Source organism: Mycolicibacterium nivoides (assembly GCF_003855255.1).
GTDB lineage: Bacteria > Actinomycetota > Actinomycetes > Mycobacteriales > Mycobacteriaceae > Mycobacterium > Mycobacterium nivoides.
Window position 1 is genome coordinate 5,463,725 of the sequence record NZ_CP034072.1, and the last position, 112,250, is coordinate 5,575,974.

Here is a 112,250-nt window from a genome sequence, read left to right on the forward strand (position 1 = left end):
GGATCGGCGCTGAACTACTTCCGAGCCCGCCGCACCGCCAGCCCCGCACAACGCATCATGCTGATCGCTCGCGACGGTGGCTGCACCAAACCAGGCTGCACCGTCGGCGCCTACGGCTGCCAGGCACATCACGCAGACGCCGACTGGCGCCACGGTGGCTACACCAACGTCGACAAATTGACCCTGGCCTGCGGACCCGACAACCGCCAGGTCGATACCGACGGCGGCTACACCACCACCATCAACGAACACGGCGACGTCGAATGGCGCCCACCACCAGCACTGGATCACGGCCAGAACCGCATCAACTACCACCACCGTCCCGAACTGCTGCTCACCCCACCCGACGAAGCCCCACGAGGATTCGAACCCGACCCGGACCTCACGCCCGAACCGGAGCCCTACCCCGAGTGGAACCTGGAATGGGACCCCGAGTGGGACCCGCAGTGGGATGCCAAGTGGAACCCGCAGTGGGACAACGACCTCGACCAAACCACATCCCACGCGGATCCCCTCTGGTGGGACACAGACCCGTCCACCACAAACCCGCTACACCCAGAACTGGCCGATCCCCGACTCCCACCCGCCTGGGCCCTACTCGACCACCCCGACCCATGGGAACGCATCGGCAACGACCGCGCCGGCGGAGGCAAGGGAGTACGCGGGCCCTAGCTGGGCATTACATCCGGGGCCGTCGAGTTGGTCCCTAGATCGGGGTGAACGACGAGATCAGCCAATTCCCATCGACTTTCGTGAGCCCGACCTTCACGGCACTGGCCGCCTGTGCCGGTTCGGGGTTGTCGCGGCTGGTTGTCGCCTGGTTCAGGTAGACCAACACCTCCGCGGTGTCGGACTGCACGGTGATCGGTGCAGCGCGAACCACCGAGGCGGTGGCCCGGATGTCTTTCTGTTTGGCCGCCGGCGCCACGAACTTGTCGGCGAACTCGCTGTAGTACGCCAGGAAATCACCGGTCAAACGGGATCGCGCGTCTGCAAAGTCCTTGTCCAAACTGTCTGGAGCGTAGGACAACAACGCCACCGAACCGTCGGACGCCGCGTCGATGACCGTCGTGGACGCCCTGGCATTCCCGTGATCCACGCGGTACACGCCGAAATAGAGTGCTGCTGCCGAACTGGCCGTGGCCAGCAATACACAGACGACCGCGATCGGGCGCCATCGCCGGGAAATGCCGTGGATCCACCGCTCCTGGGGATCGGAACCCTCGTCAGTGACGGCCTGCTCGGCCTCAACCTCGGTGACGTCGTCGGTGTCTGACTCCTCGGTGATCGATTCACCGTCGGCTGTGCTCTCGGTATCTGCTTCAGCTGTGCCTGTGTTCACGGGACGAACTCCACCTTCGACATCTTGATCTGTTCCCCGTCTTTGACCATGGTGAGGCTCAAGCGCCAGTTGCGCGGCTGCTGATTCGCCCCGGCCGAGTTGCTGACGGTGGTGGCCGTACCGACGAGGACGACTGCGGAGTCCGCATCCATCGACTGCACCGCGGAGGCCTTCACGGTCGCCTTCGTCGTCGCCTTCGAGTCCTGCGCCGCTTTCACCAGATCCTCTGCGGAGGACTGGATGTCGTCCTTGAACTGGCCGATCGAGTTGTCGAGGATCTGCCGTACGTTGTCCTGCGCCGTGGCACTGTCGATCGACATAAGGGTGACGGCGGCTTGCGATGCTGCCGCCGAGAACTCCGCGCGGCGCTGCTGCTCACGGTCAGCCTGCTGGTGGTACCAGATCATGTATCCACTTGCCGCCAGCAACGCCCCGCTGACCAGGATCGCCACGCCGGCGAGCAACGTCGCCAGTCTCGGACGCCACCTGCGCTTTGTGCCCCTGGCCGACGGCTGGTCCACGTCAGCGTCGCCTTCATGCTGATCCAACAACTCCAGATCGCCGTCGCTCAACTGCGTGTCTACGTCGTCGGCCGGTTCGAGCACGGCCGTCTCAGTTTCCTGGTCGGAGCGGCTGAGTAACCGCATAGTGCACCTCCGGTTGGTCTCGGCCAATCGCGGATGGCATCAGTTACCGCTGTCGCCCTCATGGCCGATGTGACTGCTGCCACACGCTAATGCGGCCGAAGTTCGCATCGCCGCGGCTGTCCCACCCAGCGGACAAATCCGTGGCTGCCGAACTCGTGCCTCACCAGTTCCGCAGCGAACACAACGCCCCTTTGGGGCCGGCCGCACGGTCGACGACGACTCCGTCGATCGCCATTTCGCAACTCAGGGTCCGCGGCGTTTGCGGAGCCAACCCGCCGGTGCTGACGGTGACCATCGCCCATTTCATCGGATCGGCGAGCATGACCTCGCGGATCCAGGGCTTGCCCGGTTCCAGCGTGAGATCGTCCTTGGGGCTGAACTCGTACGGATTGTGGCTGTAGTCCGCCCATGTCGGCGGGTCGACCTCGCGGAAGTAGATGCCGACGGTCGTCGGCTCATCGGCGGTGACCGTGTAGGTCACGCGGTGCATCATCGGGTCCTCGTCCGCGTGCGCCGGTATCGCCAGGGGAAGGCACGCACCGAGGGCGCCGGCGAACATCGCGCTCAGCGCGACCGCACGCTCAGAGGTCGCCACGAAGCCACCTGCTCGATCCGTCACTGGACACACAACTCAGGAAGAGTCCGTCGGGCGCCTGCGCGACGGAGTTCTCGAAACCTGTGCATGGGGAGTTCTCCTCGCGAATGCCTTTCAGCGGCGGCGACCGGAAGTACCGCGGCTCGTAACGGCGCGGCGACCCGCAGAAGACAAGCCGGCCCCACGAGGTGGTGCCGAAGACGTAGTACGCCGTATCCGAACACGGCGCGCCTAGCACGACGCCGCCGGCCATCCCGGGTACGCACGAGGGTTCACTGCATCCGGCAGGTTCTGCCCTGGCTGGGGCTGGGGCGGTCAGCGCCGCCGCGACAAGCAGCCCTGCCATGGCTGCCACCGGTATCCGCACGTACGACACTGTGGCACGGCTGAATCCGCTTGCCACCGAATGGCCCACTAGGTGGGACATTCTCCGTCAAATCAGCAGCGGAAGTTGCACAGTGAACACTGCCGCGGCGACCGCCGGTGGCCGGTGGACAGAGGAGTTTGGGTCATGCGGGTGTCGACGGCATTCATTGGGGCAGGGGTGGTTACCGCCGCTGCGGTAGCCGGCTTGTGCAGCCCAATCGCCGACGCGTCCCCGAGCTGGGGTCTCAACGGTACCTACGTCGCCACGTCGAATGGCGAGTGGGCCAAGACAAACGACATATTCCACGACGAGGCCAGCATTCGCGGCACCTGGACCATCTCCACGACATGCAGTTACCCGAGCGAGTGCACCGGCACGGTCGACACTGATTGGGGATGGAGCGCACCCATCTACAAGAAGAGCGGCGTCTGGTACGTCAAGAAGACCGTGGACAACTGGCAGCCGTGCGGTGACGGCACCGCGGGCCCGGGTCTGCAGGTGTACCGCTTCTTCCCTTCGAACGCGGACGCCACCGCAACCGATCCGGCATCGACGACGCTTCTGGGCGAGGATTCGACCACCGGCGTCAGCGGATCGTGCGGCAGTAGCCGGGTCGTATTCATCACGATGCCGTTCAAACTGGTGAAAACGGCCTGACCGGACAGCTTTTCAGCTGCCCGGTCAAATCCGGCACCAAGACCCCGCGATGGAATCCATCGCGGGGTTTTCTCGGCTCAGGTGGTGAAGAGGTCTTCCCACGTCCTGTCACCGGAACGCGGCACAAGGTCCGACTGCCGATACACCTTGCCGTCTGGTGTGACGTACCGTCCCGTACGCGGGTCGTAGGTGGCAATCGCGACCGACGGGCCATCAGATCCATTGGGGGAAAATGCACTCGGCGCCATGGCCGGTGCATCAGGGGTCGGCGGAACATCAGCCACTGGCGAATCCACTTGCGGCGCCTCGGCCGGCGGTGCGCCAGGTGGCGGCGCCTCGCCTGGTGGCACCGCCACCGGCGGAAGTGGCGTGCCCTCGATCGGGCCGTGGATGAACTTGTCATGATCGACACGCGAATCCGGCGCGATTCCCTGAGCAAGCAGATTGGGATCGATCGGGTAGGGACCGAGGGAGTGCTGGCGCATCGCCAACGGCTCGTAAGGTCGGTCGCTGTCGCAGATTTCGACGGTGGGAGCGCGTTTTCCGGGTTTCCCCATGCATGGGTAGTTGCGCGCTCCGCGGACACCGATCGGCGAGTCCTGCGGCAGTTTGCAGTACAGCCCGTCAGGGGTGTCGATGTCGCTGGTGTCCTCGGGAGAACGCCACGCCGACGGCGGCAGGAATCCCACGGTGCAGGCCGGCGGATCGCCGATATTGAGGGTGAAGTCACCCAATGACATTCCAACTGGGTTGTTCTTCGGCGCACCGTAGGACTGTGTGGAGGCAACGACTGGGGGAAGCAGCACCAGTAACTGCTCCAGGGAGGGGTGGTAGGTCACCCCGACCTGGCCCAGGCTGGTGAGGTTGGCCAGCAACAGCGGCAACGTGGGTTTGACTTGATTGAACAAACGGGATGCTTCGTCGGCGGTCCCCGGTCCGTCCTTCAGCAGAGTGCGCACATGGTGGTCGTCGTCGGCGACCTGCTTGGTGATTCCGGCCATGCTGCGAGCCCAGGTGCGGATCGCATCGACTGATTCGGCCTGCCCGTCGAGTAGCGGCGCACCGTCATCGATGAGCGCACGAGACTGATCGGAGGCAGCGTTCGCCTCGGAGATAAGTCTCGACGAGGAGTCCAGCAATGCCCCCATGTCGTTTCCAGTGCCGTTGAAGGCCTTGAAGGTTTCATCGAGCAGCGGGCTGATCTTGTCCTTCGGGATGCTGCCCATGAGTGAACTGACCTGATCGAGCATCGGCCCCACGGCTTGAGGGATCGATGCATTCGATGCCGGGATCACAGAGCCGTCATGCAGATACGGTCCGGAGTCGTTGCGGGGCTGCAGATCGACGTACTGCTCGCCTACTGCCGACACGCTCAGAACCGCGGCATGCAGGTCCGCGGGGATCTTGGGTGACGTGTTCAGCGACAGTGTAGCCACAGCTCCCTCACGGGTGGGCCGCACTTCAGTGACCTTCCCCATCTGTACGCCGCGGTAGGTGACGTTCGAGAACTGGTACAGCCCACCGGTTCCCGGCAGTTGCAGAGTCACCGTCATTCGCCCGATTCCCAAAAGGGTCGGAGCCTGCAGATAAACGATGCACATCAGGGCCATGCCGATCACCGACGCCACCGCGAAGATGGCGAGTTGGATTCGGACAAAACGGGTGAGCATCAGTTGCCACCTCCGTTCGGCTCTGCGGGGTCAGAAGGTGCCAGTACGGCAGTCGATTCGGGCTGCGGTTCCGGTGCGGGCACCGAGGCCGGGTCGGCCGGTGCCGGGTCGACAAGCGGCGGCATCGTGGCCACCGCCGGCGGTGTCGGAGTCAGCGGCATGTTCAGGGGATCCTTGGTGTAGTTCGAGAACCAGGGATCGCCGGGCGCCGGCGTCAACGGCAAGCCCTCCTGGCCCCACCGGGTGCCCAGGAACAATCCCCTCTTCAGCCGCGGAACGGTGAAATCGAAGGTGATGAACTGGTTGAGGTAGTCCCCGCGAATCGCCCGGTCGATGAAGTTCTGCGGATAGGGGAACGCCGGCGCATAGGCCAACACGGTGCCCAGATTCGGGCCGACATCCGCCAGCGCTTTGACCGTCGGCTCGAGGTTGCGCAGGTTGGTGAGTAGATCGTCCCGCGTGGCATGGACAAGGTTGGTTGCGGTATCGCTGAACCGGCCGAACTTCTCCAACGCCGTGGTGATGCGGGGGCGTTCCTTGACCAGGATGTCCAGTGCCGGCGGGATCCGTTGCAGCGCGGTGGTGATCACCTCCTGCTGTCCGGACAGCGTGCCGGCCAGCCGGTTCAGTGCGGTGATCGAGGCGTTGATGTCGTCGCGCTGGTTGGCGAACATCCCGACGATGTTGTCGAGCTGGGTGAGGAGATCGCGGATCTTGTCTTCCCGACCGCCCAGCGCTGCGTTGAATTCGGTGACCAGGTCGCCGATCTTGCCCAGTCCGCCGCCGTTGACGAGCACGGACAGCGACGACAGGGTCTGTTCGGTCGACGGATATGTCGAAGTCTGATTGAGCTCGAGCGTGGCTCCCGGTGCCAGCCGCCCGGACGGCGGTTGCCCCAGCGGAGGATCGAGTGCGATGTGCATAGAGCCCAGCAGGCTGGTCTGCCCGACGGTGGCCACCGCGTTGGCCGGAACGACGACGTCCGGCTTGACCGAGACCTCTACGTCCGCATGCCAGCCTTTGACCACCATCCGCGAGACACTGCCCACGATGACGTCACTGATCATTACCGGCGAATTCGCTTCCAAAGTACCGATATTGGCGAGTTCGACGTGATAGGTCGTAGCGTCAGCCCCACGCCCGACGGTGCCCGGCAGAGGCAGCGAATTCAACCCGTGGAACGCGCAGCCGGTCAGCGTGGCCACCGAACAGGCGACTACCGCAGTCAGCCGCGTCAGCGACAGCCGAGTGATCAAGGGGTGCCTCCTGAGGCCGGCGGTTCGGGAGCCGGTGCAGCTTCAGCTGGAAGCAGCATGTCCCGCAATGTCTTTGGAGCTTGCACTGGCGGATCCGAGACGATCGGCGATCCCGGGTACGCCGCTGGAGAGGTGTTCGCAGGCAATCCGTTGGGTGCGTACGACCCAGGCGGACCCGGGGGTGCGCCCCATCCGGCCGGCGGTGCCACGTCATTGGCGCCGGTGTACGCCGAAACGGCCGGCGGTAGATCTTCGTATGGCTGCGGACGTCCGCCTGCCCCGCCGGGTGCGAGGTTGGGGTCGGTATACACCAGGTTCTCCGGGCTGGGCGCCTTGCGGAGGTAGGCGTTGAACGGCATCGGTAGGTAGTTGAAGTTGATCAGTGAGAGGGCCGGCCCGAGATACTGGGCGCAGAGCTTGGAGGATTCAGCAGCGGTGGCATTCTTCACCGCCGAGATCGCCGAGCACACCACCGAAACCGGATCGGCGAAGTTCGACAACGCGAACGCGCCGACGGCGGTGCCGCTGTCCGGGTTGTAGATGTTGTAGCCGTTGGCGATCGCGTTGGGCGCCACGTGCAGAACATTCTCGAGTTTGGCCTTGTTGTCCACCAGATTCTGGGTGACGTTGTTCAAGCGCTGAAGCTGCTCGGCGGTCTGGTCGCGAGTACCGGCGATGAAGCGCCGAACGTTGCCGACAGCGTCCGCCAAGTTGGTCAGGGCGCCGTCCAGATCGGAGCGGCTTTCGTCGACCACGCTGGTGACATTGGCGAGATGCCCCTGGAATTCCACGATCTGGGCGTTGCTGTCTCGCAGCGCCGTCACGAAGACCTGCAGGTTCTTGATGATGCCGACGACATCGCCACTCCCCTGACCCAGAATCTTCGCGACACCGGACAACTGGCTGATCGCCTCGTGCAGCTTCTCGCCATTGCCGTTCATGGCTGCGGCGGCACTGTCGACGAAGCGGCTCAGCGAGGTGGCCGACGCGCCGTTGATCGGCCCCAGATCGGACGCCAATCGCATCAGCTGGTCCTTGACCTGGTCCCACTCCACGGGCACCGCGGTGCGCTCAACCCCGATCTGCGCACCGTCGGCCATCGTCGGGCCGGTGTCCTCGTAGGCCGGCGCCAGCTGGACGTACCGGGCCGCGACCAGGTTCTGCGCCATGAGGATTGCCTTGGCATCAGCCGGGATCTTCACGCCGTGATCGACGGCGAGGGTGATCCGCGCCTGCCCACCTACCGGTTCGATGCTCTCGATGGAGCCGACTTTGACGCCTGCCACCCGAACCTCGTCGCCCGGGTAGATCGCGGTGGCAGAGGTGAAGTACGCAGTGATGGTGGTGGGCTTGAAGGCAGTCTGCCGCACTATCATCACCGTGCCGGCCAGGGCCAGCACGGCCAGCAGCACCAGCACGGCGCGGCTGATCCGCTTGCGGTTACGGGCGATCATCGACTTCCTCCAGGAATGCCGTTGTGGGGCCAGGGGAATTCGGCGCGCGGTCCGGCATTGTCCGGCGGTTGGCCGGCGTTGGTGCCGCGCCGGAATCCGAATGCGTAGTCGAGGAAGGGCTGAAGAGTCTGTGCCGGTAGGAGGTTCCCGACGAAGGCGTTGTAATACCAGCCGTTGTTCACCGATTCACCCTGGGTAACCTGGTATTTGGCGAGGCCCGCCAGTGCGCCCGCGATGTTGTCGCGGTTCTTCTCCAGCATCGCCGACACCGAGTTGAGCTGCTTGAGCGTGGGCGCGAGCTCTTCTTCGTTGTCGCGGACGAGTCCGGAAAGCTGCTGGGACAGTGCCGAGGTATTGGCCAGCAGGTTGACGATCGCGTACCGGCGCTGGTCGAGAACCCCGGTCAGCGCGTTCGCATCCAGCAGCAGGGTGTTGACCTGCTCGCTGCGCTTCGACAGGATGCCGGTCACGTCGGCGGCACTCTTGAGCAGGTTGGACAGGGACTCGTTGCGGCTGTTCAGCGTCTCCGACAGCCGGGACAGCCCCTCGAACGTCGGCCCCAGCTGAGGCGCCATCCGATCGATGGTGTCCGACAACGTATCCAGGGACTGCGTGAGCGCGGCCGTATCGGTGCCTGCGGTGTTGTTCGTGAAGTCGCCGACGGCGTTGGTCAACGAATACGGCGAGGCCGTCCTGGTGATGGGGATGGTTTCCGAGGCGCGCATTGTTCCCGCGCCGGCCGGCTCCAGGGTCAGCATCCTGGCCCCGAGCATCGTCCCGGTGCGGATGTGCGCGGTGGTGGCAGAGCCCAGACGCACCTTGCTGTCAAGAGTGAAGGTCACCAAGGCCTTGCCGTGGCTCAGGCTGACATCGGTCACCAGGCCCTTGGTGACACCGGAGATCTTGACGTCGTTACCGGTCGTCAGCCCGCCCGCCTCGGTGAACTGCGCGTGATATTTCACCGAGGTGGCCCATGACCACAGCGCCTGCGGCTGAAGTCCGACGGCGATGACCATCGCGATCAGCACAATGCCGATGAGTCCGCTCCGGATGAGGTGCGATCCACGGTATTTCAGCATCAGGGCTCCCCACAGCGTCCGGTGTTCTGCATGATCCACGGGAAGTACGCGGTGCGCCCCTGCAGGTCGGTGACCCGGACATTCATGCCGCACAGGTACTGATTGATGAAGCTGCCGTAGGCTCCCAACCTCACCAGCTTGCGGTAGTTCTTGGGTGCGTTCTGCAATGACAGGTCCATCCGCGCCATGTCGTCCTCGTTGGAGAGCAGCGGCGCCAGCCGGGTGAGCTGATCGACGGTGCCCGACAGGGGCGGCCGGGCCTGTGTCATCAGGTCTGTCAGAGACGCGGTTCCGTTGTCGAGAGCGGTGATCGCCTCCCCGATGGGATCGCGTTCCTGTGACAGACCGGTGATGAGTTGTTGCAGTTGCTCGACGGCGCCGGAGAACTTGTCCCCGTCCTTGGCGACCGTTGCCACGGTGGTTTTCAGGTTGTCGATCAGCTGTTGCACCGTCTGCCCGTTGTCGGCGAGTGCCTGGGTGAACGAAGTCGTGTGGGACAGCAGCGATTCCACTGTCCCGCTCTGGCCCTGCAGGATCTGAATGAGTGAGTTGGTCAACGCGTTGACGTTCTGGGCGTTGAGACCCTGGATGACGGGCTTGAGCCCGCCCAGGAGAAGGTCGAGATCGAGCGCCGGCTCCGTGCGCTCCACAGGGATCTGTGAACCCGGCGGCTGGAGCTTGGTTGATCCCGGACTGTCGAGCAGCTCCAGATACCGGTTGCCAACCAGGTCCAGATAACGCACCGCGATCTTGGTGGCAGTCGTCATGACGACCTCTCGGTCCGAGTCGAAATGCACCAGCACGGTGTTGTCCGGCTGCAGCGCAACGTCATTGACGGTGCCGACGCGGATTCCCGCTACACGCACGGAATCTCCGACCTTGAGGCTGGACGCATCGGTGAACACGGCCGAATAGCCGTTGACCGCCCCTGTCCGGTACTGACCCATGATCGCGAACAACGCTCCGGTCAGGAGCAACATCGTCACTCCGAACACTCCGAACTTGATCGCGGTGCCGCGGCTACGCGTCATCCCGGTTGTCCTATCTGAGGGGTATTGCGGGGCGGACCGTCGAGCGGGCCGTACAGCGCCTGCTTGAGACCTTCGGAGTTCAACAAGATTCCCTGATTTCCGTACTGCGCCGGGTTGGCATCGATGTCGGTGACCACAAACGGCGGCCGTTGTTCGAAACCGACCTCGGGTAGGCCCTGGCATTGCGGTCCGCCGGTGGCGGCCACCTTCGGCAGGTTGCCCGGGTAGCGGTAGCGCTCGGTGCCCAGCAGGAACGAGTCCAACAACATGACGCCGGGTAGCGGCTGCGGCGGCCCCATAGCCAGCGGCACCATGCCCTTGAGAACACAGTTGAGTGCCGGGTTGTACTGGTTGAGCAGGTTCGTGGTCGGCACCAGCAGGCGCATGGCATCGGTCACCCCGGCGCTGTTGGTCGAGACCACTTCGTTCCCGACATCGGCCAGCCCGATCGCACTGATCAACAGCGCGTCCAGGTCGTTACGCCGATCGACGACCGTGTCGCTCAGTCTGGTTGCGCTGCGGATGGTCTCCACAAGGTCCGAACTGGCATCGGCGTACGCGTTGAACACACCCGGTGCGACGGCGATCTCATGGCTCATCGCCGGAAGGCTGGGGGCGATCTTGGCCAGCAGGGCGTCCAGGTCAACCAAGGTCTGGCCCATCTTGTCGCCGCGGCCATCGATCGCCTGGGCCATCGCACCCAGCGTCTCGTTCAGCTTTTCCGGCTGGATCTGGACCAGCACCGACACCAACTGCTCGAACACCGTGTTGATCTCGACGGTGGTGTGGGTCGCGTCGAGGACCTGGCCGGCGTACATCGATTTCTGCGACGGTTCCGCCGGCGGGACGAGTTGGACAAACTTGGCGCCGAACACGGTGCTCGAGGCGATCTCCACCCCCGTGTTGACCGGAATCAGCTGCAGATCATCGGGATTCATCGCGAGCTTCAGGGCCGCCTGCCCGTCGGGCAGCGTCTCGATCGAGACCACTTTACCGACCTGTGCACCGTGCAGCTTGACCTTGGCATCGGGGTTCATCACCAGGCCGGCGCGCGGCGAGATCACGGTCACCGACGCGGTGGGCGCGACCCCACCGCGGAACATCACGATCGCCCCGACGACGATCGCGGCGATCACCAGGACCGTGATCAGTCCTGTCAGAAGACGTTTAGCGTCACGCGACATCGGATGCCTTCTCTAGCCGGAGAGGTTGAAGTTGCCGTTGGAGCCATAGACGGCCAGGGAGATCAGCAGCGTGATCGAGACGACGACGATCAGTGACGTCCGCACCGCGTTCCCGACCGCCACGCCCACGCCGGCCGGTCCGCCGGTTGCGAAGAAGCCGTAGTAGGTGTGCACCAACAGGATCGCCAACGCCATCAGCAGTGCCTGCAGGAACGACCAGAGCAGGTCGATCGGGTTGAGGAACGTGCTGAAGTAGTGGCCGTACAGGCCGCCCGACTGCCCGAGCAGCACCACGGTGGTGAACTGGCTGGCCAGGAACGACAGGATCACCGCGATCGAGTACAGCGGCGTGATGGCGATCATCCCGGCCACGATCCGCGTCGATACCAGGTATTCGACCGGGCGGATGGCCATGGCCTCCAGGGCGTCGACCTCTTCGTTGATCCGCATCGCGCCGAGCTGTGCGGTCACCCCGGCACCGAAGGTGGCGGCCAGGCCGATACCGGCGACGATGGGCGCCGAAATCCGGACATTGATGAAGGCCGCCAGGAATCCGGTGAGTGCCTCGATGCCGATGTTGCCCAGCGAGCTGTAACCCTGGATGGCCAGGACCCCGCCGGTGGCCAGCGTCAGAAACCCGACGATCACGACGGTTCCACCGATCATCGCCAATGTTCCTGCGCCCATGCTGATTTCGGCGATCAGCCGGACGACTTCCTTGCGGTAGTGCGCGGCCGCAAAGGGCATGCCCGCCAGGGCCCGGCCGTAGAACAGGACATGGTCACCGATGCCGCTCAGCACGGTCCCGGGCCGCCGCACGGCCCGGGACAGGCGCGGGTAAGCCGACTGGAGTACCGCCGTCATCGCGTCGTCATCTGGATGCCGATGGCGGTGACCACCACGTTGACCACGAACAATGCCATGAAGGCGTAGACGACTGTCTCGTTGACAGCGTTGCCCACCGCTTTGGCACCTCCACCCGAGACGGTCAACCCGCGGTAGCAGGCGACCAGCCCGGCGATCAGGCCGAACAACGCCGCCTTGACACAGGAGATGACGACCTCCGGGATGCCGGTGAGCAGGGTGATGCCTGCGGCGAACGCGCCGGGATTGACGTCTTGCACGAACACCGAGAACAGGTATCCGCCAAGGATTCCGATGATCACGACGACGCTGTTGAGCAGTAGCGCCACCAGACCCGAGGCCAGCATCCGCGGGGTGACCAGACGCTGGATCGGATTGATGCCGAGGACCTCCATGGCGTCGATCTCTTCACGGACGGTGCGCGACCCCAGGTCGGCACACATCGCGGTCGCCCCGGCGCCGGCGACGATCAGCACCGTCACCATGGGCCCGACCTGGGTGACGGCGCCGAATGCCGCGCCCGCCCCGGAGAGATCTGCCGCGCCCAGTTCGCGAAGGAGGATGTTCAAGGTGAACGACACCAGGACGGTGAACGGGATCGCCACCAGAAGGGTCGGCGCCATGGAAACCCGTGCCACGAACCAGGATTGGTCAAGGAACTCACGCCATTGGAATGGCCTGCGCACCACGAATCTGGCGGCATCCACCGACATGGCGAACAACCCACCCACCCCCTCGAGTGGGCCGGCGAGTTGTCGCTGCAGCATCCGGTTCTCCGTTCTTTGCCTGAATCACACCCGGGGGTTGTTATGACCCGGACCACACGCCTCGACCGGGAACGATCACAGTTCGCCATCGGTCACGCCACCACGTGTCCCACCCACCGGGAATTTGGCTCCCTGCGCGTCAAATTCCGGTGGTCACCCGGTCAGCGGAACACTCCGTTGCCGCTGCGGAGCGAGCGTGTGAGGGTGGGCGCAATGGGTCAGCACGACGAAAGAAACTCTGTGTCGAATTCTGTTTCGGTCAGCAGTCATACCGGTACGGCGGATGCGCTTCGTGAGATCAGCACCAGTGCAGGGACTTTGCGTTACTACGACGTCGGCAACGGTCCAACCGTGCTGTTCTTGCACGGTTCGGGCCCCGGGGTTACGGGCTGGCGCAACTTCCGCGGAGTACTGCCGACGTTCGCCGAACGCTTCCGGTGCCTGGTCCTGGAGTTTCCCGGCTTCGGGGTTTCGGACGATTGGGGCGGGCACCCGATGGTCACCGCTCAGGGCGCCGTGACTCCGTTCCTCGACGCCCTGGGCATCGAACGAGTGGACATCGTCGGCAACTCGATGGGCGGCGGTGTCGGGATAAACACAGCGATCAACACGCCCGAACGGGTCGGACGCCTGGTGACGATCGGCGGGATCGGCACCAGCATCTTCTCCCCCGGCCCCAGCGAGGGGATCCGCCTGCTCCAGGAATTCACCGACAACCCGACCCGGCAGCGCCTCGTCGACTGGCTGCATTCCATGGTCTATGACCGGTCGCTGGTCACCGAGGAGCTCATCGAGGAGCGCTGGACGCTGGCGACCGACCCGGAGACGTTGGCCGCCGCACGCCGGATGTACGGGAAGGCCGCGTTCGCAGCGATGATGGCATCGATGGCAGCTTCAGACCTGCCGATGCCCTGGGCACGGATGCACAAGGTGTCGGCGCCGACGCTTCTGACGTGGGGACGCGACGATCGCGTGAGTCCGCTTGACATGGCATTGATTCCGATGCGCACCATTCCCAACGCCGAGCTTCACGTGTTCCCCAACTGCGGGCACTGGGCCATGATCGAAGCGAAGACCGCCTTCGAGTCCGTGGTCACGACGTTCCTCAACACGGACTAGCGGCCTGCGCTCAACCGCTCCAGACCAGCCAGCACCATGCCGATTCCGGACCGGTGCGCGGCTATCAACTCGTCGAGCTCGTGCGGCTCCTTGGCGTCGGTCCACCAGATGTAGGCATTGCTGCTCACGTGGACGATAAGCCTGCTCGGCAGTGAGCGCGTGAACACGTCAGCGCCCAAGTCGTAGTACCCAGCGAGGAACTCGGTGATGGCGTCGGCGAGGTTCTCGCTCCATTCCATCCATCGCAAGCGGTACTGCGGCGTTTCAGCAACGAGCGACATGAGTTTGCGTGCGGTCTCGACCGACTGGCGGTGCTGGGCGCCGGCTGACTGCCGGTGCCTGACTTCGACTGTGAACATGTCGACGAGGACATCGACGGGGTTCGAATCTGCTGCGGCGCAGGCCAACAGAGCGCGCATGTGGTTTTCACTTCGCAGGAACAACGGCCCTAGGACGTCTTCTTTGACAGGGAAGTGGCGGTAGAACGTCCGCGTGGCGATGCCGACTTCGGCGCAGATGCGCTCCACGGTCGCCGTGGTGTCGCCGTCGGCGATGAAGATATCGCACGCGGTCCTGGCGATATCGATCCGCAATTCTTCAGCGCGACGCTCGGTGAGCGTCGGCCCCTTACCTCTGGGCATTCGATGATTGTCGTAGCAACAAGCTGTGAGGCACGCGACCTCCTTTACTTCGCGGACGCGATGTGCCTAGACTCACACCTGTCACGTTGTGACACATATGCAGAGTATGACAGGTATGGAGGTGTTGTGGCAACGTCGCATGACGACGGAACTCCCATAGCGATGCTCGATCGGGTGGCTTCCATTCTGGACGTCTTCGTTGCACGACAAGCGCTCTCGCTGGCGGAGATCAGCCGGTATTCGAACGTGCCCCGCTCTTCAGCTCATCGCATCCTGCAGGGCCTGGTGCAGTTGGGCTGGGTCGAACGCCAGGGAGCCAAATATGCGCTTGGACTGAGGATGTTCGAACTCGGCAGCCAGGCAGTACGGCAGCGCCGGGTCCCCGAGGCGGCGCTGCCGGTGATGGCGGACCTGCACCGGCGAACCGGTCTGACGGCACATCTGAGCGTCCTGGCGGATACGCATGTGCTGCACATCGAACGCTTCGGCAAGTGGCCCAACTCGGGCGATTGTTGGCAGGTGGGTTCCAGGCAGCCCGCGGAACAGAGTGCCGCCGGCCGCGCATTGCTGGCACAGATGGACGAGTCAGCCTGGCCGGACTTTCGGTTCGCGGTGACGTCGCCGTACGGAATTCGCAACCGAGCGGAGTTGGATCGAAACCTGGCCACGGTGCGCGCCCGCGGAGGGGTCGCCCTCGATGCGGACGGCTGTGAGCAAGGAGTCACCGTCGTAGCCGCCCCCATCGGCGTATACGAGGGCGGCAGCCGGTTCGCCCTGTCACTGTGCGGGCCCACCAGGTCGACACGCGTCGAGCCTGTCGCCGCCGCGGTGCACAGCGCGTCGTGGGCCATCTGTCATGCCCTGGCGGAAGTTTCGCGCAGCGGCGGCAGTCTGACACGCGCGGCACACCGCATGGTGACGCCGGCCATGATCCATCGGACCGGTGAGACCACGGTGGCCGCCGCCGGAGGTAGGTGACGAAGTCCTAGCGGCGCAAATACCTCAGGGCATAGTGGGGAAGCCGGGATGTGGGTACCCGCCTGGGCCAGTCGGCCGCCCGGAAATAGGCGTCTGAACCACCATCGACGAAGATCACGCTGCCGCACAGGAACTCAGCCGCATCGGAGAGCATGAAGACCATCCACTCCGCGAGATGTTCAGGATTTCCGAAGCCGCCGACGGGGACCGGAAAGGACTGCACCGCCTTGGCTTCTCGTGGGGAGGCCAGTTGCTTCTCCAGTAGCGGTGTTCTGATCGCCCCGGGAGCAATCGCATTGAGGCGGATCCCCGCGCCCGCCCAGTCCGCGAGCACCGCATTGCGTCGCACCCATCGTGATACCGCAATCTTGGATGCCCCGTAGGTGAGCGAGGGCGCAACCGAGCGGTACCGATGCAAGGTCTTGACCGCGCGGCCGAGATCGTCGCGCAACAGCGCCCGCACCGCACGTACCGGCACCATCGGCATGGTGCTGCTCGAATTGCTGCCCACGACCACTACTTTTGCGTTGCCGCACGCTGCGAACGCAGGCTGCCACGCGTGCAGCAGATCGACCACACCGAAGTAATTGACCGACAGGATCAGCCGCACGGCGTCTCGGTCCGGAAGTGGACCGACGCCGGCGGCCATGACCGCGCCGTCAAGCCGCCCGTCGGCCAGCTCAAGCACCGCCGCAGCCGCCTGCGCACGACCCTGTGCAGTAGAAAGGTCCGCGACCACGTCGGCATCGCGCAGATCGACACCGATCACGCGATGTCCATCGGACCGCAACCGCTCAGCCGCCGCGCGACCCATCCCAGACGCGGACCCGGTCACCGCATAGGTACCCATGTTCACCAGTCCTGCCAGGGGATGATCGTGTTCAGCGGGGTGTCGATGACGCATTCTCCCGCCGAAGTCCCTGAAGGGTTCTGCCTCAGGCACTCGGAAATGGCCCCGGTGACGCGGACCGGATCGTCATCGAGGTACAGCAGACGGATGCGAAGACCACCTGGAGGATCTGAGGCCTCCGCCGAGCGCAGACCCAGCCCATCGGCCTGGTGGCGGTCCAGCGCGAACGTCCACGCCCCGGCCACTCCGTCCAGTTCGAGCAGAGCTGGAATCGCCACCCGGTCCTCCCATTGGTGATGCTTGTGAGCATCAGCGCCATAGGGTTCGGCGAACCGTGTCATTGTCAGGTACAGCCCACGGTTGGGCCGGTAGGGGATCACGCCGGGCGACACCAGCGCCGATGCCGACGCGTAGCCCTTGACGGGTCGGAAGAACGCGAGCACCGTGCGCCGGACGCCGGGGATCATCGGCCCCCGGCCCCACTGGAACGAATCGGCACCAAGCTGCTCCCACTCGCGCACCGATTGTTCGACCGGGGAGCGGAACCAGTACATCGCGACGTAGTCGGTATCAGCCTGTGCGGGTTCGGCGGTGGACACGTCGCGGCACGCCTCCGGGCGGCTCCAGCGGTCTCCCCATGCGATCCCGGGTAGCGCAAGATTCTCCGGGCGATGATCCAGTTGATGCCATTCGTTGTAGCGGCGGTGTTCCTCATCTCCTCCGCCGTCGAGCACGACGAACGAAAAGAACACCAAAGGGCATTCGACAGCGGACATGACATCCTCTCAGATCTGTTCGGGGACGGCCGATCCCGCCAACCCGAGGTTGAGCAGAGTGTGCGCGTACGGATTCCCGTTGAGCAACCGGCTGGTGCGCGCCGTGATCTGCCATTGCCCATCAAGACGTTCCAGCGCGAAATGGTTGGCGGTCGCTCGCCACACCCGGTAGCCAGATGCGCCATCACGCAACAGCACGAGTGATTCACACACCGCGACGGCGGAGTCGCCGTCCACCGTCACCACCGCCGGGCCCAGGAAATGGCAACAGCCCGCTGCCACCAGATCCTGATGACCGGACGAGCTGACCATCTGGTGTACCCCGTTTCGGCCGGTCATCAGCCAGTCCTCGACATCGTAGGTGCCGTCCAGCGCCCACAGTGCAGCGGCATTGTCGGCGTTGCCCGCATCCACCGAAGGACCGTATGAAGCAATTAGTTTCGTGATGGCGAGCTCGTCCTCTAGGCTCTGGAGGCGGGCCAGTATCTGGTGTTCGATGGTCATGGGTACCGCTCCTCTATATCGCTTAGCCGCCGTCAGTGCGCCCCCGCGATGAGCGCCGCGATTGCCCGATGTGTTTCCAGCACCACGCGGCTTCGGTCCGGAGCGCTGTTGGCCTCGGCGCGGTCCGCGTTGCCGCCGGCCACCCATACCGGTCCGTCGGCCAGGTGGGCCAGCCCCTCGGCAGCCATTTCCGCCGGCTCGTTGACCAGGATCCCGGGAGCATCGAAGTTCAATCCGACCCGCTCCATCGCCGGAGTGCGTGTCACACCCAGCACCAGTTCGAGGACGTCGACATTGCGTTCACGCAGTTCCAACCAGAGGCTTTCGGCGAACATCCGGGAGAATGCCTTGGCACCGGCATAGATGGAGTGCCGCCACGCACCCATGTAACCCGAAAGTGAGCCGACGATCATGATGCCGCCACGGCCACGCTCGGCCATCGGGCGTCCATAGTGCTGCACCATCTCGAGCATCCGGGTCACATTGAGGTCGGTGACCTTCTGGAACTCGGCCAGGTCGGTATCGAGGAACAGTTCGTTGCACGTGCTCGCGCCGGCGTTGTAGATCAGCAGCCCCACCTCGAGATCGGCGGTGTCCTCGGCGATCCGCGAAACCGACTGCGGATCCAGTAGATCCAGCGAGATCGCCCGCACCTCGACACCCAGCTCACGGCACTGGTCAGCGGTGTCGGTCAACGGACCGGGCTTGCGGGCGATGAGCACCAGATTGAATCCGGCTACGGCCAGTTGGCGGGCGAACTCGGCGCCCACGCCCTCGGACCCCCCGGCGATCACAGCCCAGGGTCCGTACTTGGCCAAATCAGTCATGGTGCTTCCTATCGTTGGGTACTTCCGGCGTCAACCGGCAGGCTTGCTGCCGTGACGTAGCGAGCTTCATCTGAAGCCAGGAACAAGCTCGCGTTCGCTATGTCGACGGGCTGCACCCACGGCACGTCAAGCAAGTTCATCCGAGTTGCGGCCGCGGCGAATTCGTCACGGGTCGGCGGACGGTCCAGGTCCGGCCGAAACCCGCTGCGGACGACGTCGTTCTGGATCAGGGGCGTGTCGACGTTGGTCGGAAGGACACAGTTGACCCGAATCCCATGGGGCGCCATGTCATGCGCCAGGCTCCGCATCAGCCCCACGACGCCGTGTTTGGCGGCGGTGTAGTGGGCGACCCCGACCAGGCCCCGCAGACCCGCAATCGAGCTGACCAGAATCACCGACCCCGCACCACGCCCGATCAGATGGGGCGCGGCGGCTGTGCAGGTATTCCACACCCCGGTGAGGTTGATGTCGAGCATGGTGCGCCACGCCGCCTCGGAGAGGTCGACGGCGGCACCCCGCGAGGTGATTCCCGCAGTGGCACAGACGATATCGAGGCCGTCGAAACGGGCCACTCCACGATCGACGGCCGCACGCAGTTCGTCGGTGTCCCGGACATCGACGATGTCGGTGACGATCCGCCCACCCGCCTGCTCGACAAGGCGAGCAGTGTCAGCGAGATCGTCCGGCGTGCTGTGCGGCACCGTCACCGACTCGATCGGCCCGCACACATCAATTGCGATGATGTCCGACCCTTCTTCCGCAAATCGGACTGCCTGGGCGCGACCGATGCCCCGGGCCGCACCGGTGATCAGGGCGGTCTTGCCCCTCAGCCTGCCGGTCATGTCGTCTTCTGCGTCAGGCCGGCGTCGACCACGAGTTGGCAGCCGGTGATGTAGCGAGCTTGGTCGGAGGCCAGGAAGATCACGGCGTTGGCCACGTCGGTGGGCTCAACCCATGGCACCGGTAACAGGTTTCGGGCGGTAAGGACTTGTATGGCGTCCGCTTCGGTCGGCTCGGTCAGGTCGGGCCGCAACCGCTTATACGTGTTGGGGTTGCGCACCATCGGGGTGGCGACCGCCCCCGGATGAATGGTATTGACCCGAATACGTTGTGGACCAAGCTCATTGGCCAGAGTGCGAGCCAGCCCTACCACGGCATGCTTACTGGCGGTGTAATGTGCTGTCCCCCCTGTGCCGCGTATTCCGTTCGTCGAACTGATGATCACCACAGCCCCTCCGTCAGGGCCGATGTGGGGAACACCCGCTTTGACGGTGCACCAAACACCTGTCAGGTTGACGTCCAGATTGCGTTGCCACTCTTCGGCACTGATCATCCAAGCCGGCCTGTTTGGCGTATGGATACCCGCATTGGCGACGATGACGTCGAGGCGGCCCAACCTCATCACACCCGAGTCAACCGCCGACATGACTTCGGCGAGATCACTGATGTCGGCCGTTCCGACGACACAACGCCTGCCACGTTGCCCCACCCGTTCGGCCGTCTCAAGTAGATCGTCGGTGGCCTCAGACCGGTCGAGCGCTATGACATCGGCACCTGTGTCGGCGAAACGTTCGCAATGCACGCGCCCGGTGCCACCACCGGCGCCTGTGACCAGTACGACCTTGCCGGCCAGGTCGGTCACTACGGCGCCTTCAACAGATCGAATCCCTTGTATCCCGCTGCCGCTGCCTCGTTGCAGATATCTAGGTATACGCCGAAGCCTCCGATGAACAGCATGAACATCCGAGGCTTACCTGGCACGTTGGCGCCCATGTACCAGGAGTTGGCCTTGGTGAACAACGTCGCTTCGGCGCGCTGGGCACAGTCAGCGATCCAGTTGTCCACCGCGTCGGCCGTCGGTTCGATTGCCGCGTAGCTGTTCTGCTCGAGATAAGTGATGGCGTCGGCGATCCAGTTCACATGCGCTTCGGCGTGCAGCACCATATTGGCCAGTACCGCAGGCGCTCCGGGGCCCGATACCAGGAACAGGTTGGGGAAGCCGTCGGTACCCAATCCGAGGTAGGTGCGTGGACCGTCGGCCCAGTCGTCCACCAGCTTCTCTCCGCCGCGGCCCACGATGTCGATCTTGGCCAGCGTCCCGGTCATCGCGTCGAATCCGGTGGCCAAGACCAACGCGTCGATAGCGTAGTGCGCGTCAGACGTGTTGATCCCCGACTCGTCGATCGAATCGATCGGCGTGTTTCGGACACTGACCAGCGTGACATTCGGCCGGTTGAACGTCTGGAAATAGTTGGTGTCGGTACAGATCCGTTTCGTGCCGATCGGGTGGTCGCTCGGGATGAGAGCCTCGGCGACATCTGGGTCGTCGATGATGGCACGGATCTTGTTCTCGTAGAACTTGCGAGCTTCTTCGTTCGCCTCCAGTGAGACCATCTGGTCACTGAAGGTCTTGGAGAACAGAACACCGCCCAATTCCCAACGCTCTTCGAACGCAACACGGCGCTCTTCGGGCGTCGCTTCCATGGTCAGCTTCGGGTGCGCGACGTGCGGTGAGCCACCGCCGCTGCGCCACGACATCCGGCGTCGCTCGGCGTAGTTGGCCTTGATCTCCGCGATCTCTTCACCGGTCAGCGGCCGGTTACCCGCCGGCACACTGTAATTCGGGGTGCGCTGGAACACATAGAGCCGTTCGGCCTGTTCGGCGATGATCGGGATGGACTGGATACCCGACGATCCGGTGCCGATGACGGCGACGCGCTTGCCCGTGAAATCCACACTCTCATGGGGCCAATGGGCTGTGTGGTAGACGTCTCCGGCGAAGGTGTCCAAGCCCGGGAAGTCGGGGGTCATCGCGGCGGACAGCGGGCCGGTGGCCATCACCACGAACCGCGCGTCAACGGTTTCGCCGGTATCGGTGGTGACGGTCCAACGCAGCGTCTGCTCATCGAGCACCGCCGAACTCACCCTGGTCCCGAACGTGATGTCGCGGCGCAGATCGAGCTTGTCGGCGACCCAGTTGATGTACTCCAGGATCTCGGACTGGGTGGCGTACTTCTCGGTCCACGTCCATTCCTGTTCGAGTTCGTCAGAGAACGAGTAGCAGTAGTCGACACTCTCGACATCACAACGCGCACCGGGGTAGCGGTTGAAGTACCAGGTGCCACCCACCTCCGGGGCAGCCTCGAAGGCTCGCACCGACAACCCTTGCGACCGGAACTTGTGCAACGCGTACAGGCCACCGAAACCGGCGCCCACCACCACAACATCTACGACGCTCATCGATCCACTGCTCACAGGGCGAACGGTAGGCGCCGATCACGCACGTGACCGCCACAGTTCCCGGTCACCGGACCGCGAGACCTGACGTCCCGACCACCGGAATCGGCGGATTGCCTCATCGGCCGTGTCGGCGAGAATCTCCGCCCATGACCGACCCGAGCCTCCAGACCAGACGGAGCGTCGTTGTCACGGTGGCCGATGTCATCGATGAAAGCCCCGACGCTCGATCTCTGGTCTTCACCGTGCCGCAGGACCAGCAGGAGCAATTCTCTTATCGGCCCGGACAATTCCTGACGTTGCGGGTACCAAGCGAGCTGACCGGATCGGTGGCCCGGTGCTACTCACTCGCCAGCTCACCGCACACCGATCCCGCCCCCAAGGTGACGGTCAAGCGCACCGCCGACGGCTACGGTTCGAATTGGTTGTGCGACAACGTCGATGTCGGCGACACCCTCGAGGTACTGCCGCCTTCGGGGTTGTTCACCCCGGCAAGCCTCGACACCGACTTTCTGTTGTGGGCAGCGGGCAGCGGTATCACTCCGGTGATGTCGATCTTGAAGTCGGTGTTGTCGGCCGGCACCGGGCGGGTGGTCCTGTGTTACGCCAACCGCGACGAACGCTCGGTGATCTTCGCCGGCGAACTACGCGAACTCGCCGCCCGCTACGCAGGCCGACTGACGGTGCTGCACTGGCTGGAATCGATTCAGGGCCTGCCGACCCGCGCGCAGCTGAGCGGATTCGCCCACACCGTTTTCGCCGGGTCCACGGGCTTCGAGGCCTTCGTCTGCGGGCCGGCTCCGTTCATGGCGGTCATCAAGGAGACTCTTCTCGAGGCCGGTGTCGAGCGGGACCGGATTCACCTCGAGGTGTTCCAGTCGCTGTCCGGTGACCCGTTCGCCGATGACACCACCGCACCGGCAACAGATTCCGACGAAGATGACGCCGCCGACCTTCAGGTCGATCTGGACGGCACCAGTCACCGGCTGAGGTGGCCGCGCCAGGCGACGTTGGTCGACGTGTTGATCCGCTCGGGTGTCGACGTTCCGTATTCCTGCAAGGAGGGACAGTGCGGATCGTGCGCGGCCACGGTGGTTCGCGGCGAGGTGGACATGGCTGCCTGCGACATTCTCGAACCCGAGGATATCGCCGACGGGGTGATCCTCGGCTGCCAGGCACGTCCGGTCTCCGACGACGTCCACGTCGAGTTCTGAGCCGTCCGTCCCCACGTTTCCACTGACCGGGATTGGCCCCCGCCGCCCGGATCAAAGCGGTACACCATCAGTACAGCCCTCGACGATAGGACCGAACCATGACTGAGCGCGTAATCGACCGGGTGCGCGACCTCGCCGACCAGTTGCGCCACCAGGGCGCCGAAGCCGAGAAGATCGGCAAGCTCACCGACGAGACCGTCAAGATGATGAAGGCGGCGGGAAACATCCGCCTGTTGCAGCCCAAGGCTCACGGCGGCTTGGAGGTCCATCCGCGCGAGTTCGCCGAGACCGTGATGGCCACCGCGGCACTGGACCCTTCGGCCGGATGGATCAACGGCGTGGTGGGCGTGCACCCGTACCAGCTCGCCTACGCCGACCCGAAGGTCGCCGCCGAGATCTGGGCCGAGGACGTCGACACCTGGGTCGCGTCTCCCTATGCGCCGCAGGGTGTGGCCACGCCCGTCGACGGGGGCTACATCTTCAACGGCCGCTGGCAGTTCAGCTCGGGCACCGATCACTGCGACTGGATCTTCCTGGGCGCGATGCTCGGTGACGGCGAGGGCAAACCACTGATGCCGCCGCAGATGCTGCACATGATCCTGCCGCGCCAGGACTACGAGATCGTGGAGGACTCGTGGAATGTCGTGGGGCTGCGCGGAACCGGCTCCAAGGACGTCATTGTCAAGGATGCGTTCGTACCGACGTACCGGACGATGGACGCGATGAAGGTCATGGACGGCACCGCCCAGCGCGAGGCCGGGATGACCGAAACGCTGTACCTGATGCCGTGGTCGACGATGTTCCCTCTCGGCATCAGCTCGGCGACCATCGGCATCGCCGAGGGCGCCCTGGCCGCTGCGCTCGATTATCAGCGTGAGCGGGTCAACTCCAGCGGCGTGGCGATCAAGGACGACCCCTACGTCATGTATGCGATCGGTGAAGCCGCCGCGGACATCAACGCGGCCCGCCAGGAGCTGCTGGCCAACGCCGACCGCATCTACGACATCGTCGATTCGGGCAAGGAAGTGTCGTTCGAGGACCGGGCCGCGGGCCGGCGCACTCAGGTGCGGGCGGTGTGGCGCGCGGTGTCGGCGGTCGACGAGATCTTCGCCCGCTGCGGCGGCAATGCCGCGCGGATGGACAAACCGCTGCAACGGTATTGGCGTGATGTGCATGTCGGCCAGGCCCACGCGATTCACGTTCCGAGCACGGTCTATCACGCGTCGGCCCTCAGTTCGCTGGGCGTGGACCCGCAGGGCCCGCTTCGGGCGATGATCTGAGAGGACAGCTCATATGGGACTGATCAAGAGCCTCGGCTACGTCACCGTCGCCGCCTCTGATATCGAACGCTGGCGGCACTTCGCCTTCAACGTGCTCGGCTTCGCCACCGGTACCGGGCCCGACGAGTCCGCGTTGTACCTGCGGATGGATGAGCGCGCCGCCCGCATCATCGTCGTGCCCAGAGACGTCGACAAGATCCTGACCGTCGGGTGGGAGGTGCGCGACCACGCCGATCTGGAGCGGGTGAAGGCAGCGCTCGATGCCGCGGGCGTGCCCTTCAAGCAGCTCTCGCTCGAAGAGACGGACGCCCGACGGGTCGAAGAGGCCATCGCGTTCGAGGATCCTGCCGGCACGGCGCTGGAGGTGTTCCACGGCCCGGTGCTCGACCACTCCCCGGTGATCACGCCCTTCGGCGCGAAGTTCGTCACCGGCGATCAGGGGCTCGGGCATGTGGTGTTGCCTGCACTCGACGTCAACGGATTGTTCGAGTTCTACACCGAGGTACTGGGTTTCAAGTCCCGTGGAGCCTTCCGCGTTCCGGTGCCGCCGGAGTTCGGACCGGTGCGGGTCCGATTCATGGGCGTCAACGAGCGCCATCACAGCCTGGCGATCTGTCCCGCCCAGACGCTGCGCGATCCGGGCCTCATCCATCTCATGGTCGAGGCCGACACCCTCGATGCCGTGGGCCAGGCCCTCGACCGGGTCAACGCCGAGGGCTTCCAACTGTCGTCGACACTGGGTCGGCACACCAACGACAAGATGGTGTCGTTCTACGTGCGCGCTCCGGGCGACTGGGATATCGAGTTCGGCACCGAGGGCATGCGGGTCGACGAAACCTATTACACGGCAGAGGAAATCACCGCTGACAGCTACTGGGGACACCAGTGGGTCACCGATCTTCCGAAGGCCATGCAACCGTGACGCCCACCGACGACATCCTGCCGATCCCGGTCAGCGCGGTCACCGAGTGGGCCGACGAGGCCGACGTGGTGATCGCCGGTTATGGCGTTGCCGGCGCCGCCGCCGCAGTGGAGGCGGCCCGCGCAGGCGCCGACGTGCTGGTACTCGAACGCACCGGCTCATGGGGCGGAGCCGCCTCGATGGCAGGCGGCTTCATCTACCTCGGCGGTGGGACCGAGATCCAAAAGGCCTGCGGGTTCGAAGATTCCGTCGACAACATGGCAGCGTTTCTCAACGCGGCGATGGGGCCCGGCGCTGATGCCGCGCGCATCGCGGATTACTGCCGAGGCAGCGTCGCGCATTTCGACTGGCTCGTGGGCTGCGGGGTGCCGTTCAAAGCCGAGTTCTTCGGCGAGCCCGGTTGGGAGCCCATGGGCGACCAGGGGCTCATGTACAGCGGTGGGGAGAACTCGTACCCGTTCAACACCATCGCAACGCCGGCTCCGCGTGGGCACGTCCCGCAGATGCAGAACAAGAAGCAGGGCGAGTCCAGCGCGGGTTTCATGCTGATGAAAGGCCTCGTCGACACTGCGACCGCGGTCGGGGCGCGCTCGCTCTATGACGTGCGGGTGCAGTCGCTGATCGTCGAGTCAGACGGCCGCGTCGCCGGCATTCGGACCCGGCGCTACGGCACCGTGCTGGATATCCGGGCCCGACGTGGAGTTGTGCTGGCCACTGGCAGTTTCGCCTACAACGACGCCATGGTCGCCAGGTACGCCCCGCGCATCGCCGGGCGCCCGGCCGCCTCGATCGAACAGCACGACGGGCAGGCCATCCGGATGGCGCAGGCGCTCGGTGCCGATCTGGCGCACATGGACGCTACCGAGGTCGCCCTGTTCATCGATCCCCAGCAGTTGGTGCGCGGGATTCTGGTCAACGAACGTGGTCAGCGCTACGTCGCCGAGGACACCTATCCCGGCCGAGCCGGCCAGTTGACGCTGTATCACCAGAACAACACGGCCTATCTGATCATCGACGGCGATGCCCAGGATGAGGCGATGGCCTCGCTCTCTCCCCAGCTGATGATGCGGCCGCCGACTTGGGTCGCCGACACCGTCGCCGACCTCGAGGCTGAGATCGGCCTGCCACCGAACTCGCTGCAAGCCACCGTCGATGCCTACAACGAGGCAGCGGCTCGCGGCGAGGACCCGCTGCTGCACAAGAAGCCGCAGTGGCTCAAGCCGATCAAGTCCCCGGTCGGCGCCATCGATCTTCGCGAGAGCACCGGCGGTTTCACCCTCGGCGGGCTGCACACCACCCTCGACGCCGAGGTGCTGCACAGCAGTGGCGACCCCATTCCCGGGCTGTTCGCCGCTGGGCGCTGCACCGCCGGTCTGGCCGCCTGGGGATATGCCAGCGGCGTGTCACTGGGTGACGGGAGTTTCTACGGCCGGCGCGCCGGCCGGGCCGCGGCAGAGGCATAGCCGCTGGTCATTGCCGCGCCTGCAACTTGATATCGCCTCACCCCCGCCGCATTGCGGCGGGGGTTTCGGCATGACCCCGCTCGCATTCGTTCGTTCATGTGACAGTACCCACATCGATATGCTACAAACAGTCATATGACTAATAGTCATATGCCGCCCAGGCATGAAGCTCTATGTGGGAGGTCCTCATGACAATGGCTGCCGAGAAGACAATGGCTGCCGAGAAGCCGGGTGAGACGCCCAGCGCTGTCATCGACCGGGTTTCCCTGGTTCTCGATGTCTTCGAGGGATCTGCCCGACTGACGTTGGCCGAGATCGTGCGCCGGACCGGTCTGCCACGATCGTCGGCCCACCGCCTCCTCGAGCGCCTGGTGCATCTTCGTTGGCTCCGGCGAGACGGCCGCGACTACGAGTTGGGCATGCGACTCGTCGAACTGGGATCACTGGCGCTGCACCAGGACCGCATCCACCGTGCCGCGATCCCCTTGCTTCGCGATCTGCACAGGGCCACCGGACTGGTCGTCCACCTGGCGGTACTCGACGGATCCGACGTCGTATACCTGGAGAAGATCGGCGGTCAGATGGTGGCAGCCATTCCGACACGTATCGGGGGTCGGCAGCCCGCACACTGTACGGCGGTGGGCAAGGCGATCCTGGCCGACAATTCATCGGTCGAGGTCAATCTGGCCTCGCGGTTGACGCGGTTTTCGATCAGCACGGAACGGCAGCTGGAAGCCGAGTTGGCAAAGGTCCGTGCCCACGGCGTCGCATTCGAGCGGGAGGAATCGCTCACCGGATTCGGTTGTGTGGCAGCACCGATCGGTCCGGCAGGCGCAGCCGTCGCGGCGGTGTCGGTGTGTGGTCCGATGAGCCGGATGGCATTCGACCAGCGACTGGCTGCCCCGGTGCGGATGACGGCCATGGGCATCTGGCGCAATGCCGAAGATGGGCCTCATCGCGTGGTCCCCACCTTGCAGCCCGTCCGGCCACTCCGCGTCGGCAGCACCGTCGGGCCGCGGACCTCGGCCACCTTGGTCCCGGCATGACGCTCGATCCACAGATCGCCGGATTGATCGAGGCACTGGATTCAGGCTTCCCACCGGTGCACACGATGACCGGCGCGCAGGCCCGCGCCGCGATCCACAGCCGGTTCGTCGCCAACCCCCAGCCCGAGCCGGTGGCCTCGGTTGCCGACCACCAGGTACCTGTCGACAACGGTCGTATCGATGTGAGGGTCTACCGTCCCGATGCATCCGAACCGCTGCCGCTGCTGGTGTACGCCCATGGCGGCGGATTCGTGTTCTGCGATCTCGACAGCCACGACGGGCTTTGCCGCAACCTTGCCAATCTCGTTCCGGCTGTGGTGGTTTCGGTGGACTACCGGCTTGCCCCCGAGCACCGCTGGCCGACCGCCGCCGAGGACCTCTATGCCGCCACCCGCTGGGCGGTCGATCATGCAGCCGATTTCGGCGCCGACCCGTCACGCGTCGTGGTGGGCGGCGACAGCGCAGGAGGCAACCTCGCTGCAGTGACCACCTTGATGGCCCGCGACCGCGGTGGGCCGAACCTGGCGGCACAACTCCTGCTGTACCCGGTGATCTCCGCGGTTTTCGATACCGACTCCTACCGGCTGTTCGGCCGGGGCTTCTACAATCCGCGCCCGGCACTGCAGTGGTACTGGGACCAGTACGTCCCCCAGGTCGGAGACCGGCAAAACCCTTACGCCTCACCGTTACACGGCGACCTCCATGGCTTGCCGCCGGCCGTCGTGATTCTCGCCGGCCACGATCCCCTGCGTGACGAAGGCATCGCCTATGCCGACGCGTTGGAGGCGGCCGGGGTGCCCGTAAGCCGGCGCCCCTTCGAGGGGGGCATCCACGGTTTCATGACGATGCCGATGCTCGACATCGCCCACCAGGCCCGGCGAGAGGCCAGCCGGGCGCTAGGTGACCTGCTCGGCGCTTAGCACGGCGCCGTAGCGCTGGTCAGGGTCGAGGACGCAGTGGGTGCGGCTGAACACCGTCACCATGCACTTGTTGTTGTGGTTGCAACGGCTGCGTGAGCCGGGCTCGGCGATCATCGTGTTGACCCGGTCCGGTTCACGCAGCAACGCCCGGCCCATGGCGAAGAAATCGAATCCTTCCCGCATGCCCGTCTCAAGGTGTTCGCGATCGTTGATGCCGCCCAGCAGAATCAGTTTGGTGTTGCGCATGAGCGGCACGAACTGCCGCGCGGCCTCCAGCATGTAGAGGTCCCGATACGGATAGACACCCATCGTCTGCTTGCCCACCAGCCGGACTGCCGGCCGCAATGCCGGCGGCATCACCTTCGCGAACTCCTTGACCGGGACGTCGCCGCGGAACAGGTACATGGGCTTGTACACCGACGAGCCCTGAGTCAGTTCGATGGCGTCGAGGGTGGCATCGGCGTCGAGAAGTTGGGCAGTCCGCAACGCCTCGTCGATCCAGATGCTGCCCGGAAGCCCGTCGTCCATGTCCAGTTTGGCGATCACCGCGACCCGATCGCCGACCACCTCACGCACCCGCGCCGCGATCTCCCGTACGAACCGCGATCGGTTGTCGATATCGCCGCCGTACTCATCCTTGCGACGATTGATCAGCGGACTCAGAAACGAGCTGGGCAGGTAGAGATGCCCGAAATGCAGTTCGACGGCATCGAATCCGGCATCGACCGCTACCTGCGCGGCGTCGCCGAACTGGTCGATCACGTGGGCGATTTCGGCGCGGGTGATCTCACGGCAATAGGCGAAGGAGGTCGGGTTGATGAATCTACTCGGTGCCACGGCGGTGACACCGGTCAGCTTTTTCTGCGCCACCACCCCGGCATGGCCCAGCTGCGCCGAAATAGCCGCCCCCGCACCGTGTACCGCGTCGGCGAGCCGGCGCAGTCCCGGCAGAGCCTTGCTGTCCATGACGATCTGGCCGGGTGCGCTCGCACCCTGGGGAGACACACAGCAGTAAGCCACGGTGGTCATTCCGACGCCGCCCTCTGCGAAGCCGCGATGGAAATCGATGAGGTCGTCGGTGACCAGCCCATCGGGTGAGCGGCCTTCCGACGTGGCGGCCTTGATCACTCGGTTGCGCAGCGTCACGGGCCCGAGCTGGGCCGGGCTGAACGGATCGGTCATCGCCACACCATCGCGCCGACACACCCTGTCGTCAACGGTGGTTTCCCGATGGCCGGGAATGCTGCGCCTACGTCGAGACGGGCGACCGTAATCTTGCGTCATGGCCGAGGTTTTCGTGATCGATCGGGTAGTCACCAGGCCGGGCTGCGCCCAGAAGTTCATCGATGCCTACTTGGCCGGGTATGCCCCGGGTGCCCGTGATCGCGGCATGACACTGCGCGACGTCGTGGTCAGCCCACCCATCTGGTTCGACGACCGATCCAACGTGGTCACCGTTACCTGGACGCTGCCCAGCCCCCAGGCCTGGTGGCAGATGACCTGGCAGGGCCGGCCCGACCCCGCCGTTGCGCGGTGGTGGGACAGCATCACCGATCTGGTGGTGGAACGGACTCGCGATGTCGCGTCTGCGGCCGAGGCAGTCGATGCCCCTGCCGCACACGTCCCGACCGACACATCGACCGGTTCAGCCACACTCGGGGTCACCCGCCTGGTCGACGTCGACGAGTCCGAACGCGGCCGCGTCGTGGGCGCCCTACGCGACGCCGCCGAACGCAGCGGCGCGTCGAGAGCGTTGGTAGAGCCGACACTGCCGGGTTCACGCAATGGCGGCGACATCCTGGTCCATCTGCGGTTTCCAAACGAACATGCCTGGGAGAAAAGCAATTTCGACGATGCGCTGACGGATCCGGCGATCTCGCGCGTGAATGGGGTGATCTACCGGGGGACTCCGATCCGCCGCAGCAGTGGCACCGTGTACCGCGCGCTGCTGCTGCGTGTACCCGCCGAGGTGGGGGCCGAGACCGTCGCAGCATTCGAGAGTGAACTGTCGATGATGCCCCGATACGTCCCCACCATCACCGCGTGGCAGCTCAGCCGGGTCGAGCAGGCCATCGGCACCACCGAATGGACCCACGTCTTCGAACAGGAATTCACCGACGTCGACGGACTGATGGGCCCCTATCTCATGCATCCGATCCACTGGGCGGTGGTCGACCGTTGGTTCGATCCCGAGACCACCGACATCATTGTCCGCGACCGGGTATGCCACAGCTTCTGCGAACTGCCTGGCCCCGTACTCGAATAGGCGAGCACCTAGACCCCCGCCGGCAGGATGTTCGGATTCACAGCGGCAGGCGGCTGCAGCGGCGGCAATACTGTGTTGCCGTCCAGCGAGTGCACCGGAAGTTGTTGCGACCACGGGTAGTGCAGGCTGAACGCCACCAGACCGGTCCGCTCGGTCGCAGGCAGGTGACACATCGCCAACACCGTTTCGGCCAGGTACTCGACCGGTTCGGTCGGAAAGCTGTCCGGAATCAGCGACGCCGCGCCCGGCGTGCGCACCGCCGTCGACGGCCCGACGCAGTTCACCGCAATGTCGGCATCCAGCAGCTCGGCGGCCACCCCCTGGGTGAACCGGTGCAACGCAGCCTTGCACGACGCATAGATCACGTCGCCCGCCGTCTTGTTGTAGTCGCGGTACGGCCGCACCGGGGCCACCCCGGTCACCGAGCCGATGTTGACGATCCACCCTGCGCCCTGTTTACGCATGTGCGGCACAACCGCTTTCGTCAACGCGAACGGTGCCTTCAGATAATGCTCCACGGTGCGGTCGAAGGTCTCGACCGGCATGTCCTCGATGACCGAATAGTCGGCGTAGCCGGCGTTGTTGACCAGGATGTCGAGCCGGCCGGTGCGCTCGACGACAGCCTGGATCAGGCCGTCACGGGCGGCGCTGTCTTCGAGATCGGCAGCCACTCCGAAGGCCGAGCCCCCGGCGTCTTCAATGAGAGCGATGGTCTCCTCGATCGTCCCCGGGATTGCCTCGGTGACTCCGGCCCGCGTGGACGGTGTCGGGGTATAGGAGCGTGCGGTGACCGCCACCGTGGCGCCTTCCGCCGCCAACCTCTGTGCGATGGCACGCCCGATGCCGCGACTACTGCCGGTCACCAACGCTGTTCTGCCGGAAAGCATCTGACTCATCGGAGGACGAAATCCTCTTCGATCGGGGCTCGGTGTTGCTGCCAGATATCCACCAGTCGGAACGGTGTGGCCACCACAACCCGGCCCGACCCTGAGCGGTAGTAGGTGTGAGCGTTGGGCGTATGGCACCAGACCGTGCGCTGCATCGCCTCGTCTATCCCTGCGACGTACTCGTCGTATGCACGTTGGGTGACCTCCATCGTCGACGCCCCGCGCAAAGCCATCAGTTGCAGGCACTCCACGATGTAGTGCGCCAGCACTTCCATCGAGAAATTGGCGCCTGCACCATGGCCCGGGCTGTAGTTCGGCGCCGAGGTGATGAACAGATTCGGGAACCCTGCGACCGCGCCCCCTCGATATGCCCGCGGGCTGTCGCCCCATTCCTGGACCAGAGTCTTGCCGTCGCGGCCGCGAATATCGATGGTGGACAGGAAATCCAGGTGGTAACCGGTGGCGTAGATGATGAGATCGAGGTCAATCTGGCGGCCGTCGGCGGTGACGATGCCCCTCTCGTTGACTTGAGCGGGTTCACTGGCCTCCACTTCGACGTGGTCACGGGTCAGCGCGGCATAGTAACCGCCGGGGTCGCGGATGATCCGCTTGCCGTACGGAGCAAAATCCGGCGTCACCTTCTGCGCCAATTCGGTTCCGGCACCAAAAGTCCGGTCGATGTACTCCTGACACATCTTGAGCAGCACATCGTTGGCCGGCGAAATCGACAGGTGAGTCTCGGACCACTCGGAGTCCCGCAGAATGACCGGGTAGTTGTTGTCCGCCGTTCCCCAGTACGACTTGAGTCGGTGCCACATCGCGTAGTAGGGCAACGCTTTGCCCAGATAGCGCCGATGTTCGGGGACTTCATCCGACAGGCGCCGGCGAGGGGCGACCCAGTGCGGCTGCCGCTGGAAGACTGTCAGGTGTTCGACCTCCTCGACGCAGGCGTCGACGATCTGCACGGCTGTGCAACCGGCGCCGATGATGGCCACCTTCTTGCCTGCCAGCTCCAGTGAAGGGTCCCACTGCGCGGAGTGAATGCTGGTGCCGGCGAAGGTGTCTCGTCCCTCGATGTCGGGGAATCGCGGTCGGTTGAGATAGCCGGCCGCGGTGACGACGACAGTCGCGTAGTCGATGCTCCGGGTTCCGTCAGCGCGACGGGAGTGGATCTCCCACTGCTGACGCTGCTCGTCCCACCACAGTGCCTCCACCTCGGTGCCGAAGCGGATGTGGCGACGCAGATCGTGCTTGTCGGCCAACGAGACCAGGTAGGCCTGATATTCCGCGCCCTGCGGATAGTAATTCGACCAGTCCGGGTTCACCTCGCGTGACAGCGAGTAGTACGCCGAAGGCGTATCCACCCCGATGCCGGGATACCTTGTGGTCAGCCAGGTGCCACCCACCTCATCGTTGCGGTCGAAGATCTCGAAATGCACGCCCTCTTCGGCAGCGGCCAGCGCGACCGCGATACCGGCGATGCCGGCGCCGATGATCGCCACCGTGGTGGAAGAGGGAATCGGCGTGGTGCGCGGCAACGTCGGCTGAGACGGGCGGAATCCGCCTTGCTCCAGCAGCAGGTCGACGTGTTCGTCGTCGACGGGACCACCCAGCGCAATCGGGAGCAGACGGGCGAAGAACTCGCGATCGTCCACCGGCAGCGCGCCAACCCGACGCGGCCGGCCGAGGGCGGCGGCGATTTCGTCGGCCAGCGTCTCGGCGGTCTGAGTATCGGTCGTTCCAGCGCGCTCGGGCGGATCGGGAACGTGATCGATCTTGGATGCGTACCGATCGATGACCGCCGGATCACCCGTCATCTGGGCCAACACCGCGACCAGGACACCAGGGTCCGCCTCCAGGAGATGGGCGCGCAGGTCGTCAGGGTCTGGGGCGCGATCCGCGAGTGACGAGGATTCAGTGGTAGCGGTCATAGGTTCGAGTATCGAAGGGTCGAGGGCCTCGCCGCGCCCACTCTGTCTACTGAGCGGGAGACGAACCACCGCGGCCGCCGGCGGCATGCCTACTCTGCCGACCATGCATTCCGACGACCTTGCCGCCGTCATCGCCCGGGCCCGTAGCCACAGCCTCGCAGATATCCCCCGCCGGTCGGCGCGCAAGCAACCTGAGAAGACCGCCATCATCGACGGCGACGTCGCCCTGAGTTTTGCCGAGTTCGATCACCTGGTGGATCGCGCCGCCGCCGCATTGCACGAGAACGGGTTACTCCCCGGTGACCGACTCGCATTGTTGTCGCGCAACTGCTGGCAGTACACGGTGCTGGCCTTCGCCACCGCCCGCGCCGGCGTGGTGCTGGTTCCGATCAATTTCATGCTGATGCCGGAGGAGATCTCGTACATCCTCGGCCACAGCCAGGCCGCTGGATTCATCGTCGAGGCCGACCTGATCCCGGTGGCCGAACAGGCCATGGCCGTGGGAACAGCGGTTCGCACGAAGGCAGCACTCGTGCCCTCCGGCCAGTCATGTCCTGGCTGGCCCGATTTCGCCGAATGGCTGACCACCATCGCGGACGTTCCGGACATCCGGATCGATGACGATCAGCTGCTGCGGGTGATGTACACCAGCGGCACCGAATCGCGGCCCAAAGGCGTCATGCACAGCAGTCGCAGCTTGATGTGGCAGTACATCAGCACCATCGTGGCCGGTTCCATGTCCGGCGACGATGTCGAGATCCACTCCCTGCCCCTGTATCACTGCGCGCAGCTGGACAACTTCCTGGCGACCGACATCTACCTGGGAGCAACCAGCATCATCCTGCCCAGGCCGGACCCGGAGCTGGTACTTCGGACGATCGAACGACATGGCGTCACGAATTACTTTGCGCCACCTACGGTGTGGATCAGCCTGCTGCGCAGTTCCGTGTTCGACGAGGTAGACCTGTCCAGCCTGCGCAAGGGGTACTACGGGGCCTCACCGATGCCTACCGAGATCCTGCACGAGATGCGTAGACGGCTGCCGAATCTGCGGCTGTGGAACTTCTACGGCCAGACGGAGATGGCTCCCCTGGCCTCAGCTCTGGGCCCTGCCGAGCAGGATGCCCACGCAGGGGCTGCGGGGCGTCCCGTGGTCAACGTCGAAACGGTGATCCTCGATGACAACGACGTGCCGGTCGAGTCCGGCACCGTCGGTGAAATCGCCCACCGCAGTCCACATCTGATGCTGGGCTACCTCGACGACGAGGACAAGACGGCCCAGGCCTTCGCCGGCGGTTGGTTCCATTCCGGCGATCTGGGCTTCTATGACGAGCACGGCCTGCTGCACGTCGTCGATCGAAAGAAGGACATGATCAAAACCGGCGGCGAAAACGTCGCCAGCCGCGAGGTCGAAGAAGTTCTCTACCGGCACAACGGCGTCGAGGAAGTAGCCGTATTCGGCGTGGCGCACCCCGTCTGGGTTGAGGCTGTGGTCGCCGCGGTGGTAACCCGGGCCGGCTCCAGCCTGACCGAAGAAGACGTTCTGCGTCACTGCCGCGACCACCTCGCCGGCTTCAAGACCCCCAAGCAGATCTTCTTTGTCGATTCGCTGCCAAAGAACCCCAGCGGCAAATTGCTCAAACGCGACCTGCGACAGCGGTTCAGCCTCGAATTCCAAAGCAACTGAAGGGACGCACGATGTACCAGGGACGGATCGCGCGATTCGACGAACCAGGCAAACCATTCCAGATCGAAACGGTCACCCTGCCCGAAGTCGGGCCGGGGGAAATCCTGATCCGGGTCCTCCGGGCGAACATCTGTGGATCAGACGTGCATGCCTGGCACGGCACCTTCGCCACCCGCGGTTTGGGTGGACAGCTACCGACCGTGCTGGGTCACGAGATGGTGGGCGCCATCGAGGTGCTGGGCGACGGAGTATCCGCCGACTCCAACGGCAAACCCTTGGCCGAAGGCACGCGAGTGGTGTTCCCGTACTTCTACTGCTGCCACACGTGCCGTAACTGTCTGGCGGGGCGCCGTAACGCCTGCCTGAACCTGAAAATGGCGATGTTGGGCCGCGCCGACGAACCGCCCTATTTCGTCGGCGGATACGGCGACTACTACCTGTTGCCTGCCGGCGCAGTGATTTACACGGTTCCCGATACCCTGAGCGACGACATCGCCGCGGGCGCCAACTGCGCACTGTCACAGGTCATGTACGGACTTGAACGCGTCGACCTGCAGCTCGGCGAGCACGTCGTGGTTCAGGGAGCCGGAGCCCTGGGTCTCTACGCGGTGGCCGTCGCCAAGGCGCGCGGCGCAGCCAACGTCATCGCGATCGACGGCGTGTCCGAAAGACTCGAGTTGGCAACCGCATTCGGTGCCGACTCGGTGATCGACCTCAGCGAAGTCGCCACGCCCAAGGACCGGGCCAAAGCAGTACGTAAGTTGACCGACGGCCAGGGTGCCGACGTGGTGGTCGAGGTCGTCGGACACCCGTCGGCCATCGACGAGGGCCTGCAGATGCTCGCCCAGTTCGGCCGTTACGTCGAGATCGGCAACATCAACATCGGCAAGACCTTCGAGTTCGACCCGTCACGGTTCGTCTTCACCAACAAGACCATGGTCGGGGTCTCCCTCTATGACCCGGCAGTCCTGTCCCGCGCGTTGACCTTCCTCGACCTTCATCAACACCATCTGCCGTTCGAGCGTCTCGCCGCGGCGTCGTACTCGCTCGACGACATCAACGAAGCGTTCAGCGCAGCCGACGGCAAGCGCGATATCCGCGCCAGCCTGATTCCCTGACCCCCACGAATGTAAGGACAACCGTGCCCACTTTTGAACACGACAGACTGTTCATCGACGGCAGCTGGACCACCGCCTCGGGGAACGGCGTCATCGAAGTAGTCGACCCGGCTACCGAAGCAGTGATCGGCCATGTGCCCAATGGCGACTCCACCGATGTCGACGCCGCCGTGGCGGCAGCGAGGCGGGCATTCGACCCGCTCATCACCGTTGGCGAACGCCGGGATCGAGTGCAGCGGGTGATCGCCGCGATGGAGAAGCGCTTACCCGACATCGCCGATCTCATCACCGCCGAGATGGGTGCCCCCGTACGCATCGCGCAGACGGTGCAGACGCAGGTGCCACTGGCGGTGGCCAAGGGCTTCGCCGATGTGCTGGAGACCTTCGAATTCGAAGAGCGCATCGGCAATTCGCTTGTTCTGAGAGAGCCCTACGGCGTCGTCGGGGCCATCACGCCGTGGAATTACCCGCTCTACCAGGTGGTCGCCAAGGTGCTACCGGCCATCGCCGCGGGCTGCCCCGTCGTGCTCAAACCCAGTAACGAAGCCCCGCTTTCGGTGTTCGCCTTCGTCGAAGCCTGCGAAGAGTCGGGACTCCCGCCCGGGACGATCAACCTCGTCTCGGGCCCCGGTCGGGTGATCGGCGAACGTCTCGCGTCGCATCCCGACGTCGACTTCGTCTCGTTCACCGGATCCACAGGCGTGGGCGCGCGCGTCGGAGAACTTGCCGGCCAGTCGATCAAGAAGGTTGCTCTCGAACTCGGCGGCAAGTCGGCCAACGTAATCCTCGATGGTGCGGATCTGGCGACCGCGGTCAAGGTCGGGGTGGGCAATGCCTTCCTCAATGGAGGCCAGACCTGTATGGCGTGGACCAGGATGCTGGTGCCGCAAAGCCGCTACGACGAGGCCCTGAGCCTGATCGAATCCGCCGTGGCCCGCTACATCGTGGGTGATCCGCGCGACCCGGCGACCCGTATCGGACCGTCGGCGTCGCGGTCGCAGTTCGACACGGTTCGTGGCTTCATCGACCGCGCCCAGCGCGACGGCGCCCGCCTGCTGATCGGTGGCGCGGAGCCGATCAGCGACGTCGGGTATTTCGTGGCACCAACGGTTTTCGCCGACGTGGATCCTGACTCCGAGCTCGGTCAGGAAGAGGTGTTCGGTCCCGTGCTCGCAGTGATCCCCTTCACCGACTCCGATGATGCACTGCGCATCGCCAATGGCACGCCCTACGGGCTGTCGGGCGCCGTATGGGCCGCAGGCGATGACGACGCCATCGCTTTCGCCCGCCAGGTGCAGACCGGCCAACTCGACATCAACGGCGGCGCCTACAACCCCACCGCCCCGTTCGGCGGGTACAAGAAGTCCGGCATCGGCCGTGAACTGGGCCGGTTCGGCTTCGAAGAGTACCTCCAGACCAAATCCCTTCAGCTCAAGGAGCGCGCGTGACCTCACCGCTGGACGTCCACACCGACGGACCGGTGCAAATCTGGACAATCACCCTGCCGGACGTCGGCAATGCCATCACCGGCAAGGACGTCATCGCAGCGTTCGAGAGCGGCGTGGATGCGGTCAACGGGGACAACACCGTGGGTGCGGTCATCCTCACCGGTGCAGGCAAGATCTTCTCGGCCGGCGGCAACGTCAAGGAGATGGCCGACCGTCAGGGCATGTTCGGTCTGGATGCCATCGACCAGCGACGGGCCTACATCGATGGGATCCAACGGATCCCACGTGCTCTGGGTCGCCTCGAAGTCCCTCTCATCGCTGCGGTCAACGGCGCCGCCATCGGCGCCGGGTGCGATCTGGCGATGATGTGCGACATCAGGATTGCCTCCGAGCGCGCATCCTTCGCCGAGAGCTTCGTGCAGCTCGGCCTCATCCCGGGCGATGGCGGCACCTGGTTCCTCCCTCGCGCCATCGGCTACGCCCGCGCCGCCGAACTGACCTTCACCGGCGAACGGATCGACGCCGCAACGGCGTTGGAGTGGGGACTCGTCAGCCGAGTGGTAGCGCACGACGAGTTGCTGTCCGAGGCTCGCACACTCGCCGACAAGATCGCGGTCAACCCGCCGCGCGCGCTTCGGATGGCCAAGCGCCTGCTGCAGGAATCGATCACGGGCTCCCTGGAATCGACGCTCTCCATGGCGGCGGCAATGCAGCCGCTGGCCCACCACGACGCCGAGCACCAACAGCGCATCGCGAAGTGGCGGACATCGTGACGGGCGCGCACCTGGCACACCTGGACCGGTTACGCCGGGAGGTCCGTGGCTTCCTGGCCGAACAGTTGGCCGTCGGCGCGTTCACGCCGTCGATCGATTCGTGGTTGTGCGGATGGGACGAAAGTTTCACCGCGTCCCTGGCGAAGCAGGGCTGGCTGGGCATGACGGTTCCCGTCCATTACGGCGGCCATGGCCGCTCGTTTCAGGAACGGTTCGTGGTGACCGAAGAACTGCTGGCCGCGGGCGCCCCGGTCGCCGCCCACTGGATCGCCGACCGCCAGATCGTGCCGTCGCTCCTGAAATACGGGACGGAAGAGCAGAAGTCAGAGTTCCTACCTCGCATCGTGCGCGGTGAGTGTTTCTTCGGCATCGGGATGAGCGAACCGGATTCCGGCTCCGATCTGGCGAGCGTCCGCACCCGTGCGGCACGAGTCGACGGCGGGTGGTCGATCACCGGTACCAAGGTATGGACCTCGGGAGCGCACCGCGCTCATGCCTTCATCGTGCTGGCCCGCACAGAACCGGTCGATCCGTCGCATCGGCATGCCGGGTTGAGCCAGTTCATCGTCGACCTGCGCACCCCGGGCGTGCAGGTCCGCCCGATCATCTCGATGAACGGCGGACATCACTTCAACGAGGTCGTGCTCGACGAGGTGTTCGTGCCCGATGCCATGGTCTTCGGCGAGATCGGCCGCGGCTGGACCCAGGTCACCTCCGAGCTGAGCTTCGAGCGGAGCGGGCCGGAACGATTCCTGTCGACCTTCCCGCTCCTCACGCAGCATGTCGAACACCTTGTCGCGCACGGCGAATCACCTGATGGACAGGTGGGCCGCCTGGTGGCGCGGGTCGCCGGACTGCATCACATGTCAACCGCAGTGGCCGGCGCCCTGGAGCGCGGTGAGAATCCCGATGTCCCGGCAGCGGTCGTCAAGGTCCTCGGCACCACGGTCGAAGGCGACATCGCCGACTACGCAGACCGGCAGACCGGAGATGACGCCGCCACGGACGCCGAGTGGGCGCACCTGGTCGCCACCGCAGTGGACCAGCGCCCCGGCTTCACGTTGCGCGGCGGAACCAACGAAGTACTGCGCGGTGTCATCGCGCGGGGATTGGGTATGCGATGAGCACCACCGAACTCGCCCTGGGCACGCTGACCGCGGTGGACCCCGACCTGGCGGCCATGATGGACGGTGTCTTCTCCGATTACCGCCAGACCGCGCCCACCGGGCGCCCGGGCGAACGCGTCGAGTACGACCGCGCACTGTGGCAGCGGCTCGACTCCCTCGGACTGGTCCGCCTGACCGGCGCCGAGGAATCTGGTGGCAGCGGCGCAGGTTGGCTCGAGGCTGCTGAGTTGCTCAGTGCCGCAGTCCGTCACGGTGTCCGCATCCCGCTGGCCGAGCACGACTTGCTGGCCTGTTGGCTGTTGGAGACCCTCGGCCGACCCGTCGATGACGCCGCGCGAACGGTGTATGTGGCGCCACGTAGCGGCGAATCCACCAAACCTGTGCCCTGGGCCGCCGACGCGGAACGGATCGTCGTGCTCTGGCCGAGCGGCGACGAATACCGGCTCACCGAGTTCGACACCGCGGAACTGTCGGTCGCCCTCGGCACCAATCTGATCGGCGAGCCGCGCGACACTGTCAGCGTCGACACCGCCGGAGTCAGCGGTCATCCGGTGACCACCGGACTGGTCGGCCAGCTCGGCCGCAAATCGGCGATGATACGGGCGATCCAGGTGTGCGCGGCGCTCGATCGCGCTGTGGCGCTGTCGATCGAACACGTGGCATCCCGCAATCAATTCGGACGTCCGTTGGCGAAGTTCCAGGCGATTCAGAACCTGATCTCGGATGCGGCAGCAGAGTCGGCACTGGCGCGGGCCGCCACCGAGGCTGCGCTGCACACTGCCATCGGAACGGACTGGCAGTCAGCTCAACTGGACTTCCAGATCGCGACCGCGCGATCTTGCGCCGGGCATGCCGCCTCAATCGTAGCCCGCAACGCGCACCAGGTGCACGGCGCCATCGGCACCACCCACGAGCATCGACTTCACGAATACACCCGCGCCGCCCTGGCCTGGCGCTCGGAATATGGGTCCGTGCGCTTCTGGGACGACCGGGTTGCGGCAGCCGCCGTTGCGGCAGGCGGGCAACAGCTCTGGGCGTTGATCGCCGACAGCTGACAGCTGTTCTGACTTAACAGGGGCGAGTGCCCGTCGCGGTGTCACGCACTGAGGCGACAACGAAGGCACAAGGCGCTGACGGTCATTGAGTTGCGTCCTGAGTGATGTCAACCCCGGCGAAGACCACCCGGTCATCCAGACGGGTGAAGTTGACATGGGGCTCATACTTCGTCAGTTGACCTGGTTGCAGAAATCCATAGGCCCCACGGAAGAAAGGATCGTCGGTGAGGTACCGGTCGCCGACACTGTCGATGACGGTCACCACCGCGAGCGGCGGTGACCTCGTTTCACTGAACAAGCAGGGCTGCGTTGTGGAATTCGGACGATAGATGGCCCCCGACCAAGGTAGGCAAAATGGCCGGCATCACCGATGGCCCGATCTGGCGCAGGTCAGGGTAGGTGGTGCAGTTACCGGGTCTCGAACCGCGCCTGGATCTCCTCCACGGTCAATCCGTAGTCCGTCAGTGAGTATCGGTGCTTGGGCGCTCGGGGCCCGTGACTGGCTTCGGCGTGCGCAGTTTCCATCGCTGATACTGCCTGGTCGGTGCGGTAGGTCGAAGTGCTGATAAACGTTGCGGGCAGTGCCGATTGGATCTGCTACAAAATCGAAGTAATCCACGTCGTAGAACTGGCGCGGGTTGTGGCCGGCGCGTGCGGTGTTGAACTGTTCGACGCCGCGGGACCAGGTCTCGAGTACGTCGCGGCCGATCTGTGCGCCGGTGAAGGTGGTCGACCATCCTTCGGTCGAGTGTTCGGCAAGCGAGCACATCGAAGCCAGCAGCGTCTCTGGCGGGCGGTGGCACTGGACGATCAGCGCATCCGGATAGGTTTGCAGTATGGCGTCGAGGGAAAACAGGTGGCTAGGATTTTTTAGTACCCAACGTTTTTCGGCGTCATTGAGGCCGATCAGCTGGAGGTTCCTGCGGTGCCGTCGGTATGAAGGCGACCAGTCCTGTTTGGTCAGCCACTGGGCATAGCTGGGCACATGGGCCAGCGATTCGAAGGACACCGAATGTACGGACTGGCGCAGCAGCTGCCAACATTCTTCCAGGACGTTCTCGTCGATGTAATGCAGGCCGAGGAAGTCGGGATTGTCCTGGTGAGCTTTGGCGTAATAGGCCTTCAGCCGACGGTATTCGGGAAATGACTCCCAGTCCTGCCGCGGCGGGCGGGGTTGAGGGTACTCCGCAAGCCACAGCTCAAGCCCTTGATGGGACGGGTCGGCGCCCAGGAGACGGTGCAGGGCCGTGGTTCCCGTCCGGGGTAATCCCGTCACGAAGATGGGCCGTTCGATCGTGACGTCGGTGTGGCTGGGGTGGCGCTTCCAGGCAGCCTCACTCAGCAGCCGGGCCACCAGTCCGGCGCGCAGGTAGTGGCGCGTCATCGCGGCGCCCAGTGGCGTGAAGTTCGCTTCGCGCGCATAGGAGTCGAGCAGCACGCCGAGCGCTTCGCGGAAGTTGTCGTCGTCGGTACCGAAGTCATCGTGTCCGGCCGTGTCGACGGCTTCGGCGCACAACTCATCGACAGTGCCGACATCAGTTCGTGTTGTCATGCCTTGTACTCCCCACAGTTGACATCGAGCGTTTGGCCGGTGATGCCGGCGGCCAGGTCGCTTAGCAGGAACACGATCGCCGAGGCAACGTCATCTTCGGTGACCAAGCGCTTCAGGTCTGAGTGCGCCGCTGCGGCCTGATAGACCGCATCTACGGAAACACCCGATTGGCGTGCCTGATCCTCGAAGTACTCTTGCAGGATTTCACCCCAAATATAGCCTGGCGCTACAGAATTCACTCGGATGCCACGGCCTCCGAGCTCGCTGGACAGTGACTGCGACATCGCCAGCAATGCTGACTTGGCCAGCTTGTAGGGGCCGTAAAGCGGGTCCGAGTGTCTGATGACCATCGAGCTGAGGTTGACGATCGACCCTTTCGATTCGGCCAGTGCAGGAGTGAAAGCCTGCGTGGTGCGTAGTGCGCCGAGAACCGTCAGCTCTACGGAGTCACGGATGTGGGCGTAGGTGGTTTCGCCGAACGGTTTCATCGAGGGATGCATGAACGCGTTGTTCACCAAGGCGTCAACCTTGCCGTAGGCCTCTACGGCGGACCGAGCAAGTTCCTTGACGTCGCTGTCAACTGTGATGTCGGTGGCCACAGCCACGGCCCGTCTACCCATGTCAGTGATGGTCGTGGCGACGCGATCAAGACGCGCGGCCGATCGTGCCGCCAGCACGAGATGGGCGCCTTGTTCGGCGCATCGACGGGCTAGTGTTGTGCCGAGGCCGGGCCCGACACCGCTGATGACGACGACCCTGTCCTGAAGGAGTCCGCTCATGCTCAGCCCAGCATCCTTTCTCCGATTTGGCTTTGCCGCAATGCTATTCGCGCCTGCCAGTCCTGCTCGGAAATCTTGTTATGGGCGTAGAACGGAAGTGCGGCCGCGATCGCGTCGAAGTCCACGACCTCGACGGTGGGGCCGTCGGCCGAAGTCATCTCGCGCGACAACCGTTGCCAGCGGAACTGCAGATATCCGCGCCGATGCCCCAGGGTCTCAACCCAGTTCGTCACTCCGGGGTTCTGATCGGTAACAACGATGCGCACCTTGCCGTCCGGGTCGACTTGCGTCTGAGCCCCATTCAGAGATGTCTGGTGATTGATGTAGTCCAAGGAGATGTACCACATGCTTCCCAGCTGAAAACCTTGGTAGGGAGCGTCGCTCTCCGGCAACGTGATGATCAGCGCCTGGTCGGGCGCCAAGTCGAAATGCCCGGCCGACGAGTATTGGGTCGTCAGCCCGCCGGGGGTGCTGCGAGGCGCCACGAGTGTGTTCACGGGTAGGTTCAGGTAGAACCACTGCGGGAACTGCAGCCAGGTCTTCACCCGGTTGATGAGCTCGCCTGCAGCAGTGGTGAATTGCTTTTCCACTAGTTCGAGACTCGGCGATTCTGGAGCGGTGCCGACGGTGTCGCTGCGCCAGATCGCCAACGACCCGCGCCGCTGCGACCAGTCGCCGTACACCTCGCGGATAACGAGTTGGCCTGTACGGCTCGGGGTGAATCGCCATTCGAAAGTCCCATCGGCGGCGATGTCGAGTTCGCGATCGTCGAAGGCCACTTCGCTGTCCGGCACGGAATCGTCGGTGTACTCTCCGGCCAAGTACTGAAAGCTCAGGTCAGTGGTGGTGCCGCGCAGGCCGGTAACGACATAGTCGAAGCCGGCAAGCAACCTGGCTCCAAAGTAGAGCGTGTCCGGGTTGTCCAGTCCCATCTTGGTGAACGGTCCGGTACCCGACAGTAGATACGGATGATCGGGATGCTGGTGAAATGCTTGATGCGTACATCCGGCGATGCACCCGGCCAGGTACTGCAGCCCCTCGGCAAGGTCGGCGTCACCATCAATGTGCGGTGCTGCTGCTATGAGGTTTTCGGCTTCGGCGATCGCGCATGCTAACGACTCGGAGAACATGCCCACTGACGCTAAACAGGACGTATCCGTTGCGAAACCAGGGTTTCCGCTCAGCGGGCCGCCCGGTATGGATGACTCCGGCCATCGCCCCGAGTCACACATGGCGAACTGCCCGCTGAACTGAATGCACGCAATCTCCTACATATCAACGACTTCGGGTTACCGAGCGGTCGAGTGAACGGGCGAGAATCTAACGCTGCGGAAAGGCACGCACGGCAACGCAATGTTCACTCCGCTTCTTCAGCGCCACTGCGGTGTCGTCGAATGCGCGTTTCACCCAGGCCCCGCACTCGGCCATGACCTGGTGCGCGTGATCGCCAAGAAACGCATCCGTGGAGTAGTACCTGCAGCGGTGCTCTGCGATGGGTTCGAGGACCTGGTCGCGGCGCGCGGGATATGGCGATTCCGGCGTCGCCGGCAACTCCCAAGAGAGCAACCGCTCTGGCACGAAGGCGCAGACGTACTCGGTGTTGGTGGACGTGCCCCCGGCACCGCTGTAGTCCGCAAGAACCATCTCCACTGCCGCGCCCATCTCCAAAGTGGATACAGCCGATATGCAGAACGGATTCCACAGCGGGTAGTTGTCGAGGTCGGTCAGGACTTCCCACACAACTTTGGCAGGTGCGTCGATCTCAACCGCGATGGAGCGCACGAGTGTGCTCGGGTCGTAGCCCGGAATGGACAGCTCAGACATCTGGACTCCTTGAAATGGTGTCGCCGAGCAGAATTCAATAAGTGCGCCTCGGCTGGAACGAACGCTGGCACGGGCATGTCGGCCATGGAACCGGCCGTGCCGCTCAGCGGGAAAGGCTCCGTAGTCACGGCCTGCTGCCACTTTCTCCGATGCCGTTTTCACACCGCTTGATCCCGAACGTCGGCGACCGCCAGATTAGAATCTTCCCTGACTACCCCGCCTCGATATCGCGACGTTCCACTCAACGGTCACCGACGCTGTTACCGGCGCAACATCCCAGGTTGACTGCAGACATGAGCAACGAGATCACCCTGTCGGACGTCCAGGAATTCATCTCCGGCTTCTGGTTCCACTACGACCAGGGCCACTTCGATGAAGTTGGCGCCCGCCTCGCCGACGAGATGGAGTACCTGAGCCGCTCGGACTCCGGGGCCTGCCCGTTCGAGCACCTGCTGGCGGCAGAACTGCACGGCAAGGCCGAGACCTTGACCTGGCTCATCGAGCACCGCAACGAGAACCCGTACCCGTGCCGTCATCACGCGACCAACGTGTTCCGCACCGGAACCGACGGCGAGGTCACCAACGTCCGGTTCTATCTGTTCGTCAACCAGATCACCAACAATGTTCCGTTCGCGGTGTCCAGTGGCGTCGTCGACGCCGGCATCCGGCGGTCGCAAGACGGTCTGGTCTTCACCTCGCTGAACGTCGTGCTCGACGCCGAGGACTCGGTCCCGCTCGCCGAGCACACCGCCAAGGCTGCGGCTGCGCAATCCGCGTGAGCGCCCGAGAAATCTTCGGTGGCGGCGTCGCCGTCATCACGGGAGCCGGCGCCGGAATCGGCGCCGGCCTGGCCCGGTATGCCAGCCAGTTGGGTATGACGGTGGTGTTGGTCGACGTCAACGCCGAGGCCATCGCGGGCCTCCGCGAAGAAATCGACGCCGCAGGCGGATCGGCGACCGACGTGCTCTGCGATGTGCGGGATGCGGACGCGGTGCAGGCGCTGGCCGATGACGTCTATCGCGACCTCGGGCCGGTACGCCTGTTGGTGAACAACGCCGGTATCGAACAGTTCGGGTATCTGTGGGACACCCCGGTTTCCAACTGGCAACGCGTCGTCGACATCAACATCAGCGGGGTGTTCCACGGAATCAGGGCATTCCTGCCGAAGATGATGGCCACGGACTCCCCAGCTTGGGTATGGAACCTGTCCTCGATCGGCGGTGTCGCAGTGGTTCCGCTGCAGGCGCCCTACATCATGAGCAAGCACGCGGTACTCGCTCTGACCGAATGTCTGCACCTAGAAGTGCAGTCCGCCGACCATGACCACCATGTACACGTCCAGGCGGTGCTACCGGGTGCCGTGGTGTCGAGCATCTTCGAATCCGCGGGCGGGGTGGACTCGGGGGACACCGGCGCGGCCGAAGGACAACGCACCGCGATGCTCGACATCAAGGCCGAGGCGATGGATCCGCTGGCCGCGGCGGAGGTGGTCTTCGACCAGGCTGCCGAAGGCCGGTTCTACCTGCTCACCCAACCGGACTACGTCGGTTCGGCCATGGCGGAACGGGCTCGCGTACTGAGCGGCCAGGAAGCGCCCCGTTTGCGGACTGAGCGCCGCTTCGACCCGGCAAAGAACTGAAATGGCTTATCCACCACTTGATCCCGACGCCTCCGCACGGGTTGCATCGTTCGGCGAGATAGCTCCCATGCGGGCCCGCGGCCTCGCCGCCGTCCGTGAGGGGCTTGAATGCGCCCCTCTTCCGCAGATGCCGGCCATGGCGGGCATCGAAGACCTGACGGCCACGGGCCCGGGCGGTCCGATACCGCTACGCCTCTATCGGCCCGGCCCCGCGCCCGGACTACCGGTGCTGGTGTATCTGCACGGCGGCGGGCTGGTGATGGGCTCGAACCATTCGTTCGAGCCGCTCGCCCGCGAACTGGCACACGCCAGCGGCGCCGCGGTGGCGGCGGTCGAGTACCGACTGGCACCGGAATCGCCGCCACCAGCTCAATTTGACGATGCCTACGCGGCCACCGAATGGGTTGCCGCCAACGCCGACGACCTCGGCCTCGACGCCGGCCGGCTGGCGGTTGTCGGCGACAGCGCCGGCGGATCGCTGGCTGCCGCAGTGGCATTGGCCGCCCGCGATCACAGCGGTCCACGAATCTTCGCCCAGGTGTTGCTGTATCCCGGCCTGGATCGCGACATGGGTGCGGCATCCATCACCTCGATGCCTGACGCCCCACTGCTTCGCCATGAGGACATCGTCTACATGCACGAATTGGTCGACCGTGGCGGGGCTCCGCGGGACCCGTATCAGGTTCCGGCCTATGCCACCGACCTGAGCGGCCTGCCGGCGGCGATCGTCGTCACCGGGGCGTGCGACCCGATCCGGGATTGGGGTGAACGCTACGCCGGGCGCCTGCGCGATGCGGGCGTGCAGACCACTGTCACGCGTTATCCCGGTATGTACCACGGCTTTCTGATGCGCTCCGACGCCACCGCGCGCGGACGGTTGGCACTGGCCGAAGTAGGCGCCTTGCTGCAGGCCAAGTTCGCACACCCACTTCGGTTTTGAGCGGTGACCCCGTCTCGCCCGTATCTGACTGTCAGCAGCCGCCCAGTCGTAGTGGCACCGAGTCATACGCGCGCGCCCAACTGGAGGTGATCCGTTCAGGGTCACCGGCCAGTTCACACTCGGGGAATCGGGCAAACCACTCGGTAAGAGCGAGGCGGGCCTCCATGCGGGCCAGTCCCGATCCCATACAGAAATGAATGCCGTGACCGAATGCAGCATGGCGCTGAGCACGCCGGGTCACATCGAAACGATCCGGTTCGGAGAACTCACGTTCATCGCGGTTGGCCGCCCCCCACACCAACATCACCCGTGAATCTGCCGGGATGTGGACCCCGTGTAACTCAACGTCGCGGGTGGCAGTTCGAGGTAACGTCTGGGTGGGCGATTCGAAGCGCAACATCTCCTCGACTGCTGTTGGCCAATGCGACTCGTCATTCAACAGCAGATCCCGCTGCTCGGGATGGCGCAGCAGCAGGACGGTGCCGGAGCCGATCAGGCTGGCCGTCGTGTCATTGCCGCCCAGGACCAGTAACAGGCAGAAACCCAGCAGTTCCTCATCGCTGAGCCGCTGACCGTCGATCTCAGCGTTGATGAGATCGGTCATCATGTCGTCTCGCGGACGATGGCGGCGTTCGTCGAGAAGCTCTGCGAACGTGGTGTATATCCCCACTGCGGCTTCCAGCGCCTTGTTCGTGTCGGTCGTGTCGATGAACGCCTCTGTCCAGGCACGCACCGGGCCGATATGCTGCTCGTCGAGGCCGATCATTCCGCCGACCACTACACTCGGAATAACCGCGGCATAGTCATGCTGGAACTCGCAGGTGCCGTTCGCGGCGATTGTGTCGATGAGGCTCCGGATGTAGTTCCGGATATCGTCTTCCATACCGGCTACCCGTCGTGCGGTGAAGACCCGTGAAACCAGCTTGCGTAGTGCGGTCTGCCGCGGCGGGTCCATGTAGATCAGTTGGGGAAGCAGGTCATTTGCCTCTGCAACGCGGCTGGAGAACGTGTCGTGATCGGCCGCGGCGGCCCACACATCCGCAAACCGGGTGAGTGCGTAGAACCCGCTGCCGGGGTCATGGTAGACGGGGTACTCGTCACGCATGGTGCGGTACACATTCCAGAGCTCGTTTTGAAACTCCGGCGTCGATGGATCGTAATGGATCTGAGTACTCGGCATGTGTTACAACTTCTTTCATTCTCTGAAGGGAATGCCGTGAGATCTTGCGACGGGATTCCGACACTCAGTCGAAGGTGACAACGATCTTGTCGGCGGCGCCCGGAGTGGCAGCCAGGCCCAGCGCCTCGTCGACATCGTCGAATCCGAACGTGTGGCTGACGAGCACCGCGTACTTCTCCCAGTCCGCGACGATGTCGCGGGTGACCTCGAAGATCTCGGTCGGGTACCCCATCGAACCGACAATGGTTATCTCGTTGCTCATAACATTGATCAGGTCCACTGTTACCGGTTCCTTGTGTACCGCAACCACTCCCAACTTGGAGCCACGCTTTGCCAGTGCCAAGGCGCTGTCGATCACGGCCGGAACACCCGCGGCGTCGAGGTACACATCGGTGCCGGCCTTACCCGGCCACACCGAGTCACCAGAACCATGAAGCTCGGTCAGCCTGGCCGCAAGATCGTCCTCAGCGGAGTTGACAACCGCGTCGGCACCGACTTTGAGGGCCTTGTCCAGACGGGCGGGGAGCACGTCGACCACGACGACATGGCCCACCCCACGAGATTTCAACGCGATCGTCGCACCCAGCCCGATGGGGCCGGCACCGAAGACCACGACCTTGTCAGCCGGACCAGGCGCAACTTGGTTTACCGCATGCCGGGCGACGGCCATGGGTTCGTTGAGTGCAGCGACCTCGAACGGCACGTAGTCCGGGATGACTTCCAGGTTCTTGCCCCGGACGGCGTCGTGCACAAGCAGCAACTCTGCGAGAGCACCACGGGCGCCGCCATTTCCGATGATGTCGTCAGGCGACGCCATCGGATCGACAACGACGTGGTCACCGACCGCGAGGTCGGTCACCTCACTGCCGACCGCGACGATCTCGCCCGCAGGCTCATGTCCCAGCGGCATGGCGCCCTGATGCGGTGGCAGTCCGCCGATCGAGATGTAGAACGCGTCGGTTCCACAGATCCCGCAGGCCCGTACCTTCACCAAGACGTCCCGAGGACCGACAGTCGGGTCCGGTCGTTCGACCACATCGGTGTGGCCTGGGCCGTCAACGATCGAAATCTTCATGTGCACTCCTGGTTTGGTGGTCAGTTGACGAATGGTCGAGGCTGCACGCAGCTACTGCACGCTATAGCCGCCGTCTACGACGAAGGCGGAACCCGTGCAGTACGACGCACTGCGGGTGCACAGAAACAAGATGGCATCGGCGATCTCGGCCGGAATTCCGAAGCGGCCCAGGGGAATGTGGTCGACCTGTGCCTGCTTCACGTCGGGGACAAAGTCCATCGGGGCGGTCATCGGTGTCTCGATCACCCCGGGCGCCACCGCGTTGACCCGGATTCCGTCAGGCGCCCACTGTGCTGCCAGGTTGCGGGTCAGTGACAGGACACCCGCCTTGGCCGCGCCATAACCGGGCACCATTGCCACGGCACGAATCGCCGCCATTGACGCCATCATCACCACGCTGGCACCGCCGGCAGCCGTTGAGCACTTGAGGGCGCCGCGCAGCGCTGTCGTCAGCCGAAACGGGGCCAGGAGATTGACGTTTACAGAGGCCTCGAAGCCCGGGGCCGTCGACTCGTCCAGGCCACCCGGGAAGTTGGCGCCGGCGTTGTTGACGAGGATGTCCAGAGTCGAGAATTCGGCTGCGAGCTCACCGGTTCCGTCCACATCCGTCACGTCGAGCTGCCGATAGGACAGGCCGTCGAGTTCTACCGAATAGTGGGAGGGATCGGGTTTGGTACCCGTGACGGTCACCGCTGCGCCGGCGTCGCGCAACCGCAGCGCCGTGACATGCCCGATCCCGCTCGTGCCACCGGTGATCAGCGCGGTGGCCCCGGTGAAGTCGAAGGTCAGGTCGTTCGTCATGACAGCTCCTTGATTCTTTCTCGCAACCAGGCGGATTCCCAGAAGTTGGTGCTCTCTTCGAGCAGGAGTTCGTGTGCGCCGCGCAGAACGCCGATTGCCCCGGCGTGGTCGTCCTGCACCGCGGTGACCATCTCGGCGAGCCGTATCGAGTTGACCGGGTCACCGTCCTCCAGCAGCGCCCTGGCCCGGTCAGCCAGCGCGTCGGCGCCGGCGAGTTCCACCAGATGTGCTGACACCGGTTCCACGGCATCGGGATAGAGCTCGGCGGTGGATTGGTGGTGGAACCAGCCGGCGTAGTTCTCCCAGATTGCGCGGACGTTCCAGCTCACCTTGCCGTAGCCCTGTCCGACTTCGAGCTCGGGCGGCAACTGCACTTCGCTCATCAGGGTACGGACGTCCTTGCCCTGGTTCATGCCGGCCACGGTCTCGTCGTGGATGAAGGCCACAGCGTCACGAAGCCTGCCCAATTCCCAGTCGATCCGTTCCCGGCCTGTGATGGGGCCGAAGTGACCGGTCAGCAGAACCTCGGCTCCGAGTGCCCGGACACGCTCGATCGAATCGATGACCGTCAGCGCGTCGCGATAGCGGTCGCCGCGCAAGGTCACCAGGTTCGGAATATGACCGAAGAGCGCCCCGAAGACGTTGCCGCACAGGCACACCTTTTCGTCAGGCAGCCAAACCACCAGGCTGTCCGTTGTCTCTCCGCCGGGAGTGGCGAGCAGTTCCAGGCGCTGATCGCCCAGCGTCAACTCGAGTCGGTCCTCGACGGTGATCGTCGGGGTGGGCACGCCTTGAGGAGGCGGTGGACCGCCGAAGCGCTCCGTCGAGTAGGCAATGGCAGACATCACCTTCTCGACCCACGCGAACGACGAGTTCGCGGCCCGGAAAGGTGCCAGCAGTTCGTTGTCTCGTCGCCACGTCACCCAGTCGGCATGCGCGATGACGTCCGTGCCTGGGTCGCTCAGTACGTCGATTCCGCCCACGTGGTCCACGTGCCCCTGAGTCAGGATGACGTAGCGGATCGGCGTCGAATCGACCGCGTCGTAATTCGACCGGTGCACTTGCGCTTCGAAGCCCATGCCGGTGTTGACGACGATCCGGCCCTCACTGGTCGGGATGAGGAAGGAGTTCGACAGTCCCGGAGACCACCAGATGCCGGGTACAACCTCCTGGGCTGCAGGAGCATTCGCACCGGCAATCGAATCGGCTCCTGGGCGGCTGCGGTAGATCGGCTCGAGATCACTCATCATTGTTCCTTCCTGACGTCGAAACGCTCGAAGTAGAAGTCGAATCGGGAACGGATGTCCTCGGGTGAGCGGCTGAAGTGGCGTTCGAGTTCGTAGCGCATTCGGCCATGCTTTCCGCGCGGATTGCCGGCGAGATACGCGCCGAATGCCGCCTTGGCCTCACCGGTCATGTCGGTGCCGTTGTGTCCATAGAGTTTTTCGAGGATGGTCAGCTCCTTTCCGTTGAGGTCGTGGAAGGCGATGTCGAGGCTCTGGTTCGCGGGGATGAGGTCGCGGTCGCGCACACAGGCGCGCAGCAGCGTCTCGACCCGGTCGGTCCAGTAGTCGACCAGAGACTCGGGATCCACGTCGTGGCGGCGGATGCGATCGCCGTAGGCCAGCATGGTCACCGCCGACTGGATGACCGCGACGGGATCTCGGTGGGTGAAGGCCACCGTGGCATCGGAAAAGGTGTTGATCAACGGGCCCAACTGCTCACAGTGTTGTGGCGACTTCAGCACCCAGGTGCGTGGTCCACGCAGGAAGGTCAGTGCCTTGAGGATTGTGCGCAGGTACGCGTAATGCTCGTTCTGATCCAAGCCGTAATAGAAGTCCCGCCACGAGGGGACCCGCGCGTGCCACTCCAGGACGTAGCTGGCGAAGTCCAGGTCCAACAGCTCGACTTCTTCTTCGATGGCCGCGGGAAACCGGTCGTGCATCGCCTGGAGCAAGGGGACCATGACCCGCGCCCCTTCGTGTTCCGCGGCGCAGCGGGCAAATCGGGGATCCGTCCCATCGACGCTGGGCCCTTCCCCCCTCAGGGGGAAAGGTTCCTGAGACTCCCAGTAGGGCAGCGCCCGCCGACGGTGGTCCGCGGCGATGAGATTGACCAGGTGGGTCGTCCCCGAACGAGGAAGCCCCACAACGATGATGGGACGCTCGATCTCGATGTCGTGGATCTCGGGATGCCGGCGCAGCAGATCTGTCAGCAGCAGGCGCTGAGTCAGCAAGCGAATAATTCTTTGCCGCAGGTTGATTCGATTGAGGTTCGTGTTTCCTCCGTCTGCGTCGATCGCCGCCGCATACATGTCGAGGCGGGGCCGGAAGTCATCGGACCCGAAGTCGCTGACGCCCGCCCGCTCGATCGCCTCATCGATCAAGGCGCCGGGGGAAAGGTCAACGGATAGATCGACGACCTGCTCCAGAACTGCTTGCTGCGTTGCCGTCAGACGCGGCGAGACCAGATCGTCGACTGTGGTTTCCAGCATGGCCGATACGCCTCCATGTTGATCGATGTCGAATATTCGATATATGCTTTCCGAATATATGAACGGAAAGTTAGGCCCGTCTGCGCCCACGGGTCAAGACCTGTCACCCCCGACCACCCGGGTCGTGGAGATCGTCGAGTTGCTGCTGCAGCGACCCACCGACCCGCTCACATTGGCCGAAATATGCCGTGAGCTGGACGTGAGCCGGTCGACCGGCCACGCGATCATGCACACGTTGTGCGCTCGTCAGTGGGTCTCACGTGACCCACTGAGCGGGAGGTTCTCCTTGGGACCCACGCTGTCAGGACTCGGCGGACCCGGCAACGTGGCGTCCCGTTCATTGCGTGAACCACTTCAGCGCCTGTGCGTCTCGCTCGGCATGCCGATGTGTATCTCTGCACTCGACGACCGCACCATCGTCGTCGTCGAGTCCGCTGCTGCGCCCGGCACCCGCATACCCGTGCCCGCCGGTGTGCGGCTTCCCTTCGTCGCCCCCTTCGGCCGCGAATTCGTCGCCTGGGCACCGGCGTCCGCACGCGCGGACTGGATCGCTGCAGCAGGCTCGGTCAACCCGGCCTTCCGCCGACGAATCAGTCAGGTACTAGAAGAGATTCGAGTCCGGGGCTACGGCATCGAGCGTCTCAGCGATCCGCTCCTGCAAGTGTTCACGGCGCTGAAGGCACTCGACAGCGGCTCACCGCCCGGGCCGTTGTCCACGCGTCTGGCCGCCGCCGTGGCAGATCTGACCGTGGTCGATCAGCTACCGACTGACGAACCGGATGCGACACCTCTTGCAACCATCTCAGCTCCGATCTTCGACGCCACCGGCACGGTCGTCATGACGGTCTCGGCGCAGCCGTACCGGACGCTCAGCCGCCAGGAGCTCGAAGCGGTCGGCGCCGGCGTGGTCGAGTTCGCTCGCGACGTCGAGACATTGTGCCGCTCAACGGAACATGGGACTCCGGCACCCGTCATCCGCTCCTAACGTTCACCCATGACCGAAACCCCTGACCTCAACAAGATCATCACCGAGACGGTGCACCGGTACCTGCACCTGGTCGCAGCGGGCACAGCCGATCAGATCGTTCAACTGTTCGCCGAGGGAGCCAGCGTCGAGGATCCGGTGGGCACACCGCCCCGCGTGGGATCGACCGAGATCCGAGAGTTCTTTTCGTCTCTGGGCGCCCTCGACCGGACGACCACGCTGCAATCGCTGCGTATCTGCGGGCACGAAGCCGCGTTTCAGTTTCGGATTGCCTTCGACGCCGGCGACGGACCGTTGCACCTCGAGCCGATCGACACCATGACCTTCGACGCCGACGGCAAGATCACCTCGGTCAGGTCCTACTTCACCGCCGCGGACATCAAGCCGGCAGCGGCGGAGTAGATACCGAGCACGTCACGCGCTCGATCGATCTCGTCGGGGTCGGCGGTCGTCGGACGAGCCGCAGCTCATCGACATCTTGGTTCCAGAAATCCTGCACCCGCTCCCCGAGCTGATTCTCCGGGTCCGGGCCGAGCGGGAACCACACCGGCGCGGAGAAGCGCGGCCGGTCGGTCCTTCCCGCCACCCGCCAAGCCTCCGTGACGCGCTCACGCCGAGCGATGGTCTCGAAGTCGTACACCGTGGTTTCGAAGACATTCGGGTCAGCTCAGAACCGGATAGTGGTACCGGTACGTCCCCTTCCGAGGGGGTTCCGGCGACCACCGACGGGGTTGTTTGAACAGAATGTCGCGTTAAGGCCCTCTAGTTGGACCGCTCAGTGGGAGGCGATGATTCTCGACCGACCTGCCGTAGTACACCGGTGACGTGGGCGTCCAGGATCCAGTATCGAAACCACGCGTGATCGGACGCGCCATCGGCCGCGGCGAAGTGAACCCTGATGTGGACCCCGCCGTTGTGCTCCAGATGATGCTGGCGCCGGCCGTGTCCGTCTCTCTCTTCGAAGGGCGAGCGCTGACACACCAGGAGATCGACTCCCTCGTGATACTGGTCTGCCGCGCGACGGCACCTGCGCGCAGCTGAGCAAACGACCGCTACGTACCTGGTGGCGTCTTGAATTCGTGTCCCGATCAGCGGTCACCTCCACGTTCGAAATTTCGCAGTGCCTCCAGACTCGAACCAGCGAGACCGCTGAAAGCCTTTAGGAGACAAGAATGCTGACCGACGAACGGCGCCTCGAGCTGTCCGACATCTTGCGTCCCGCCGCCCCACCGCGCGAGCTCACCGACATCTACACCGAAGACCAGAAGCGCAGACTGCTCGACGTCGTACACACCCAGGGCCCATGGAAGCTGATCATCGCTCAGCACTTCGCCTCGGCCGATGAGTTGATGGCCACCATGAGCGGCGCCTTTCCCGAGGGTTTCACCCCGTCACTGGACCTGTTCCTCACCCCGACGTTCCGCGGTTACCTGGCCAACTACGGCACGGTGCTCTACCCCGAGCTGCATGACTGCTTCTACAACGCCGGCTTCATCGAGCAGGCCAAGAGCTACTGGAACGCCGAGTACGCCAAGCCCGAAATGATGCTGTTCAACATCAACGGTCCGTGTGCCAACCGCGATCCCGGCCACCTGGACTCCCCCAGCTTCCGCGGAGTGCGCCACGAGAACGCTCCCACCTGGTTGTGCAGCGTGATGGGCAAGTCCGGCCTGTTCACCGACTACCTGATCAAGATGGCCCAGGTGATCACCTGGTTCTCCCTCGACGAAGGTTCGGGCTTCACCTACTGGCCCGAGGGTCCGCTCAAGCCGCCTGCCCGGGTACTGCCGCCGATCAACAACCGCGGCGTCGTCGTACAGAACGAGATGATGGTGCACCGCGGAGAAGCCAACGGCCCATTGGAGCAACAGGTTCCGGCCGGCCTGGCGTTCGACACCGTGTTCACCGGCGACCCGGCAGACCGCGATCAGTGGCTGCTGAAGAACGGCGAGGATGTCATTGCCCGCCACCACACCGACGAGCTGAGATTCCTCGTCCACTGGTCTGCCGAGGTGTTCTCCGACTACGAAGAACTCAAGAAGAACATGGACGGTTCGGACGACATCACGATCGAACGCGCCATCGGAATGATGGTCGACGATCTCAAAGACAAGGGCATCAAGCTCGACGTACCCGGCGAGCCGTTGCACGACCCCGCGTTCATCGGTGCGCTCAACGCCGCCTACGACCTCGGTGGCCCCAGCAGCTACCCGGAAGAGGCTCCGATCTCCGCCTTTCAACTCTCCTGATCTCGAAGGGACATCTGATGGACCGTTTCTCAGATCGTCGTGTCATCGTCACCGGCGCGGGGTCGGGTATCGGCGCGGCCACGGTCGCCCGCCTGCTCGACGAAGGTGCGACGGTAGTCGGCTACGACATCTCCGCCGACGGCTTGGCGACGACTGCCGCGGCCGCCGAAGCTGCCGGCACCGCCAAGCAGCTCACCACGGCCGTCCTCGACATATCGCGCGAGGAGGACGTCATCGCCGCGGTGTCGGCGGCGGTGGCCGAGTTGGGTGGTCTTGAGGTTCTGGTCAATGTGGCTGCGATGCAGACCTGTTCGCACACGCACGAAACCACTCTGGAGGAGTGGAACCGCACCTTGGCGGTCAACCTCACCGGTACCTTCCTCATGACGCGCCAGGCGCTCCCTGCTCTGCTCGAATCGGGACGAGGCGTCGTCGTGAACTTCACGTCCACCGCTGCGATGTTCGCGCACCCTTACATGGCGGCCTATGCAGCCAGTAAGGGTGGCATCCTCAGCTTCACCCACTCACTGGCACTGGAGTACTCGAAGCAAGGTCTGCGCGCGATCAACATCCAGCCGGGTGGGGTCTCCACGGCCCTGGCCAACAGCACCCTGGACAAGATGCCCGAAGGATACGACCTGGGCCTCTGGGCCAAGCAGACCCCGCTGTTGCACGGCACCGAAAGCGAAATCCTCGGGGACCCAGGCGCAGTAGCATCGGTCATCGCGATGGTCGCCTCTGATGACGGCGCGTTCATCACCGGCACCGAGATTCGCGTCGACGGCGGAGCGCACGCCTGAGCAGTGGAAGGAATTTGGCATGGATTCAGTCGCCCTGAGAGTGATGCGCGATGAGCGAGACATCGAACGGGCACTGAATCTGTTTGCCCGCGCCATGGACAACCGGGACTGGGCAGCGATGGCCGCGATCCTGGCCGATGACATCGAAGGAGATTTCGGCACCGGACGCCTGGTGGGCATTGCCGCGATCGTCGACATGATTCGCGGATTCCTCGACAGTTGTGGCCCTACCCAACATCTGTTGGGAAACATCATCATCGACGTCGTCGACGACAACGCCACAAGCGAGGCCTACGTCCGCGACGTCCACCTGAATGCGGCCGGCGACCCGTCAACCCGCTTCTACACGCTGGGCGACTACCACGACACCTGGCGGCGGGACAATGATGGCCGTTGGCGCATCACCGAACGCATCAAGGCCAACCGTGCGTATGTGGGTCCGCTGGAAATCTTTGGTAGTTAACTGATTTCCGTCCGCATCAATTGCGGTCAGCCCTGTTTCGACAGAATCGGCAAGGCCCCCACAACCATCTGCATGCCAACCTGCAACGCGGCTCGGAGTCCGGCGAAGTCACCGTCCGCGACCCAGCGCACATAGGCGTGTCTACACACCTGAATTGCCAACTGTGCTGGTAATTCTCGCGTGTTCGGATTGTTGCCCAGGTCGAACCGGGCCGCCAAGAACTCGGTAATCGGGCCGACGAGGTCTTGCCCCCAGTCCAACCAGCGCAGCCGGTACTGGGGGTCGTTGACCACCAACGACATGAACGTACGGTCAAACTCGACCGTTCCCCGGTTGGGGACTTCGGTGCTGAACGCCTCGACCAGCGACTCGACAACATCGCCGTGCGGTTCAGCGTGCGCAAGCATCTCGACACTCAGTGTTCCGAAACGGCGAAACAACGGCAGGACCACATCCTCCTTCACCGGAAAGTGCCGGTGAAATGTGCGCGGCGCAATGCCGGCCGCGGTACAGATCCGGTCCACAGTGACCGAGGTCGAACCTTCTGCGAGGAAGAGATCGCGTGCGGCGAGCGCGATGTCAAATCGAAGCTCTTCGGCGCGCCGCTCACTCAGCGTCGCCGGCTTGCTGACCATCTCCATCTGCGATTCCTCCCTTCTGAACAGCGCATTCGATCATATCGGCGGTGAGCGCCTGTTAAGGCTCACAGCTCGACGCACCTCCCGGTGACCGGGAATCGGCGAGGGTCCGTTGGACGTCCGCCATTAACTTCCCATTGTCAGATTCTGCCATATGGGCAGAATCTGCCACCGATTCGTGGCAGCCACTTAGGAGGAATCCGTGACAACCGAAACCGACGAATACACCGTTGAGGGCGAGGAACTCAACTACGACGACTACACCCACGAATTCATGGGCAAGGTCGGAAACATCCAGGACTTTTCGCGCGACTTTCTTCTCGGCCTGGCCCGAGTGTTCGAAGATGTCTTGAACTTTGTCCCCTACGCCCACGTCAAGATCTATTCAGAGAAGGTCGGCATCAACACCGCCATGGACGTTGCCGCCGACGTTTCCAGGGCAGGAATGCGACAGGTAATGCCAATGGGACGCTTCATCGCGCCACCTGGATGGGACTGGAAGAACGCGCAGTACCAGGCCATCCCGTTCGATGTTCAGACCGAGGACCTGACAAAGCCGGCGTTGATCCGGTTGATCAAGACCTACTGGGACCAGTACCTCAAGGGCCACAACTACTTCATCGACCAGTGGACGAAGATCCTCCCAGAGGAGGAGGTCTGGCTCGGGTTACCTGACATGTACCAGCTCATCATCGACTACCAGTACCCGAAGCTTGCGAAGGTCTTCAAGATCGAGCCTGTGCACGTCGTCGACTTCCTCAAGCTGGCGGTACTGAGCATCGACGGAACCTTGGGCTACGGCGGCGAGTACATCGTGTACAACCCCGACCACGTCGTCCTGAACATGCGTCGGTGCGAGGTGCTCCAGAAATACACCGATGAGGGCCTCTACCCACCGGCGCGGGCATGGATGAATTGCACCTTCGAGCAACGCATCTCAGCTCCGTTCTTCCCAGGTTGCAAGCTCGCCATCAACCTGCCGCCCAAGGACTTCAAGTTCGCCGACGGCGAGCCCTTCTGCGTGTGGACCTATACCCGAGGAGACGAGAACCACGCGGCCGCAGCTGCCGCGCCAGACCCCCGCGCCAGCGCGATGAAGAAGCTCCCGATCATGCCGGTGTCGTCTACGTAGGAACCCTGCGGTGCCCCAGTCGCCGCGCAATGCCTCGGCGACTGGGGCACTGTGCAGTGCAACATGTGTAATGCAATCCGACTTCGAGTGCCCGGTCAGCGAGAGCACGGCTGCTCAATCGCTTGAGCCGAACCTAGTGTTGACACCGTGAGGTCATCTGAATTGAAGGTGGAGACGACGTTTTGCCTCCCGGCTGCAGAAGTATGCTCGGGGACAACAGAACTCACACCGCGCCGGATGGCCCGTCGCGAGCGGATCGTCAATGCCGCGATGTCACTGGCCCTCCAGGGCTACGACGCATGCCAGATCCGCACAGTCGCCGCGACGGCAGGCATGTCCGCCAGCACTGTGTACCAATACTTCCCATCGAAGGACGACCTGCTGCTCGCATGTTTTTTCGAATGGCTGTGGGATTTCGAAACTGAGTATCGTTGCGGCACCAGCAACACGGATCCATTTCAGCGTCTGCTGCAGGTTTCCCTTGCACTCACCGGCAGGCTCTGCTCCTCGCCACAATTCGCCGAAGCCATGATTCGCCCGTACCTCTATGCCGACGGCGCTGCTGCGACCCAGGCCGACCTGGTGCGACGGCAGACCGTTCGGATCTTTGTTGGTGCCGTCGGAGGCGAAAATTCGGCAACGAGGGAGATCGGCGCTGCCGAAATCCTCTCCGACGTCTGGATGTCCAATGTCGCCGCATTCGCTCAGCAGCGCATCGCGGTGGCGGAACTGTCAGAACGGATCGCCCGTACCGTCGGCCTCCTGAAGGGGTAGCCGACGGTCTCCGGGCTTCACGACGTCTCGTCGACGACCCTCAACGCTCCCGAACTCACTGCGTCGACGATGGAAACACCCAAAGCCGAGCAGGCGAGGAACAAACCGTGCCCACCGTCGCCGACCAACTGTGCCGCTGTGCAACGCTCTTCGCAGCGGGCCAGGGCAGTACCGGTCCACTGAACGCTGGTCTGGTTCCAGCTGCTCTTGCGCACCTCGACACCGGCGCCACAGCGCGCGCACGTCACCGGCGTCATCGGCGCATCGTCGAGGCGATTGTCCGGGCGCACAGCCATTCTCACCCCACCGGGCCGGCGGCCGCGGTCCGGGCAGCCAGATTGGCTTCGACTTCCCTCATCCAGGCCTCGTACGGGCGGGTGGTGTCCAGCTCGAACTCAAAGCGGTCCACCATGTCCGGCGCGACGTCCGCCGCATCGACATAGAACTGCTCGTACCAGCGCCTCAGCTGATACACCGGGCCGTCCTCTTCGACCAGTAGCGGATTGTCGATCCGGGTCTTGTTGCGCCAGATCTCGACGTCCTGTTCGAATCCCATCTTGACGAAGTCGCCGAGCGCGATCGCGGTCTCCATGGCGAGTTCCTCCGGCATCGCCGCGTTCTTCTCCACCACGATGCCGTACTGCAACACAAAAGAATTGGCGTCGATCGGGTAGTGGCAGTTGATCAGGACCGTGCGCTGATCGAACTCCTGGTAGTGATAGGTCAGATCGTCGATCATGAACGACGGACCATGGTAGGCGGCCAGTGAGGTGGTGCCGAGCAGCTTGGACCCCTCGGGGTCGCCGATATCCGGTCGGCCCGCACTCTTCATGTACTGAGTCGCGACTTGACCTTCGAAAATGTTCTTGAAGTGCGTGGGAAGCGAACCGTGGATGTAGAAGAAATGCGCCATGTCGACGACGTTGTCGATGATCTCGCGGCAGTTTGTGTTGACGACCGTGGTGTACCAGTGCCATTCGGTCCAACCGTCGCTGGTGGCCCCCTCGATGCGCGGAATAGTCACATCCGCCGGCGGCGGCTTGCGCTCGGGGTCATTCCAGACGAACAGCATGCCGTCCTGCTCCAGCGTGGGCCAGGCCGCGGTTCGCGCCAATCGCGGGGTGCGCTTGCTGTAGGGCACCATCTTGCAGCGGCCGTCGCCACCCCAGCGCCAATCGTGGAACGGGCAGGCGATCTCGTTGCCCTTCACCGTTCCCTGCGACAGGTCTCCGCCCATGTGCCGGCAGTACCCGTCGAGCACGTTGATGGCGCCATCCTCCCCCCGGAACACCACCAGCTTCTGCCCGAAGGCGTTGATCTGGTGCGGCTTTCCATCACCGAAATCGCGCACCAACCCCAGGCAGTGCCAGCCTCGGGCGAATCTGGTGGGTGCCGAACCGGCCTCGATCAATCGAATCTCGTCGGCATCTGCGTGCGTCGTCATGGCCCCATTGAACTGCGGTGACGGACAGGCGGGAAGGTCACTGTTCCGCTCAACAGGAGACCGGAATCAACTTTGCCGGTTGTCGCCCTATCGTCTTCCGTCGTGACCGCCACCACCCACAAGACCATTCCCGCCGGGCTGACCGTTGCCGCCATCGACGTCGACCTTCTCGTCGTCGGATCCGGTACCGGCCTGGCCGCCGCCCTGGCAGCCCACGAACAGGGGTTGTCCGTTCTCGTCGTCGAGAAGTCGTCCTACGTCGGCGGCTCGACGGCCCGATCCGGTGGAGCGCTCTGGTTGCCGTCGAGCCCGGTGATCGAGGACTGCGGCGGCAACGACCCCGTGTCTCGGGCACACACGTACCTGGAATCGGTCGTCGGGGATTCCGCGCCACAGGAGCGTTCCGCCGCATACCTCGACAACCTGCCGGCAACGGTCGAAATGTTGCGCCGAACCACGCCCATGAAGCTGTTCTGGGCCAAGGAGTACTCCGACTATCACCCCGAGGCACCCGGTGGATCGGCGGCAGGGCGCACTTGTGAATGTCGCCCGTTCAACACGGCTGTGCTCGGCGAGTACCTGGCCGACCTGCGGCCCGGTGTCATGGAAGTCAAGATTCCGATGCCGACCACGGGTGCCGACTACCGCTGGCTGAACCTGATGAGCCGGGTGCCACGAAAAGGGCTGCCCACCATCGCCAAACGACTTGCCCAGGGCATCGGCGGGCTCGCGCTCGGCAGGCGCTACGCCGCCGGCGGCCAGGCGCTGGCCGCGGGCCTGTTCGCCGGAGCAATTCGTGCCGGGATCCCGATCTGGCTCGACACCTCACTGACCGAGCTGATCACCGACGGAGGCCGAGTCACCGGCGCCGTCGTCGAGCATGGCGACAAGACGTTCACCGTCACCGCGCGGCGTGGTGTCGTGCTCGCGGCCGGCGGCTTCGATCACCACATGGACATGCGCCACAAGTTCCAATCCGAGTCTCTGGGCAGCAATCTCAGCCTGGGTGCAGAATCCAACACCGGCGACGCCATCCGGTTGGGCCAGGATGTCGGTGCCGACATCACTTTGATGGATCAATCCTGGTGGTTTCCCGCCGTCGCCCCACTACCGGGCGCCGCCCCAGCGGTGATGCTCGCCGAACGATCGCTGCCCGGGTCGTTCATCGTCGACCACTCCGGTCACCGGTTCGCCAACGAATCGGCCGACTACATGAGCTTCGGGCAACGCGTCCTGGAGCTCGAAAAAGCCGGTACGCCGGTCGAAGACATGTGGATCGTGTTCGACCAGCAGTACCGCAACAGCTACGTCTTTGCCGCCGAACTGTTTCCGCGCATGCCGATACCTCAGACCTGGTATGACGCCGGAATCGCCGTCAGGGCAGATAATTTCACCGAACTGGCAGCCAAGATGCGTGTGCCCGAGGACAGCTTCTCGGCCACCGTCAGGCGATTCAACGAGAACTCCTTCGCCGGAGAGGATCCCGACTTCGAACGCGGCCGCAGTGCCTACGACCGCTACTACGGCGACCCCACGGTCACACCTAACCCGAACCTGCGCCCGCTGGTCAAAGGCCCGTTCTACGCAGTCAAGATGGTGCTCAGCGACCTGGGTACGTGCGGCGGTCTGCGAGCCGACGCCCGTGCACGCGTGCTTCGCGAGGACGGCACCGTCATCGACGGGCTCTACGCGATCGGCAACACCGCTGCCAACGCATTCGGCAACACCTATCCCGGCGCCGGGGCGACCATCGCCCAAGGGTTGGTCTACGGGTACATCGCCGCACTCGACGCGGCAGGAAGGTAATACCGACGGGCGGAGGTCAGTCGGTGCCTTCTGTGTCCTCGGCGTCGGCTTTCCTCTCGATCTCATACCAATACGCAGGATCTGGCCACGGGATCTTGGCGCCTTCACCGACTTTCGGGAAGTTGGCCTCGGCCTCGTCGAGATCCTTGATCAGTTGCAGCGTCAGTTCCCGCTCGGACGCGTAGTAGCGATCCGCCCAATCCAACGCGATCTTCGCGTATGCCCACGCTGGATCAGCTCCGGACCAACGGGCCTCCTTGGCGGCGTCGCGTTGCATCCCATCCACATAGGCAAGATGCTCATGCAGCATCTGCTTCAGCGTGGCGGGGTCACTCAGGTGACCCATCGTCACCCGCATGAGCGCCGGGTGCTTCAACGACGGCGGATCCGGCGGTGTCTTCCTGGCCCACTGCGTGACGGCATCCAGACCGGATTCGGTGATCTTGTAGAGCCGGCGGTTTCGCGTGCCGGTCCCGTCCACCCGCGAGGTCAGGTAACCCATCTTTTCGAGCTTCTTCAGATCGGAGTAGATCTGGCTGTAAGCCGGACTGCCGTAGTAATAGCGCATGCTCCAGTGGAGCCATTTGCGGATGTCGTAGCCGGAGAGTTCTTGCTCATACGACAGCAACCCGAGCAGCGCCCAGCTGGTGGCGGCGAGCGCCGGCTTGGCTGCCTGCTCGGATTCTTCCATGGTGCAAGGGTAACAATCGAGGTCACGACACTTGTCCGGCCGAACCGCTGACCGGGAGACACCGTTGCCCGCGGTCCATGTCTCGACGAATCTGGTTGATGACAACAGATGAGGGAGACGCAGCGATGGGACTCGATAGCACTGCGACACTGAGCAGCCCACCCCAACGACCAGGCCCTCAGGACATGCGGGCGGTGCTCGGTCACTTCTGCACCGGCATCGCTGTCATCACCGGTCAGGACGGGCAGCGACCACTGGGTTTCACCTGTCAATCGGTGACATCAGTGTCGCTGGAGCCGCCCTATGTATCGTTCTGCCCGTCGCGATCCTCCTCGACGTGGCCGCTGATCCGAGCTTCCGGCCGGATGTGTATCAACATCCTGGCCGACCATCAGCAAGCGGTATGCGCCCAGTTCGCACGCAGCAGCGCGGACAAGTTCGCCGGAGTCCAGTGGAGCCCGGCCAACAATGGCGCCCCACGCCTGCACGGCACGTTGGCCACCATCGAAGCCGACCTCGAGTACGAGCACGGCGCGGGCGACCACACCATCGTCGTCGCCCACGTCACCTCGTTGAGCGCCCACGACGGCCAGCCATTGTTGTTCTACCGCGGCGATTACGGTGGCTTCGATGACCGGCGACTCGATTCCACGACGGAGTGAGGGATTGTCCATACACAGCGAAACCGATGTCCCAGAAGCGCTTTACGCGTCCATCACCGATTCCGTCCGCCGACTCGTCGATGCGACCATCCGAAGTCAAGCCGATCTGGACACCGTCCTGTCCGCAAAAGCGAAGATCGATGCGGCGGCAGACGAACTCAGCCAGTCGCTGATCCCAGGTTCCTACGGTGTCCAAGCAGCGTTGGATGGGCGACCCCTTGCCTGGGGCAACGCCGTCATCGGGTTACGCAATGCCTTGGCTCCGCCACTCGTGGTCCACTACGAGTCCGACGGCCGAGTTTGGGCCGATGTGACGCTCGGCGCGGCATACGAAGGGCCCGCCGGCCACGTGCACGGTGGAATCTGTGCCCTGCTACTCGACCACATCCTCGGCGCGACCGCCCACAAGCCGGGCCAACCCGCGGTCACCGGCACCCTCACGATTCGCTATGAAGCCGGCACTCGGCTCGGACCTGTTCGCGCCGAGGCGCACATCGACCGGGTAGAAGGAGTGAAGACTTTTGCGGTCGGCCATCTCGCGACCTCGGATGGCGTCACGGTCCGCGCGGAAGGTGTCTTCTTTCATCCCCGCAGATCTGCTCGATAGCAGTCACGGCACTAGTATCGCGGGGTGACCACGCCCGGCGGGCTGCAACGCAGGCTCGGGACAACCGACGCCGTGGTGATCGGCCTCGGATCGATGGTGGGGGCGGGCATTTTCGCCGCCCTGGCCCCCGCGGCGGCCGCGGCCGGAAGCGGGCTGCTCATCGGCCTCGCCGTCGCCGCCGTCGTCGCCTACTGCAATGCGGCATCCTCGGCACGGCTGGCAGCGCGCTACCCGCAGTCCGGCGGCACCTACGTATACGGGCGCGAACGGCTCGGCGAGTTCTGGGGCTACACGGCCGGGTGGAGCTTCATCGTCGGCAAGACCGCGTCGTGCGCGGCGATGGCGCTGACGGTCGGGATGTATGTGTGGCCGCAATGGGCGCATGCGGTGGCGGTCGCCGCGGTGGTGGCCCTGACGGCGGTGAACTACGCCGGAATCCAGAAGTCGGCATTGCTGACCCGCGTCATCGTCGCGTGCGTGCTGGCGGTCCTGGCCGCGGTGGTGGTGATCATCGCCGGATCCGGCGCCGCCGACCCCGCCCGCCTGGGTATCGGCGACGACGTCGGTGCCGGTGGCGTACTCCAGGCCGCGGGGCTGCTGTTCTTCGCGTTCGCCGGATACGCCCGGATCGCCACCCTGGGGGAAGAGGTCCGCGACCCGGCCCGCACCATTCCGCGCGCGATCCCGATCGCGCTGGGTATCGCACTGGTGATCTATGCCGTGGTGGCGGTCGCCGTGCTGTCGGTGCTCGGCGAATCCGGGTTGGCGTCCGCACCCGCACCGCTGGCCGACGCGGTCGCGGCGGCCGGCGCGCCGCAGTGGCAGCCGGTGGTGCGGGCCGGGGCCGCCGTGGCAGCACTGGGCTCCCTGCTGGCCCTGATCCTGGGCGTGTCGCGCACCACCCTGGCGATGGCCCGTGACCACCACCTGCCGCATTGGCTGGCCGCGGTGCATCCCCGGTTCGCCGTCCCGCACCGGGCCGAGGTGGTGGTGGGCATCGCGGTGGCAGTGCTGGCCGCGGTGGCGGATCTCCGTGGGGCGATCGGGTTTTCATCGTTCGCGGTGCTGCTGTACTACGCCATCGCGAATGTCTCGGCGTGGACGCTGCGGACCGGGAACCGGTGGTCGCGCGTGGTTGCGGCCGTCGGCCTGATCGGTTGCCTGGTGCTGGCCTTCTCGCTGCCCCTGGCCTCGGTGCTCGCCGGGCTGGTCGTCGTCGCCGTGGGGGTGGCGATCTACGCGGTGAGGTCGTACACGTAGCGACTGGTCGGCACCGAGTCCAGGTTCTCGTGCGCCCCGAAACGGGTGACGCTCTCGATCATCAGGGTGAGCCGCCGCCGGAGTTCGGCGTCGTCACCACCGCTGCCGTAGAAGGCGTGCATATCGGTCATGGCTGCCATCGGGAACAGTTCCTCGACCACGGCGTCGACCCGGTCGCTCCCGAGAACCGTTCGCAGGACCCGGTTCTGGATGTAACCGAAGGTCGATTGGGTCTCGATGGCCACATCGGTGTGCAGCCCCTGCCAGATGTGCAACCATTCCGCGGCGTCCAGTTCGGCGGGGATTCGCAGAAAACCGATCTGGGCGAGGGCCGGGGCGCGGACGCCGTCGGCCGTATCCGGCGGAACCAATGGCGTCCGCTCCTGGACCTCCCAGCCCGCGCACCGCTCGGCCAGTCCGGACAACACCGCCGAGATGTCGCCGGGTTCCGCCTCGGTCCACACGCTCACCACGGCGGGGACCGGGGTGTCGAGGGTCGTGATGCGCAGCGTCGCCGGCCCGACGTCGGCGTCGTCCACGTTGACCTGCAGCCTGCTCGCACCTGCCGCTCGCATCGCCTCGCGGAACTCAGCGGTTCTCAGGGCGGTGTCGAGCCCTGGGCCCCACAGGGCATAGATGAACTTCATAGGTATAACTGAATTGAATCTCAGGCGTGCTTCGCGGCGGGCACCTCGCCGAGCATGACCCCGCCCGCCTTCAGCCACGCACCGACCGTGCGCGGTGCGTCCCGGTTGGGGTTGTAGACGTCTTCCTCGCTGGAGAACAGGTTGTCCCCCGCGTAGACGAGGCGGGTGACGTTGGGGAAGCCGAACTCACGGCCGGGCTCGGTCGGGTGGTCGAGAACATTGAGGATCTCCATCACGATCGCGCCGTTTTCCTCGTCGAAGGCCACCCAGGTGTGTGGGAAGCGCATGTGCGGGAACGGCGCCATGGTGGCGGTGATCCACTCCCTGACCGCCTCGCGGCCTTCGAAGACGCCATAGGCGTGCTCGATGTAGGTGACGTCCTCGGTGAACAGGTCCGCGAACGGAGCCCAGTCGCCCGTCTTCGAGCAGACCTCGACGGTCTTCGTGTAGTGGTCGAGCGCGCCGGCCAGCTCATCACGCGTGAATTTCGGCATGTCGGGCCCCTCTCCATGGAACTAGAATGAATTTCAGTTTTGGCTGAGGCTACAGCGCAAGCGCACTGTGTTCTAGTGTGAGTTCGCCATCGACAGGGAGAAGCAGCATTGCCGAGGATCGGGGAACCACGGCCCGCAGCGGAGCCCAGTTCGGAGCTCCAGCAGGAGCGGCGTGAGGCGATCCTGCGCGCGGCCGGTGTGCTGGGCGCGCTTCGACCGGCCGAGCAGGTTCAGATGCAAGAGGTCGCGAAGTCGGCAGGGGTGGCGCTGGGCACGCTGTACCGGTACTTCCCGTCCAAGACGCACCTGTTCCTTGCCGTGATGGCCGACCGGGTCGAGGGGATGCAGGACGGTGTCCGCCGCCGGCCCACCCCATCGGGGACGGCAGCCGACCGGGTCTTCGACGTCCTGGAGCGGGCCACCCGCACGATGCTGCGCCAACCCCACCTGAGCGCCGCCATGCTCAACTCCCTCAACGCTGCCGATGGGGCCGTGGTCGCCGAGGTGGGCAGGATCGATCAGCTGGTACGCACCATGCTGTTGGACGCCTCCGGAGTCAACGACCCAAGCCCACAACAGATCTCATTGGTGCGTCTTGTCCAACAGACCTGGCACGGGATCCTGCAGTCCAGCCTGAACGGGCGCATGTCCGTCGCCGAGGCGCAGGACAGCCTCAAGACGGCCTGCGCGCTTCTGCTCGCCCCGTTATGACCCACCGTGTTCGTGCGCGCGGTTGCGGAATGCCTCTACCGCGGTCGGCAGGGTGGGAAAGATCCGCTCCGCGCCGACGCGGTCGAGAAAGCCCGCTGCCACCAGGTCGTCGCGCAGATCGGACTTGACCCGAGCCATCGCGAACACGATGCCCCGTGCGACCAGCTCACTGCGCAACTGCTCCAGCGCATCGACCGCCGTCAGGTCCGGGTCGACGTTGGCCTCGGCGTTGAAGACGAACCATTCGACCTTGCCGGGGGCGTTCTCCACCGCGGCCAATGCGCGTTCCCGGAAATCCTCCGCGTTGGCGAAGAACAGCGGGGCATCGTAGCGGTAGACCACCAGCCCCGGAACCAGCTGGGCCTCCGGATAGTCGTCGACGTCGTGCATCCCGGCGATCCCGGGAACATAGCCGAGCACGCTGTCGTGCGGGCGGGCAATGCGCCGCAACGCGTCCATCAGTGACAGGGCGATCGCCACCAGCACCCCGTACAGCACGCCGAGGCCCAGTACCGCGACCGTGGTGGCCACCGCCAGAATCAGCTCACTGCGCCGGAAGCGGGCCAGCCGCCGGAACTCCGCCACGTCGATCAGCCGTAAGGCGGCGTAGACCACGAGTGCACCAAGGGCGGCCATCGGGAAGTTCTCCAGCAGATCACGGCCGGCCAGCATGACCAGCAGGACCGTCGCCAGCATCACCAACGAGTACAGCTGCGTTCGGCTGCCCACGGTGTCGCCCAGTGCGGTACGGCTGCCGCTGGAGCTGACCGGAAAGCCTTGCGTGACACCCGTTGTCAGGTTGCACACACCCAGCGCCCGCAGTTCGGCGTTGGCATCGATGGTCTCCCCCTTGCGCGCCGCGAAGGTGCGCGCCGTCAGGGCGTTGTCGGAGAACGCGACCACCGCGATGCCCACCGCCGGGATCACCAGGGCCGCCAGCTCCGTCATCGGGACCGGCGGAAGAGTGGGTTTCGGCAACCCGACCGGGATGCCGCCGACCACCCGAATCCCCTTGTCGTCCAGGGAGAACAGCCACACCACAGCGGTCGCCGCCAGTACCGCGACCAGCGGGCCGGGGAACCGCGGCGAGATCCGGTACAGCACGAACAGCAGCACCAGAACCGTGACCGACAGCGCGACCGTGGGTAGGTGCACCGATTCGAGGCCGCTGACGAAAGAGCGGACCTGATCGACGAACTCGTCGCCGGTGACCTCGATCCCGCTGATCTTCCCGAGCTGGCCGCTGATCATGATGACGGCCACGCCGGTCATGTAGCCGACCAGGACCGGGCGCGACAGCAGATCGGCAAGGAACCCGAGCCGGCACAGACCGGCCACCAGGCAGATCGCCCCCACCAGCAGTGCCAGCACCGCCGACAGCGCCGCGTAGCGCACCGGGTCGCCGATGACCAACGGAGCCAGCGCCGTGGCCGTCATCAGGGCCGTGGTGGACTCCGGCCCGACCGACAGTTGCCGTGAAGAACCCAGCAGTGCGTAGACCGCCATCGGGACCAGCGCGGCCCACAACCCCGCGACCGGTGGCAGGCCGGCCACGGTCGCATAGGCCATCACCTGCGGCACCAGGTACGCCGCTACCGTCACCCCGGCCAGGACGTCGCCGCGCAGCCAGGACCGCCGGTAGCCGGTGAACTGCGCCAGTCCGGGGACCCACGTTTGGCGTGCGCGACCAACGCTCATGGTGTTCAGTCAACACTCGTGATCCCGCTGAGTTGGAAATACGTCGAGACGCGCACCGATGACGACTTCGTCGTCAATCCCGGGGAACGGCTCAACTGGTCGAGCACCATCGGTATCGGGGCCCAGCATGTGGTGGCCATGTTCGGTGCCACGTTCCTGGTCCCGGTGCTCACCGGCTTTCCGCCCGCCACCACGCTGCTGTTCTCCGGCGTTGGCACCATTCTGTTCCTGCTCATCACCGGCAACCGGTTACCGAGCTACCTGGGGTCGAGTTTCTCGGTGATCGCCCCGGTCACCGCGGCGGTGGCCTCGCACGGAACCGGAAGCGCGCTGGGCGGTTTGATCGCGGTCGGGGTGTTGTTGATCCTCATCGGAGCGGTGGTGCACCTGGTCGGCACCCACTGGATCGACCTGGCCCTACCGCCGGTGGTGACGGGCGCGATCGTCGCACTGATCGGCTTCAACCTCGCGCCGGCCGCCAAGGCCAATTTCGAGAAGGGCCCCTTGGTCGGGCTGGTGACGTTGGTGTTGCTCGTCGCCACGCTGGCGTTCTTCAAGGGATTGATCGGCAGGCTGGCCATCTTCGGCGCGGTACTGATCGGGTATCTGCTGGCACTGGTCCTCGGCGATGTGGACACCGCGGCGATCGCCGCGGCACCGTGGCTGGGGCTGCCCGAGTTCCACACCCCGACGTTCAACCTGGCGGTTCTGCCGCTGTTCCTGCCCGCGGTGATCGCACTGGTCGCCGAGAACATCGGGCACGTCAAGTCGGTGGGGCAGATGACCGGCACCGATCTCGATCCGATGATCGGCCGTGCGCTGGCCGCCGACGGCGTGGCCACCGTGCTGGCCGGCGCGGGGGGCGGATCGGCCACCACCACCTACGCCGAAAACATCGGCGTCATGGCGGCGACCCGGGTCTACTCGACCGCGGCGTACTGGGTTGCCGCGATAGTGGCGATCGCGTTGTCGTTGTGCCCCAAGGTCGGAGCGGCGATCTCGGCGATCCCGCCGGGTGTGCTGGGCGGCGCGACGATCGTGCTCTACGGCCTGGTCGGCATCCTGGGCGTGCGGATCTGGCTCACCAATCACGTCGACTTCTCCAAGCCGGTCAACCAGATGACCGCCGCCATTCCGCTGATTATCGGGATCGCCGACTTCACCTGGCAGCTCGGCTCTCTGACGTTCACCGGGATCGCGCTGGGTTCCATCGCCGCGTTGCTGGTCTTCCACAGCATGAGGTTGTTGGAGTACCTGGGGAACCTGGCACAACCTACTCGCCAAGAGCGTTGACCACGCGGGCGAAGACCGAGGGCAGCGCCGCCGACGCCGGGGTGATACACGCCCGCACCGGACCAAAACCGCTGCCGTGCAACAGAGCTGCCGTCAGTAACCGATAGCGGCGCGTCATCGCCCGCCACTGCCGGTCGTAATCACCCGGCCGGTCCGCGCGTACACACCCCACCAGGAGTTCGGCCGCGCCGAAGGCAAGGCCCATCCCCTCCCCGGTGAGGGCATCGACGTATCCCGCCGCGTCGCCGACCAGCAACACCCGGCCCGCGCTCCGGTCGCGGACCTTCTGCCGCAACGGCCCGGCCGCCCGGTCGTGGCCGTGCTCGAGGCCGTGAATCCGGTCGGCCAGCAACGGGAATGCCGCCAGGTGCTCGTCGAAGCCGCCGCGCACCGAGGTCAGAATCGCCACCCCGACACAGTTGTCCCCGACCGGCGTCACATACGCCTCGGCGTCAGGACCCCAGTACACCTCGACACAATCCGACCACGGCGCGATCTGGACATGCCGCCGGATTCCCCAGCGGCGTCTCCTGCCCTCACCGCCGCTGAGCCCGAGCGAGCGGCGGATCGGCGAATGCAGGCCGTCGGCGGCCGCCAGGTAGCGGGCCCGAAAACCGGCCGCGCTCACCGATGCCGAGTCCTGGGTCACCGGCCCCACCTCACCCTGGACCACCCGGACCCCGGCTTCCGACGCGGCCTCGGACAGCGCGGCGTGCAGAACCGTACGACGCACTCCACGCCCGGCCCCGTCGCGGAACCTGGCCTCAGCGGTGCGGTGTCCGTCCAGATAGCGGATGCCATGAAAGGCACGACCCTCGGGTTGGACGCCCAGGCGTTGCAGCTGCCGGACCGAGTGCGGCATCAGCCCCTCACCGCATGCCTTGTCGATCGGGCCTTGGCGCCGTTCCACCACCACGGTCTCCAGCCCGGAACGCGCTGCGTGCACCGCCGTGGCCAGCCCCGCCGGGCCGCCGCCCGCGACGAGCAGATCGATCACGTCAGGCCTTGCAGCGCTTCATTTTCCACGCGGATCCGGGTCCGCAGCAGCGCGGCGTTGGCCACCGTGAACACCAGAGCGGTGATCCACGCACCGCCGGCCAGCGGCAGTGCCGCTCCCTCGGTGACCACGGCCACGTAGTTCGGGTGCGGCAACACCCGGTACGGACCGTCGACGACGCGCGTGGCTCCGGGAACCACCACGACCCTGGTGTTCCACTGCCTGCCCAGCGTGCTGATGCACCACCACCGCAGCGCCTGGGCGGCGAGCACGACCACCACCATGATCCGGCCGAGCACCGGCGATGGCCGGCGCCGGCGCGCCTCCACCACCGCGCCGACCAGAAGCGCGCTGTGCAGCGCCACCATGACCGGATAGTGCCTTGCCCCGAATTCCTTGCCGCCCTGGGCGATACTCCACTGCAGGTTGCGTTTGGACACCACCAGCTCGAGGACCCGCTCGACGGCGACGAGGGCGATCAGCGCGGTGAATCTCTTGGCCGCCATCAGCGCCAGCGCAGCAGGACGAGCTCCGAGCAGAAGCCCGGACCCATGGCCATCATCACCCCGGGGGTATTCGACTCCGGCCGTTTGCGGATGGTGTCGCGCAGCACGTGCAGCACCGAGGACGAGGAGAGATTGCCGACGTCGGCGAGCGACTGCCAGGTGAGATCCAATGCGTCCTCGGGCAATCCGAGGGTATCGATGATCGCCTCGATCACCTTCGGCCCACCGGGATGGCTGACCCATGCGGACACATCGTCGACGGAAAGACCGTGATCGCCGAGGAACCCGGTGACGTCGTCACCCAGGTAGCGCCCCACGAAGCTCGGGACTTCGGCGCTCAGCACGATCTCGAAGCCGTCGGAGCCGATGTCCCAACCCATGGCGTGCAACGAGTCTGGATACAGATGACTGCGTGAGTCCAGCACATCGGGTCCCGTCGGGTTGAGCTTGCGGGCCCGTTGTTCGCCGACCGCGACCACCGCGGCGGCGCCGTCGCCGAACAGCGCGCCGGCCACCAGCGTCGGCATCGTGGGATTGTGTTTGCGGGTCAGCGAACACAATTCGACCGACACCAGGACCGCCACCTTGTCGGGCGCGCCCCGCAGATAGTCGTTGAGCCGCGCGATTCCTGCGGCGCCGGCCACACAGCCCAGTCCGAAGATCGGGATGCGCCGTACGTCGGGCCGCAGGCCGAGTCGCCCGGCGATGCGCGCGTCCAGGGACGGGACCACGGCGCCCGTGACCGTGGTGGTGACGATCAGATCGACGTCCTCGGGGCGCAGCCCCGCCTCGTCGAGCGCGCCGGACAGCGCGGCGCAGCCCAGTTCGGTCGCATGCTCGATGAACAGGCCGTTGCTCTTACCGAAATCGTCGAGATCGGCGTATTCCTCGAGCGGCCGGACCAGATACCTGCTGTTCACTTTCGCACTCTTGTGCAGGGCCCGCACCACATCCTCGACCTCGGCGTATCCCGGCAGATCGAGCAGGGCGCTGGTGACCTCGTCCTGCGTATACCGATGCGGAGGCAATACGGCATGGACGCCGGCAATGGTGCTGTAGCTGGGCATTCTCGCGACGTTAATTCCCATACCCGTACCACGGGGGCCTACCCTCGCCGGTTCAACGCTCCCTCGGTCAATCCGGATCAGCCGCGGTGACGCTTGTCACGTGCCGGCACACCATTGGGGCCCTCGATCGACCGGGCGTACGTGCCGACGGTGAACGCGATCGCCGATCCCATGATCCCGAGCGCGCGGGCATCGACGTTGTCGATGGTGTCGCGGGCCGTGTGATAGTTCGGATCGAAGGCCACCCCGGCCCGTCCGCCCCACAACCGGGCCTGAACCTCGGTCTTGCGTTGCGACGATCCGGTGGTCGTGCCCCCGATCGGCACGCCGGCCTGCAGGAACGGGTGATAGTCGGTGTTGGCGCTGATCGGCATGTCCGCGGGCCGCGCCCCGGCCAGGTTGAGGTAGCCGGCCATGGTCCTTTCGATACCGGCCGATCCTTCGGGCATCGGCTTGGGGTCGGTGGCCTGGCCGGACTGGTCGCCGTCATAGGTGAAGTACCCGGCGTTGGGCGAGCCGACCATGTCGAAGTTCAGATACAGCGCGAGATCGTCGAGCTGGTCCAGCGGCAGGCCGCGCACGTACTGCTTCGACCCGTCCAACCCCATTTCCTCGGCACCCCAGAACGCGAACCGCACCGCATTGCTCACATTCGGCGAACTGCCCAGCTGCAGCGCGGTTTCCAGGACGGCCGCCACCCCCGACCCGTTGTCGTTGATACCCGGACCGCCGCCGACGCTGTCGAGGTGGGCACCCACCAGTACGACATCGGAGGCCGACCCGGTCTTGGTCTGCGCGGTCAGGTTGCGGGATTTGATCATTTCGGCTTTGCCGTCGAGCGTCAGCCGGACCGGGGCGCTGGTGCGTCGCAACGCCGCATCTGCGTTTTCGTCGATGATGCCGACCGGGACGGTGAGTTCGCGGTAGTAGCCGGTGGTGAACAAGCCACCGGGTACGGGCTGGCCGGTATTGACCACCAGCAGCCCCACCGCGCCCTTGTCCAACGCGGTGTTCTGTTTGACAACAACGGAACACCCGCTGGCATCAACGACCGCGATGGCACCCGTGATGTTCATCGACCCGTAGTCGGTGGCCGCACATCCGGACGGCTTGCCCGGACGCAGCGTGGGCGCGCTGATCCCGTCGGGCGCCGTCGTCACCAGCATCGACGCCTGATCCACCTCGTATTTGCTCCCGGACACGGTCAGCGCCGGGTTGCCCCCGCGCATCGTGCCCATGCGCTCGAACTCCGGCGTCTGGACATCGAAACCTTTGTCCCGCAGCAGTTGTGCCACATAGTCGACGCTGGCTTCGTAACCGGGGCTGCCGACCGCCCGGTTCCCGTCGTGACTGTCTGCGATCTCCTGGAGCTTGCGCAGGTGGGTGAACATGGCGTCCACGGTGATCTTGCCCGCCAGTTCCTGCGGCTCGACAGCCTTCGGCGATGGCTGTGCCGAGCATCCCGCCAGTGCGGCACCGAGCAATAGGGCTGCTAGTCGACGCGCCGTCACTGCGCGGTGATCTGGTGGCGCGTGCGATCCGAACGAACCGGTAAACCGTTGCGGCCCCGCTGATCTTGGGCATACAGCCCGACAGCGAATGCGACTCCCTCACCATGTATCTGCAGTGCGTCCCGGTTCACGTGGTCAAGGGTATCGGTGTTCTTGTGATAGTTCGGGTCGAACGGTTGATCCACCTCGCCGGCCCACAATTTTGCTTCCTCGGCGTCCATCTTGTCCTCGGCGCCGGAGAACAACCCACCGGAGGGAATGCCCGCCATGGTGAACCCGTCATAGTCGGATCGACCGTCAAAACTGGTGTCGCGCGGCGTCTTTCCGGCATTCTGCAGATAGGCCGCCAGGGTGCGCTCGATTCCCGCCGAACCCTCGGGGACGCGGGGGCGGCCCTGCTCGTCCAGCGGTGCGGACTGGTCGCCGTCGTAGGTGAAGTAGCCCGCGTTGGGTGAGCCGAGCATGTCGAAGTTCAGGTACATGGCAATGTCTTTGAGCTGCTCGGTGTCGAGGGACTCGACGTAGTTGGTCGACCCGAGCAAACCTTCTTCCTCGGCTCCCCAAAACCCGAACCGCACCGCGTTGGCCACCTGCGGCGAATCGCCCAACTGCAAGGCCGTTTCCAGCACCGCGGCCACGCCGGAGCCGTTGTCGTTGATTCCGGGGCCCTCGGGAACGCTGTCGAGGTGGGCACCGACCATGACCACGTCCGAGGTCGAGCCGGTCTTGGTCTGGGCGATGATGTTGCGGGTGTGCTCGACACGCACGCCCGCGACGAGCTTGAGCGTGGTAGGCCCGGGTGAGTTGCGCAGCCGGGTGCCCTCGTCCTTGGTCACGCTGACCACCGGGATCTTGACGTCGGTGTTGCGGCCCAGCGTGCCGCCCATCTTCTCGTCGTTGTTGGTGTTGACCACGATCATCGCGACCGCGCCGCGCTCGGCGGCGGCAGCCTGTTTGTCCGCGAACGGGCACGAGCCGCGGTCGACCAGCACCACCGCACCGGCAACCGGGAGTCCGTCGTAGTCGGCGGCCTCACATCCGGGAGTGTCCTCGACCTTCGCCGGCACCAGCGGCCCGGACACCCCAACCTGGTCGGTACCGATGGTGAACTCCAGCGGCTTGGCGGCGACGGGTTGGCCGCCGACGGTGACCTGGGGGTCCTCGGCGAACGGGAGTTTCACCTCGAACTCAGGGGTTTCCACGTCAAACCCCTTGTCGCGCAGCGCGCCGGCCACGTAGTCCACGCTCGCGTCGTACCCCGGGCTGCCCAGCGCGCGGTTGCCCTTGTTGGCGTTGGCAATGTCCTGCAGCTTGCTCAGATGCCCCATCATCGCGTCGGCCGAGACCCGCCCACGCAACTGGTCGGCGAACTGCGCCGCCGCCGATGAGGACTCCTGGGATTGCCGCCCGTCGGTCTGCAGTTCGGTCTTTGCATCACAGCCGGCCAGCCCCGCGGTCAGCGCCAGCGCGCAGAGAACCGCCCCCGTCGAAGTACGTCGCATTGCACCCACGGTAGCGGCTCCCCCGAACGGCCTGGCGCATAAATCGGTTGCCTGGTGATTTGCTGTGGTGGCATGGTGTTCCCCGGCGCCGACAGGGAGGCAGGCGAAGCGGGGTACCGCAACGTTTCTGCGTGTTGCCGGCGGCGTCATGGCACAGGTAAAGGGCCTGAGGTTCGAATCCTCTCCGATAACCCCGATACCGTCGCCGGGATCGCGCAGTCGGTGACCTTGCGGCCCACATCCGCCGGGACGGGGATGTGACGCCCCGTCCCCGATTGCGCCCGGCGGCGGTATCCCTTTGCTGCACAGACACATACACCGGAAGGAGGACACGACATGAGTATCTTCACGTTCAACCGAATCACTGTTTCCGCAGGCCAGTGCGCGCTGGAGTACAAGGACGGCACGCTGGGTCGTGTCCTGCCCCCGGGACGCCACCGCATTGATGTGGCGGCCTCGGTGGTGCGTGTCGAGATGCGTGAGCAGGTGCTGACGCTGGCTCCGCAGGAGGTGCTGACCTCGGATGCGGTGACGCTGCGTATCACAGTCGCGCTGCAGTTCAAGGTCCGCGACGCGGTGGCCTACGTGGAGGCCGCGGCCGACCCGATGGCTGCGGTGTACCTGGCCGCGCAGATCGCACTGCGCGATCTCGCCGCGGCAGTGACCGCCGACGAGGTGATGCAGCGCGGCAACCGCATTGACGCCGACGCGATCGCCGCGGCAGCGCGGACGGCCGGTGCCCGCACCGGAGTCCAGGTCATCGGGGCGTTCGTCAAGGACGTGATCGTCCCGACCGAGATCCGGGCCGCGGCACTGCAGCTGGCGACTGCCAAGGCCACGGGTGCGGCGAAGCTGGAAGCCGCCCGTGCCGAGACGGCGGCCCTGCGTGCGCTGGCCAATGCCGGCAAGCTGCTGGACGCCCACCCGGCGCTGGCTCAGCTGCAGCTGATCCAGCACGTGCCGTACGGGTCGAAGGTGGTACTGGCCCTCGGTAATGACACGGCCGGCAGCAGCGGTCCCCACGATGTGGCGTCTGACCCGGAGTAGTTCCGGGTCAGGCGTCACGCCTGTTCAGCACCACCGCGGCGGCCACGAACGCCACCGCCACCCACACCAGGAAGTAGAACAGCGAGCCCAGCTCACTCCACGACGTGTAATAGGTCGGGAACAACCACTCGACCTGAAGGAACCGGAACATGTTGGCGAACGGCAGCCACGGTCCGATCTTCGGGCCGGTGTTGGGCATGTTGCCCAGCAGGGGCTCCGCCACCAGCGGCCACAGCAGCAGGATGGCCACCGCACCGGCGGCGAATCGCAGCAGCGCCCCGACGGCCACCCCGAGCACCGCGGCCAGCGCGGCATAGAGCGCGAATCCGCCGGCCACCCGCCAGGTCGCCGGGTTGGCCATCGACAGTTGGGTGCCGACCACCGGGTCGGCGACCATCCGGGCCACCAGCACCGAGGCCAGCACCATGATCACCGCACACACCGAGGAGAAGGCCGCGCACACCACCGCTTTGGCGGTCAGCACCTGCGTCCGGTTCGGCGTGGCCAGCAAGGTGGTGCGGATCAGCCCGCTGCGGTATTCGCCGGTCATCGTCATCGAGGACAGCACCATCAGCACCGGAACCCCGAACACCGCGACACCCAATGCGGCCTTCGAGGGGGACAGCCCGGAGTAGTGGTGCGCCGTCAGGCCCTGCATGGCGGCCAGACCGAGGCTGAGCACCGCCACCCCGACCGTCGACCACAGCGGGGAGCGGGTGGTGGCCAGCTTGATGCGCTCGGCGTCGAGCGCCGCCAGCGCGCTCACTTCTTCACCGCCCGGTAGTCGACGGCATCATCGGTGAGTTTCAGATACGCCTCCTCCAGCGAGGCCTGCCGCTGGCTCAACTCGTGCAGGGTGATCGCATTGCGCGCGGCGAGGTCGCCGATCACCTCGATGGCCGCGCCGTGCACCGCCAGCGCATCGCCGTCGGCGGCGGCCTCCACCTCGAACCCGGCGTCGGTGAGAACCTCACGCAGCGTCTCGAGTTGTGGTGTGCGCACCCGCACGGTGTCCGCGGACGTGCCGCTGACGAACTCGCTCACCGTGGTCGAGGCGATCAGCTTGCCCTGCCCGATCACCACCAAACGGTCGGCGGTGTTGGCCATCTCGGCCAGCAGGTGACTGGACACGAACACCGTGCGCCCCTCGGCGGCCAGGTTGCGCATCAGCGTGCGCACCCAGTGGATGCCCTCGGGGTCCAGGCCGTTGACCGGTTCGTCGAACAGCAGGACGGGCGGATCGCCCAGCAGCGCGGCGGCGATCCCCAGCCGCTGGCTCATGCCCAGCGACAGTGTCCCGGCGTTGCGGTCCCCCACCGCTGTCAGCCCGACTGTCTCGAGCACCTCGTCCACCCGGGCCGGCGCGATCCGGTTGGCCGCCGCGATCCAGCGCAGGTGGTTGCGGGCCGAGCGGTTCGGGTGGGCCTGACGCGCGTCGAGCAGGGCGCCGACCGCGCGCAGCGGATCGCGCAGTTCCCGGTACTTCTTGCCGTCGATGGTCGCGGAACCGGTGTTGGGATGGTCCAGCCCGAGGATCAACCGCATGGTGGTGGTCTTGCCCGCGCCGTTGGGCCCGAGGAATCCGGTCACCACGCCCGGTTCGACGGTGAACGTCAGATCGTCGACGGCTCGGTGGGATCCATAGAGTTTTGTCAGCCCGGTCAGTTCGATCATCACCGCCATCATTGCAGGCGGTGTTGTTCTGACTGCTCAGGTTCAGTTCAACTGAACATTCCCGTCACGTCGGTCTCGGTGGAGTTGAGCGTGTCGATGCCCGCGTGAACCGCGGCGCACAGCTTGTCCAACGCGGCCGCCTCTTCGTCGGCTTCTTTGTTCCACTCGCTGTACTGCTGACTGAACTGTTCGGCAGCCGAGCCGGTCCAGGTACCGCCGATGTCGGCGATCAGCGCGGTCTCCTCTTCCAGGATCTGCTTGACCTTGGCGGCCTCGGCATCCAGTTCGGCGGCCAGTTGCCGCGTCCGCTCGAACTGGACGGCGATATCGGTGCTCATCCGGAACCTTCCGACTCAGATGTTCATGGACTGGGCCAGCGAGCCGGCCGCGTTGCCGTCGGTCCCCTCGTACGCCGCGATCGCTTCGTCGAGAAGGTGCGACATATCGAGCTCTTCCCGACGGACATCTGAGGCCTGAGTGAGGTAGTTCGAGAGGGCGGACTGGACAGCTGAGCCCGCTGCTCCCGTCCAGGTCCCGGCGAACTCACCCGCGAGCTCCGTCACCCGGCGCTCGTGCTGCGCGCGTTCCTGTGCGAATTTCGACAGTTGGGCGGACTTCTTCCGAAGCTCGTCACCATTCAACTCGAGGCCCATGGGGAGATTCTTACACGCCGCCATCAGCCCTGATCGCACGAATTCAGCTGCTCGGGCCGGCCTGTGCCACCACCAATTCGGCGACCGCCCGCATGCCGGCGGCGTTCGGGTGCAGCGGCGCGGGACGTCCCGGCCAGGGCAACCCGGGCCGCGTGGTCCACGGCTGGGCCGACCAGGCATGGTGCGTCAGGCTGGCTTGTGCTGCGCGCACCCATCCGCAGCCGGTTTCAGCGGCGGCCGTTCCGGTGAGTCGTTCCAGCGTGGCTGCGACGTGTCGCCCGAGCGCCGCGTCAGCCTCCGGTAGCGGTGAGGCCGCGACGCCTTCGGGCGGCAGCACGGTCAGGTAGTCCACGAACAGCACCCTGGCCGCGGGAGCGCGTTGCCGGATCTCGCGCCCGACCGTCACCAGCGCGTCGGCCACCTGCGTCAAGGCCGCGTCCCGTGCGGCAGGATCCAGCAGGCCGCGAAGGAACGGCCCCACCAGCGGCACGGATCGGGTGAATCGCGGCAACGCGGCCGCCATCAACTGGGGCACGTAGCCGGCGTCGTTGCCACCGATCGTGACGGTGACCAGGGCCTCGGACCCGTCGAGCGCGTCGATCTGAGGCGGCGCACCGTTCTGACGCTCACTCAGGATGTGCGCGGTGGTGGCCCCGGAGTACGTCACGTCCACCAGATCGAGCCCGAGTCGGGCGGCCGCCAGATGGGGGTAGTTGCGTGCCGAGCGGCCCGCCTGCCACGGCGCACCGGGTGCCGACGGTTTGATGCCCGGCCCGGCCGCCATCGAACTGCCCAGGGCCACATAGCGCGTCATAACACCACTCCCCCGCATCGAGCCTGCGCCCAGATCGCGATTCTGTTCATTTTCACGATCTCAGCGCAGACTCGGCGCACTCACCGCAGCCTCGGCGCGAAATCACAGCGCCGGGCTCGACGCCTGGGCCCAGAACCGCTTCGGGATACGCCCCGCCTGCCGCGCCAGGTATCCGGCGGTGACGGCTGCCGACATCGCGGCGGCCATGGTCGGCGGGTCGGCGGCGCGGGTGACAGCAGTGGCCAACAGCACTGCATCGCAACCCAATTCCATTGCCATCGCGGCATCGGAGGCGGTGCCGATACCGGCGTCCAGCACCACCGGCACCCCGGCCCGCTCGACGATCATCTCGATGTTGTGCGGGTTTGAGATGCCAAGGCCGGTCCCGATCGGCGAGCCCAGCGGCATGACGGCGGCACAGCCGGCGTCCTCCAACCGGCGGGCCAGCACCGGGTCGTCGTTGGTGTAGGGCAGCACGATGAACCCGTCGTCGACCAATTGCTCTGCGGCCTTGACCAGTTCGATTGCGTCGGGCAGCAGCGTGCGCTCATCGGCGATGACTTCGAGCTTGACCATGTCGGTGCCCAGCGCCTCACGAGCCAGCTGCGCGGTCAGCACGGCCTCGGCCGCACCGCGACAGCCCGCGGTGTTGGGCAGCGCCGCGATACCCAACCGGTTGAGCAGGTCGAGCACCCCGGTGCCGGTCTCGGCGTCGACCCGTCGCATCGCCACGGTCGTCAACTCTGTCCCCGAGGCCACCAGGGCCTCTTCCAGCACAGCCAGATTCGGTGCGCCACCGGTACCCATGATCAGCCGGGAGCCGAACTCCCGGCCGCCGATGACGAGCGCGGAATCACCCACCCTGCACCGCCGTCACGACCTCGACCCGGGCACCGTCGGACAGGGTCTGATCCCATTCCGAACGGGGCAGCACCGTCCAGTCCAGTGCTACCGCGATGCCCTTGTCCGGGAAACCCCGGGTTTCCAGCAGCCCCTCGACGGTGGTCTGCTCGTCCACCTCGAGGGTCTCGTTGTTGACCGTGATGGTGATCATTTCGCTCCCACGCTCACCTCGAGTTCAGCCGCGATCCGCTCAGCGGTCCACGGCGCCAACAGAAATCCGTTCCGGCCGTGTCCCACGGCCACCAGAGTGCGCTCGTCGACACGTTCGACGATCGGCAGCCCGTCCGGCGTCATCGGCCGCAGCCCGGCCGCGGTCTCGGCCAGCTCGTACTCGCCCAGCGCGGGCATCACCGCACAGGCGTCCTCCAGCAGATCGCGCACCCCGCTGACCACCGGCGCGGTATCGCGACCGTGCTCGTACTGGGTGGCCCCGACCACCACGCCGTCAGCGCGCGGCACCAGGTACACCGGCCGGCCGTGAACGCGGGCCCGGATCACCCGCTGCGGCACCGGCATACAGCCCTTGCGCCACCGCAGCCGCAGCACCTCACCCTTCACCGGACGCACCGGCAGGCCGGGCAGGAGCTTCGGGGCGTCGATTCCGTTGGCGACGACGACCGCGGCAGCGTCGTTGATCTCGGCCAGATCCTCGACCGGCCCGGCCCAGCGCACAGCCAGCCGTTCGCAATGCGCGGCCAGTCCGTCGACCACAGCACGGTTGTCCACGGCGAGTTCGGTGGTGGCCCGGAACCCGTGCCGGATGCCTTGGGCCAGAAGGGGTTCCACATCCCGGGCGGCCGTGGTCAGCTCGACCGGCTGCCCCTGCGCGGAGAGCCATTCGGCGACGGTGTGCAGGTCGGCTACATCGGCCCGGTCGACGGCCACCACCAGCGACTCGCGCGCGGTGACCACCTCCGGCGCCAGCCCGTCGAGGAATCCGGAGTGCCACAGCTTCAGCGATTCCAGGCCGATCTGCAGTATCTGTTCCTCGCCCGGCCAGCCTTCGCTGTGCGGGGCCAGCATGCCACCGGCCACCCACGATGCGCCGCGCTCGGTGGTGCAGTGCAGCCGCACCGTCCAGCCGTCCAACGCCGCCCGGCGTGCGACCGACAGCCCGATGACACCGCCGCCGATGACGGCAAGTGTTCGCGCCATACCCGCTCCCTTCGCCGGCATGACCCGGATCAGGTGTGACGGTCAGGGCCGGTCCGTATGCCCACTCTCAGCCCCACGTCCCCGGGGCTCCCGTATTGCCAGTCCAGGGTACTCGGGCGGTACCGGCTACCGTCGCGGTGTGGAATCACCCGCCGACCGTTTGCAGCGCGCCACCCTCTACCTGTGCACCGATGCCCGCCGGGAACGTGGTGACCTGGCCGAATTCGCCGACGCGGCGCTGGCGGGCGGGGTGGATCTGATCCAGCTGCGGGACAAGGGGTCGCCCGGGGAGAAGCAGTTCGGCCCGCTGGAGGCGCGTCAGGAGCTCGAGGCGCTTCAGATCCTGGCCGACGCCGCCCGCCGCCACGGCGCGTTGCTTGCGGTCAACGACCGCGCCGACATCGCGCTGGCCGCCGGAGCCGACATCCTGCACCTCGGTCAGGACGACCTGCCGCTCGCGGTCGCCCGCGGCATCATCGGCGAGCGTCCGGTGATCGGCCGCTCCACCCACGACGCGGAGCAGGCCGCTGCCGCGATCGAAGAACAGGTGGACTACTTCTGCGTCGGACCGTGCTGGCCCACCCCGACCAAGCCGGGCCGGTCGGCACCGGGTCTGGACCTGGTGCGCTCGACTGCCGCGCTGAATCCGGCCAAGCCGTGGTTCGCGATCGGCGGGATCGATCAGCAGCGACTTCCCGAGGTACTGGCCGCCGGTGCCCGGCGCATCGTGGTGGTCCGCGCGATCACCGCCGCCGAGGATCCCCGCGCCGCGGCCGCCGAACTCAAGGCCTCGATCAGCGCGGCGGGTTGAGGTCCAGCGGCAGGGACGCCGTCACCGCACGCAACTGCTCCCAGCTCGCGGCGAACCCGGGATGCAGCGGCAGCTCGGCCACCTCGTCCTCGGCCACCCACCGCAACTCCGAGCTCTCCCGGTTCGGGATCGTCTCCAACGGCTCGGGCACGTCGGCGATCACCGTCGTGTAGGACCAGTGGGTGCCACCGATACCGGCCACCTCGGCCGTCACCACGGTGGTGCGCACGGTGAGCTGTTCGGCCGTCACCCCGGCTTCCTCGTGGGCTTCCCGGACCGCGGCCTGCTCGGCGGTCTCATGACTGTCGCGGGCACCGCCGGGCAGCGCCCACGTTCCGCCCTGATGGCTCCACGGAGCTCGATGTTGCAGCAGCACCGCCGCCGATCCGCCTGGCCACGGTGCCCGCAGCAACAGACCGGCCGCACCGTGGCGCCCCCAATAGCGGGCGCCGTTGTCGGAGAACACCCAGCCGTCACCGTCGCCACGCACCCGTACAGGATAGGGAACGCCGCCAGTTTCGGTGGGCCGCAATTTCTCCGCGAGCCTAAGCGCGGCGCTCTTAGAATTTTTTTATAGTGTTGGGACACCCCGTAAGCACCGAAACTAAATGAGGTCCGTGCGCAGGTGACCGTGGATTTGGCACATCCCTCGACCGAACCGCTCGCGTCCCGGTCGCCGACCACTCCTGCCCACCCGCGCTGGTGGTTTCTGTGGACCACACCGGGGCGCATCCTGACGATCGGAGTGACGCTCGCCGGGCTGGTTATAGCCAGCGCGTTCGCGACGTCCACCACGATCAACGACCGTCAGCAGGCGTTGACCACGGTGCTCGATCACACCGAGCCGCTGGCGTTCGCGGCCGGCCAGCTCTACACCACGCTGTCGGTCGCCGACGCCGCCGCGGCGACGGCCTTCATCGCCGGCGCTGAACCCCGAGACGTCCGTCAGCGATACGAGCAGGCCATCACCGACGCCTCGGTCGCGGTGACCCGGGCATCGAGCGGGTTGACCGACGAAGCACTGGTGCAGCTGCTCGGCCGGATCAACGCACGGCTGGCGGTCTACACCGGCCTGGTGGAGACCGCGCGGACCAACAACCGGGCCGGCAACCCGGTGGGTTCGTCCTACCTGTCGGAAGCCTCGGCGCTGATGCAGTCGCAGATCCTGCCCGACGCGCAACGCCTGTACGAGGAGACCTCGGCGCGGGTGGATGCCGAGACGACCGCCTCCACCCGGATCCCGGCCGCGGTGATGCTGGTGGTGCTGGCCACGTTGATGTTCGGCGCGTTCGCCAACCGCTGGCTGGCGCGGCGCACCCGGCGCCGGGTGAACATCGGTTTCGTGGCCGGCGGGATGGCCGTGCTGATCATGCTGATCTGGGTGACCACCGCACTGGTGATCTCGACGTCGGACAGCCGCAGCGCCAAGGACACCGCCGCCGAGTCCCTCAAGACCGTGACCAACCTGGCCATCACCGCGCAGCAGGCCCGGGCCGACGAGACGCTGGCGCTGATCCGGCGCGGCGACGAGAACCTGCGCAAGCAGTCCTACTACCAGCGCATCGACGCCATGCAGCAGCAGCTCGCCCAGTATCTGGCCCGCGACACCCGCATCGACAAGAGTGATCTGACGGGGGCCGAGGATCTGCTCACCAAGTGGCGCGCGGCCGATGACCGGATCAACGCCTATATCGCGGTGGGCAACTACCAGGCCGCGACACAGGTGGCGCTGGGCACCGGCGAGGACGATTCCACGTCGGCCTTCGACAAGCTCGACGACGCCTTGTCCAAGGGCATCGAACAGAGCCGCAGCCAGTTGCGCAATGACATCGCCAATGCCCGCCGGGTGCTGTCCGGTGCGACCGTGGGCGCCGCGCTGCTCAGTGTGGCCGCGGCGCTGGCGGTGGCGTTGGGACTGTGGCCCCGACTCAGCGAGTACAGATGAGCACCGTGAAGAAGGCAGTGCAGAAGCTATTGGCCGTCCTGACCGCGACCCTGGCAGTGGCCGGGTGCAGTCAGAGCGCGCCGGCATTGACGTTGCCGACGATGACGCTGGCGCCGCCCAGCCCGGCCGGCATGCAGGAGCTTGCGCCCCAGCCCGTTCGGGTGCCGACGCAGGACACCGACGAGTGCAACCGCACCGCCAGCCTGCGGCCGTTCAGCAATCAGGCCGACGCCGACGCGGCGGTGGCGAAGATCCGTGACCGCGGGCGGCTGGTCGTCGGGCTCGACATCGGCAGCAATCTGTTCTCGTTCCGCGATCCGATCACCGGTCAGATCAACGGGTTCGACGTCGACATCGCCGGGGAGGTCGCGCGCGACATCTTCGGCACGCCGTCGCAGGTCGAGTACCGCATCCTGTCCTCGGCCGACCGCATCACCGCGCTGCAGAACAATCAGGTCGACATCGTGGTCAAGACCATGACGATCACCTGCGAGCGCCGCAAGGAGGTCAACTTCTCCACGGTGTATTTCATGGCCCACCAACGCATCCTGGCCGCACGGGACTCCAACATCTCGCAGGCCTCCGACCTCTCGGGCAAGCGGGTGTGCGTGGTGGACGGGACCACGTCGCTCAAGCGGATCCAGCAGATCAGCCCGTCACCGATCATCGTCTCGGTGGTGACCTGGGCCGATTGCCTGGTGGCACTGCAGCAGCGCCAGGCCGACGCGGTCAGTACCGACGATTCGATCCTGGCCGGGCTGGTGGCCCAGGATCCGTATCTGCACATCGTCGGCCCCAGCCTCAACGAGGAGCCCTACGGCATCGGGCTGAACCTGGACAACACGCCGCTGGTCCGGGTCGTCAACGCGACGCTGGAACGTATCCGCCGCGACGGCACCTGGAACACGTTGTACCGCAAGTGGTTGACGGTTCTGGGGCCGGCACCGTCGCCCCCGGTCGCGAGGTATGTCGACTGATGAACAAGCCCGACGACAGCGGACTCCCGGACACCCCCGACACCGAGGGCGGACCCGGGACGCAGCCGGCGAGCCTCGAAGACCTCGAGTTGGACTCGCAGTCGACCCTGCGGCCCATGGCGACGCAGGCGGTGTTCCGCCCGGAGTTCGACGAATCCGACGATCCGACGTTCGGCGGCGGCGACACCGAACCGCAGAACCTGGCCACGATCGCCACCCGGATGCTCTCGCCGATCCGCAGGCTGGGCGGCGGGCTGGTCGAGATCGCGCGGGTGCCCGAGCGAGATCCGTTGACGGCGTTGATGACCAACCCGGTGGTGGCCGAGCAGAAGCGGTTCTGCTGGAATTGCGGCAAGCCGGTCGGCAGGTCCTCGCCCGATGGGCATGCCCTGTCGGAGGGCTGGTGTCCGCACTGCGGCAGCGCGTACTCGTTCCTGCCGCAGCTGTCCCCGGGCGAGATCGTCGCCGACCAGTACGAGATCAAGGGCTGTATCGCCCACGGTGGTTTGGGCTGGGTGTATCTGGCCTTCGACCACAACGTGAATGAGCGTCCGGTGGTGCTCAAGGGCCTGGTGCATTCCGGTGACGCCGAGGCCCAGGTGATCGCCATGGCCGAACGCCAGTTCCTGGCCGAGGTGACGCACCCGGGAATCGTGAAGATCTACAACTTCGTCGAACACGATGACAAGCACGGCAATCCGGTCGGCTACATCGTGATGGAGTACGTCGGCGGAACGTCGCTCAAACAGGCCAGGGGCACCCGGCTTCCGGTGGCCGAGGCGATCGGCTACATGCTGGAGATCCTGCCCGCGCTGGGCTATCTGCATTCGATCGGGCTGGCCTACAACGACCTCAAGCCCGAGAACATCATGATCACCGAGGAACAGCTCAAGCTGATCGACCTCGGTGCGGTGTCGAAGCTCAACTCTTACGGATACCTGTACGGCACACCGGGATTCCAGGCGCCCGAGATCGTGCGCACCGGGCCGACGGTGGCCACCGACATCTACACCGTTGGACGCACGCTGGCCGCGCTGACCATGAACCTTCGGACCCGGCGGGGCCGCTACGTCGACGGGCTGCCGTCCGAGGACCCGGTGCTCGACAACTACGATTCCTTCGGCCGGTTCCTGCGCCGCGCCATCGATCCCGATCCGCGACGCCGGTTCCGCAGCGCCGAGGAGATGTCGTCCCAGCTGCTCGGTGTGCTGCGCGAGGTGGTGGCGGCCGATACCGGTATCCCCCGCCCCGGTCTGTCGACCGTGTTCAGCCCGTCCCGGTCCACGTTCGGCGTCGATCTGCTGGTCGCCCACACCGATGTCTATGTTGACGGACAGGTGCATTCGGAGAAGCTGACGGCGCAGGAGATCGTGCGCGCGCTGCCCGTGCCACTGGTGGACCGCACCGATGTCGGGGCCCCGATGCTGGTGGCCAGCGTGCTCAGCCAGCCCGTGCACACCCTGGACCAGCTGCGCGCGGCGCGCCACGGCGCGATCGACGCCGAAGGCGTCGACCTGTCCGAATCGGTGGAGCTGCCGTTGATGGAGGCACGCGCCCTGCTCGACCTGGGCGACGTCGCCAAGGCCACCCGCAAGCTCGACGACCTGGCGACCTGGGCGGGGTGGCGCTGGCAGCTGCTCTGGTTCCGCGCCGTCGCCGAGATGCTGTCAGCCGATTACGACTCGGCGACAAAGCATTTCACCGAGGTGCTGGACACTCTTCCCGGGGAGCTGGCGCCCAAGCTGGCGTTGGCCGCGACGGCTGAACTGGCCGGCACCGCCGATGAGCTGAAGTTCTACAACACCGTGTGGAGCACCGACAACGGCGTGATCTCGGCCGGTTTCGGACTGGCCCGCGCCGAGTCGGTCGCCGGCGCGCGCGACGAGGCGGTCCAGACCCTCGACCAAGTTCCGCCCACCTCAAGGCATTTCACCACCGCCCGGCTGACGAGCGCCGTCACCCTGCTGTCAGGACGGTCCACCGGTGAGATCACCGAACAGAACATCCGCGATGCGGCTCGACGTGTGGAGGCACTGCCCGATTCGGAGCCCCGCGTGCTGCAGATCCGGGCACTGGTGCTGGGCACCGCGATGGACTGGCTGGCCGACAACACGGCGAGCAGCAATCACATCCTGGGATTCCCGTTCACCGAGCACGGTCTGAAGCTGGGCGTCGAGGCGTCGTTGCGGGCGTTGGCCCGGGTCGCTCCCACCCAGTCGCACCGCTACGCGCTGGTCGACTTGGCCAACAGTGTGCGGCCGATGAGCACTTTCTGAGCCCTTCAGCGGCGATACCGGTCCCGCAGTTGCGGGTCGGATTCCCACCAGAGCGCGGAACTTCCGGTAGCGCGCTGCTCCTCGATTCCGGCGTCGATCTCGGCGTCCACCTCGGCGGCGCGCGTGCGCTCATGGGACCCCAGCGCCCGCATCAACACCATGATGAACGGGATGCCCAGCACGTCGCCCAGAATCCACAGCACCCCGGCGCCCAGGGTCTGGTCGTCGCGCAGGCTGGGTCCCCAATCCCGGTGCAGCGCAGAGTAGTAGTCATAGGCGATCAGCGGCCCCAGCCACAGCACCAGGCCGAGGACGCCGTCGCCCAGGCCCTCGGCAACGCTGATGCATATCGACAGCAGGGGCGAGTACCGCCGCGGAACGGGGTCCGACTGCAAACGCGCGTAGAAGTAGCAGAAACCTATGGCGGACAACGCGATGCTGGTCAGATCCGCGATCACCGGGTTGACCAATGACGCGACGTACCACCGAGTCAGGTAGAGCAGCCAGGGCGTCGCCAACATCAGCACCGACGTCACCGGCGGTGACAGCACCACCCGGGCCGCCCGTGACCCGAGCACCGTGTCGATCCGCACGCGGGCATTCGGGCTCGAGGCCTCACGCAGAGCGGTCACCGGCCGGCCCGACGCCAGCAGGAACGGCACCACGTACAGCAACAGCAGCACCTGCAGCGCCCGCACCCAGAACAAGACCAGGGCGTAGTGCGCAATGGCCCCCTGGGTGGCGAGCAGCCAGCACACCGTGCCGGCACCGAAGCACCAGGCCTGGCGCTGCCCGACACCAGTGGCGCCTCGCGCGCGCCGATGGCACAGGTAGTAGCCCGCGCCGATCACGAGGATCAGCAGCAGGGCCACCTCAGACACAGCGCGAACGTACGCCCCGAACCTGGCAGCATTCCGCCAGGCCATTGTGCTGGCGTTGTGAGGGCTGCAGTCCGAGCCTCAGGGCGTGAACGCTTTGTCGTTGTCGGGATTCCAGCACCGCTGGTTCTTCCTGTGCGCACTGGTCGCGGTCGGAATGCTCGCGCTCTACGTCTACCGGCTACGGGCGAAAGGCACCCCGGTGCTCCGGTTCGCCAACATGCACGTGCTGGCCGCCGTGGCCCCTCGACGGATCCGCCGGCTGCGGCACGCGCCTGCGGCATTGCTGCTGATCTCGCTGCTCCTGCTGACCGTCGCGTTGGCAGACCCGACCCGCGATCACCTGATACCGCGCAATCGCGCGGTGGTCATGCTGGTCATCGACGTCTCGGAATCGATGGCCGCCACCGATGTCGCCCCCAGCCGGCTGACGGCCGCCAAGGAGGCGGGAAGGAAGTTCGTCGCCGGACTCAACCCGAGCGTCAACCTCGGATTGGTCGCATTCGCCGGTACCGCAACGTTGTTGGTGCCACCGACGACCAAGCGAGCGCCGATGAAGGCCGCGATCGACAAACTCGAAGCGGCCGAGCGCACCGCGACCGGGGAGGGCATCTACACCGCACTGCAGGCGATCGCGACAGTCAGCGGAGTGATCGGAGGAGGTGACGGCCCACCGCCCGCGCGGATCGTGCTGGAGTCCGACGGCAAGGAAACCGTGCCGCTGGACCCCGAGCAGCCACGTGGCGCGTTCGCCGCCGCCCGCGCCGCCCAGGCCCAGGGCGTCCCGATCTCGGCCATCTCCTTCGGCACCCCGGACGGCTACGTCAACCTCAACGACCAGAAAATCGCCGTGCCCGTTGACGATCAGACGTTGCAGGAGATCAGCAAGCTCTCCGGCGACGGCCGGGTGTTCCACGCCGACACCGTCGGTTCCCTGGAGGAGGTGTACGGCACGCTGCAACAGCAGATCGGGTTCCAGCTCGTCCCCGCCGATGCCAGCGCCGGATGGATCGTTCTCGCCACCCTGACGCTGGCCGCCGCGGCCATGGCCGGACTCGTGCTCAATCGGCGATTGCCGGGATGATCCAGGTCAGACCAGGGCCGCGCTGGCCCGCGCGATCGCCAACTCCTCATTGGTCGGCACCACCAGCACCGTCACCCGCGAGTCCGGTGCCGAGATCTGTCGGGCCTCGCGAGACCGGGTCGCGTTGAGTTCCTCGTCGATCTCGATCCCCAGCCCGGACAGCCCGGCCAGCGCGTCGCGGCGCACCGCGGCGTCATTCTCGCCCACCCCCGCGGTGAAGCTGATGACATCGGTCCGGCCCAGCACCGCCAGGTACGCACCGACATACTTGCGCAGCCGGTGGATGTAGACGTCGTAAGCCAATTGCGCGTCCTCATCACCGGACTTGATCCGGGCGTGCAATTTGCGGAAGTCGTTCTCGCCGCCGAGACCACGTACGCCCGACTGGCGGTTGAGCATCGTGTCGACTTCCTCGACACCCATACCGGCCGCGCGGCACAGATACATGATGATGCCCGGGTCGACATCGCCGCTGCGGGTGCCCATCACCAGGCCCTCCATCGGCGTCAGGCCCATCGAGGTGTCCACCGGCCTTCCGCCGGCGATCGCCGACGCCGACGCACCGTTACCCAGATGCAGGACAATCTGATTCAGCGACTCGTAGGGTCGATCGAGCAGGACGGCGGCCTGCTGGCTGACGTACTGGTGCGAGGTGCCGTGGAAGCCGTACCGGCGGATGCCCCAGCGCTCGGCCACCTCGCGATCGATGGCGTAGGTCGCCGCGGCCGCCGGCAGGTTGTGGAAGAACGCGGTGTCGAAGACCGCGACGTGGGGCAGATGGGGAAGCAGCTTGCGGGCCACCTCGATACCGAGGATGGCCGGCGGATTGTGCAGCGGGGCCAGCGGTGACAGCTCTTCGAGCTTGGCGATCAGGTCACCGTCGATCAGGGTGGGCTGATAGAAGGTCTTGCCGCCGTGCACGACCCGGTGCCCCACCGCCACCAGGCCCAGGGTGTCCAGGTGCAGACCCTGACCGGCCAGTTCGTCGAACGCGGCCCGCAGTGCGGCGTCATGATCGGGCACCTGCGCCGAGCCGATCTGCTCGATGATGCCGTCGGCCAGAAACTCTCCTGAACTCGGTTTTACCACTGCGTATTTCAGCGAGGACGAACCGGAGTTGACGACCAGAACCGTCATGAGTCGCCCTGTGCCTGAATCGCCGTGATCGCCACGGTGTTGACGATGTCCTCCACCAGCGCTCCTCGGGACAGATCGTTGACCGGCTTGTTCAAGCCCTGCAGCACCGGGCCGATCGCGATGGCGCCGGCACTGCGTTGCACGGCCTTGTAGGTGTTGTTGCCGGTGTTGAGGTCCGGGAAGATCAGCACCGTGGCCCGGCCCGCCACCGGCGAATCGGGCATCTTGGTCAGCGCGACCGAAGGCTCCACCGCGGCGTCGTACTGGATCGGGCCCTCGACCAGCAGATCGGGATCACGTTGGCGCACCAGTTCGGTTGCCGCCCTGACCTTGTCGACATCGGCGCCGGTGCCCGAGGTGCCTGTCGAATACGACAGCATGGCCACCCGCGGATCGATGCCGAACTGCGCCGCGGTGCGCGCCGAGGAGATCGCGATGTCGGCGAGTTGCTCGGAGGTCGGATCGGGCACGATCGCGCAGTCGCCGTAGGCCAGCACCCTGTCGGCCAGGCACATCAGGAAGATGCTGGACACCGTCGAGATTCCCGGCGCGGTCCGGATGATCTCGAAGGCGGGACGCACGGTGTGCGCGGTGGTGTGCGCGGCGCCCGACACCATTCCGTCGACCATCTTGTTGTGCACCAGCATCGTGCCGAAGTAGGAGACGTCGTGGATGATCTCGCGGGCCTGCTCGACCGTCACGCCCTTCTTGCGCCGGAGTTCGGCGTACTGCTCGGCGAACTGGTCGCACAACTCACTGGTACGCGGATCGAGGACGACGGCCGCGTCGAGGTTCACGCCGAGTTCCGCTGCCCGGGAACGGATCTGGCTTTCCTCGCCGAGGATGGTCAGCTCGGCCACCTCATGCTGCAACAGCCGGCCCGCGGCTCTGAGGATGCGGTCGTCGGTGCCCTCGGGCAAGACGATGCGCTTGCGGTCGGAGCGGGCCTGGTCGAGCAGCTGGTAGGTGAACATCTGCGGAGTGGTGACCGCGGGGATCGGGATGCTCAGCTGCGCCAGCAGATCGTTGACGTCGACGTGTTTGTCCATCAACGCCAGCGCGGTGTCGATCTTGCGCTGCGATTTCGCGGTGACCCGGCCGCGCGCGCCGGCGACCCGGCTGGCGGTCTCGAAGGTTCCGTACTCGGTGGCCACGATGGGCAACCGCAGCCCCAGCCCGTCGACCAACGAGGCGATGGCCGGGTGCAGTTCGAGCCCGCCGTTGAGGATGATGCAGGACAGTGACGGAAATCCTTCTGCGGCATGGGCACTCACCACGGCCAGCACCACGTCGGACCGATCACCCGGGGTCACCACCGCGACACCCTCGGTCAGGCGCTCCAGCACGTGCTCGGCGGTCATGCCCGCCACCAGCACACCCATCGCCTCACGGGACAGCAGCTCCGGGTCCCCGGCGATCACCGTGCCGTCGACCGCGACCTTCAGTTCGGCCACTGACGGCGCCACCAGCAACGGCTCCTCGGGAAGCACGTAGGCGGGCGGGCCGAGCGGTTTGAGGGCCTCGGCCACCGCGGTCAGCTGCGCGGGGTCACACCGGTTGGCGACGACTGCCGCGGCGTGCGCATGCTGGTGGTTCAGCTCGGCCAGACACACCTCGACCACGTGGGCCACCTCGTCGGGCGCGCGGTCGGCGGCCTTGACCGCGAGCACCACGGGGGCGCCGAGGTTGACCGCGATGCGCGCGTTCATGCTCAGCTCGCTGGGCGTGGCGACATCGGTGTAGTCGCTGCCGACGATCAGCACCGCGTCGCACTGCTCGGCCACGCGGTGGAACCGGTCGACGATGTCGGCGATCGCGACGTCGGGATCCTCGTGTACCTGCTGGTAGCTGACCCCGACACACTCGTCGTAACTCAGCCCCGCCGTGGTACCGGCCAGCAGCAGTTCGAGGATGTAGTCGCGGTCCTCGCCCAGCCGGGTGATCGGGCGGAAGACCCCCACCCTCGGCACGGTCGCAGCAAGTCGGTGGAGAATGCCGAGCGCAATCGTCGACTTGCCGGTGTCACCTTCGGGCGACGCAATATAGATCGCCGTAGCGACAACTGCCTCTGGCACTGATACAGCTTCCCTCATCAGGGTTTGGACAGCCAGATGCTCTGCTTTTGCTCAGCGCAGCTCCCGCAGCGCATCGGCGAATTCGGTGCAGAACCAGTCCACATCCGACAGAGAGAATACCAGCGGGGGTCTCACCTTCAGCACACTGCCCTCCGCTCCGCAAACGGAGATGAGCACCTTGCGGTCCCGCATCGCGTTGACCAGATCGTGCGCACCGGCGCGATCGGGGGTCAAAAGATCGGGGTCGGTGACCATCTCGACGCCGACGTAGAGACCGGCCCCGCGAACATCCCCGATACGCGGATTGTCGACGGCCACCCGGGCGAGCTCGTCGCGCAGCGCGGTGCCCACCTTTGCCGCATTGGCCATCAGCTGCTCGTCCTCGATGACGTCGAGCACCGCACCCGCCGCTGCCATCGATACCGGGTTGCCACCGAACGTGTTGAAGTACGGCACCTCCCGAGCGAACGCCTCGAGCACCTCACTGCGGGCGGCCATCGCCGCCACCGGCAACCCGTTGGCCATCGGCTTGCCCATGGTGACCAGGTCGGGCACGACGCCGTGGCGGGTGAAGCCCCACATCGCCTCCCCGGTGCGGCCGAAGCCGGGTTGCACCTCGTCCGCGATGAACACCCCGCCGGCCGCACGTACCGCCGCCACCGCGGGTGCCAGCACCGAGGGGTCGGGGTAGATGCCGTCGGAGGAGAAGAAGGTGTCCACGATCAGGCAGCTCAGGCCGTGGCCTGCCGCCGACAGGTCGGCGATCGCTGCTTCCACGTCGGCCAGGAACCGGCCCGCCACATCGCCCCCGGAGCGGTAACTGTCCGGAGCGGCCACGGCGCGCACATGCGGACCGATGGTGGTCGCACCACCGATCGACGGTGAAATCGCTGTCACTGCTTCGGTATTGCCGTGGTAGGCGTCCCGGGTGACGATCACACCGCGTGCCCCGGTGTACATCTGGGCCACCCGCAGGGCCAGATCATTGGCCTCCGAGCCGGTGCAGGCGTACATCACCTGGTCGACTTCCCCTGGGAGCGTGGCCAACAGCCGCTGCGAGTAGTCCACGATGCCGTCGTGCAGATACCGGGTGTGGGTGTTGAGTGTCTCGGCCTGGCGGGTGATGGCGGCGACCACGCGTGGGTGGCAGTGGCCGACGCTGACGACGTTGTTGTAGGCGTCGAGATAACGCCCGCCGTCCGCGTCGAACAGGTGACTGCCGCTGCCCCGGACCAGGTGTACCGGCCGTTCATAGAACAGCCGGTACGCCGGGCCCAGCAGGTGGGCACGGGCCTCGATCAGCCGTTCGGTGTCGGGATCGGTCGCCAGACCCCCCGAATAGCTGTTGGAGTCCATGATGTTCGAGAACCCCATGGCACGTCCTTTCGCCACCCGCACGCCCCGCTAACGTTCGTGCGCTTCCTCCAACACTGTGCGCCCGAGATCGGAATAGCGTTGCGGATCCTTGAATTTCAGGAACAGCGCCCACAGCACACCACCGATTCCGGCGATGCCAACAACATACGGGATCGACGTGAAGATCCAGTCCGAAGCGGCTGAACCCGCAGCAAACGACGCGTTCTTGGCGAGCAGGTAGATGACGTAGAGCATGCCCACCCCGCCCAGCAGCGGAGCCAGGAAGGTGGTGAACCAGTTCGAGGTCTCGGGATGCCGCTTCTGCACGTGGAAGAACGAGATCACCGAGAATGCTGCCAGGGCCTGCACGATCATGATGGCCGTGGTGCCCAGCAACGCCATCAGGCCGTAGAGGCCGGTGTAGGGGTCGCGGCCGGTGATGTCGAAGAACAGCACCACCACGGTGGCGAAACCGGTTTGCACGAATCCGGCGATGTGCGGTGAGCCGTGCACCGGGTGGGTGGCGCCGATGGTCTTGCGCATGCCCGGGATGACGTTCTCCCGGCCGATGGCGTACAGGTAGCGCGCGGCGCAGTTGTGGAAAGCCATGCCGCAGGCGAACGAGCCCGTCATCAGCAGGATCTTGAACAGGTCGACGGCCCACTCGCCCAGATGCTGGTGCACCGGGGTGAAGAAGATGTCTCCCGCCGTGGTCGAATCCTGCGCCAGCGCAATGGCATTCTGCGGGCCGGTACCGACGATCGCCAGCCACGAGACCAGAACGTAGAACGCGCCTATGCCGACGACCGAACAGATCACCGCAATCGGGATGATCTTCTTGGGATTTCGGGACTCTTCGCCGTACATGGCGCTGGACTCGAAGCCCACCCACGACCAGAACGCGAAGAACAGGCCGACTCCGGCCGATCCGGCGACGGTGATCATGCTGCCGTCGACACCGGCCACCTCACCGGAGAGACTCTGGAAACCGTTGAGCGGGTTGAGCGATCCCAGCGACCAGCCCTGCGGACCGCCGCCGGTGAACACCACGGACAGCGCCATCATGGCCAGCATGATGATCTCGGTGATCAGGAAGACCCCGAGCACCTTGGCCGCCAGGTTGATGTCGAAGTAGGTCAGCACGGCGTTCACGGCCAGCATCACCACGGCGAACAGGACCCACGGCACGTCGATGTTGAAGAACGATTTGAACAGATCGTTTCCGAAGAACGAGAAGATGCCGATCAGCGACGCCTCGAACACCATGTAGGCCAGGGCGGTGAGGAATCCCGCTCCCAGGCCCACGACGCGGCCCAGGCCGTGCGAGATGTACCCGTAGAAGGCACCGGTGGCGGTGATGTGCTTGCTCATCGCGGCATAGCCGATGGCGAACAGGGTCAGCACGATGGTGGCGACGAAGTATCCGGCGGGCGCATAGGCGCCGTTGCCGAAGCCGACCGCGATCGGCACGTTGCCGACCATGGCCGTGATGGGAGCGGCCGTGGCGACCGCCATGAACAGCACGCCGACCAGTCCCACGGCGTTGGGTTTGAGACGTTGGATGGAGGCACCGGACGGAGCCGGCGGATCGATGATCTCGCTCATTGCGGGTCCTAACTGAAGGACGGTTTTCGGACCACTATTTGGTCTGATTGTTTGGCGTCGACGACAGCATTGTGGTGCGACGCAGCACATTGTTATCCCGCCCAGATCATTGGGCAACTCGAAAATTGTTGCGGGTCAAGCCCTTTGTTGCCGTCATGTTTCGAACCTGGGAGTCGTGCAACAGCCAGGTTAATCGGCTGTTTTTGGTCTGCTCTGCGGGCTCGATTTGGTTCACACTCGGGGCATGTCCATGACACCGGGCGGCCCTGTAGCCGAGGACGTGCGCCGACGCATCCTGTCCATGCTGGCCCTGGGCACCCTGCGTCCCGGCTCGCGGCTGGGCACCGAGCGTGAGATGGCGGAGAGCTTCGCGGTGTCGCGATCCACGCTGCGCAGCGCACTACTGCCGTTGAGCCAGGCGGGTGTGCTGGAGCGCCGGACCGGGCGAAACGGCGGCACGTTCGTGCGGGCCGACGTCGTGGAACGCAACGCAGCCGAGCTGGCCGGGCTTCCCGCCCGGTTGCACAGCGGCGGTCACAGCAGCGCTACCCGGGTCCTGGCGACCGACCGCAGGCCGGCCACCCAGGTGGAGTCGCATGCGCTCGAAATCGCCGATGGCGCAGAGATATTCACGATCCGCAGGCTGCGCTACGCCGACGGTGTGCCGCTGTCGGTGGATCTGTCCTGCTTCGTGGCCGAGCGGATGGAGGACCTGCTGGAACAACCGCTCGGGGGCTCGCTCTACGAGTTGGTGCGAGTGCGGTACGGCCTGGCGCCCGCTGTCACCACCGAGACCATCGAAGTGGTCAGCGCCAGCCCCCGCGAGGCCCAGTGGCTCGACATCGCCCACCGCAAGCCTCTGTTGGCGATCACGCGCATCACGCGTGACAGCAGTGGCGAGCCGTTCGAGTACGCCTGCGATCTGTTCCGCGCCGACCGGGTCCGGCTCACAGCGACGAGCCACGGCGCGGTCGGCGCGGTTCAGCGATCAGTCAGCAGCGCCTGATCAGCCCAGCTTGCGCAGCCGGGGCTCCAGGTCCTTCTTGAACAGGTCGAGGAACCGGCGCTGGTCGTGCCCTGGAGCGTGGAAGACCAGGTGGTTCAGGCCCCACTTGACGTACTGGCCGACCTTTTCCACCGCCTCGTCGGGATCCGACGCGACGATCCAGCGCTTGGCGACCTGCTCGATGGGCAGCGCGTCGGCGGCCTTCTCCATCTCGATCGGATCGTCGATCGAGTGCTTCTGCTCGGGTGTCAGCGACAGCGGCGCCCAGAACCTGGTGTTCTCCAGGGCCAGCTCGGGGTCGGGATCGTAGGAGATCTTGATCTCGATCATCCGGTCGATGTCGTCGGGATTGCGCCCGGCGGCCTCGGCGCCCTCCTTCACGGCGGGGATGAGCTTGTCCTTGTACAGCTCCTCACCCTTGCCGGAGGTGCAGATGAAGCCGTCGCCCGCGCGGCCCGCGTACTTGGCCACCACCGGGCCGCCCGCGGCGATGTACACCGGGATGCCGCCCTCGGGCACGTCGTAGATCGAGGCGCCCTTGAGCTTGTAGTACTCACCGTCGAAATCGACGCGGTCGCCCACCCACAGCTCGCGCATGAGCTTCACCGACTCACGCAGCCGGGCGAAGCGCTCCTTGAACTCGGGCCACTCCCCGATGTAGCCGGTGGCGATCTCGTTGAGCGCCTCACCGGTGCCCACCCCGAGGAAGATCCGGCCCGGGTACAGGCAGCCCATGGTCGCGAACGCCTGCGCGATCACCGCCGGGTTGTACCGGAACGTCGGCGTGAGCACCGATGTGCCCAGTACCAGCCGCTCGGTGCGCTCGCCCACCGCCGTCATCCAGGCCAGTGAGAACGGTGCGTGCCCGCCCTCGTGGCGCCAGGGCTGGAAATGGTCGCTGACCGTCGCACTGTCCATTCCCGCCGCCTCGGCCAGCACTGCCAGCTCGACGAGTTCACGCGGGGCAAACTGCTCCGCCGATGCCTTGTATCCCAGTTTCAGTTCAGCCATATCTCTTTCTGCTCCTCGCGTGCGCGACAGTTCGTTTCTACTCCTATGCCTAAACTCGCGACATGGCAGCAGCCCTGACCGCGATCACCGAGCATGTGCACTTCGCACAAACCGACTTGGTCAACTGGACCCTGGTGACCGACGGAAACCGGGTCATGCTGATCGACGCGGGGTTCCCGGGGCAGCGCGAGGACGTCATCGGCTCGGTCCGCCGGCTCGGGTTCACCATCGACGACATCGCCGCCGTTCTGCTGACCCACGCCCACATCGACCACTTCGGGACTGCCATCTGGCTGGCGAAAACCCATGGCACACCGGTGTTTTGCCACGACACCGAACTCGGGCACACCAAGCGTGAGTATCTCGAGCAGGCCGCGCCCGCGGACGTGGTCCGCAACATCTGGCAGCCCCGCTGGCTGAAGTGGGCGGCCACCATCACCGCCAAGGGCGGGATGAACCACGCCGGCATCCCGACCGCACGGGCGCTGACCGACGACGACGATCTCCCGGGCAATCCGGTGCCGGTTCCCACCCCGGGGCACACCGGCGGGCACTGTTCCTTCATCGTCGACGGGGTTCTGGTCAGCGGCGACGCCCTGGTCACCGGACATCCGCTGCTGCGGCATACCGGCCCGACGCTGCTGCCTGCCCTGTTCAACCACGACGAGGAGGGCTGCCTGACCAGCCTGAAGACGCTGGCGGCAGTCGAGGCCGATGTGATGCTGCCCGGACACGGGCCGCTGTGGCGCGGATCGATCGCCGACGCCGCCTCCGCTGCGGCGGCCCGGCACGCCTAGTGCTGCAAGATGCGGTACCCGAGCAGGAAGAACCCGGTCAGGCACAGGCCGCAGGCCAGCACGATCGTCGGCATCAGGACCATCTGATCGAGTTCGTCGGGGTCGAACACCTCGTCGTCGTACACCGAACCGAACAGCACCCGGGCAAACTTGGTCTGGCGGAACGCGTGCATCCGTCGTTGTGATTCCGCCGAGTCCGCCCGACGACCGATGAACAACCGCAAAGCCACCCCGGTCGCGAACACCACCGCAGCCGCTACCAGCAGCAGCGATCCCACGATTACCTGCAGGCTCGGCAAATACCCCCCTAGCGGTGACGACAGCTTCGGGGGCCAGCCTAGTCGCTAACCGCCCCACCGCTCAGCTATCAGCCGGTGGGAGCGCAAACGGTCCTCGTGCCGGTGCGTCACCGAGGTGATGACGAGTTCGTCCGCCCCGCTCACCCGCGCCAGGGCCTCCAGCCGCGCGGCCACCTGATCCGGGTCTCCGACGAATTGCGTTGCGATACGGTCCCGGACCACCTCCAGCTGTTCGTCGGACAGCGGTCCGCAGTCGGCCGGGTCCGGGTAGGGAATCGCGCCGCCGCCGGCCCGGATCGAGTACACCCAGTGGCCGTAGCTGGACGCCAGGTACCGCGCGGCGGCTTCATCCTCGGCCACCACCACATCGGCCGATACCGCCACGTACGGTTCGGACAAATACTCCGACGGGGTGAATCCGTTGCGGTACACCTCGATTGCCTCCAGCGCGGTGGCCGGGGTGATGTGATAGCTGGCCACGAACGGCAGCCCACGCGCGGCCGCGACGCGGGCGCTCTGCCCCTTGCTGCTGCCGAACACCCACGGGGTCAGACCGGCGCCTGCGCCGGGAACGGCCGTACCGACCTCATACCTGCCGGCGAGCATGGCCAGGATGTCATCCAGCTGTTCGGCGAAATCCGGTGTGACAGCTTCGGGTTGCTGCAACACCGCCATCCGGGACCGCAACTTGGGATCGCGCATCAGCGCGCTGACGTCGTACGGCGCCGGGACCACCACCCCGTCGACCTCGTGCCACTCCCTCGGCGGCCGTGGCTCGCGGGGCTTGTCCCGCACCGCTTCGGCACGTTTCTGCCCCGAGCGGCCCACCCCCAGATCGATCCGGCCGGGATGGAACGCGGCCAGCGTGCCGAAGCTCTCCACCACGGCGACGGCGGTCGTGTGGCCGAGTTGCACTGCCGCGGTGCCGACCCTGATCCGTTCGGTTGCCGCGGCGATCTGCCCCACCAGAACGGCGGGTGACGAGCTGGCCACCGACACGAAATGATGCTCGGCGACCCAATACCGTTGAAAGCCCCACTGTTCGGCGTGCTGAGCCAGGTCTACGGTATTGCGCAGCGCGGTCACCGCGTCGCCGCCGGCACTGATGGGGGCCAGGTCGAGAATCGAGAGCGGCACCGCCTTCGGCTCCTCGCGCGAGCGCTCGTCGGCTGTCATGTGGCCCCCTCCCCCGACAGTTCCTTCTCGAACGCGATCGGGAAGACGGTTCCCTCCCCTTCAGGAGGCAACGGGGCGATCAGTCGGGTGTAGCCCGCCGAGTCGTAGAGCGCTTCGGCCTCGGGCTGGAGATGACCCGTCGTCAGATAGACCCTGCGGTATCCGCGTGCGGCGATCTCGCGCTCCAGGTGAGCGAGCAGCGCCGCGGCATGACCGCGCTTCCGGAAGCGACTGTCCGTCCAGATGCGTTTCAGTTCGGCTGTCTCGGCGTCGAATCGGGTGAAGGCGCCGCCGGTGACCGGCACGCCGTCGAGCACCCCGATGTACAGACCGCCGCCGGGCGGGGCGAACTCGTCGGCGGACTTTCCGCGCAGCCAGCCCATCATCAACTCGGGTGTCCCGCCGTAGCGCCCCGAGTACTCGACCGACAACTCGGCCAGTAGTGGGGCGGCCAGTGGATCATCCAAGCCGACCGCTACGAACCGCACACCACTCACGGGGGCTGACTTAACCACCGTTTGCATACCCACGGCAGTTTCAACGCACATCCGGCCACACCATTCCAACCACGATCAGCCTGATTAAAAGCCTGCCCGGTCCGCCCGCCGGGCCGGCCTCGGCCGACACCGCATCGGCAAACACCGCTCGCCGCTCCCAACCACGGGAATGGCAGATCTTGAGCAACATTTCAACCTCCGATTTAGCCGTAAGGTGAAATTCAGATTTAATTTTCCTCGGCAATGAAGGCATTTCGCGCACCCCTTCAAATGTTGCACTGACCAGGCACTGAGTGCATCCTCAGATTGCTCTGACATGCCACACATTGCGATCCGGGGAGGGGTTTCGAAATGGGGATTCGATCAACGTCAGGCGCCACAAAGAAAATGCTCATCGCCGCATTAATGTTCGGGGCGGCCATTTCCATACCATTTGTCGGGATCGGCACCGCCGCGGCGACTTCACCCGTTTCGTCCTACCCCGCCGACTCGAGCTACCCGGCGGACCCGACGTGGCCGTCGCCGCCGTCGTGGGGGTCATACCCGGCGGAGTCGTCATACGGCGCCCCCGGTTGACGCTGACGGGGCCCTGCGGGATCAGCGGAGATGACGTAGTCCCTCGCTCACCCGATCACCCCAGGCGCCAGGCCCGCGACCGGGCCACGATCCGGACCGGGAGCTCGGCCGCGTCGACTTCAGCACGGTTCTTCTCGATGGCGGCGATCACGCGGCGCGCCACGAAGTCGGTCGTGACCCCCTTCGAGCCGAGGCCACCGGCAGCCCCGGTTACCAATGCCTGTGCGCCCTTGATCTGCATGGCGGCCTCCGCGCTTGCTGTGAACGGTAGACCTCATCGCCCCCTTCCGCCCAAAACTTGACACGTGTAAAGTTCGCCGCCATGGACAACATCAGGGGCAAGACCATCGCGATCACCGGTGCCGCACGAGGCATCGGTTACGCCACTGCCAAGGCCCTGCTGGCCCGCGGTGCCCGCGTCGTCATCGGTGACCGCGACGTGGCGCTTCAGGAGTCGGCCGTCGTCGAACTGAGCAAGCTCGGCCCGGTGTCCGGCTACCCGCTCGACGTCACCGACCGCGAATCGTTCGCGACGTTCCTCGACAAGGCCCGCACCGACGGTGGCGGACACATCGACGTGCTGATCAACAACGCCGGCGTCATGCCGATCGGCCCGTTCCTGGAGCAGTCCGAGCAGTCGATCCGGTCCTCCATCGAGGTCAACGTCTACGGCGTGCTCACGGGTTGCCAGCTGGCGCTGCCGGAGATGGTGAAGCGGCGCAGCGGCCACGTCATCAACATCGCGTCGCTGTCGGGGCTGATCCCGCTGCCGGGCCAGGTGGTCTACGTGGGCGCCAAGTACGCCGTGGTGGGACTGACCACCGCGCTGGCCGATGAAATGGCCCCACACGGGGTGGACGTGTCAGTGGTCATGCCGCCGTTCACCAACACCGATCTGATCTCGGGCACCAAATCCAGCGGGGCGATCAAGCCGGTCGAGCCCGAAGATATCGCCGCCGCGATCATCAAGACGCTCAACAAGCCCAAGACCCACGTGTCCGTACCGCCGCCGCTGCGGTTCACCGCTCAGGCCGCGCAGATGCTGCCGCCCAAGGGCCGGCGCTGGATGAACAAGAAGCTGGGCCTGGACAGCGTCTTCCTGGAGTTCGACGCCGCCAAGCGCAAGAGCTACGAGGACCGGGCCCAAGCAGCCCAGGGAGTCATCGAAAGCTAGAACTCCGGCAGGGGCTGACCGGCGCGGTAGCCCTCGATCACGTCGAGGGCTCCGGTCAATTCCTCGTGCGCGAACTCGTAGCGCTCAACGCTGCCGACGAACACCACCCGCACGATCTCGCCGTCCTCGGCCGCATCCAGCCACAGTGAGGTCACCGGGAGGCCGTCTTCCACCTGGGCCCCGGACGGCTCGTAGAACCACACGGCGTAATCGTCGTTCGACTGTTCCTCGTCGAACTCCCAGCCGCGCTGGGTGATTCGCTCGTCGAACTCGGCCAGATCGGCGACGACGGCGTCGGGGATGTCCGCCAGTTCGTCGACGGACTCCGCCGAGACCCGGTTCACGCCCCGGTCGGCCTGCCGCTTGCGGCGGCGGGCCTTCTTCGCGTCGGATCCGCGTGACACGCGCTAACCCAGCGCCTGGTCCAGGTCGGCGATCAGGTCCTCGGTGCCTTCCAGGCCCACGGAGACGCGGACCACGCCGTCGCCGAGCCCGATGGCGGCGCGCCCTTCCGGGCCCATGGCCCGGTGCGTGGTGGTGGCCGGGTGGGTGATCAGGGACTTGGCATCGCCGAGGTTGTTGGAGATGTCGATGACGCGCAGCTTGTCGAGCACCTCGAAGGCGCGGTCCTTGCCGCCGTCCAGTTCGAAGGTGACCACAGTGCCGCCGCCGCGCATCTGCCGCTTGGCCAGGTCGTACTGCGGATGCGACTCCAGGAACGGGTATTTCACCCAGTTCACGCCGGCCTTGGCCTCCAGGAACTCGGCCACCGTGTGCGCCGAACGGTTCGAGTAATCCACCCGAACCGCAAGCGTCTCAAGGCCTTTCAGCAGCGTCCAGGCATTGAAGGCACTGATCGCCGGGCCGGTGTGCCGCATGAGCTTCTGCACCGGGCCGTCGATGTACTCCTTGTCGCCCAGGATCGCCCCGCCCAGCACCCGGCCCTGACCGTCGATGTGCTTGGTACCGGAGTACACCACCACATCCGCACCGAGCGGGATGCCCTGCTGCAGAAGTGGAGTGGCAAAGACGTTGTCCAGCACGACCTTTGCGCCGGCGGCATGCGCCAGCTCGGACACCGCGGCGATATCGACCAGGGACTGCATGGGGTTCGACGGCGTCTCGAAGAACACCGCCTGCGTCGGCACAGACAGCGCCTCCTCCCACTGTGAGAGGTCGTCACCGTCGACGAACACCGTCTCGACACCCCAGCGCGGAAGGATCTCGTTACACACCACGAAGCACGACCCGAACAAGCTGCGGGCGGCCACCAGGCGGTCGCCGGCGCCCAACAGCGCGCCCAAAGCGGTGAACACCGCCGCCATGCCGGTGGCGGTGGCGAAGCACGCGGGTGCACCCTCGATCAGCCGCAGGCGCTCCTCGAACATCGAGATGGTCGGGTTGCCGTAGCGGGAGTAGACGAAGCGGTCGATCTCGCCGGTGAACGCCTTCTCGGCCGCGGCCGCGGACTCGTAGACGTACCCCGAGGTCAGGTACATCGCCTCGGCGGTTTCCTCGAACTCCGAACGCAGCAGACCGCCGCGCACACCGATGGTGGCCTGGCTGACGCCCTCGGGCAGGGCAGCCGGGATCCGGACAGATGGGATGTCAGTCATGAGACTCTCAGCTCTACTTCAGCTCTGTTTCCACGGCAGACCGACGGCCTTCCAACCGGTACCGCCACGGTGGCGGTTCTCGTCCAGATTGCCCTCGAATCCGTCGAGCACGTTGTAGGACGGCGCGATACCGGCCGCGGTGGCGGCCTCGGCTGCACCGATCGAACGGTTGCCGGAGCGACACAGGAAGACCACCGGCCGCTCGCCCGGCGTCACGCCGGACGCCAGAAGATCATCGACGAACCCATCGTTATGGCTGCCGTCGTTCCGGTTCCATTCCACGTACACCACGTCACGCTCAAGGGTGGACAGGTCCGGCACACCGACGAAGCGCCATTCGGCGTCAGTTCGACAGTCCACCAGCACGGCCTCGGAATTCTCACTCAGAAGTTTCCAGGCCTCCTCGGGCGTGATGTCTCCCGCATAGCTCACGGGCGTGAGTCTCCCATACTCGAGCAGACGCGCCATTCGCCGTCCTCACGGACGAAGGCCGTCTCGGTGTTCACCTTGGTGTCAGGCGTATTGCCGAAGTGGTAGACCACGGTTGCGGTGGCCCGATCCCCCTCGACCTTCACCCCAGTCACGTCGTCGACGTACCTGGCCCCCTGTTTGGCCACCGAATCACGCTGACGGGCAATGAAATCTGCCTCGGCTCCGCGCTGGGCGGCGCAGGTGTAACCGGAGAATTCGCTGAAGTTCTCCCGCTGCAGCGCGTCGTTCTGGCCGACCGCCGCGAGGCTGACCTTCTGCTCCTCGCTGCGCCCGTCGGTGCCGAAGCCGTTCAGCAGGACCACAACGATCACGGCGAGCACAATGACGGCCAACGCCCCGAGGAACGGTGCCATCGTGGGCCGATCCTGTGCTTCCTCAGCCTCTTCCTCAGCCATGGCCGACTACCGCAACTTGCGCAGCGCCGTGCCGACCCGGCGGGCACGGTCACGGGCGATGATCACGTCAGGAGCGGTGGCCAGCGCCACCCCGAGCCGGCGCGGAGGTTCGGATTCGCCGGGGCGACCGAACAGCCGCACGTCGCTTTCGGAGGTGGCCAGCGCCTCTTGCAGCACCGCGCCGATGTCGACCGACAGCTCGCCGGAGTCGGCGCCTCCGTAGCTGACCTCGGCAGCCGCCGGGGAGATCATGATGGTGTCCACGGCCAGGCCCAGGATGGCCCTGGCGTGCATCTCGAACTCCGACAACCGCTGCGACCGCAGGGTCACCAGGCCGCTGTCGTGCGGACGGATCCGCACGTCGGAGAAGTACACGTCGTCGCCCTGAACCAGCAGCTCGACCCCGAACACCCCGCGGCCGCCCAGCGAGTTGACGATCCGCGCGGAAATCGACTTCGCGGCGTCCAGCGCCGCCGGCGACAGCGGCTGAGGCTGCCAGGACTCCAGCACGTCGGTCCCCACCTGCCGGTGTCCGATCGGCTCGCAGAACTGCACGCCGGGGCCGGACGGTCCGGTGGTGCGCACGGTCAGCATCGTGATCTCGTACTCGACCTCGACGACGGACTCGGCCAGCACCCGGTTGTGGGCGATGTGTCCGGCAGTGGTCGCACGCTGCCAGGCGGGTTCGACGTCATCAGGGCGCAGCAGCACCGACTCGCCGTCGCGCTGCGCGCCCACCACCGGCTTGACCACCAGCGGGAAGCCGGCGTGCTCGGCCACCGCGGTCAGCTCCTCGGCCGACCCGGCGAACCAGAACGGCACCGTCGGCAGGCCCAGCTCGTCGGACGCCAGCCGGCGCAGGCCCTCGCGGTCCTGGCTGAGCCGGATGCTGCGCGGGGCGGGCAGAACCTCGATGTCGCCCCGCTCGGCCACCGCGACCAGTGCGTCGGCGGCGATGACGCCGGACTCGGCGACCACGTAACGCGGCTTCTCCCGCTCGATCAGCGCGGCGAGCTCCTCGGCGTCGTTCATCTTGATCACCGCGGAGCGGTCCGCGACGCCGTGGGCGGGCGCGTAGTACCGGTCGGCGGCCACCACGACGCCGCCCAGCCGCTGGAACGCCAGCGCGAGCTCACGGCTCAGATCGCCCGAACCCAGCAGCAGCACCGTCGCCGCAGGTTCGGTGGGCTTGGCGGCGTCCGTCCGCTCTTCTGATCCGTCGGTCGTGGCCTCGGCCGGAGCATCTTCGGCACCGTCGACCTGGCCGTCGGTCAGGTCATCGGTCTGCGCGTCCTCAATCGATTCACTCATCGCACGCACCAGCCTGCCAGATCGTCACCCGACTCGATGGTCGATATAGCACCAACGCCAGCTCTCACCGGGTTCGGCCGAGCGCATGACCGGATGACCGCTCTGGTGAAAGTGCTTGGTGGCATGCTGATGCGGGCTCGAGTCACAGCAACCGACGTGACCGCACGTGAGGCACATCCGCAGATGCGCCCAGTTGGTCTCGCCGTCTTGCTCGCATTCCTGGCACTTCCCGGGGGTCAACGGTTGCGGCTCGTCGACCGCCGCGTCGAGATGTTCGCAGGTGCGAGGCGCCGGGTTCTGCTCCCGCCGGCGTGATCTCCTCAACATGTTGATCAAGGATAGGCACGGCACACGAAGGAGGAACGACAACGTGGGTGCCTCACTCCTGGCGGCACTGGTCGCCGCAATTCTGCTGGCCGCCGTGGCCCGCCGCTTCGACGTCTCGGCGCCGCTGGCGCTGGTGGTGGCCGGCCTGGCCGGCAGCGCGCTACCCGGCTTCCACGACGTTCACCTGGATCCCGATCTGGTGCTCTTCGTGATCCTGCCGCCGCTGCTGTGGTCGGCGGGGCTGGAGAGCAGCTACGTGGCGCTGCGCCGCAACATCCGCCCGATCGGGTTCCTGGCGGTCGGGCTGCCGCTGGCCACCACATTCGTCGTCGGCATCGTCGCCTTCCACACCGTGCCCGAGCTCACCATCGCCGCGGCACTGACCCTGGGCGCCATCGTGGCCCCGCCCGACGCCGTCTCGGCCACCGCCGTCGGCCGTCGGCTCGGGCTGCCACGGCGCACCATGACGCTGTTGGGCGGCGAGAGCCTGCTCAACGACGCCACCGCGCTGACCGCCTACAAGGTGGCCCTCGGTGCCGCCATCGGCACCGCCGCCACCTGGAGCAGCGGGCTGGGCACGTTCGCCCTGGCCGCGGTCGGTGGCGTGGTGGTGGGCTGGGTGATCGGGATGGTGGTGCACTTCATCCGCACCCGGCTCGACGACCCGCTGGTCGAAAGCGCGATCGGCCTGGTGGCGCCGTTCTTCACCTACCTGCTGGCCGAGGAGATCCACGGCTCGGGCGTGATCGCCGTGGTGGTGGCGGCCCTGCTGCTGGGTCAGCGCGAGTCCCAGGCCGGCTACGCCACCCGGCTGCAGGACAAGGCGGTGTGGAAGGCGCTGCAGCTGATCCTCGAATCGTTCGCGTTCCTGCTGATCGGCCTGCAGCTGCCGAAGGTGATCGCCGAACTGGCCGGGATCTCTGCCGCCACGCTGGCGATCTCCTCGGCGGCCGTACTCACCACGGTGATCGGAGTGCGGATGGTGTGGGTGTACGCGACCACCTACCTGCCGCGGCTGATGTCCAAGCGCATCCGCGAACACGAACCCGAACCAGCACGGGCCCAGGTGTTCATCGTGGCCTGGGCGGGTATGCGCGGCGTCGTGTCCTTGGCCGCCGCGTTCGCCGTACCCGTCACCACCCTGGCCGGTGATCCCTTCCCCGGCCGCCCGCAGTTGGTGTTCCTGACCTTCGTCGTCGTGGTCGGCACGCTGTTGCTGCACGGGCTGACGCTGCCGTGGTTCATCCGGGTCCTCGGGGCCCAGGGCGACGAGGCACACAGCGATGCGATCGCCACCGCCGCCGCACAGGACAAAGCCGCCCGCGCCGCGGCCGAGCGGCTCGACACGTTGCTGGCCGAGCAATCGGCCACCAACGATGTGCCCCAGCGCGCCGCCGACGTGTTGCGGGCCTGGAACACCCGGCGCCGCAATGCCGCCTGGGAGCGGCTGGGCCGCGACGACGCCGACATCGGCGAGAGCCCGACGTCCGCATTCCGCCGGCTGCGACTGGAAATGCTTGCCGCCGAACGGGACACGTTCATCGCCGAACGCGACGCAGGCCACATCGATGACGAGGTCCTGCGTACTGTGCTGCATGGGCTCGATCTGGAAGAGGCGACACTGAATCGTGATTAGGCGTCTGACGTGGCTGGCCGTGCTGGTCGTTGTGGTCTCCGGCGGTCTACTGGGCCTGCTCAGCGGCGGCGACGCCGCCTCGCAGTCGCCGGTCGCCGTCCCGTCGGACGCCGAGTCCGCGCGGGCCGACACCCTGCGGGCCGATTTCCCCGGCGGAGACCAGGTTCCGGCGATCCTGGTGGTCACCCGAGCCGACGGCGGTGAGCTCACCATGGCCGACGTCGACGCCACCGCCAGTGCGCGCCAGCGGATGACCGATGCACCCGGCCCGCCGTTGGTGGTCTCCGACGACGGCAAGGCCGCGGTGGTCACCGTGCCGTTGAAGGCCGACCTGTCAGGGTTCGGGCTGAACGACGCCGTCAAGGAACTACGTGCCACCGCCACCGACGGCTTGCCCGCCGAGCTGCGAGCCGAGATCACCGGCGGCCCCGCATTCGGTGCCGACATCGCCAATTCATTTGCCGGAGCGAACATCACACTGCTCGCGGTGACCGCGACGGTGGTGGCGCTGCTGCTGATCGTCACCTATCGCTCGCCGGTGCTGTGGCTGGTGCCGCTGTTGGTGATCGCCTTCGCCGACCGCGTGGGCGCCGTCGTCGGGACCGCGGTGGCCTCCGGATTCGGCCTGAGCCCGGATGGTTCGACGTCGGGCATCACGAGCGTGCTGGTGTTCGGTGCGGGCACCAACTATGCGCTGCTGTTGATCTCGCGGTACCGGGAGGAGCTGGGGCGGACCGAGCAGCACCGCGAAGCCCTCGTGGTTGCCGTGCGGGCCGCCGCCCCGGCGATCGTGGCGAGTAACGCCACCGTGGTGCTGGCCCTCCTGACACTGCTGTTCGCCTCGGCGCCCAGCAACCGCAGCCTCGGCGTGCAGGCCGCATCTGGTCTGGTGGTCGCCGCGATCTTCGTGCTGGTCGTGTTGCCGCCACTGCTCGCGCTGTGCGGCAAGCGGCTGTTCTGGCCGTTCATCCCCAAGGTCGGAGCCACGCCGCTGACCGAAAGCGGTTTCTGGCACCGGATTGCGGACTCCGTGGCGCGCAAGCCCGCCCGCGTCGCGGTCGCGTCACTGGCCGGCCTGGCAGTGCTGTGCACCGCACTGCTGGCCACGCCGATCGGACTGACCCAGACCGAGCAGTTCCGGGTGCAGGCCGAATCGGTGACCGGATACCAGACACTGGCCGCGCATTTCCCGAGCGGCCTGACCGACCCCACCCGCGTCATCGCCTCCACCGGCAAGGCCGGTGCGGTGCAGCGGGCGATCACCGACACCCCGGGCGTCGTCTCCGCGTCGCCCGCCGGCCAGTCGCCGACCGGGCTGAGCCAATGGTCGGTGGTACTCAAGGCCGAACCGGCCTCCGACGAGGCCTTCGAAACCATTGACGCCCTGCGTGATTCGGTGAGGTCTGCGGACCGCACCGCGGTCGTGGGCGGGTCCGACGCCCAAGCCAGGGATGCCGCCGCGGCGGCCCAGCGCGACCGGCTCGTGGTGATCCCGGCGATCCTGGCAGTGGTTCTGGCGGTGCTCTACCTGCTGCTGCGTTCGGCGCTCGCGCCGCTGGTGCTGGTCGGGGTCACCGTGCTGAGCGCGCTGGCCGCGCTCGGTCTGGGCGGCTGGGCCAGCGTGCATGTGTTCGGCTTCCCGGCCCTGGACAACAGCACCCCGCTGTTCGCGTTCCTGTTCCTGGTGGCCCTCGGCGTGGATTACACGATCTTCCTGGTGACGCGGGCCCGCGAGGAGACCCCGGAATACGGCACTCGGCAGGGCATCGTGCGCGCGGTCTCGGCCACCGGTGCGGTGATCACCAGTGCCGGTGTGGTGCTGGCAGCGGTGTTCTGCGTGCTGGGCGTGCTGCCGCTGATCGTGCTGACCCAGCTGGGCATCATCGTCGGACTGGGCATCCTGCTGGACACCTTCGTGGTCCGCACCGTCATCATCCCGGCGCTGTTCACGCTGATCGGGCCGCGGATCTGGTGGCCGGGCCTGAACGCCGAGCGCTAGGGCTGCCTACCATGTCGCCCGTGGAGGAGTTGACGCTGCCGACCAGGCTCGGCCGGCTCCGGGTTCAGGTCTCCGGTCAGGGTGAGGCGATCGTGTTCTGGCCCAGTCTGTTGATGACGGGTGACATGTGGGCCGCGCAGGCAGCGGAGTTCGGCACCACCCACCGGGTCATCCTGGTCGACCCGCCCGGCCACGGCCGCAGCGAAAAGCTGACCGCGCCATTCAGTTTCACCGACTGCGCAGGCACCGTCGCCGACATCCTCGACGGCGTGGGGGTCGAACGTACGCATTTCGTCGGTAACTCGTGGGGCGGAATGATCGGCGGGACGTTCGCGGCGTTGTACC

At 65.8% G+C, this 112,250-nt stretch carries 116 protein-coding genes, 1 pseudogene and 1 riboswitch (2 of these 118 running past the window's edge); of the genes and pseudogenes, 46 read left to right on the forward strand and 71 right to left on the reverse strand.

What is annotated here, in order from left to right:
- A protein-coding gene (locus EH231_RS26820; RefSeq protein ID WP_090424245.1) for an HNH endonuclease signature motif containing protein crosses the window boundary here: on the forward strand, window positions 1–672 show its 3' end. It extends 1,023 nt beyond the left edge of the window; 672 of the gene's 1,695 nt are visible here — the last part of the coding sequence; its start codon lies off the left edge, out of view; the stop codon is at window positions 670–672.
- Between the two features lie 34 nt (window positions 673–706).
- On the opposite strand, the gene EH231_RS26825 is transcribed toward EH231_RS26820, so the two are convergent.
- From EH231_RS26825 to EH231_RS34465, 4 genes are all read right to left on the reverse strand, one after another.
- Window positions 707–1,342 carry a twin-arginine translocation pathway signal gene (locus EH231_RS26825; protein WP_090424244.1) on the reverse strand — a complete coding sequence of 212 codons (636 nt, stop codon included), beginning with the start codon at window positions 1,340–1,342 and terminating at the stop codon, window positions 707–709.
- Entirely contained in the window at window positions 1,339–1,989 is a 651-nt protein-coding gene (locus EH231_RS34125) for an Rv1363c family protein (protein WP_175537996.1), read from the reverse strand. Before EH231_RS34125 ends, EH231_RS26825 begins: the two co-directional genes overlap by 4 nt.
- Before the next feature lie 160 nt (window positions 1,990–2,149).
- Window positions 2,150–2,548, reverse strand: coding sequence for an Rv2576c family protein (locus EH231_RS26835; protein WP_124714384.1), 399 nt, complete (start codon window positions 2,546–2,548; stop codon window positions 2,150–2,152).
- Window positions 2,549–2,570: 22 nt separating this feature from the next.
- Entirely contained in the window at window positions 2,571–2,930 is a 360-nt protein-coding gene (locus EH231_RS34465; protein WP_090424827.1) for a hypothetical protein, read from the reverse strand.
- A 165-nt stretch (window positions 2,931–3,095) separates the two neighbouring features.
- On the opposite strand from EH231_RS34465, the gene EH231_RS26845 reads away from it, so the two are divergent.
- Window positions 3,096–3,608 carry an Rv2253/PknI dimerization domain-containing protein gene (locus EH231_RS26845; protein ID WP_124713660.1) on the forward strand — a complete coding sequence of 171 codons (513 nt, stop codon included), beginning with the start codon at window positions 3,096–3,098 and terminating at the stop codon, window positions 3,606–3,608.
- 77 nt (window positions 3,609–3,685) lie between these two features.
- Here EH231_RS26845 and EH231_RS26850 read toward each other — a convergent pair whose 3' ends face one another.
- The 8 genes from EH231_RS26850 to EH231_RS26885 are packed head-to-tail and all read right to left on the reverse strand — an operon-like array spanning window position 3,686 to window position 12,913.
- Window positions 3,686–5,278 carry an MCE family protein gene (locus EH231_RS26850; protein ID WP_124713661.1) on the reverse strand — a complete coding sequence of 531 codons (1,593 nt, stop codon included), beginning with the start codon at window positions 5,276–5,278 and terminating at the stop codon, window positions 3,686–3,688.
- Window positions 5,278–6,516, reverse strand: a complete 1,239-nt coding sequence (locus EH231_RS26855) for an MCE family protein (RefSeq protein ID WP_164481257.1) — start codon at window positions 6,514–6,516, stop codon at window positions 5,278–5,280. The genes EH231_RS26850 and EH231_RS26855 overlap by 1 nt, the downstream gene beginning before the upstream one ends.
- 14 nt (window positions 6,517–6,530) lie before the next feature.
- Window positions 6,531–7,988, reverse strand: coding sequence for an MCE family protein (locus tag EH231_RS26860; protein WP_090424240.1), 1,458 nt, complete (start codon window positions 7,986–7,988; stop codon window positions 6,531–6,533).
- Entirely contained in the window at window positions 7,985–9,067 is a 1,083-nt protein-coding gene (locus tag EH231_RS26865; protein WP_090424239.1) for an MCE family protein, read from the reverse strand. The genes EH231_RS26860 and EH231_RS26865 overlap by 4 nt, the downstream gene beginning before the upstream one ends.
- Complete coding sequence (locus EH231_RS26870; protein ID WP_090424238.1) at window positions 9,067–10,098, reverse strand: MCE family protein; 1,032 nt, start codon at window positions 10,096–10,098, stop codon at window positions 9,067–9,069. The genes EH231_RS26865 and EH231_RS26870 overlap by 1 nt, the downstream gene beginning before the upstream one ends.
- On the reverse strand, window positions 10,095–11,282 hold the full coding sequence (locus EH231_RS26875) for an MCE family protein (RefSeq protein WP_090424237.1): 1,188 nt from the start codon (window positions 11,280–11,282) through the stop codon (window positions 10,095–10,097). The genes EH231_RS26870 and EH231_RS26875 overlap by 4 nt, the downstream gene beginning before the upstream one ends.
- A 12-nt stretch (window positions 11,283–11,294) precedes the next feature.
- Window positions 11,295–12,146 (reverse strand): MlaE family ABC transporter permease, encoded by an 852-nt coding sequence (locus EH231_RS26880; protein ID WP_090424236.1) that lies wholly within the window; start codon window positions 12,144–12,146, stop codon window positions 11,295–11,297.
- Window positions 12,143–12,913, reverse strand: a complete 771-nt coding sequence (locus tag EH231_RS26885; protein ID WP_029110801.1) for an MlaE family ABC transporter permease — start codon at window positions 12,911–12,913, stop codon at window positions 12,143–12,145. The genes EH231_RS26880 and EH231_RS26885 overlap by 4 nt, the downstream gene beginning before the upstream one ends.
- 213 nt (window positions 12,914–13,126) lie before the next feature.
- Between EH231_RS26885 and EH231_RS26890 the strand changes: the two genes are divergently transcribed.
- A complete protein-coding gene (locus EH231_RS26890) occupies window positions 13,127–14,032 on the forward strand; it encodes an alpha/beta fold hydrolase (RefSeq protein WP_090424826.1) in 906 nt (301 codons plus the stop codon).
- Here the strand turns inward: EH231_RS26890 and EH231_RS26895 are convergent.
- A complete protein-coding gene (locus tag EH231_RS26895; RefSeq protein WP_090424235.1) occupies window positions 14,029–14,673 on the reverse strand; it encodes a TetR/AcrR family transcriptional regulator in 645 nt (214 codons plus the stop codon). The two genes, EH231_RS26890 and EH231_RS26895, sit on opposite strands and share 4 nt — an antisense overlap.
- 126 nt (window positions 14,674–14,799) lie before the next feature.
- Between EH231_RS26895 and EH231_RS26900 the strand changes: the two genes are divergently transcribed.
- Window positions 14,800–15,651 (forward strand): IclR family transcriptional regulator, encoded by an 852-nt coding sequence (locus EH231_RS26900; protein ID WP_090424234.1) that lies wholly within the window; start codon window positions 14,800–14,802, stop codon window positions 15,649–15,651.
- A 7-nt stretch (window positions 15,652–15,658) separates the two neighbouring features.
- Here EH231_RS26900 and EH231_RS26905 read toward each other — a convergent pair whose 3' ends face one another.
- Genes EH231_RS26905 through EH231_RS26935 form a run of 7 tightly spaced genes read right to left on the reverse strand, consistent with a single transcriptional unit; the run spans window position 15,659 to window position 21,848 of the window.
- Window positions 15,659–16,501: an SDR family oxidoreductase gene (locus EH231_RS26905; protein ID WP_124713662.1), complete on the reverse strand. Its 843-nt coding sequence runs from the start codon at window positions 16,499–16,501 to the stop codon at window positions 15,659–15,661.
- Between the two features lie 2 nt (window positions 16,502–16,503).
- Window positions 16,504–17,277, reverse strand: a complete 774-nt coding sequence (locus EH231_RS26910) for a hypothetical protein (RefSeq protein ID WP_090424232.1) — start codon at window positions 17,275–17,277, stop codon at window positions 16,504–16,506.
- Window positions 17,278–17,286: 9 nt separating this feature from the next.
- Window positions 17,287–17,781, reverse strand: a complete 495-nt coding sequence (locus tag EH231_RS26915) for a nuclear transport factor 2 family protein (RefSeq protein ID WP_124713663.1) — start codon at window positions 17,779–17,781, stop codon at window positions 17,287–17,289.
- 32 nt (window positions 17,782–17,813) lie between these two features.
- Window positions 17,814–18,608 carry an SDR family NAD(P)-dependent oxidoreductase gene (locus EH231_RS26920; RefSeq protein ID WP_124713664.1) on the reverse strand — a complete coding sequence of 265 codons (795 nt, stop codon included), beginning with the start codon at window positions 18,606–18,608 and terminating at the stop codon, window positions 17,814–17,816.
- A gap of 8 nt (window positions 18,609–18,616) precedes the next feature.
- Window positions 18,617–19,450 (reverse strand): mycofactocin-coupled SDR family oxidoreductase, encoded by an 834-nt coding sequence (locus EH231_RS26925; RefSeq protein WP_124713665.1) that lies wholly within the window; start codon window positions 19,448–19,450, stop codon window positions 18,617–18,619.
- Complete coding sequence (locus EH231_RS26930; protein WP_124713666.1) at window positions 19,447–20,250, reverse strand: mycofactocin-coupled SDR family oxidoreductase; 804 nt, start codon at window positions 20,248–20,250, stop codon at window positions 19,447–19,449. The genes EH231_RS26925 and EH231_RS26930 overlap by 4 nt, the downstream gene beginning before the upstream one ends.
- Window positions 20,250–21,848 carry a flavin-containing monooxygenase gene (locus tag EH231_RS26935; protein WP_124714385.1) on the reverse strand — a complete coding sequence of 533 codons (1,599 nt, stop codon included), beginning with the start codon at window positions 21,846–21,848 and terminating at the stop codon, window positions 20,250–20,252. Before EH231_RS26935 ends, EH231_RS26930 begins: the two co-directional genes overlap by 1 nt.
- A 146-nt stretch (window positions 21,849–21,994) precedes the next feature.
- Between EH231_RS26935 and EH231_RS26940 the strand changes: the two genes are divergently transcribed.
- The 6 genes from EH231_RS26940 (at window position 21,995) to EH231_RS26965 (ending at window position 28,690) form a co-directional block, all read left to right on the forward strand.
- Entirely contained in the window at window positions 21,995–23,059 is a 1,065-nt protein-coding gene (locus EH231_RS26940) for a ferredoxin--NADP reductase (protein ID WP_124713667.1), read from the forward strand.
- A gap of 98 nt (window positions 23,060–23,157) precedes the next feature.
- Window positions 23,158–24,339: an acyl-CoA dehydrogenase family protein gene (locus tag EH231_RS26945; RefSeq protein ID WP_124713668.1), complete on the forward strand. Its 1,182-nt coding sequence runs from the start codon at window positions 23,158–23,160 to the stop codon at window positions 24,337–24,339.
- Window positions 24,340–24,352: 13 nt separating this feature from the next.
- Entirely contained in the window at window positions 24,353–25,261 is a 909-nt protein-coding gene (gene bphC / locus EH231_RS26950) for a biphenyl-2,3-diol 1,2-dioxygenase (RefSeq protein WP_164481035.1), read from the forward strand.
- Window positions 25,258–26,724: an FAD-dependent oxidoreductase gene (locus EH231_RS26955; protein ID WP_090424224.1), complete on the forward strand. Its 1,467-nt coding sequence runs from the start codon at window positions 25,258–25,260 to the stop codon at window positions 26,722–26,724. Before bphC ends, EH231_RS26955 begins: the two co-directional genes overlap by 4 nt.
- A 212-nt stretch (window positions 26,725–26,936) precedes the next feature.
- Window positions 26,937–27,770 carry an IclR family transcriptional regulator gene (locus EH231_RS26960; RefSeq protein ID WP_124714387.1) on the forward strand — a complete coding sequence of 278 codons (834 nt, stop codon included), beginning with the start codon at window positions 26,937–26,939 and terminating at the stop codon, window positions 27,768–27,770.
- A complete protein-coding gene (locus EH231_RS26965; RefSeq protein WP_124713669.1) occupies window positions 27,767–28,690 on the forward strand; it encodes a LipP1 family hormone-sensitive lipase in 924 nt (307 codons plus the stop codon). The genes EH231_RS26960 and EH231_RS26965 overlap by 4 nt, the downstream gene beginning before the upstream one ends.
- On the opposite strand, the gene EH231_RS26970 is transcribed toward EH231_RS26965, so the two are convergent.
- Complete coding sequence (locus EH231_RS26970; RefSeq protein WP_124713670.1) at window positions 28,667–29,872, reverse strand: NADH:flavin oxidoreductase; 1,206 nt, start codon at window positions 29,870–29,872, stop codon at window positions 28,667–28,669. The genes EH231_RS26965 and EH231_RS26970 overlap by 24 nt on opposite strands.
- 100 nt (window positions 29,873–29,972) lie before the next feature.
- On the opposite strand from EH231_RS26970, the gene EH231_RS26975 reads away from it, so the two are divergent.
- Entirely contained in the window at window positions 29,973–30,956 is a 984-nt protein-coding gene (locus tag EH231_RS26975; protein ID WP_124713671.1) for a Dabb family protein, read from the forward strand.
- An 8-nt stretch (window positions 30,957–30,964) separates the two neighbouring features.
- Here the strand turns inward: EH231_RS26975 and EH231_RS26980 are convergent, their stop codons facing one another.
- The gene (locus EH231_RS26980) at window positions 30,965–31,852 is read right to left on the reverse strand and encodes an SDR family NAD(P)-dependent oxidoreductase (protein ID WP_124713672.1); all 888 of its coding nucleotides are present in this window, start codon (window positions 31,850–31,852) and stop codon (window positions 30,965–30,967) included.
- Window positions 31,849–33,774, reverse strand: a complete 1,926-nt coding sequence (locus EH231_RS26985) for a flavin-containing monooxygenase (protein ID WP_124713673.1) — start codon at window positions 33,772–33,774, stop codon at window positions 31,849–31,851. Before EH231_RS26985 ends, EH231_RS26980 begins: the two co-directional genes overlap by 4 nt.
- Window positions 33,775–33,877: 103 nt before the next feature.
- On the opposite strand from EH231_RS26985, the gene EH231_RS26990 reads away from it, so the two are divergent.
- From EH231_RS26990 to EH231_RS27015, 6 genes are read left to right on the forward strand one after another with little or no spacing between them, the layout of a single operon-like run.
- Window positions 33,878–35,461 carry an acyl-CoA synthetase gene (locus EH231_RS26990; protein WP_206429614.1) on the forward strand — a complete coding sequence of 528 codons (1,584 nt, stop codon included), beginning with the start codon at window positions 33,878–33,880 and terminating at the stop codon, window positions 35,459–35,461.
- 11 nt (window positions 35,462–35,472) lie between these two features.
- Window positions 35,473–36,579 (forward strand): zinc-binding dehydrogenase, encoded by a 1,107-nt coding sequence (locus EH231_RS26995; protein WP_124713675.1) that lies wholly within the window; start codon window positions 35,473–35,475, stop codon window positions 36,577–36,579.
- Between the two features lie 23 nt (window positions 36,580–36,602).
- The gene (locus EH231_RS27000) at window positions 36,603–38,027 is read left to right on the forward strand and encodes an aldehyde dehydrogenase family protein (RefSeq protein WP_124713676.1); all 1,425 of its coding nucleotides are present in this window, start codon (window positions 36,603–36,605) and stop codon (window positions 38,025–38,027) included.
- Entirely contained in the window at window positions 38,024–38,800 is a 777-nt protein-coding gene (locus EH231_RS27005) for a crotonase/enoyl-CoA hydratase family protein (RefSeq protein WP_124713677.1), read from the forward strand. Before EH231_RS27000 ends, EH231_RS27005 begins: the two co-directional genes overlap by 4 nt.
- Window positions 38,785–39,924, forward strand: a complete 1,140-nt coding sequence (locus EH231_RS27010) for an acyl-CoA dehydrogenase family protein (RefSeq protein ID WP_124713678.1) — start codon at window positions 38,785–38,787, stop codon at window positions 39,922–39,924. Before EH231_RS27005 ends, EH231_RS27010 begins: the two co-directional genes overlap by 16 nt.
- A complete protein-coding gene (locus EH231_RS27015) occupies window positions 39,921–40,982 on the forward strand; it encodes an acyl-CoA dehydrogenase family protein (protein ID WP_241177812.1) in 1,062 nt (353 codons plus the stop codon). The genes EH231_RS27010 and EH231_RS27015 overlap by 4 nt, the downstream gene beginning before the upstream one ends.
- An 82-nt stretch (window positions 40,983–41,064) precedes the next feature.
- On the opposite strand, the gene EH231_RS27020 is transcribed toward EH231_RS27015, so the two are convergent.
- From EH231_RS27020 to EH231_RS27040, 5 genes and pseudogenes are all read right to left on the reverse strand, one after another.
- Window positions 41,065–41,244, reverse strand: coding sequence for a hypothetical protein (locus EH231_RS27020; protein WP_124713679.1), 180 nt, complete (start codon window positions 41,242–41,244; stop codon window positions 41,065–41,067).
- 146 nt (window positions 41,245–41,390) lie between these two features.
- A pseudogene (locus EH231_RS27025) lies at window positions 41,391–42,534 on the reverse strand (sulfotransferase family protein).
- Window positions 42,531–43,313 carry an SDR family oxidoreductase gene (locus EH231_RS27030; RefSeq protein WP_124713680.1) on the reverse strand — a complete coding sequence of 261 codons (783 nt, stop codon included), beginning with the start codon at window positions 43,311–43,313 and terminating at the stop codon, window positions 42,531–42,533. The pseudogene EH231_RS27025 and the gene EH231_RS27030 overlap by 4 nt, the downstream one beginning before the upstream one ends.
- A gap of 2 nt (window positions 43,314–43,315) precedes the next feature.
- Window positions 43,316–44,443, reverse strand: a complete 1,128-nt coding sequence (locus tag EH231_RS27035) for a hypothetical protein (RefSeq protein ID WP_124713681.1) — start codon at window positions 44,441–44,443, stop codon at window positions 43,316–43,318.
- A 190-nt stretch (window positions 44,444–44,633) separates the two neighbouring features.
- On the reverse strand, window positions 44,634–45,137 hold the full coding sequence (locus EH231_RS27040) for an SRPBCC domain-containing protein (RefSeq protein ID WP_124713682.1): 504 nt from the start codon (window positions 45,135–45,137) through the stop codon (window positions 44,634–44,636).
- 293 nt (window positions 45,138–45,430) lie between these two features.
- Between EH231_RS27040 and EH231_RS27045 the strand changes: the two genes are divergently transcribed.
- The 3 genes from EH231_RS27045 to EH231_RS27055 are packed head-to-tail and all read left to right on the forward strand — an operon-like array spanning window position 45,431 to window position 47,716.
- A complete protein-coding gene (locus EH231_RS27045; RefSeq protein ID WP_124713683.1) occupies window positions 45,431–45,916 on the forward strand; it encodes a polyketide cyclase in 486 nt (161 codons plus the stop codon).
- Window positions 45,913–46,776 carry an SDR family NAD(P)-dependent oxidoreductase gene (locus tag EH231_RS27050; protein WP_124713684.1) on the forward strand — a complete coding sequence of 288 codons (864 nt, stop codon included), beginning with the start codon at window positions 45,913–45,915 and terminating at the stop codon, window positions 46,774–46,776. The genes EH231_RS27045 and EH231_RS27050 overlap by 4 nt, the downstream gene beginning before the upstream one ends.
- Window position 46,777: 1 nt before the next feature.
- The gene (locus tag EH231_RS27055) at window positions 46,778–47,716 is read left to right on the forward strand and encodes an alpha/beta hydrolase (RefSeq protein WP_124713685.1); all 939 of its coding nucleotides are present in this window, start codon (window positions 46,778–46,780) and stop codon (window positions 47,714–47,716) included.
- Between the two features lie 31 nt (window positions 47,717–47,747).
- Here EH231_RS27055 and EH231_RS27060 read toward each other — a convergent pair whose 3' ends face one another.
- The 5 genes from EH231_RS27060 to EH231_RS27080 form a co-directional block, all read right to left on the reverse strand.
- Window positions 47,748–48,896, reverse strand: coding sequence for a cytochrome P450 (locus EH231_RS27060; RefSeq protein ID WP_124713686.1), 1,149 nt, complete (start codon window positions 48,894–48,896; stop codon window positions 47,748–47,750).
- 64 nt (window positions 48,897–48,960) lie between these two features.
- The gene (locus EH231_RS27065; protein ID WP_124713687.1) at window positions 48,961–49,971 is read right to left on the reverse strand and encodes a zinc-dependent alcohol dehydrogenase; all 1,011 of its coding nucleotides are present in this window, start codon (window positions 49,969–49,971) and stop codon (window positions 48,961–48,963) included.
- Window positions 49,972–50,022: 51 nt separating this feature from the next.
- The gene (locus tag EH231_RS27070; protein ID WP_090424207.1) at window positions 50,023–50,772 is read right to left on the reverse strand and encodes an SDR family NAD(P)-dependent oxidoreductase; all 750 of its coding nucleotides are present in this window, start codon (window positions 50,770–50,772) and stop codon (window positions 50,023–50,025) included.
- Window positions 50,769–52,019 (reverse strand): MBL fold metallo-hydrolase, encoded by a 1,251-nt coding sequence (locus EH231_RS27075; RefSeq protein WP_124713688.1) that lies wholly within the window; start codon window positions 52,017–52,019, stop codon window positions 50,769–50,771. The genes EH231_RS27070 and EH231_RS27075 overlap by 4 nt, the downstream gene beginning before the upstream one ends.
- Complete coding sequence (locus tag EH231_RS27080; protein WP_124714389.1) at window positions 52,019–53,266, reverse strand: sulfotransferase family protein; 1,248 nt, start codon at window positions 53,264–53,266, stop codon at window positions 52,019–52,021. The genes EH231_RS27075 and EH231_RS27080 overlap by 1 nt, the downstream gene beginning before the upstream one ends.
- Before the next feature lie 58 nt (window positions 53,267–53,324).
- Here EH231_RS27080 and EH231_RS27085 point away from each other — a divergent pair, with 58 nt between their 5' ends.
- The 6 genes from EH231_RS27085 (at window position 53,325) to EH231_RS27110 (ending at window position 57,763) form a co-directional block, all read left to right on the forward strand.
- A complete protein-coding gene (locus EH231_RS27085) occupies window positions 53,325–54,251 on the forward strand; it encodes a helix-turn-helix domain-containing protein (protein WP_164481036.1) in 927 nt (308 codons plus the stop codon).
- Window positions 54,252–54,260: 9 nt separating this feature from the next.
- On the forward strand, window positions 54,261–54,653 hold the full coding sequence (locus tag EH231_RS27090; protein WP_124713690.1) for a nuclear transport factor 2 family protein: 393 nt from the start codon (window positions 54,261–54,263) through the stop codon (window positions 54,651–54,653).
- A gap of 513 nt (window positions 54,654–55,166) precedes the next feature.
- Entirely contained in the window at window positions 55,167–55,292 is a 126-nt protein-coding gene (locus EH231_RS34860) for a hypothetical protein (protein WP_420891978.1), read from the forward strand.
- Window positions 55,293–55,423: 131 nt separating this feature from the next.
- A complete protein-coding gene (locus EH231_RS27100) occupies window positions 55,424–56,500 on the forward strand; it encodes a hypothetical protein (RefSeq protein ID WP_124713692.1) in 1,077 nt (358 codons plus the stop codon).
- Between the two features lie 17 nt (window positions 56,501–56,517).
- Window positions 56,518–57,300, forward strand: coding sequence for an SDR family NAD(P)-dependent oxidoreductase (locus EH231_RS27105; RefSeq protein WP_124713693.1), 783 nt, complete (start codon window positions 56,518–56,520; stop codon window positions 57,298–57,300).
- A 19-nt stretch (window positions 57,301–57,319) separates the two neighbouring features.
- Complete coding sequence (locus EH231_RS27110; RefSeq protein ID WP_206429615.1) at window positions 57,320–57,763, forward strand: nuclear transport factor 2 family protein; 444 nt, start codon at window positions 57,320–57,322, stop codon at window positions 57,761–57,763.
- 26 nt (window positions 57,764–57,789) lie between these two features.
- On the opposite strand, the gene EH231_RS27115 is transcribed toward EH231_RS27110, so the two are convergent.
- Window positions 57,790–58,404, reverse strand: coding sequence for a TetR/AcrR family transcriptional regulator (locus EH231_RS27115; RefSeq protein WP_090424198.1), 615 nt, complete (start codon window positions 58,402–58,404; stop codon window positions 57,790–57,792).
- Between the two features lie 199 nt (window positions 58,405–58,603).
- Between EH231_RS27115 and EH231_RS27120 the strand changes: the two genes are divergently transcribed.
- Window positions 58,604–59,533, forward strand: coding sequence for a hypothetical protein (locus EH231_RS27120; protein ID WP_124713694.1), 930 nt, complete (start codon window positions 58,604–58,606; stop codon window positions 59,531–59,533).
- A 237-nt stretch (window positions 59,534–59,770) separates the two neighbouring features.
- Window positions 59,771–60,307 (forward strand): TetR/AcrR family transcriptional regulator, encoded by a 537-nt coding sequence (locus tag EH231_RS27125; protein WP_124713695.1) that lies wholly within the window; start codon window positions 59,771–59,773, stop codon window positions 60,305–60,307.
- Window positions 60,308–60,324: 17 nt separating this feature from the next.
- On the opposite strand, the gene EH231_RS27130 is transcribed toward EH231_RS27125, so the two are convergent.
- Window positions 60,325–60,603, reverse strand: a complete 279-nt coding sequence (locus EH231_RS27130) for a hypothetical protein (protein WP_064878246.1) — start codon at window positions 60,601–60,603, stop codon at window positions 60,325–60,327.
- Window positions 60,604–60,605: 2 nt separating this feature from the next.
- Entirely contained in the window at window positions 60,606–61,751 is a 1,146-nt protein-coding gene (locus EH231_RS27135; protein ID WP_124713696.1) for a 3-ketosteroid-9-alpha-monooxygenase, oxygenase component, read from the reverse strand.
- A gap of 102 nt (window positions 61,752–61,853) precedes the next feature.
- Here EH231_RS27135 and EH231_RS27140 point away from each other — a divergent pair, with 102 nt between their 5' ends.
- Entirely contained in the window at window positions 61,854–63,557 is a 1,704-nt protein-coding gene (locus tag EH231_RS27140) for a 3-ketosteroid-delta-1-dehydrogenase (protein ID WP_124713697.1), read from the forward strand.
- 16 nt (window positions 63,558–63,573) lie between these two features.
- Here EH231_RS27140 and EH231_RS27145 read toward each other — a convergent pair whose 3' ends face one another.
- Window positions 63,574–64,248, reverse strand: coding sequence for a PadR family transcriptional regulator (locus tag EH231_RS27145; RefSeq protein WP_124713698.1), 675 nt, complete (start codon window positions 64,246–64,248; stop codon window positions 63,574–63,576).
- A gap of 125 nt (window positions 64,249–64,373) precedes the next feature.
- Between EH231_RS27145 and EH231_RS27150 the strand changes: the two genes are divergently transcribed.
- The 3 genes from EH231_RS27150 to EH231_RS27160 all read left to right on the forward strand — a co-directional run bounded on the left by EH231_RS27150 (window position 64,374) and on the right by EH231_RS27160 (window position 66,777).
- Window positions 64,374–64,910 (forward strand): flavin reductase family protein, encoded by a 537-nt coding sequence (locus EH231_RS27150; RefSeq protein WP_206429616.1) that lies wholly within the window; start codon window positions 64,374–64,376, stop codon window positions 64,908–64,910.
- On the forward strand, window positions 64,879–65,517 hold the full coding sequence (locus EH231_RS27155; RefSeq protein WP_124713699.1) for a PaaI family thioesterase: 639 nt from the start codon (window positions 64,879–64,881) through the stop codon (window positions 65,515–65,517). Before EH231_RS27150 ends, EH231_RS27155 begins: the two co-directional genes overlap by 32 nt.
- A gap of 93 nt (window positions 65,518–65,610) precedes the next feature.
- Window positions 65,611–66,777, forward strand: a complete 1,167-nt coding sequence (locus tag EH231_RS27160) for an APC family permease (RefSeq protein ID WP_241178200.1) — start codon at window positions 65,611–65,613, stop codon at window positions 66,775–66,777.
- On the opposite strand, the gene EH231_RS27165 is transcribed toward EH231_RS27160, so the two are convergent.
- Both EH231_RS27165 and EH231_RS27170 read right to left on the reverse strand, forming a co-directional pair.
- On the reverse strand, window positions 66,753–67,424 hold the full coding sequence (locus EH231_RS27165) for a hypothetical protein (RefSeq protein WP_124713701.1): 672 nt from the start codon (window positions 67,422–67,424) through the stop codon (window positions 66,753–66,755). The two genes, EH231_RS27160 and EH231_RS27165, sit on opposite strands and share 25 nt — an antisense overlap.
- A gap of 20 nt (window positions 67,425–67,444) precedes the next feature.
- Window positions 67,445–67,918, reverse strand: a complete 474-nt coding sequence (locus EH231_RS27170) for a nuclear transport factor 2 family protein (protein ID WP_124713702.1) — start codon at window positions 67,916–67,918, stop codon at window positions 67,445–67,447.
- Window positions 67,919–68,026: 108 nt separating this feature from the next.
- On the opposite strand from EH231_RS27170, the gene EH231_RS27175 reads away from it, so the two are divergent.
- Window positions 68,027–68,629, forward strand: a complete 603-nt coding sequence (locus tag EH231_RS27175) for a TetR/AcrR family transcriptional regulator (protein ID WP_234927401.1) — start codon at window positions 68,027–68,029, stop codon at window positions 68,627–68,629.
- Here EH231_RS27175 and EH231_RS27180 read toward each other — a convergent pair.
- Entirely contained in the window at window positions 68,624–70,327 is a 1,704-nt protein-coding gene (locus EH231_RS27180; RefSeq protein ID WP_124713703.1) for a SulP family inorganic anion transporter, read from the reverse strand. The two genes, EH231_RS27175 and EH231_RS27180, sit on opposite strands and share 6 nt — an antisense overlap.
- Before the next feature lie 18 nt (window positions 70,328–70,345).
- On the opposite strand from EH231_RS27180, the gene EH231_RS27185 reads away from it, so the two are divergent.
- Window positions 70,346–71,620 (forward strand): uracil-xanthine permease family protein, encoded by a 1,275-nt coding sequence (locus EH231_RS27185; RefSeq protein ID WP_124713704.1) that lies wholly within the window; start codon window positions 70,346–70,348, stop codon window positions 71,618–71,620.
- On the opposite strand, the gene EH231_RS27190 is transcribed toward EH231_RS27185, so the two are convergent.
- From EH231_RS27190 to EH231_RS27210, 5 genes are all read right to left on the reverse strand, one after another.
- Window positions 71,601–72,617, reverse strand: a complete 1,017-nt coding sequence (locus EH231_RS27190) for an NAD(P)/FAD-dependent oxidoreductase (protein ID WP_124713705.1) — start codon at window positions 72,615–72,617, stop codon at window positions 71,601–71,603. The two genes, EH231_RS27185 and EH231_RS27190, sit on opposite strands and share 20 nt — an antisense overlap.
- Window positions 72,614–73,123 (reverse strand): isoprenylcysteine carboxyl methyltransferase family protein, encoded by a 510-nt coding sequence (locus EH231_RS27195; RefSeq protein WP_124713706.1) that lies wholly within the window; start codon window positions 73,121–73,123, stop codon window positions 72,614–72,616. The genes EH231_RS27190 and EH231_RS27195 overlap by 4 nt, the downstream gene beginning before the upstream one ends.
- The gene (locus EH231_RS27200) at window positions 73,123–74,190 is read right to left on the reverse strand and encodes a type III polyketide synthase (protein ID WP_241177813.1); all 1,068 of its coding nucleotides are present in this window, start codon (window positions 74,188–74,190) and stop codon (window positions 73,123–73,125) included. Before EH231_RS27200 ends, EH231_RS27195 begins: the two co-directional genes overlap by 1 nt.
- Before the next feature lie 77 nt (window positions 74,191–74,267).
- Window positions 74,268–75,701 (reverse strand): M28 family metallopeptidase, encoded by a 1,434-nt coding sequence (locus tag EH231_RS27205; RefSeq protein WP_090424184.1) that lies wholly within the window; start codon window positions 75,699–75,701, stop codon window positions 74,268–74,270.
- Window positions 75,698–77,203, reverse strand: a complete 1,506-nt coding sequence (locus tag EH231_RS27210; protein ID WP_170856157.1) for a M28 family metallopeptidase — start codon at window positions 77,201–77,203, stop codon at window positions 75,698–75,700. The genes EH231_RS27205 and EH231_RS27210 overlap by 4 nt, the downstream gene beginning before the upstream one ends.
- Window positions 77,204–77,539: 336 nt before the next feature.
- Between EH231_RS27210 and EH231_RS27215 the strand changes: the two genes are divergently transcribed.
- Window positions 77,540–78,250: a slipin family protein gene (locus tag EH231_RS27215; RefSeq protein WP_090424182.1), complete on the forward strand. Its 711-nt coding sequence runs from the start codon at window positions 77,540–77,542 to the stop codon at window positions 78,248–78,250.
- A gap of 7 nt (window positions 78,251–78,257) precedes the next feature.
- Here EH231_RS27215 and EH231_RS27220 read toward each other — a convergent pair whose 3' ends face one another.
- The 8 genes from EH231_RS27220 to thiO form a co-directional block, all read right to left on the reverse strand.
- On the reverse strand, window positions 78,258–79,016 hold the full coding sequence (locus EH231_RS27220; protein WP_124713708.1) for an ABC transporter permease: 759 nt from the start codon (window positions 79,014–79,016) through the stop codon (window positions 78,258–78,260).
- The gene (locus EH231_RS27225) at window positions 79,013–79,924 is read right to left on the reverse strand and encodes an ATP-binding cassette domain-containing protein (protein WP_044519151.1); all 912 of its coding nucleotides are present in this window, start codon (window positions 79,922–79,924) and stop codon (window positions 79,013–79,015) included. Before EH231_RS27225 ends, EH231_RS27220 begins: the two co-directional genes overlap by 4 nt.
- A gap of 47 nt (window positions 79,925–79,971) precedes the next feature.
- Complete coding sequence (locus EH231_RS27230; protein ID WP_090424181.1) at window positions 79,972–80,262, reverse strand: WXG100 family type VII secretion target; 291 nt, start codon at window positions 80,260–80,262, stop codon at window positions 79,972–79,974.
- Between the two features lie 15 nt (window positions 80,263–80,277).
- Window positions 80,278–80,577 carry a WXG100 family type VII secretion target gene (locus EH231_RS27235; protein WP_164481038.1) on the reverse strand — a complete coding sequence of 100 codons (300 nt, stop codon included), beginning with the start codon at window positions 80,575–80,577 and terminating at the stop codon, window positions 80,278–80,280.
- A gap of 43 nt (window positions 80,578–80,620) precedes the next feature.
- A complete protein-coding gene (locus EH231_RS27240) occupies window positions 80,621–81,391 on the reverse strand; it encodes an SGNH/GDSL hydrolase family protein (protein ID WP_206429617.1) in 771 nt (256 codons plus the stop codon).
- Window positions 81,392–81,493: 102 nt separating this feature from the next.
- A complete protein-coding gene (thiG, locus tag EH231_RS27245) occupies window positions 81,494–82,252 on the reverse strand; it encodes a thiazole synthase (RefSeq protein ID WP_090424179.1) in 759 nt (252 codons plus the stop codon).
- Window positions 82,245–82,445: a sulfur carrier protein ThiS gene (gene thiS / locus EH231_RS27250; RefSeq protein ID WP_044515454.1), complete on the reverse strand. Its 201-nt coding sequence runs from the start codon at window positions 82,443–82,445 to the stop codon at window positions 82,245–82,247. Before thiS ends, thiG begins: the two co-directional genes overlap by 8 nt.
- On the reverse strand, window positions 82,442–83,449 hold the full coding sequence (gene thiO / locus EH231_RS27255; protein ID WP_124713710.1) for a glycine oxidase ThiO: 1,008 nt from the start codon (window positions 83,447–83,449) through the stop codon (window positions 82,442–82,444). The genes thiS and thiO overlap by 4 nt, the downstream gene beginning before the upstream one ends.
- Window positions 83,439–83,553, reverse strand: a riboswitch (TPP riboswitch). (Overlaps the previous gene by 11 nt.)
- A 35-nt stretch (window positions 83,554–83,588) precedes the next feature.
- On the opposite strand from thiO, the gene thiE reads away from it, so the two are divergent.
- Complete coding sequence (gene thiE, locus EH231_RS27260; RefSeq protein ID WP_090424177.1) at window positions 83,589–84,260, forward strand: thiamine phosphate synthase; 672 nt, start codon at window positions 83,589–83,591, stop codon at window positions 84,258–84,260.
- Here the strand turns inward: thiE and EH231_RS27265 are convergent.
- On the reverse strand, window positions 84,244–84,750 hold the full coding sequence (locus EH231_RS27265) for an NUDIX hydrolase (protein ID WP_164481039.1): 507 nt from the start codon (window positions 84,748–84,750) through the stop codon (window positions 84,244–84,246). The genes thiE and EH231_RS27265 overlap by 17 nt on opposite strands.
- 135 nt (window positions 84,751–84,885) lie before the next feature.
- Between EH231_RS27265 and glnX the strand changes: the two genes are divergently transcribed.
- The 3 genes from glnX to EH231_RS27280 are packed head-to-tail and all read left to right on the forward strand — an operon-like array spanning window position 84,886 to window position 89,458.
- Complete coding sequence (gene glnX, locus EH231_RS27270; protein WP_090424176.1) at window positions 84,886–86,205, forward strand: protein kinase G-activating protein GlnX; 1,320 nt, start codon at window positions 84,886–84,888, stop codon at window positions 86,203–86,205.
- A complete protein-coding gene (locus tag EH231_RS27275) occupies window positions 86,202–87,182 on the forward strand; it encodes a glutamate ABC transporter substrate-binding protein (protein WP_164481040.1) in 981 nt (326 codons plus the stop codon). The genes glnX and EH231_RS27275 overlap by 4 nt, the downstream gene beginning before the upstream one ends.
- Complete coding sequence (locus tag EH231_RS27280) at window positions 87,182–89,458, forward strand: serine/threonine-protein kinase PknG (RefSeq protein WP_090424175.1); 2,277 nt, start codon at window positions 87,182–87,184, stop codon at window positions 89,456–89,458. Before EH231_RS27275 ends, EH231_RS27280 begins: the two co-directional genes overlap by 1 nt.
- Window positions 89,459–89,463: 5 nt before the next feature.
- Here the strand turns inward: EH231_RS27280 and EH231_RS27285 are convergent, their stop codons facing one another.
- On the reverse strand, window positions 89,464–90,384 hold the full coding sequence (locus EH231_RS27285; RefSeq protein WP_124713711.1) for a cytochrome c oxidase assembly protein: 921 nt from the start codon (window positions 90,382–90,384) through the stop codon (window positions 89,464–89,466).
- Window positions 90,385–90,424: 40 nt separating this feature from the next.
- Between EH231_RS27285 and EH231_RS27290 the strand changes: the two genes are divergently transcribed.
- The gene (locus EH231_RS27290) at window positions 90,425–91,420 is read left to right on the forward strand and encodes a VWA domain-containing protein (protein ID WP_206429618.1); all 996 of its coding nucleotides are present in this window, start codon (window positions 90,425–90,427) and stop codon (window positions 91,418–91,420) included.
- A 6-nt stretch (window positions 91,421–91,426) separates the two neighbouring features.
- On the opposite strand, the gene EH231_RS27295 is transcribed toward EH231_RS27290, so the two are convergent.
- From EH231_RS27295 to EH231_RS27310, 4 genes are read right to left on the reverse strand one after another with little or no spacing between them, the layout of a single operon-like run.
- A complete protein-coding gene (locus EH231_RS27295; RefSeq protein ID WP_124713712.1) occupies window positions 91,427–92,557 on the reverse strand; it encodes an acetate kinase in 1,131 nt (376 codons plus the stop codon).
- Window positions 92,554–94,632, reverse strand: coding sequence for a phosphate acetyltransferase (pta, locus tag EH231_RS27300; RefSeq protein WP_124713713.1), 2,079 nt, complete (start codon window positions 94,630–94,632; stop codon window positions 92,554–92,556). Before pta ends, EH231_RS27295 begins: the two co-directional genes overlap by 4 nt.
- A gap of 51 nt (window positions 94,633–94,683) precedes the next feature.
- Window positions 94,684–96,006: an aspartate aminotransferase family protein gene (locus tag EH231_RS27305; RefSeq protein ID WP_124713714.1), complete on the reverse strand. Its 1,323-nt coding sequence runs from the start codon at window positions 96,004–96,006 to the stop codon at window positions 94,684–94,686.
- Window positions 96,007–96,036: 30 nt separating this feature from the next.
- Entirely contained in the window at window positions 96,037–97,593 is a 1,557-nt protein-coding gene (locus tag EH231_RS27310; protein WP_124713715.1) for an APC family permease, read from the reverse strand.
- Window positions 97,594–97,837: 244 nt separating this feature from the next.
- Here EH231_RS27310 and EH231_RS27315 point away from each other — a divergent pair, with 244 nt between their 5' ends.
- On the forward strand, window positions 97,838–98,599 hold the full coding sequence (locus tag EH231_RS27315; RefSeq protein ID WP_044515438.1) for a GntR family transcriptional regulator: 762 nt from the start codon (window positions 97,838–97,840) through the stop codon (window positions 98,597–98,599).
- On the opposite strand, the gene fgd is transcribed toward EH231_RS27315, so the two are convergent.
- Entirely contained in the window at window positions 98,600–99,610 is a 1,011-nt protein-coding gene (gene fgd / locus EH231_RS27320) for a glucose-6-phosphate dehydrogenase (coenzyme-F420) (RefSeq protein WP_124713716.1), read from the reverse strand.
- A gap of 62 nt (window positions 99,611–99,672) precedes the next feature.
- On the opposite strand from fgd, the gene EH231_RS27325 reads away from it, so the two are divergent.
- Window positions 99,673–100,407, forward strand: a complete 735-nt coding sequence (locus tag EH231_RS27325; RefSeq protein ID WP_124713717.1) for an MBL fold metallo-hydrolase — start codon at window positions 99,673–99,675, stop codon at window positions 100,405–100,407.
- On the opposite strand, the gene EH231_RS27330 is transcribed toward EH231_RS27325, so the two are convergent.
- The 5 genes from EH231_RS27330 to EH231_RS27350 all read right to left on the reverse strand — a co-directional run bounded on the left by EH231_RS27330 (window position 100,404) and on the right by EH231_RS27350 (window position 103,196).
- Window positions 100,404–100,685: a hypothetical protein gene (locus EH231_RS27330; protein WP_090424166.1), complete on the reverse strand. Its 282-nt coding sequence runs from the start codon at window positions 100,683–100,685 to the stop codon at window positions 100,404–100,406. The genes EH231_RS27325 and EH231_RS27330 overlap by 4 nt on opposite strands.
- Before the next feature lie 66 nt (window positions 100,686–100,751).
- The gene (locus tag EH231_RS27335; RefSeq protein WP_124713718.1) at window positions 100,752–101,882 is read right to left on the reverse strand and encodes an LLM class flavin-dependent oxidoreductase; all 1,131 of its coding nucleotides are present in this window, start codon (window positions 101,880–101,882) and stop codon (window positions 100,752–100,754) included.
- The gene (locus EH231_RS27340; RefSeq protein WP_124713719.1) at window positions 101,879–102,406 is read right to left on the reverse strand and encodes a GNAT family N-acetyltransferase; all 528 of its coding nucleotides are present in this window, start codon (window positions 102,404–102,406) and stop codon (window positions 101,879–101,881) included. Before EH231_RS27340 ends, EH231_RS27335 begins: the two co-directional genes overlap by 4 nt.
- Before the next feature lie 13 nt (window positions 102,407–102,419).
- Entirely contained in the window at window positions 102,420–102,632 is a 213-nt protein-coding gene (locus EH231_RS27345; RefSeq protein ID WP_124713720.1) for a hypothetical protein, read from the reverse strand.
- Window positions 102,633–103,010: 378 nt separating this feature from the next.
- Window positions 103,011–103,196, reverse strand: coding sequence for a hypothetical protein (locus EH231_RS27350; RefSeq protein WP_124713721.1), 186 nt, complete (start codon window positions 103,194–103,196; stop codon window positions 103,011–103,013).
- Window positions 103,197–103,277: 81 nt separating this feature from the next.
- Here EH231_RS27350 and EH231_RS27355 point away from each other — a divergent pair, with 81 nt between their 5' ends.
- On the forward strand, window positions 103,278–104,129 hold the full coding sequence (locus tag EH231_RS27355; RefSeq protein WP_090424162.1) for an SDR family oxidoreductase: 852 nt from the start codon (window positions 103,278–103,280) through the stop codon (window positions 104,127–104,129).
- Here the strand turns inward: EH231_RS27355 and EH231_RS27360 are convergent.
- The 6 genes from EH231_RS27360 to EH231_RS27385 are packed head-to-tail and all read right to left on the reverse strand — an operon-like array spanning window position 104,126 to window position 108,270.
- On the reverse strand, window positions 104,126–104,533 hold the full coding sequence (locus EH231_RS27360; protein WP_044515429.1) for a hypothetical protein: 408 nt from the start codon (window positions 104,531–104,533) through the stop codon (window positions 104,126–104,128). The two genes, EH231_RS27355 and EH231_RS27360, sit on opposite strands and share 4 nt — an antisense overlap.
- Window positions 104,534–104,536: 3 nt before the next feature.
- On the reverse strand, window positions 104,537–105,745 hold the full coding sequence (locus tag EH231_RS27365) for an O-succinylhomoserine sulfhydrylase (RefSeq protein ID WP_124713722.1): 1,209 nt from the start codon (window positions 105,743–105,745) through the stop codon (window positions 104,537–104,539).
- 18 nt (window positions 105,746–105,763) lie between these two features.
- Window positions 105,764–106,177, reverse strand: coding sequence for a rhodanese-like domain-containing protein (locus tag EH231_RS27370; RefSeq protein WP_124713723.1), 414 nt, complete (start codon window positions 106,175–106,177; stop codon window positions 105,764–105,766).
- On the reverse strand, window positions 106,174–106,632 hold the full coding sequence (locus EH231_RS27375; RefSeq protein ID WP_124713724.1) for an Rv0361 family membrane protein: 459 nt from the start codon (window positions 106,630–106,632) through the stop codon (window positions 106,174–106,176). The genes EH231_RS27370 and EH231_RS27375 overlap by 4 nt, the downstream gene beginning before the upstream one ends.
- Before the next feature lie 6 nt (window positions 106,633–106,638).
- Window positions 106,639–107,943: a formate-dependent phosphoribosylglycinamide formyltransferase gene (gene purT, locus EH231_RS27380; protein WP_124713725.1), complete on the reverse strand. Its 1,305-nt coding sequence runs from the start codon at window positions 107,941–107,943 to the stop codon at window positions 106,639–106,641.
- A 24-nt stretch (window positions 107,944–107,967) separates the two neighbouring features.
- A complete protein-coding gene (locus EH231_RS27385) occupies window positions 107,968–108,270 on the reverse strand; it encodes a UBP-type zinc finger domain-containing protein (RefSeq protein ID WP_084621976.1) in 303 nt (100 codons plus the stop codon).
- Between the two features lie 43 nt (window positions 108,271–108,313).
- Here EH231_RS27385 and EH231_RS27390 point away from each other — a divergent pair, with 43 nt between their 5' ends.
- The 3 genes in view from EH231_RS27390 to EH231_RS27400 are tightly spaced (at most 20 nt apart) and all read left to right on the forward strand, a layout consistent with a single transcriptional unit that may run on beyond the window.
- Complete coding sequence (locus EH231_RS27390) at window positions 108,314–109,906, forward strand: Na+/H+ antiporter (protein ID WP_090424157.1); 1,593 nt, start codon at window positions 108,314–108,316, stop codon at window positions 109,904–109,906.
- Window positions 109,899–111,905 (forward strand): MMPL family transporter, encoded by a 2,007-nt coding sequence (locus EH231_RS27395; RefSeq protein ID WP_164481042.1) that lies wholly within the window; start codon window positions 109,899–109,901, stop codon window positions 111,903–111,905. Before EH231_RS27390 ends, EH231_RS27395 begins: the two co-directional genes overlap by 8 nt.
- Window positions 111,906–111,925: 20 nt before the next feature.
- Window positions 111,926–112,250 carry the 5' portion of an alpha/beta fold hydrolase gene (locus EH231_RS27400; protein WP_420891935.1) on the forward strand. 482 nt of this gene lie beyond the right edge of the window, so 325 of the gene's 807 nt are visible here — the first part of the coding sequence; the start codon lies at window positions 111,926–111,928; its stop codon lies off the right edge, out of view.

Bases quoted from the DNA above. Each gene is read 5' to 3' on its own strand.
- EH231_RS26890 (WP_090424826.1), top strand. From the start codon at position 13,127: ATGGGTCAGCACGACGAAAGAAACTCTGTGTCGAATTCTGTTTCGGTC.
- EH231_RS27135 (WP_124713696.1), bottom strand. From the start codon at position 61,751: ATGACGACGCACGCAGATGCCGACGAGATTCGATTGATCGAGGCCGGT.
- EH231_RS26920 (WP_124713664.1), bottom strand. From the start codon at position 18,608: ATGACTGATTTGGCCAAGTACGGACCCTGGGCTGTGATCGCCGGGGGG.
- EH231_RS27355 (WP_090424162.1), top strand. From the start codon at position 103,278: ATGGACAACATCAGGGGCAAGACCATCGCGATCACCGGTGCCGCACGA.
- bphC (WP_164481035.1), top strand. From the start codon at position 24,353: ATGGGACTGATCAAGAGCCTCGGCTACGTCACCGTCGCCGCCTCTGAT.
- EH231_RS27285 (WP_124713711.1), bottom strand. From the start codon at position 90,384: ATGGCCTGGCGGAATGCTGCCAGGTTCGGGGCGTACGTTCGCGCTGTG.
- EH231_RS27110 (WP_206429615.1), top strand. From the start codon at position 57,320: ATGGATTCAGTCGCCCTGAGAGTGATGCGCGATGAGCGAGACATCGAA.
- EH231_RS27100 (WP_124713692.1), top strand. From the start codon at position 55,424: ATGCTGACCGACGAACGGCGCCTCGAGCTGTCCGACATCTTGCGTCCC.
- EH231_RS27115 (WP_090424198.1), bottom strand. From the start codon at position 58,404: ATGGAGATGGTCAGCAAGCCGGCGACGCTGAGTGAGCGGCGCGCCGAA.
- EH231_RS27090 (WP_124713690.1), top strand. From the start codon at position 54,261: ATGACCGAAACCCCTGACCTCAACAAGATCATCACCGAGACGGTGCAC.
- EH231_RS26850 (WP_124713661.1), bottom strand. From the start codon at position 5,278: ATGCTCACCCGTTTTGTCCGAATCCAACTCGCCATCTTCGCGGTGGCG.
- EH231_RS26905 (WP_124713662.1), bottom strand. From the start codon at position 16,501: ATGGGTACCTATGCGGTGACCGGGTCCGCGTCTGGGATGGGTCGCGCG.
- EH231_RS27225 (WP_044519151.1), bottom strand. From the start codon at position 79,924: ATGATCGAACTGACCGGGCTGACAAAACTCTATGGATCCCACCGAGCC.
- EH231_RS27210 (WP_170856157.1), bottom strand. From the start codon at position 77,203: ATGCGACGTACTTCGACGGGGGCGGTTCTCTGCGCGCTGGCGCTGACC.
- EH231_RS26910 (WP_090424232.1), bottom strand. From the start codon at position 17,277: ATGTCCGCTGTCGAATGCCCTTTGGTGTTCTTTTCGTTCGTCGTGCTC.
- EH231_RS27195 (WP_124713706.1), bottom strand. From the start codon at position 73,123: ATGGCGGCCAAGAGATTCACCGCGCTGATCGCCCTCGTCGCCGTCGAG.
- purT (WP_124713725.1), bottom strand. From the start codon at position 107,943: ATGAGTGAATCGATTGAGGACGCGCAGACCGATGACCTGACCGACGGC.
- EH231_RS27340 (WP_124713719.1), bottom strand. From the start codon at position 102,406: ATGCAAACGGTGGTTAAGTCAGCCCCCGTGAGTGGTGTGCGGTTCGTA.
- thiO (WP_124713710.1), bottom strand. From the start codon at position 83,449: ATGGCGCGAACACTTGCCGTCATCGGCGGCGGTGTCATCGGGCTGTCG.
- EH231_RS26880 (WP_090424236.1), bottom strand. From the start codon at position 12,146: ATGACGGCGGTACTCCAGTCGGCTTACCCGCGCCTGTCCCGGGCCGTG.
- EH231_RS26915 (WP_124713663.1), bottom strand. From the start codon at position 17,781: ATGACCATCGAACACCAGATACTGGCCCGCCTCCAGAGCCTAGAGGAC.
- EH231_RS27035 (WP_124713681.1), bottom strand. From the start codon at position 44,443: ATGTTCTCCGAGTCGTTAGCATGCGCGATCGCCGAAGCCGAAAACCTC.
- EH231_RS26870 (WP_090424238.1), bottom strand. From the start codon at position 10,098: ATGACGCGTAGCCGCGGCACCGCGATCAAGTTCGGAGTGTTCGGAGTG.
- EH231_RS26965 (WP_124713669.1), top strand. From the start codon at position 27,767: ATGACGCTCGATCCACAGATCGCCGGATTGATCGAGGCACTGGATTCA.
- EH231_RS27235 (WP_164481038.1), bottom strand. From the start codon at position 80,577: ATGGGCCTCGAGTTGAATGGTGACGAGCTTCGGAAGAAGTCCGCCCAA.
- EH231_RS26985 (WP_124713673.1), bottom strand. From the start codon at position 33,774: ATGACCGCTACCACTGAATCCTCGTCACTCGCGGATCGCGCCCCAGAC.
- EH231_RS27105 (WP_124713693.1), top strand. From the start codon at position 56,518: ATGGACCGTTTCTCAGATCGTCGTGTCATCGTCACCGGCGCGGGGTCG.
- EH231_RS26845 (WP_124713660.1), top strand. From the start codon at position 3,096: ATGCGGGTGTCGACGGCATTCATTGGGGCAGGGGTGGTTACCGCCGCT.
- EH231_RS26975 (WP_124713671.1), top strand. From the start codon at position 29,973: ATGGCCGAGGTTTTCGTGATCGATCGGGTAGTCACCAGGCCGGGCTGC.
- EH231_RS27350 (WP_124713721.1), bottom strand. From the start codon at position 103,196: ATGCAGATCAAGGGCGCACAGGCATTGGTAACCGGGGCTGCCGGTGGC.
- EH231_RS27045 (WP_124713683.1), top strand. From the start codon at position 45,431: ATGAGCAACGAGATCACCCTGTCGGACGTCCAGGAATTCATCTCCGGC.
- EH231_RS27325 (WP_124713717.1), top strand. From the start codon at position 99,673: ATGGCAGCAGCCCTGACCGCGATCACCGAGCATGTGCACTTCGCACAA.
- EH231_RS27295 (WP_124713712.1), bottom strand. From the start codon at position 92,557: ATGACGGTTCTGGTCGTCAACTCCGGTTCGTCCTCGCTGAAATACGCA.
- EH231_RS26895 (WP_090424235.1), bottom strand. From the start codon at position 14,673: ATGCCCAGAGGTAAGGGGCCGACGCTCACCGAGCGTCGCGCTGAAGAA.
- EH231_RS26835 (WP_124714384.1), bottom strand. From the start codon at position 2,548: ATGTTCGCCGGCGCCCTCGGTGCGTGCCTTCCCCTGGCGATACCGGCG.
- EH231_RS27085 (WP_164481036.1), top strand. From the start codon at position 53,325: ATGAACGGAAAGTTAGGCCCGTCTGCGCCCACGGGTCAAGACCTGTCA.
- EH231_RS34125 (WP_175537996.1), bottom strand. From the start codon at position 1,989: ATGCGGTTACTCAGCCGCTCCGACCAGGAAACTGAGACGGCCGTGCTC.
- EH231_RS27305 (WP_124713714.1), bottom strand. From the start codon at position 96,006: ATGGGGTTCTCGAACATCATGGACTCCAACAGCTATTCGGGGGGTCTG.
- EH231_RS34465 (WP_090424827.1), bottom strand. From the start codon at position 2,930: ATGGCAGGGCTGCTTGTCGCGGCGGCGCTGACCGCCCCAGCCCCAGCC.
- EH231_RS27310 (WP_124713715.1), bottom strand. From the start codon at position 97,593: ATGAGCGAGATCATCGATCCGCCGGCTCCGTCCGGTGCCTCCATCCAA.
- EH231_RS26945 (WP_124713668.1), top strand. From the start codon at position 23,158: ATGACTGAGCGCGTAATCGACCGGGTGCGCGACCTCGCCGACCAGTTG.
- EH231_RS27280 (WP_090424175.1), top strand. From the start codon at position 87,182: ATGAACAAGCCCGACGACAGCGGACTCCCGGACACCCCCGACACCGAG.
- EH231_RS27215 (WP_090424182.1), top strand. From the start codon at position 77,540: ATGAGTATCTTCACGTTCAACCGAATCACTGTTTCCGCAGGCCAGTGC.
- EH231_RS26970 (WP_124713670.1), bottom strand. From the start codon at position 29,872: ATGACCGATCCGTTCAGCCCGGCCCAGCTCGGGCCCGTGACGCTGCGC.
- EH231_RS26960 (WP_124714387.1), top strand. From the start codon at position 26,937: ATGGCTGCCGAGAAGCCGGGTGAGACGCCCAGCGCTGTCATCGACCGG.
- EH231_RS27345 (WP_124713720.1), bottom strand. From the start codon at position 102,632: ATGCCTTCATTGCCGAGGAAAATTAAATCTGAATTTCACCTTACGGCT.
- EH231_RS27150 (WP_206429616.1), top strand. From the start codon at position 64,374: ATGGGACTCGATAGCACTGCGACACTGAGCAGCCCACCCCAACGACCA.
- EH231_RS27275 (WP_164481040.1), top strand. From the start codon at position 86,202: ATGAGCACCGTGAAGAAGGCAGTGCAGAAGCTATTGGCCGTCCTGACC.
- EH231_RS26935 (WP_124714385.1), bottom strand. From the start codon at position 21,848: ATGAGCGTCGTAGATGTTGTGGTGGTGGGCGCCGGTTTCGGTGGCCTG.
- EH231_RS27155 (WP_124713699.1), top strand. From the start codon at position 64,879: ATGACCGGCGACTCGATTCCACGACGGAGTGAGGGATTGTCCATACAC.
- EH231_RS27015 (WP_241177812.1), top strand. From the start codon at position 39,921: ATGAGCACCACCGAACTCGCCCTGGGCACGCTGACCGCGGTGGACCCC.
- EH231_RS27170 (WP_124713702.1), bottom strand. From the start codon at position 67,918: ATGCCGAAATTCACGCGTGATGAGCTGGCCGGCGCGCTCGACCACTAC.
- EH231_RS27080 (WP_124714389.1), bottom strand. From the start codon at position 53,266: ATGCTGGAAACCACAGTCGACGATCTGGTCTCGCCGCGTCTGACGGCA.
- EH231_RS26940 (WP_124713667.1), top strand. From the start codon at position 21,995: ATGACCGACCCGAGCCTCCAGACCAGACGGAGCGTCGTTGTCACGGTG.
- EH231_RS27125 (WP_124713695.1), top strand. From the start codon at position 59,771: ATGGCCCGTCGCGAGCGGATCGTCAATGCCGCGATGTCACTGGCCCTC.
- EH231_RS27385 (WP_084621976.1), bottom strand. From the start codon at position 108,270: ATGTTGAGGAGATCACGCCGGCGGGAGCAGAACCCGGCGCCTCGCACC.
- EH231_RS26995 (WP_124713675.1), top strand. From the start codon at position 35,473: ATGTACCAGGGACGGATCGCGCGATTCGACGAACCAGGCAAACCATTC.
- EH231_RS26925 (WP_124713665.1), bottom strand. From the start codon at position 19,450: ATGACCGGCAGGCTGAGGGGCAAGACCGCCCTGATCACCGGTGCGGCC.
- EH231_RS27315 (WP_044515438.1), top strand. From the start codon at position 97,838: ATGTCCATGACACCGGGCGGCCCTGTAGCCGAGGACGTGCGCCGACGC.
- EH231_RS27365 (WP_124713722.1), bottom strand. From the start codon at position 105,745: ATGACTGACATCCCATCTGTCCGGATCCCGGCTGCCCTGCCCGAGGGC.
- EH231_RS27070 (WP_090424207.1), bottom strand. From the start codon at position 50,772: ATGACGAACGACCTGACCTTCGACTTCACCGGGGCCACCGCGCTGATC.
- EH231_RS27160 (WP_241178200.1), top strand. From the start codon at position 65,611: ATGGTGGGGGCGGGCATTTTCGCCGCCCTGGCCCCCGCGGCGGCCGCG.
- EH231_RS27335 (WP_124713718.1), bottom strand. From the start codon at position 101,882: ATGACAGCCGACGAGCGCTCGCGCGAGGAGCCGAAGGCGGTGCCGCTC.
- EH231_RS27065 (WP_124713687.1), bottom strand. From the start codon at position 49,971: ATGAAGATTTCGATCGTTGACGGCCCAGGCCACACCGATGTGGTCGAA.
- EH231_RS27230 (WP_090424181.1), bottom strand. From the start codon at position 80,262: ATGAGCACCGATATCGCCGTCCAGTTCGAGCGGACGCGGCAACTGGCC.
- EH231_RS26875 (WP_090424237.1), bottom strand. From the start codon at position 11,282: ATGTCGCGTGACGCTAAACGTCTTCTGACAGGACTGATCACGGTCCTG.
- EH231_RS26885 (WP_029110801.1), bottom strand. From the start codon at position 12,913: ATGCTGCAGCGACAACTCGCCGGCCCACTCGAGGGGGTGGGTGGGTTG.
- EH231_RS27145 (WP_124713698.1), bottom strand. From the start codon at position 64,248: ATGGAAGAATCCGAGCAGGCAGCCAAGCCGGCGCTCGCCGCCACCAGC.
- EH231_RS26860 (WP_090424240.1), bottom strand. From the start codon at position 7,988: ATGATCGCCCGTAACCGCAAGCGGATCAGCCGCGCCGTGCTGGTGCTG.
- EH231_RS27030 (WP_124713680.1), bottom strand. From the start codon at position 43,313: ATGAGCGGACTCCTTCAGGACAGGGTCGTCGTCATCAGCGGTGTCGGG.
- EH231_RS27165 (WP_124713701.1), bottom strand. From the start codon at position 67,424: ATGAAGTTCATCTATGCCCTGTGGGGCCCAGGGCTCGACACCGCCCTG.
- EH231_RS27200 (WP_241177813.1), bottom strand. From the start codon at position 74,190: ATGCCCAGCTACAGCACCATTGCCGGCGTCCATGCCGTATTGCCTCCG.
- EH231_RS27375 (WP_124713724.1), bottom strand. From the start codon at position 106,632: ATGGCTGAGGAAGAGGCTGAGGAAGCACAGGATCGGCCCACGATGGCA.
- EH231_RS26990 (WP_206429614.1), top strand. From the start codon at position 33,878: ATGCATTCCGACGACCTTGCCGCCGTCATCGCCCGGGCCCGTAGCCAC.
- EH231_RS27055 (WP_124713685.1), top strand. From the start codon at position 46,778: ATGGCTTATCCACCACTTGATCCCGACGCCTCCGCACGGGTTGCATCG.
- EH231_RS27075 (WP_124713688.1), bottom strand. From the start codon at position 52,019: ATGAGTGATCTCGAGCCGATCTACCGCAGCCGCCCAGGAGCCGATTCG.
- EH231_RS26980 (WP_124713672.1), bottom strand. From the start codon at position 31,852: ATGAGTCAGATGCTTTCCGGCAGAACAGCGTTGGTGACCGGCAGTAGT.
- EH231_RS26865 (WP_090424239.1), bottom strand. From the start codon at position 9,067: ATGCTGAAATACCGTGGATCGCACCTCATCCGGAGCGGACTCATCGGC.
- EH231_RS27060 (WP_124713686.1), bottom strand. From the start codon at position 48,896: ATGCCGAGTACTCAGATCCATTACGATCCATCGACGCCGGAGTTTCAA.
- thiS (WP_044515454.1), bottom strand. From the start codon at position 82,445: ATGATCACCATCACGGTCAACAACGAGACCCTCGAGGTGGACGAGCAG.
- EH231_RS27040 (WP_124713682.1), bottom strand. From the start codon at position 45,137: ATGTCTGAGCTGTCCATTCCGGGCTACGACCCGAGCACACTCGTGCGC.
- EH231_RS27240 (WP_206429617.1), bottom strand. From the start codon at position 81,391: ATGACGCGCTATGTGGCCCTGGGCAGTTCGATGGCGGCCGGGCCGGGC.
- fgd (WP_124713716.1), bottom strand. From the start codon at position 99,610: ATGGCTGAACTGAAACTGGGATACAAGGCATCGGCGGAGCAGTTTGCC.
- EH231_RS27180 (WP_124713703.1), bottom strand. From the start codon at position 70,327: ATGAGCGTTGGTCGCGCACGCCAAACGTGGGTCCCCGGACTGGCGCAG.
- EH231_RS27130 (WP_064878246.1), bottom strand. From the start codon at position 60,603: ATGGCTGTGCGCCCGGACAATCGCCTCGACGATGCGCCGATGACGCCG.